This window comes from Hyphomicrobiales bacterium, from assembly GCA_016125495.1.
Lineage (GTDB): Bacteria > Pseudomonadota > Alphaproteobacteria > Rhizobiales > RI-29 > RI-29.
The window spans coordinates 1-115,343 of sequence record WGLQ01000007.1 but is presented as its reverse complement, the minus strand read 5'-3'; the positions used below and the strand labels follow the sequence as shown (position 1 = coordinate 115,343).

General features: G+C 66.4%; 103 protein-coding genes and 1 tRNA gene (1 of these 104 running past the window's edge). 49 read left to right on the top strand and 55 right to left on the bottom strand.

Going from position 1 to position 115,343, the window contains the following annotated elements; translation table 11 throughout:
• The 5 genes from secD to GC150_05965 form a co-directional block, all read left to right on the top strand.
• On the top strand, positions 1–1,227 hold the 3' portion of the coding sequence (secD, locus tag GC150_05985) for a protein translocase subunit SecD (protein ID MBI1384442.1). The gene continues 390 nt to the left of window position 1, outside the view; 1,227 of the gene's 1,617 nt are visible here — the last part of the coding sequence; its start codon lies beyond the left edge, outside the window; it ends in the stop codon at positions 1,225–1,227.
• 16 nt (positions 1,228–1,243) lie between these two features.
• Positions 1,244–2,197, top strand: a complete 954-nt coding sequence (gene secF / locus GC150_05980; protein MBI1384441.1) for a protein translocase subunit SecF — start codon at positions 1,244–1,246, stop codon at positions 2,195–2,197.
• Between the two features lie 53 nt (positions 2,198–2,250).
• Positions 2,251–2,661, top strand: coding sequence for a hypothetical protein (locus GC150_05975; GenBank protein MBI1384440.1), 411 nt, complete (start codon positions 2,251–2,253; stop codon positions 2,659–2,661).
• A gap of 45 nt (positions 2,662–2,706) precedes the next feature.
• On the top strand, positions 2,707–3,630 hold the full coding sequence (locus GC150_05970; protein ID MBI1384439.1) for a hypothetical protein: 924 nt from the start codon (positions 2,707–2,709) through the stop codon (positions 3,628–3,630).
• A 142-nt stretch (positions 3,631–3,772) separates the two neighbouring features.
• Positions 3,773–5,668 (top strand): DUF4153 domain-containing protein, encoded by a 1,896-nt coding sequence (locus tag GC150_05965; protein ID MBI1384438.1) that lies wholly within the window; start codon positions 3,773–3,775, stop codon positions 5,666–5,668.
• A 26-nt stretch (positions 5,669–5,694) separates the two neighbouring features.
• On the opposite strand, the gene GC150_05960 is transcribed toward GC150_05965, so the two are convergent.
• Positions 5,695–7,137 (bottom strand): methylenetetrahydrofolate--tRNA-(uracil(54)-C(5))-methyltransferase (FADH(2)-oxidizing) TrmFO, encoded by a 1,443-nt coding sequence (locus GC150_05960; GenBank protein ID MBI1384437.1) that lies wholly within the window; start codon positions 7,135–7,137, stop codon positions 5,695–5,697.
• A gap of 133 nt (positions 7,138–7,270) precedes the next feature.
• Between GC150_05960 and GC150_05955 the strand changes: the two genes are divergently transcribed.
• Complete coding sequence (locus GC150_05955; protein ID MBI1384436.1) at positions 7,271–7,918, top strand: hypothetical protein; 648 nt, start codon at positions 7,271–7,273, stop codon at positions 7,916–7,918.
• A 199-nt stretch (positions 7,919–8,117) separates the two neighbouring features.
• A complete protein-coding gene (locus tag GC150_05950; GenBank protein ID MBI1384435.1) occupies positions 8,118–9,209 on the top strand; it encodes a transglycosylase SLT domain-containing protein in 1,092 nt (363 codons plus the stop codon).
• A 33-nt stretch (positions 9,210–9,242) separates the two neighbouring features.
• Here GC150_05950 and parE read toward each other — a convergent pair whose 3' ends face one another.
• The 3 genes from parE to GC150_05935 form a co-directional block, all read right to left on the bottom strand.
• Positions 9,243–11,261, bottom strand: coding sequence for a DNA topoisomerase IV subunit B (gene parE / locus GC150_05945; protein ID MBI1384434.1), 2,019 nt, complete (start codon positions 11,259–11,261; stop codon positions 9,243–9,245).
• 428 nt (positions 11,262–11,689) lie between these two features.
• Positions 11,690–12,118 carry a hypothetical protein gene (locus tag GC150_05940; protein MBI1384433.1) on the bottom strand — a complete coding sequence of 143 codons (429 nt, stop codon included), beginning with the start codon at positions 12,116–12,118 and terminating at the stop codon, positions 11,690–11,692.
• Between the two features lie 316 nt (positions 12,119–12,434).
• On the bottom strand, positions 12,435–13,295 hold the full coding sequence (locus tag GC150_05935; GenBank protein MBI1384432.1) for a pantoate--beta-alanine ligase: 861 nt from the start codon (positions 13,293–13,295) through the stop codon (positions 12,435–12,437).
• A gap of 195 nt (positions 13,296–13,490) precedes the next feature.
• On the opposite strand from GC150_05935, the gene putA reads away from it, so the two are divergent.
• From putA to GC150_05920, 3 genes are all read left to right on the top strand, one after another.
• Positions 13,491–16,667, top strand: coding sequence for a bifunctional proline dehydrogenase/L-glutamate gamma-semialdehyde dehydrogenase PutA (gene putA, locus GC150_05930; protein MBI1384431.1), 3,177 nt, complete (start codon positions 13,491–13,493; stop codon positions 16,665–16,667).
• 176 nt (positions 16,668–16,843) lie between these two features.
• Positions 16,844–17,593 carry a VWA domain-containing protein gene (locus GC150_05925; GenBank protein ID MBI1384430.1) on the top strand — a complete coding sequence of 250 codons (750 nt, stop codon included), beginning with the start codon at positions 16,844–16,846 and terminating at the stop codon, positions 17,591–17,593.
• A gap of 8 nt (positions 17,594–17,601) precedes the next feature.
• Complete coding sequence (locus GC150_05920) at positions 17,602–18,330, top strand: DnaJ domain-containing protein (protein ID MBI1384429.1); 729 nt, start codon at positions 17,602–17,604, stop codon at positions 18,328–18,330.
• Between the two features lie 22 nt (positions 18,331–18,352).
• Here GC150_05920 and GC150_05915 read toward each other — a convergent pair whose 3' ends face one another.
• Positions 18,353–19,852, bottom strand: a complete 1,500-nt coding sequence (locus tag GC150_05915; GenBank protein ID MBI1384428.1) for a D-alanyl-D-alanine carboxypeptidase — start codon at positions 19,850–19,852, stop codon at positions 18,353–18,355.
• Positions 19,853–20,082: 230 nt separating this feature from the next.
• On the opposite strand from GC150_05915, the gene GC150_05910 reads away from it, so the two are divergent.
• The 6 genes from GC150_05910 (at position 20,083) to GC150_05885 (ending at position 25,671) form a co-directional block, all read left to right on the top strand.
• Entirely contained in the window at positions 20,083–20,472 is a 390-nt protein-coding gene (locus tag GC150_05910; GenBank protein ID MBI1384427.1) for a hypothetical protein, read from the top strand.
• Between the two features lie 235 nt (positions 20,473–20,707).
• Positions 20,708–21,034 (top strand): ATP-dependent Clp protease adapter ClpS, encoded by a 327-nt coding sequence (gene clpS, locus GC150_05905; GenBank protein MBI1384426.1) that lies wholly within the window; start codon positions 20,708–20,710, stop codon positions 21,032–21,034.
• A gap of 9 nt (positions 21,035–21,043) precedes the next feature.
• Positions 21,044–23,566, top strand: coding sequence for an ATP-dependent Clp protease ATP-binding subunit ClpA (gene clpA / locus GC150_05900; protein ID MBI1384425.1), 2,523 nt, complete (start codon positions 21,044–21,046; stop codon positions 23,564–23,566).
• A 199-nt stretch (positions 23,567–23,765) separates the two neighbouring features.
• Positions 23,766–24,614, top strand: coding sequence for a branched-chain amino acid ABC transporter permease (locus tag GC150_05895; GenBank protein MBI1384424.1), 849 nt, complete (start codon positions 23,766–23,768; stop codon positions 24,612–24,614).
• Positions 24,611–24,982 (top strand): AzlD domain-containing protein, encoded by a 372-nt coding sequence (locus tag GC150_05890; protein ID MBI1384423.1) that lies wholly within the window; start codon positions 24,611–24,613, stop codon positions 24,980–24,982. The genes GC150_05895 and GC150_05890 overlap by 4 nt, the downstream gene beginning before the upstream one ends.
• Positions 24,983–25,200: 218 nt before the next feature.
• Positions 25,201–25,671 carry a hypothetical protein gene (locus GC150_05885; GenBank protein ID MBI1384422.1) on the top strand — a complete coding sequence of 157 codons (471 nt, stop codon included), beginning with the start codon at positions 25,201–25,203 and terminating at the stop codon, positions 25,669–25,671.
• A gap of 30 nt (positions 25,672–25,701) precedes the next feature.
• On the opposite strand, the gene GC150_05880 is transcribed toward GC150_05885, so the two are convergent.
• From GC150_05880 to GC150_05865, 4 genes are all read right to left on the bottom strand, one after another.
• A complete protein-coding gene (locus GC150_05880; GenBank protein ID MBI1384421.1) occupies positions 25,702–26,130 on the bottom strand; it encodes an HIT domain-containing protein in 429 nt (142 codons plus the stop codon).
• 48 nt (positions 26,131–26,178) lie between these two features.
• Positions 26,179–27,387: a GNAT family N-acetyltransferase gene (locus GC150_05875; GenBank protein MBI1384420.1), complete on the bottom strand. Its 1,209-nt coding sequence runs from the start codon at positions 27,385–27,387 to the stop codon at positions 26,179–26,181.
• A 38-nt stretch (positions 27,388–27,425) separates the two neighbouring features.
• Positions 27,426–28,178 carry a glycerophosphodiester phosphodiesterase gene (locus tag GC150_05870; GenBank protein ID MBI1384419.1) on the bottom strand — a complete coding sequence of 251 codons (753 nt, stop codon included), beginning with the start codon at positions 28,176–28,178 and terminating at the stop codon, positions 27,426–27,428.
• Between the two features lie 68 nt (positions 28,179–28,246).
• Complete coding sequence (locus GC150_05865) at positions 28,247–28,717, bottom strand: RidA family protein (GenBank protein MBI1384418.1); 471 nt, start codon at positions 28,715–28,717, stop codon at positions 28,247–28,249.
• Positions 28,718–28,777: 60 nt separating this feature from the next.
• On the opposite strand from GC150_05865, the gene GC150_05860 reads away from it, so the two are divergent.
• Together GC150_05860 and GC150_05855 are read left to right on the top strand one after the other, a co-directional pair.
• Positions 28,778–29,815 (top strand): DUF1849 family protein, encoded by a 1,038-nt coding sequence (locus GC150_05860; GenBank protein ID MBI1384417.1) that lies wholly within the window; start codon positions 28,778–28,780, stop codon positions 29,813–29,815.
• Positions 29,816–29,905: 90 nt separating this feature from the next.
• On the top strand, positions 29,906–30,307 hold the full coding sequence (locus tag GC150_05855; protein ID MBI1384416.1) for a hypothetical protein: 402 nt from the start codon (positions 29,906–29,908) through the stop codon (positions 30,305–30,307).
• A gap of 218 nt (positions 30,308–30,525) precedes the next feature.
• Here GC150_05855 and GC150_05850 read toward each other — a convergent pair whose 3' ends face one another.
• The 3 genes from GC150_05850 to GC150_05840 all read right to left on the bottom strand — a co-directional run bounded on the left by GC150_05850 (position 30,526) and on the right by GC150_05840 (position 32,446).
• Positions 30,526–30,807, bottom strand: a complete 282-nt coding sequence (locus tag GC150_05850; protein ID MBI1384415.1) for a hypothetical protein — start codon at positions 30,805–30,807, stop codon at positions 30,526–30,528.
• Between the two features lie 428 nt (positions 30,808–31,235).
• Positions 31,236–32,159, bottom strand: coding sequence for an ROK family protein (locus GC150_05845; protein ID MBI1384414.1), 924 nt, complete (start codon positions 32,157–32,159; stop codon positions 31,236–31,238).
• On the bottom strand, positions 32,156–32,446 hold the full coding sequence (locus GC150_05840) for a DUF3572 family protein (protein MBI1384413.1): 291 nt from the start codon (positions 32,444–32,446) through the stop codon (positions 32,156–32,158). Before GC150_05840 ends, GC150_05845 begins: the two co-directional genes overlap by 4 nt.
• A gap of 168 nt (positions 32,447–32,614) precedes the next feature.
• Here GC150_05840 and GC150_05835 point away from each other — a divergent pair, with 168 nt between their 5' ends.
• Positions 32,615–33,025, top strand: coding sequence for a response regulator (locus tag GC150_05835; GenBank protein MBI1384412.1), 411 nt, complete (start codon positions 32,615–32,617; stop codon positions 33,023–33,025).
• A 19-nt stretch (positions 33,026–33,044) separates the two neighbouring features.
• A complete protein-coding gene (locus GC150_05830; protein ID MBI1384411.1) occupies positions 33,045–34,418 on the top strand; it encodes a PleD family two-component system response regulator in 1,374 nt (457 codons plus the stop codon).
• A 1,050-nt stretch (positions 34,419–35,468) separates the two neighbouring features.
• Here the strand turns inward: GC150_05830 and rpmG are convergent.
• From rpmG to GC150_05785, 9 genes are all read right to left on the bottom strand, one after another.
• Complete coding sequence (rpmG, locus tag GC150_05825; protein ID MBI1384410.1) at positions 35,469–35,636, bottom strand: 50S ribosomal protein L33; 168 nt, start codon at positions 35,634–35,636, stop codon at positions 35,469–35,471.
• Positions 35,637–35,745: 109 nt separating this feature from the next.
• Positions 35,746–36,489: an NUDIX domain-containing protein gene (locus GC150_05820; GenBank protein MBI1384409.1), complete on the bottom strand. Its 744-nt coding sequence runs from the start codon at positions 36,487–36,489 to the stop codon at positions 35,746–35,748.
• Complete coding sequence (locus GC150_05815; protein MBI1384408.1) at positions 36,482–36,946, bottom strand: DUF983 domain-containing protein; 465 nt, start codon at positions 36,944–36,946, stop codon at positions 36,482–36,484. Before GC150_05815 ends, GC150_05820 begins: the two co-directional genes overlap by 8 nt.
• Before the next feature lie 135 nt (positions 36,947–37,081).
• Positions 37,082–39,376, bottom strand: coding sequence for a ribonuclease R (gene rnr / locus GC150_05810; protein MBI1384407.1), 2,295 nt, complete (start codon positions 39,374–39,376; stop codon positions 37,082–37,084).
• 304 nt (positions 39,377–39,680) lie between these two features.
• The gene (gene topA, locus GC150_05805; protein ID MBI1384406.1) at positions 39,681–42,491 is read right to left on the bottom strand and encodes a type I DNA topoisomerase; all 2,811 of its coding nucleotides are present in this window, start codon (positions 42,489–42,491) and stop codon (positions 39,681–39,683) included.
• A gap of 576 nt (positions 42,492–43,067) precedes the next feature.
• Entirely contained in the window at positions 43,068–44,252 is a 1,185-nt protein-coding gene (gene dprA / locus GC150_05800; GenBank protein MBI1384405.1) for a DNA-protecting protein DprA, read from the bottom strand.
• A gap of 62 nt (positions 44,253–44,314) precedes the next feature.
• The gene (gene plsY / locus GC150_05795) at positions 44,315–44,977 is read right to left on the bottom strand and encodes a glycerol-3-phosphate 1-O-acyltransferase PlsY (protein MBI1384404.1); all 663 of its coding nucleotides are present in this window, start codon (positions 44,975–44,977) and stop codon (positions 44,315–44,317) included.
• Between the two features lie 18 nt (positions 44,978–44,995).
• Positions 44,996–46,336: an amidohydrolase family protein gene (locus GC150_05790; protein MBI1384403.1), complete on the bottom strand. Its 1,341-nt coding sequence runs from the start codon at positions 46,334–46,336 to the stop codon at positions 44,996–44,998.
• Positions 46,337–46,350: 14 nt separating this feature from the next.
• Positions 46,351–47,307, bottom strand: coding sequence for an aspartate carbamoyltransferase catalytic subunit (locus GC150_05785; protein MBI1384402.1), 957 nt, complete (start codon positions 47,305–47,307; stop codon positions 46,351–46,353).
• A gap of 90 nt (positions 47,308–47,397) precedes the next feature.
• Here GC150_05785 and GC150_05780 point away from each other — a divergent pair, with 90 nt between their 5' ends.
• Positions 47,398–49,077 (top strand): DNA alkylation response protein, encoded by a 1,680-nt coding sequence (locus GC150_05780; GenBank protein MBI1384401.1) that lies wholly within the window; start codon positions 47,398–47,400, stop codon positions 49,075–49,077.
• Here the strand turns inward: GC150_05780 and GC150_05775 are convergent.
• Complete coding sequence (locus GC150_05775; GenBank protein MBI1384400.1) at positions 49,068–49,472, bottom strand: glutathione metabolism protein; 405 nt, start codon at positions 49,470–49,472, stop codon at positions 49,068–49,070. The two genes, GC150_05780 and GC150_05775, sit on opposite strands and share 10 nt — an antisense overlap.
• Before the next feature lie 236 nt (positions 49,473–49,708).
• Here GC150_05775 and GC150_05770 point away from each other — a divergent pair, with 236 nt between their 5' ends.
• The gene (locus GC150_05770; GenBank protein ID MBI1384399.1) at positions 49,709–50,425 is read left to right on the top strand and encodes a hypothetical protein; all 717 of its coding nucleotides are present in this window, start codon (positions 49,709–49,711) and stop codon (positions 50,423–50,425) included.
• Positions 50,426–50,504: 79 nt separating this feature from the next.
• Here GC150_05770 and GC150_05765 read toward each other — a convergent pair whose 3' ends face one another.
• From GC150_05765 to GC150_05645, 25 genes are all read right to left on the bottom strand, one after another.
• Entirely contained in the window at positions 50,505–50,852 is a 348-nt protein-coding gene (locus GC150_05765) for a hypothetical protein (GenBank protein MBI1384398.1), read from the bottom strand.
• On the bottom strand, positions 50,849–51,211 hold the full coding sequence (locus GC150_05760; GenBank protein MBI1384397.1) for a hypothetical protein: 363 nt from the start codon (positions 51,209–51,211) through the stop codon (positions 50,849–50,851). Before GC150_05760 ends, GC150_05765 begins: the two co-directional genes overlap by 4 nt.
• Positions 51,201–53,210 (bottom strand): DUF4445 domain-containing protein, encoded by a 2,010-nt coding sequence (locus GC150_05755; protein ID MBI1384396.1) that lies wholly within the window; start codon positions 53,208–53,210, stop codon positions 51,201–51,203. Before GC150_05755 ends, GC150_05760 begins: the two co-directional genes overlap by 11 nt.
• 241 nt (positions 53,211–53,451) lie before the next feature.
• Positions 53,452–54,369 carry a LysR family transcriptional regulator gene (locus tag GC150_05750; protein MBI1384395.1) on the bottom strand — a complete coding sequence of 306 codons (918 nt, stop codon included), beginning with the start codon at positions 54,367–54,369 and terminating at the stop codon, positions 53,452–53,454.
• A 173-nt stretch (positions 54,370–54,542) separates the two neighbouring features.
• Complete coding sequence (locus tag GC150_05745) at positions 54,543–54,791, bottom strand: cold-shock protein (GenBank protein ID MBI1384394.1); 249 nt, start codon at positions 54,789–54,791, stop codon at positions 54,543–54,545.
• Between the two features lie 198 nt (positions 54,792–54,989).
• Positions 54,990–56,177: a hypothetical protein gene (locus GC150_05740; protein ID MBI1384393.1), complete on the bottom strand. Its 1,188-nt coding sequence runs from the start codon at positions 56,175–56,177 to the stop codon at positions 54,990–54,992.
• A 122-nt stretch (positions 56,178–56,299) separates the two neighbouring features.
• On the bottom strand, positions 56,300–57,136 hold the full coding sequence (locus tag GC150_05735) for a cobalamin-binding protein (GenBank protein ID MBI1384392.1): 837 nt from the start codon (positions 57,134–57,136) through the stop codon (positions 56,300–56,302).
• Between the two features lie 71 nt (positions 57,137–57,207).
• Positions 57,208–58,578, bottom strand: coding sequence for a hypothetical protein (locus GC150_05730; protein MBI1384391.1), 1,371 nt, complete (start codon positions 58,576–58,578; stop codon positions 57,208–57,210).
• Positions 58,579–59,076: 498 nt separating this feature from the next.
• Positions 59,077–60,252 (bottom strand): ABC transporter substrate-binding protein, encoded by a 1,176-nt coding sequence (locus GC150_05725; GenBank protein ID MBI1384390.1) that lies wholly within the window; start codon positions 60,250–60,252, stop codon positions 59,077–59,079.
• Positions 60,253–60,315: 63 nt separating this feature from the next.
• Positions 60,316–61,035: an ATP-binding cassette domain-containing protein gene (locus GC150_05720; protein ID MBI1384389.1), complete on the bottom strand. Its 720-nt coding sequence runs from the start codon at positions 61,033–61,035 to the stop codon at positions 60,316–60,318.
• Positions 61,035–61,805 (bottom strand): ATP-binding cassette domain-containing protein, encoded by a 771-nt coding sequence (locus tag GC150_05715; protein MBI1384388.1) that lies wholly within the window; start codon positions 61,803–61,805, stop codon positions 61,035–61,037. Before GC150_05715 ends, GC150_05720 begins: the two co-directional genes overlap by 1 nt.
• Complete coding sequence (locus GC150_05710; protein MBI1384387.1) at positions 61,802–62,911, bottom strand: hypothetical protein; 1,110 nt, start codon at positions 62,909–62,911, stop codon at positions 61,802–61,804. Before GC150_05710 ends, GC150_05715 begins: the two co-directional genes overlap by 4 nt.
• 118 nt (positions 62,912–63,029) lie before the next feature.
• Complete coding sequence (locus tag GC150_05705; protein MBI1384386.1) at positions 63,030–63,929, bottom strand: branched-chain amino acid ABC transporter permease; 900 nt, start codon at positions 63,927–63,929, stop codon at positions 63,030–63,032.
• A gap of 241 nt (positions 63,930–64,170) precedes the next feature.
• Complete coding sequence (gene arsA, locus GC150_05700; protein MBI1384385.1) at positions 64,171–65,961, bottom strand: arsenical pump-driving ATPase; 1,791 nt, start codon at positions 65,959–65,961, stop codon at positions 64,171–64,173.
• A gap of 276 nt (positions 65,962–66,237) precedes the next feature.
• Complete coding sequence (gene arsD, locus GC150_05695) at positions 66,238–66,612, bottom strand: arsenite efflux transporter metallochaperone ArsD (GenBank protein MBI1384384.1); 375 nt, start codon at positions 66,610–66,612, stop codon at positions 66,238–66,240.
• Complete coding sequence (locus GC150_05690) at positions 66,609–66,971, bottom strand: metalloregulator ArsR/SmtB family transcription factor (protein ID MBI1384383.1); 363 nt, start codon at positions 66,969–66,971, stop codon at positions 66,609–66,611. Before GC150_05690 ends, arsD begins: the two co-directional genes overlap by 4 nt.
• A gap of 269 nt (positions 66,972–67,240) precedes the next feature.
• On the bottom strand, positions 67,241–67,807 hold the full coding sequence (locus tag GC150_05685; GenBank protein ID MBI1384382.1) for a 4Fe-4S dicluster domain-containing protein: 567 nt from the start codon (positions 67,805–67,807) through the stop codon (positions 67,241–67,243).
• A gap of 7 nt (positions 67,808–67,814) precedes the next feature.
• The gene (locus GC150_05680; GenBank protein MBI1384381.1) at positions 67,815–69,932 is read right to left on the bottom strand and encodes a molybdopterin-dependent oxidoreductase; all 2,118 of its coding nucleotides are present in this window, start codon (positions 69,930–69,932) and stop codon (positions 67,815–67,817) included.
• A 553-nt stretch (positions 69,933–70,485) separates the two neighbouring features.
• A complete protein-coding gene (locus GC150_05675) occupies positions 70,486–70,737 on the bottom strand; it encodes a hypothetical protein (GenBank protein MBI1384380.1) in 252 nt (83 codons plus the stop codon).
• Positions 70,738–70,814: 77 nt separating this feature from the next.
• Positions 70,815–71,489 carry an FCD domain-containing protein gene (locus GC150_05670; GenBank protein MBI1384379.1) on the bottom strand — a complete coding sequence of 225 codons (675 nt, stop codon included), beginning with the start codon at positions 71,487–71,489 and terminating at the stop codon, positions 70,815–70,817.
• Complete coding sequence (locus GC150_05665; GenBank protein ID MBI1384378.1) at positions 71,489–72,502, bottom strand: hypothetical protein; 1,014 nt, start codon at positions 72,500–72,502, stop codon at positions 71,489–71,491. The genes GC150_05670 and GC150_05665 overlap by 1 nt, the downstream gene beginning before the upstream one ends.
• Position 72,503: 1 nt before the next feature.
• A complete protein-coding gene (locus tag GC150_05660; protein ID MBI1384377.1) occupies positions 72,504–74,417 on the bottom strand; it encodes a DUF4445 domain-containing protein in 1,914 nt (637 codons plus the stop codon).
• A gap of 4 nt (positions 74,418–74,421) precedes the next feature.
• Positions 74,422–75,135 carry a cobalamin-binding protein gene (locus GC150_05655; protein ID MBI1384376.1) on the bottom strand — a complete coding sequence of 238 codons (714 nt, stop codon included), beginning with the start codon at positions 75,133–75,135 and terminating at the stop codon, positions 74,422–74,424.
• A 47-nt stretch (positions 75,136–75,182) separates the two neighbouring features.
• Entirely contained in the window at positions 75,183–76,370 is a 1,188-nt protein-coding gene (locus GC150_05650; protein MBI1384375.1) for a hypothetical protein, read from the bottom strand.
• A 331-nt stretch (positions 76,371–76,701) separates the two neighbouring features.
• A complete protein-coding gene (locus tag GC150_05645; protein MBI1384374.1) occupies positions 76,702–77,007 on the bottom strand; it encodes a hypothetical protein in 306 nt (101 codons plus the stop codon).
• Between the two features lie 80 nt (positions 77,008–77,087).
• On the opposite strand from GC150_05645, the gene GC150_05640 reads away from it, so the two are divergent.
• The 7 genes from GC150_05640 to GC150_05610 all read left to right on the top strand — a co-directional run bounded on the left by GC150_05640 (position 77,088) and on the right by GC150_05610 (position 83,901).
• On the top strand, positions 77,088–77,732 hold the full coding sequence (locus GC150_05640; protein MBI1384373.1) for a methyltransferase: 645 nt from the start codon (positions 77,088–77,090) through the stop codon (positions 77,730–77,732).
• A gap of 237 nt (positions 77,733–77,969) precedes the next feature.
• Entirely contained in the window at positions 77,970–78,542 is a 573-nt protein-coding gene (locus tag GC150_05635; protein ID MBI1384372.1) for a hypothetical protein, read from the top strand.
• Positions 78,543–78,545: 3 nt separating this feature from the next.
• A complete protein-coding gene (locus GC150_05630) occupies positions 78,546–78,863 on the top strand; it encodes a Rieske 2Fe-2S domain-containing protein (GenBank protein ID MBI1384371.1) in 318 nt (105 codons plus the stop codon).
• A 123-nt stretch (positions 78,864–78,986) separates the two neighbouring features.
• Entirely contained in the window at positions 78,987–79,511 is a 525-nt protein-coding gene (locus tag GC150_05625; GenBank protein MBI1384370.1) for an arsenate reductase (azurin) small subunit, read from the top strand.
• A 15-nt stretch (positions 79,512–79,526) separates the two neighbouring features.
• Entirely contained in the window at positions 79,527–82,016 is a 2,490-nt protein-coding gene (locus GC150_05620) for an arsenate reductase (azurin) large subunit (protein MBI1384369.1), read from the top strand.
• Entirely contained in the window at positions 82,013–83,035 is a 1,023-nt protein-coding gene (locus tag GC150_05615) for a hypothetical protein (GenBank protein MBI1384368.1), read from the top strand. The genes GC150_05620 and GC150_05615 overlap by 4 nt, the downstream gene beginning before the upstream one ends.
• Positions 83,032–83,901, top strand: a complete 870-nt coding sequence (locus tag GC150_05610; protein MBI1384367.1) for an MIP family channel protein — start codon at positions 83,032–83,034, stop codon at positions 83,899–83,901. Before GC150_05615 ends, GC150_05610 begins: the two co-directional genes overlap by 4 nt.
• A gap of 61 nt (positions 83,902–83,962) precedes the next feature.
• On the opposite strand, the gene GC150_05605 is transcribed toward GC150_05610, so the two are convergent.
• A complete protein-coding gene (locus GC150_05605) occupies positions 83,963–84,955 on the bottom strand; it encodes a LysR family transcriptional regulator (protein MBI1384366.1) in 993 nt (330 codons plus the stop codon).
• A gap of 136 nt (positions 84,956–85,091) precedes the next feature.
• On the opposite strand from GC150_05605, the gene GC150_05600 reads away from it, so the two are divergent.
• The 8 genes from GC150_05600 (at position 85,092) to GC150_05565 (ending at position 94,060) form a co-directional block, all read left to right on the top strand.
• Positions 85,092–86,795: an AMP-binding protein gene (locus GC150_05600; protein ID MBI1384365.1), complete on the top strand. Its 1,704-nt coding sequence runs from the start codon at positions 85,092–85,094 to the stop codon at positions 86,793–86,795.
• Positions 86,796–86,867: 72 nt separating this feature from the next.
• Positions 86,868–87,896, top strand: a complete 1,029-nt coding sequence (locus GC150_05595) for a hypothetical protein (GenBank protein ID MBI1384364.1) — start codon at positions 86,868–86,870, stop codon at positions 87,894–87,896.
• Positions 87,897–88,033: 137 nt separating this feature from the next.
• Positions 88,034–88,537 (top strand): TRAP transporter small permease subunit, encoded by a 504-nt coding sequence (locus GC150_05590; GenBank protein MBI1384363.1) that lies wholly within the window; start codon positions 88,034–88,036, stop codon positions 88,535–88,537.
• A gap of 6 nt (positions 88,538–88,543) precedes the next feature.
• Positions 88,544–89,860: a TRAP transporter large permease subunit gene (locus GC150_05585; protein ID MBI1384362.1), complete on the top strand. Its 1,317-nt coding sequence runs from the start codon at positions 88,544–88,546 to the stop codon at positions 89,858–89,860.
• A 3-nt stretch (positions 89,861–89,863) separates the two neighbouring features.
• Positions 89,864–91,564, top strand: a complete 1,701-nt coding sequence (locus GC150_05580) for an AMP-binding protein (GenBank protein ID MBI1384361.1) — start codon at positions 89,864–89,866, stop codon at positions 91,562–91,564.
• The gene (locus tag GC150_05575) at positions 91,561–92,742 is read left to right on the top strand and encodes a hypothetical protein (GenBank protein MBI1384360.1); all 1,182 of its coding nucleotides are present in this window, start codon (positions 91,561–91,563) and stop codon (positions 92,740–92,742) included. The genes GC150_05580 and GC150_05575 overlap by 4 nt, the downstream gene beginning before the upstream one ends.
• 20 nt (positions 92,743–92,762) lie before the next feature.
• Complete coding sequence (locus tag GC150_05570; GenBank protein ID MBI1384359.1) at positions 92,763–93,194, top strand: hypothetical protein; 432 nt, start codon at positions 92,763–92,765, stop codon at positions 93,192–93,194.
• A gap of 173 nt (positions 93,195–93,367) precedes the next feature.
• Entirely contained in the window at positions 93,368–94,060 is a 693-nt protein-coding gene (locus GC150_05565) for a hypothetical protein (GenBank protein ID MBI1384358.1), read from the top strand.
• A 51-nt stretch (positions 94,061–94,111) separates the two neighbouring features.
• Here the strand turns inward: GC150_05565 and GC150_05560 are convergent, their stop codons facing one another.
• On the bottom strand, positions 94,112–95,425 hold the full coding sequence (locus tag GC150_05560; GenBank protein MBI1384357.1) for an MFS transporter: 1,314 nt from the start codon (positions 95,423–95,425) through the stop codon (positions 94,112–94,114).
• 120 nt (positions 95,426–95,545) lie between these two features.
• On the opposite strand from GC150_05560, the gene bmt reads away from it, so the two are divergent.
• Entirely contained in the window at positions 95,546–96,520 is a 975-nt protein-coding gene (gene bmt / locus GC150_05555; protein ID MBI1384356.1) for a betaine--homocysteine S-methyltransferase, read from the top strand.
• Positions 96,521–96,554: 34 nt separating this feature from the next.
• On the opposite strand, the gene arsH is transcribed toward bmt, so the two are convergent.
• Positions 96,555–97,307 carry an arsenical resistance protein ArsH gene (gene arsH, locus GC150_05550; protein ID MBI1384355.1) on the bottom strand — a complete coding sequence of 251 codons (753 nt, stop codon included), beginning with the start codon at positions 97,305–97,307 and terminating at the stop codon, positions 96,555–96,557.
• A complete protein-coding gene (locus tag GC150_05545) occupies positions 97,279–98,535 on the bottom strand; it encodes an MFS transporter (GenBank protein ID MBI1384354.1) in 1,257 nt (418 codons plus the stop codon). Before GC150_05545 ends, arsH begins: the two co-directional genes overlap by 29 nt.
• A gap of 330 nt (positions 98,536–98,865) precedes the next feature.
• Here GC150_05545 and GC150_05540 point away from each other — a divergent pair, with 330 nt between their 5' ends.
• Both GC150_05540 and GC150_05535 read left to right on the top strand, forming a co-directional pair.
• The gene (locus GC150_05540; protein ID MBI1384353.1) at positions 98,866–99,870 is read left to right on the top strand and encodes a hypothetical protein; all 1,005 of its coding nucleotides are present in this window, start codon (positions 98,866–98,868) and stop codon (positions 99,868–99,870) included.
• A gap of 149 nt (positions 99,871–100,019) precedes the next feature.
• Positions 100,020–100,949 (top strand): metFprotein, encoded by a 930-nt coding sequence (locus tag GC150_05535; protein ID MBI1384352.1) that lies wholly within the window; start codon positions 100,020–100,022, stop codon positions 100,947–100,949.
• A gap of 83 nt (positions 100,950–101,032) precedes the next feature.
• Here GC150_05535 and GC150_05530 read toward each other — a convergent pair whose 3' ends face one another.
• From GC150_05530 to GC150_05515, 4 genes are all read right to left on the bottom strand, one after another.
• The gene (locus GC150_05530; protein ID MBI1384351.1) at positions 101,033–101,965 is read right to left on the bottom strand and encodes an AEC family transporter; all 933 of its coding nucleotides are present in this window, start codon (positions 101,963–101,965) and stop codon (positions 101,033–101,035) included.
• Between the two features lie 210 nt (positions 101,966–102,175).
• A complete protein-coding gene (locus GC150_05525) occupies positions 102,176–103,465 on the bottom strand; it encodes a TRAP transporter large permease subunit (protein ID MBI1384350.1) in 1,290 nt (429 codons plus the stop codon).
• Between the two features lie 57 nt (positions 103,466–103,522).
• Positions 103,523–104,038 (bottom strand): TRAP transporter small permease subunit, encoded by a 516-nt coding sequence (locus tag GC150_05520; protein MBI1384349.1) that lies wholly within the window; start codon positions 104,036–104,038, stop codon positions 103,523–103,525.
• 75 nt (positions 104,039–104,113) lie between these two features.
• A complete protein-coding gene (locus GC150_05515; protein MBI1384348.1) occupies positions 104,114–105,082 on the bottom strand; it encodes a DctP family TRAP transporter solute-binding subunit in 969 nt (322 codons plus the stop codon).
• Positions 105,083–105,793: 711 nt separating this feature from the next.
• Here GC150_05515 and GC150_05510 point away from each other — a divergent pair.
• The 9 genes from GC150_05510 to GC150_05470 form a co-directional block, all read left to right on the top strand.
• Positions 105,794–105,869 (top strand) — tRNA-Trp (locus GC150_05510).
• Positions 105,870–106,096: 227 nt separating this feature from the next.
• Positions 106,097–106,288 (top strand): preprotein translocase subunit SecE, encoded by a 192-nt coding sequence (gene secE, locus GC150_05505; GenBank protein MBI1384347.1) that lies wholly within the window; start codon positions 106,097–106,099, stop codon positions 106,286–106,288.
• Between the two features lie 65 nt (positions 106,289–106,353).
• Entirely contained in the window at positions 106,354–106,884 is a 531-nt protein-coding gene (nusG, locus tag GC150_05500) for a transcription termination/antitermination protein NusG (protein ID MBI1384346.1), read from the top strand.
• 152 nt (positions 106,885–107,036) lie between these two features.
• Positions 107,037–107,465, top strand: coding sequence for a 50S ribosomal protein L11 (rplK, locus tag GC150_05495; protein ID MBI1384345.1), 429 nt, complete (start codon positions 107,037–107,039; stop codon positions 107,463–107,465).
• 5 nt (positions 107,466–107,470) lie between these two features.
• Positions 107,471–108,178 carry a 50S ribosomal protein L1 gene (locus tag GC150_05490; GenBank protein MBI1384344.1) on the top strand — a complete coding sequence of 236 codons (708 nt, stop codon included), beginning with the start codon at positions 107,471–107,473 and terminating at the stop codon, positions 108,176–108,178.
• A gap of 374 nt (positions 108,179–108,552) precedes the next feature.
• Positions 108,553–109,068: a 50S ribosomal protein L10 gene (locus tag GC150_05485; GenBank protein ID MBI1384343.1), complete on the top strand. Its 516-nt coding sequence runs from the start codon at positions 108,553–108,555 to the stop codon at positions 109,066–109,068.
• Positions 109,069–109,149: 81 nt separating this feature from the next.
• Positions 109,150–109,530: a 50S ribosomal protein L7/L12 gene (locus tag GC150_05480; protein MBI1384342.1), complete on the top strand. Its 381-nt coding sequence runs from the start codon at positions 109,150–109,152 to the stop codon at positions 109,528–109,530.
• Positions 109,531–109,769: 239 nt separating this feature from the next.
• Positions 109,770–113,915, top strand: coding sequence for a DNA-directed RNA polymerase subunit beta (gene rpoB / locus GC150_05475; protein MBI1384341.1), 4,146 nt, complete (start codon positions 109,770–109,772; stop codon positions 113,913–113,915).
• Positions 113,916–114,066: 151 nt separating this feature from the next.
• Positions 114,067–115,343 (top strand): DNA-directed RNA polymerase subunit beta' (locus tag GC150_05470; GenBank protein MBI1384340.1); only part of this gene is annotated, 1,277 nt, incomplete at its 3' end.

Below are 115,343 nucleotides of genomic sequence, written 5' to 3'. Positions count from 1 at the left end.
GTCCAGGGCAACGATCTGACGATCGCGACGGGCGCGGGCAATCTCATCAGCCTGACGCCAACCGAGCCGGCGCTCGTGCAGCGGGCCAACAACGCGATGGCGGCCTCGATCGAGACCATTCGCCGGCGCGTCGACCAGCTCGGCACGACCGAGCCGAACATCCAGCGCCAGGGACGCGACCGCATCCTCGTGCAAGTGCCGGGCCTCGATGATCCGCAGCGCCTCAAGGACATCATCGGCAAGACCGCCAAGCTCGCCTTCCACGAAGTGCATCCGAGCGTGACGGCGAGCGACGCGCGCCTCGCGCGGCCACCGGCTGGCTATGCGGTCTATGCCGGGCGTGAGGCGGACGGGGGCTTCGAATACGTTCTGAAGGTGCGCCCGGTCGTCACCGGCGAGGAGCTCGAGGACGCGCAGCCCTCGTTCGACCAGCGTGACAACCAGCCGGTGGTGACGTTCCGCTTCAATTCGTCGGGTGCGCGCAAGTTCGGACGCTACACGCAGGCCAACGTCGACCGCCCGTTCGCCATCGTGCTCGACAACGAGGTCATCTCGGCGCCGGTCATCCGCGAGCCGATCCTCGGTGGTACGGGACAGATTTCGGGCAACTTCTCGGTCCAGGAGGCCTCGAACCTCTCGATCCTGCTGCGTTCCGGCGCGCTGCCGGCTTCGCTCACCATCGTCGAGGAACGCACCGTCGGGCCGAGCCTCGGGGCCGACTCGATCGCGGCCGGTGAAATCGCCGGGGTCATCGGTCTCGGCGCGGTCGTCGTCTTCATGATCGTGACCTACGGCATGTTCGGCATTTTCTCGACGGTCGCCCTCCTCGTCAATATCATCCTCATCCTCGGCGCCCTCTCGGCGCTGCAGGCGACACTGACGCTTCCCGGCATCGCCGGCATCGTGCTGACCATCGGCATGGCGGTCGATGCGAACGTGCTGATCTATGAACGAATACGCGAGGAACTGGCGGCCGGAAAATCGCCGATCAACGCGATCGACACGGGTTATTCGCGGGCGATTTCGACCATTCTCGATGCCAACATCACGACGTTCCTTGCCGCCATCATCCTGTTCTGGCTGGGCTCGGGGCCGATCCGTGGCTTTGCCGTGACACTCTCGATCGGCATCTTCACCTCCGTCTTCACCGCATTCGTTCTGACGCGCCTCATGGTCGCGGTCTGGCTCAAGGGCCAGAAGCGCCGGGCGGTCGAATTGCCGATCTAGCCAGGGAACCCCAGACATGTCCTTCCGTGGCTTCGATTTTCTTCCACGCAACACGCGCATCGGCTTCGTTGCGTTGCGCACCATCGCGTTAGGGCTCTCGTCCCTCGCCATGATCGGCTCGGTCATCCTCTTCCTGACGGCGGGGCTCAATTTCGGCATCGACTTTCGTGGCGGCACCCTGATCGAGATCAAGACCCAGGAGGCCAAGGCTGACATCGCCGGTCTGAGGGCCAAGCTCTCCGGGCTCGGCCTCGGCGACGTCTCGATCCAGGAGTTCGGCGCGCCGAACGACGTCCTCATCCGCGTGCAGGAACAGGAAGGGGGCGAAAAGGCACAGCAGGAAGTGGTTGCCAAGGTGCGCGCAGCGCTCGGCGACGGCGTTACCTACCGGCGCACCGAGGTGGTCGGGCCGACGGTCTCGGAGGAGCTGAAACGCGACGGAACCTATGCGGTCGTCGCGGCGATCCTCGCGGTGCTGCTCTACATCTGGTTCCGCTTCGAATGGCAGTTCGCCGTCGGTGCGGTCGTCGCGCTGGTGCACGATGTCGTGCTCACCATAGGGATCTTCTCCCTGCTGCAACTGGAGTTCAATCTACCGATCGTGGCGGCGCTGCTGACCATCGTCGGCTACTCGCTCAACGACACGGTCGTCGTCTACGACCGCATTCGTGAAAATCTACGCAAATACAAAAAGATGTCGCTGCACGAGTTGATCGACATATCGATCAACGGCACGCTCTCGCGCACGATCCTGACGTCCGGCACCACGCTGCTCGCGCTCATTGCACTCTTCGTTTTCGGCACCGAGGTGATCAAGGGTTTCACCTTCGCCATGATCTGGGGCGTCGTGGTCGGCACCTACTCGTCGATCTTCGTTGCCGCGCCCTTGCTGCTGGTACTCGGGGTCAGCCGGGAGTGGTCGGGAACGGGCGGCGCCAAGGTCAAGGAGCCGAAGCCGAGCAACAGCTGACGTAGCCCAATGATGGCGGCCGGCGCGAGCGAAGGTAGGACGAGGCGGTGGCCATCGAGGACAGGAGTGCGAGGGGCGCGGCCGGGCAGACCGGTCCGACCCACTATTTTTCCGGGCGCGCGCCGATCGATGCCTATGGCAACGGCGGCTTCCGATTCGCCGAGATCGGTCACCGGGGTTCGCTGCTCATTCTCTCCGATCGGATGTGCGCCTGGCCGGTCACCGGTGCCGAAGGGGTGCGGCTCGAGGACTTCGCCCTCGTGCTTGCCGAAGTCGGACGGCTCGAGCTGCTGCTCTTTGGCACCGGAACCACGCAGATTTTTCCTCCCACGTCGATCGCGGATGCCTTCGAGGCCGCGGGGATCGGCCTCGAGGCCATGGCGACGGGGGCGGCCTGCCGGACATACAACGTGCTGGCGGGCGAGCACCGCGCGGTCGGCGCCGCGCTCATCGCGGTCGACTGAGGGCTGACGTCGAGCCGTTGAGGTGCCGACGGCGGAGCAGGCAGCATGGCGAGCCAGGAGCCAGAACAGAATCGGCAATCCGTCGAGCGCTCGACGGGCACGGGCGCGAGGGCGCTCGTCGACAGTGCGCGGGCACATGCCTACGATGCCTATCTTTCCGCATTGCTCGCGCCGCGCCGCGTGCGACCGCAGCTTCTCGCGCTCGCCGCCTACGAGGGCGAGGTGTCGCGGGTTCCCGATCTCGTCAGCGAGGCGATGCTGGGCGAAATCCGTTTGCAGTGGTGGCGCGATGCGGTCGCGGCTGCGGCTGCGGGAAGCGGCGAGCCTTGTGGGCATCCCGTCGTCGATGCGCTGTCGGTTGGTCTCGCGGCCGGTCGGCTCAACGCGGCGTTGCTGATCGGGCAGGCGGATGCGCGCTCGTTCGATCTTTCCGGCGGGCGCATGGAGGATATCGGCGCGCTCCGGGTTCACATGATGAAGACGCACGGAGCGGCGATGCAGCTGGCCGCGAGCGTTCTGCTCGATGGTTCTCCGGAGGTCGGCGATCGGTCGACCGGTGATCTGAGAACTGCGCTCGAGGAGGTGTGCGCGGCGGCCGGCATCGCCTATGGGATCGCCCGGTTGCTCGCCTCGCTCGCGCGCTACCGGCGGCTCGGTGCCGATCCGCTGCCGCCGGAAATTCTCGAGGGCGGTTTCGAACCAGGGTGCGACCGCAAGGCACTTGCGGCAGCGATGGCGCACCTGGCTGCGGAGGCGCGCTCGGCGCGGGCGCGGGCATGCGGCGGGTTCGTCGGGCTCGGCGCGGCGGCGCGCACGGTGGCGCCGGCGCTCCTGCGCCTTTCGCTGGTCGAGGCCTATCTCGCGAGCGCGCTGGCCGGCCGGCACGATCCGTTCTTGGAGATGGTGGAGATCAATCCGCTCGGGCGGGTTTGGCGGCTGGCGCATGCGCGCTTTCGCGGGCTCTGCTGAGTGGCGCCCGCACACCCCATCGTCAGAGACCGGTGGCGCATTCCGCAAGCGCCACGGGTCCGCCATGGGGCCGGGTTAATCCCGGCGAACCAGCGGGCCGAAACTCCAGCGGCCTCGGGGTTGTGTGCAACGGCGACAACGGATGGGCGAAATGGGCGACAACGAGCGACCGTGGTGGCGGCGACTGGCGGATCTGGTCATTCCGCGTATCGGTCTCGCGTTCGCGCGGTTTCCGATTTCGATGGCCTTCGCGGTGGCTCTCACCCTTTTCTATTTCTTCGACCTCGACGAGGCGGTCGGGCTCTCGCTCGATCACGAGTGGCGGCCGCTGATGATCCTCGTCAGCGGCTTTGCGATGGCCTTTGCGGCCGAGCTCGGGGCGGGGCCCGAGGGGCGCAGCGGTCTTGCGTTGCGCATGGCCGCCATTGGTGCGCTGACGTTGCTGGTTGGTCTTGCCGTCTGGAACGATGTCCGGATCGCGTTGGAGCCGCTGATGCTGCTGTCCGCCCTCTGGCTCGCCATCGGCGTCTGGCCGAGCCTCGTGCGGCCGGTCGACAACGACGGGTTCTGGGCCTTCAATCACAATCTCTGGGTCGGCTTTGCGATGGCAGGGCTTGGAGCGATCCTCTTCGGCGCCGGTCTTTCGGCGATCATCTGGACGCTCGACTACCTGTTCGGACTGAAATTCCCGGATGAAGCACACGAGAAAATCTGGATCCTCGCGCTCTGTTTCGTGGCGCCGCTCAATTGGCTGACGCTGGCGCCGAAACCCGGCGAGGTCGAACTCGAAGAGGATCGCAGGGAGTTCACCTCGCGGGCGGTGACGGTGCTCGTTGCCTACATCCTCGTGCCGCTGCTCATCGCCTATACGGCCATCCTCTATGCCTATGGCGCGACGATCGCCGCCCAATGGGCACTGCCACAAGGCAGGATCGGCTGGATGGTGCTGCTGTTCGGCTCGGTCGGCATGCTGTCGGCGCTGCTCGCCTATCCGGACCGGCAAACGGGCAATGCCATCGTGCGCTGGTTCTGGCGCAATTGGTTCTGGCTGGTTCTCGGCCCGACGCTGCTCATGTGCGTGTCCATCTACGAGCGGGTCGCGGCTTACGGCTGGACCATCGAGCGCTATCTCGTCGCGGCGGCGGCTCTCTGGTTCGTGGCGATCGCGGGGGTCTATGCGCTCGGTGCATCGCGCCGCGACCTGCGCCTCATGCCGGGGCTGCTCGCGGTGCTGCTGCTCGTCTCGAGCGCCGGACCCTTCGGTGCACGCGGCCTGTCGGTCGCGAGCCAGGTCGAGGAGCTGAGCGATCTGGCGGAAAAACACGGGCTGATCGAGGGTGGCCATCTCGTCAAGAACACGGACAAGGCGATCCCAGAGGCCGACCGGGAGCGCTTTTCCTCCATCGTCTATTATCTTGCGCGCGACGACCTCGATGCGCTCGCCCCCCTCTTTCGCGCCGACGATCCGGCGAGCCCCTTCGCGGAAACGGTTGGCAGCGGAGATCGCGCAGGAGCCGTGCTCGCCTATCTCGGCGGTCCGACGGCGCTCGCCTTCAGGCCGTTGCTCGGTTTCAACCACGCCAATCCGGTCTTTTCATTGCCGGGTGGATTGAGGGTTCTCGCCAACCTCTACGTCGCGAGTACCGATCACAAGGGAGGACAGGCCAGCTACGTGCTGAATGGAGCCGCCCTCGAGGTGCGGCTCGCCGGGGACGTGCTCACGATCGTCATGACGGACGGAGAGCAGCACACCTTCGATCTGACCCGGGTGGCGGTCGAACTCGGCTTTGCACCCGGCAGCACGGAAAGAAAGGCGCCGGGGAACGATACGGGCGAGGCCAAGCCGCCGGCGAAGGAGGCATCGATCGCGCCGGGAGGACCTGTGTTCATGCCGGTCTCGCTCGTTTGGGACGACAGCGGACAGCAGCGCGCAGGCATTCTGCCACAGATGCTCAACGGGAACTGGCGGGACGACGGGCGGCTGGCGGGAACCTATTTGAGCTTCCTGCTGGTGCTTCGCGACAGTGAGGGGCGCTAGCTGCGGGCAGGTCGGCTGGCGAGCGATCAGCTCGCGGTATCGGCAAGGGCCGTCCAGTGCTCGGTCCATGCCGCAAAGTCGACGAGTGCGCGGCGGGCGGTGGCCGTCCGCCGCGCCGCGGTCCTCTCCTTGCCCTTGATCCGTCGACCAGCGCTTTCGGGCGCATCCTCGATCGGTGGAAAGAGCCCGAAGTTGACGTTCATGGGTTGGAATGAGCGCGGGCGGGGCGGTTCATTTGTTTCCTCGCCATCCTCGTTCGCCGCGACGTGACCGCCGGTGATGTGTGCGAGGAGGGCGCCGTGGGCGGTGGTGGCGGGTGGTGGAGCCAAGGCGATGGCGCGCCTTTCGGCCGCCGCGAGGCGGCCCGCGATCAGGCCCATGGCGGCCGATTCCACGTAGCCTTCGACGCCGGTGATCTGGCCGGCAAAGCGCACGAGTGGACGTCCTTTCAGTCGCAGCCGGGCGTCGAGGAGGCGCGGGCTGTTGATGAAGGTGTTGCGATGGAGGCCGCCGAGGCGAACGAACTCGGCGCTCTCGAGACCCGGGATCATGCGAAAGACGCGCGCCTGCTCGCCGTATTTCAGCTTCGTCTGGAAGCCCACCATGTTCCAGAGCGTGCCGAGGGCATTGTCTTGGCGAAGCTGCACGACGGCGTAGGGGCGTTCCGTTGGCTTGTGGGCATTGGTCAGTCCGACCGGCTTCATGGGCCCGTGGCGCAAAGTTTCGCGGCCGCGCTCGGCCATGACCTCGATCGGAAGGCAGCCGTCGAAGTAGGGCGTGTTCGCCTCCCACTCCTTGAACTCGGTTTTCTCGCCGGCCAGCAGCGCGTCGATGAAAGCCTCGTATTGGGCGCGGTCGAGCGGGCAGTTGAGGTAGTCGGCGCCGGTGCCCCCAGGACCCGGTTTGTCGTAGCGCGATTGGAACCAGGCGATGGAGGTATCCACGGTGTCGATCGCCACGATCGGGGCGATGGCATCGAAGAAGGCGAGCTGATCCTCGCCGGTTTCCCGGAGAATGGCCTCGGTGAGGGCGGGCGAGGTCAGCGGGCCGGTCGCCACGATGACGTTCGAGGCACCAGGCGGCACCAGGGCTTGGCCTTCGCCACGGCGGATGGTGACGAGCGGGTGGTTTTCGAGTGCCGCCGTGACCAGCGCGGAAAAGCCGTGGCGGTCGACGGCGAGGGCGCCACCGGCTGGCAGCTTCGCGGCATCGGCGCTCGCCATCACGAGCGAGCCGGCGAGCCGCATCTCTGCATGGAGAACGCCGACCGCATTGTTCTCGGCATCGTCGGAGCGGAACGAGTTGGAGCAGACGAGTTCGGCGAGCCTGTCGGTCTGGTGCGCCTCGGTCGCACGGGCCGGGCGCATCTCGTGCAGGACGACCGGTACGCCCGCAGTGGCGAGCTGCCAGGCCGCCTCGGACCCCGCAAGGCCGCCGCCGATGACGTGAACGTGCTCGAGTGTTGCCATGCAGCGACGACTAGGGGAATTGCGCACCGGCGGCAATCTCCAGCAATTGGAGAACCGCTCGGGGATCGGCTATCTCTCGGTTCGGGATTCTCGTGGCTGCCGCAAAACCATCCAGGGTCGACAGAACAGCATGATGCGACGGGTGATCATTGCACTGGCCGCAGCGGTCGGGTTGTCCGGGTGCACCTACGAGCGCAACCATGGACCTCAGGCGCATTTCTACGACTTCAAGACGCAGGAGCCGCGCGGCAATACGGTGACGGTCTGCGCCGCCTACGGCTGCAAAGTGCAGACACGGGTGACCTTCTCGAAGGCGCACATCGCCGAAATCAGCCAGATCATGGAAAAGACCCGCAAGGCCGACACTCCCGATGAGGAACGGCGCGCGGTGGCCTATGCGATCGGCTGGATGGAGCGTCACACGGGCGCGATCACCGGCACGTCCGCCGATCGGCCCGGGATGGAGTACGCTGGCTCCGGTGATCCGACGCAGCAGGACTGTGTCGACGAGGCGACCAATACGACGAGCTATCTCCTCGTGCTCCAGAACAACGGGTTCCTCCGGCACCACAAGGTCGGCACGCCCTTCTCGAAGGGCAATCTGCTGCTCGGCGGGATCAAGCAATGGCCGCACTGGACGGCTGTGCTGCTGGAAAACAACAGCGGCACGCGTTACGCGGTCGACTCCTGGAACTACGAGAACGGCGAGAACCCGGCCATCGTCGATGCCCGTGAATGGTATATCGACGATCTCGACAATCTGCCCAAATCCACGACCTGACCGTGCGCGCGACGTGAGGCGCTGCTTGCCGGCGGTGGCCATTCATCGGACGCCGCCGTGTGCTCGGCTGCCGGACCTGGCCGTACGCTCTCGGCGGGAATTGACCTCGAATCGTCGATCTCTCGATAGCGCCTGGAAATCGTTCAGGGTTTTGAACTAGGATGGAGGCACTCGAAGCACTCCTGCCCAGGCTGTCGTCATGGTACCGCGTTCGCGATCGTTGCTTTGCCCGACCATCATGATGCTCGCCCTGTCGGGGGCAGTGGTTGCGTGGGCGAGCGATGGAGGCCCGACCGTTGCGGTATCGACGCCGGTTGCGGGCGCCAACGCCGGGGGGCCGGCACCGTCAGGAGAGCCGGTGCGCGCTTCTGGTGCGCTCCCAGCGGCAGCGCCGGCGGTGCCGAGCGATGAAAAGGCCACCAGCTTGCCGGGCCTCGACGGTGGCGCAAGTCCGTCCACCGGGGGCGCGGGGGGCGCATCGTTGCCGGGCCGCCGCCTCGCCATCGGCGATCCCGATTATCTGCCGCGGCTCTGCGACCTGATCGAGCGAGAGGCGCGTGCCAAGGGGTTGCCCCCGTCGTTCTTTGCGCGCCTGCTCTGGGTCGAGAGCAGCTTCAACCCCAACGTCGTCAGCCACAAGGGCGCGCAGGGCATCGCGCAGTTCATGCCGGGCACGGCGGCGCTGCGTGGTCTCGCCGACCCCTTCGATCCCGAGCAGGCGATCCCGGCCTCGGCCGCCCTGCTCGCCGATCTCAAGGCTCGCTTCGGTAACCTCGGCCTCGCGGCGGCTGCCTACAATTCCGGTGAGGGCCGCGTCTCACGCTGGCGCCAGAAGCAGACCTTCCTGCCGCTCGAGACGATCAACTATGTCGTTGCGATCACCGGGATCGAGGCTGAGCGCTGGGCGGCCGAGGATTTCGCCGAGCCGACCCCGCCGGCCGAGACGAGCGAGGCATTCCAGAAGGATTGCCGGGCGCGCAAAATTCGTCACCTCAAAGGGCCGGGTGGGGGTGCCGGTGCCGCCGCCAGCGCGCCACGTCAGCCCTGGGGCGTGCAGATCGCGGGTGATTTTTCGCATGCCAAGGCCATGCGGATGTTCGAGTCGGTGCGCAAGAAGCACGCAACGATCATCGGTTCGCGCCGCCCGTTCCTGGTCAGCGAAACGAACCGCAGTTTCGGGCGCAAGCAGCGCCACAACGTGGTGCTGGGTGAAGCGACGCGCGAGGGAGCCGAGGCGCTCTGCGCGCGCCTTCGCAAGTCCGGCGGGTTCTGCGTCGTGGTCAAGAACTGAGGATGGCACCGAAGCGCCATCGATCGCCGCTGGTCAGACGTCGAGTTCATCGCTCGAGGTGAAGGCGGCGCGCTCCTGGATGAAGCGGAAACGCGTCTCCGGCTTGTTGCCCATGAGATCGTTCACCGAGCGCTCCGTCGCCCCTTCGTCGTCCACGATCGCGACGCGCAGCAGTCGGCGGCGCGATGGGTTCATGGTGGTCGCCTTCAGTTCCTCGGCATTCATCTCCCCGAGGCCCTTGAAGCGCGAGACCTCGATCTTGCCCCGGCCGGCAAAGCCGCCTTCGATGAGGCGATCGCGCTCGGCGACGTCGAGGGCATAGAGCGTCGTGGTGCCCTGGCGCAACTTGAAGAGGGGGGGGACCGCGAGGAAGAGGTGCCCCTGCTCGATGAGCGGACGCATCTGGCTGTAAAAGAAGGTGATCAGGAGCGAGGCGATGTGGGCGCCGTCGACGTCGGCGTCGGTCATGATGATGACGCGCTCGTAACGCAGGTCCTCCTCGCGGTAACGCGATCCCGTGCCGCAGCCGAGGGCCTGGACCAGGTCGGTGATGAGCTGGTTCTGGGCGACCTTGGCGGAGGTGGCGTTGGCGACGTTGAGGATCTTGCCGCGCAGCGGCAGGATCGCCTGGATCTCGCGGTCGCGGGCCTGCTTGGCGGAGCCGCCGGCCGAATCACCCTCGACGATGAAAATCTCCGTACCGTTCGCGGACTGGCGCGAGCAGTCCGTGAGCTTGCCGGGAAGGCGCAGCTTGCGCGTCGCGCGCTGACGATCGACGTCCTTGTCGCGCTTGCGTTTCAGGCGCTCCTCGGCGCGCTCGATGACCCAGTCGAGGAGGCGCGTTGCCTGAGCGGGGCTCTCGGCCAGCCAGTGGTCGAACGGGTCGCGCAGGTTCTGTTCGACGATGCGCTGGGCCTCGGCCGTCGAGAGGCGGTCCTTGGTCTGGCCCTGGAACTCGGGATCGCGGATGAAAACGGAGATCAGGCCCGCTACGGTGCCCATGACGTCGTCGGCCGTGATCTGGGCGGCCTTGCGGTTGCCGACGAGTTCGCCATAGGCGCGCAGGCCGCGCGTCAGCGCCGTGCGCACGCCGGCTTCGTGGGTCCCGCCGTCGGGGGTCGGGATGGTATTGCAGTAGGAATCGAAGAAGCCGTCCTGATTGGCGATCCAGGAGATCGCCCATTCGAGCGAGCCGTGGCCGCCTTCGCGCTTGATGTGGCCGGCAAATGCGTCGCGGGCGACGAGTTCGGCCTTCTCGAGGCGGGAGGCGAGGAAATCCTTGAGACCGCCAGGGAAATGGAACACCGCCTCGGCGGGCGTTTCGGTTCCCTCGACAAGAGCGGGATCACAGCTCCAGCGGATTTCGACGCCGCCGTGCAGATAGGCCTTCGAGCGGGCCATTCGGAACAGCCGCGCTGGCTTGAGGCGGGCACCAGTTCCGAAGATCTGCTCGTCGGGACGGAATTTCACCGACGTGCCGCGCCGGTTGGGTGTGGGGCCGAGGGCGCGGAGGGGACCGAGGGGGAGACCTCGCGCGAAGCTCTGGGCATAGAGCTGACGGCCGCGAGCGACCTCCACCTCTAGGTGCTCGGAGAGTGCGTTGACGACGGACACGCCGACGCCATGGAGTCCGCCGGCGGTGTTGTAGACCTTGGTGTCGAATTTTCCGCCCGAGTGGAGCGTGGTCATGATGACCTCGAGGGCGGACTTTTTCTTGAACTTGGGATGGGGATCGACGGGGATGCCGCGGCCGTTGTCCGTGACGGTGAGATATCCGTCTGACTCGAGGTGGACGGTAATGCGGTCGGCATGACCGGCAACCGCCTCGTCCATGGCATTGTCGATCACCTCCGCGAAGAGGTGGTGCAGCGCTTTCTCGTCCGTGCCGCCAATGTACATGCCGGGGCGGCGGCGCACGGGCTCCAGCCCCTCGAGCACCTCGATGTCGGCGGCGGTGTAGTTCGCCTCGGGGTTGGCATCACGCGTGCCGCGCCGGCGCGGGGTCTCGGCCGGCTCGTCGAGGGGCAGCGAGAGGTTGGATTTCGATGCCATTTTCGATCCCCAAATGGATGGCCAGGCGAACGCGCCGCCACGATGCCTCGGCAGGGCGGGCGAGGCAGGCGACTCGTCCCTGCGGACGTTGCCGCAACTTCCCTGCCGCCTTACGAAATGCTCGCCGGTCGGCAACGAATGACGGCACCGACCGGCGAGCGCATGAGGTGCCATGCCGCAGGGCAATTGGCAAGTGACGGCAGGCCACATCGGCGCGAGAGACGTGGCGCGCGATTCGGCGCCCTGTGTGACCGGACGGGGGCGCTGCGCGGCTCTGGCTTGCACGAGCGCCTTCCCGGAAAACCGAAGGCCTCCGCTCTTGCGAGCGGAGGCCCTCCTTGCGATCTCCCTGTCGGGAGGATCCTTTGCGTCCCTATCGCGGCGCCGATTCGCGCAGGGGGACGAACAGGCGCCCGAGCGACGGGCGCTCAGTTGTGATGCGCGTTGCCGAGGCCGGCGAGATGCGGCGGCAGCGTCGCACGCTCCGACGCCTGCGGTTCGCGGGCCGGGCGCGTGTGCGCCTCCTGGAGATGGCGAAGCGCATCGTGGAGGCTTTCCATCAGCGGATCGCCGGCGCGCGCCTGGCTGCCGAGCCCGAGCGTGTCCATTTCCTTCTCGAGTTCGTGCGCATAATTATCGAGGATCGGCTTCACCGCGCGCTCGAGCTGCTCGATGAACCGCTTGCGCGACTGGCCGAGGGCGACGAAGGAATCGCGGTTGTCGAAATTGAGGACGCCCTCGGGTCCCCGCATGCCGCGGATGCCGCTGGCGAGGAGATCCCGGCACGCCCGGATCTCGTTGATATAGTCCTGCTGGTATTCCCGCTTCAGCGCCTGCAAAGCTTCAGAACGTTCCATGGTGCCCTCTTGCCCCCGCGTTACCAAACAGTTGCCGCTTTAATTTCCCGAAAAGCCGCCGCGCGATTTCCCCCTGAGGAGAGGAGTTCCTTCGCGTGGAGCGACTCGATCAAGAATCACCATGACGACTCTTCCGATAGGCGGGCTCGAGCGCAAGAGACATTCACGCGACAATGTGGATAAGCAACACTCCGGAAGACATTCCGGGGAGGAATTGCAACAGGCCTCGCGGCGGCCATTGACGAATCGACAGGTCTTGCCTGCAAATTCGTTTCTTCTGCCGCAACCGCTGAGGCCGCTCGTGGCCCGAACCGGCTCAGGCCGGAACGTTGTCGATCAGTCGCGTCGCCCCGAGGTTGACGGCCGCGAGGATACGCGCGCTGCCTCTCGCGGCATCGGCGGCGAGCGGGGCGAGGGAGACGGCATCGCGCATCTCGAGGTAATCGACTCTGAGGCCTTCCCGTTCGAGGCGGGCGATGCCTTCGGCGACGGCGACGGCTGGCGGCCGGCCGGCATGCCAGTTCGCTGCGACCTCGAGGAGCGTCGCGTGGAGTACCGGGGCGCGGCGACGCTCGTCGGGACCGAGGTAGGCGTTGCGCGAGGACATCGCCAGTCCGTCCGGCTCGCGCACGATCGGTGCCCCGAGGATGGTGGCGCGCAAATCGAGATCACGGGCCATGCGCCGGATGGTCAGCAACTGCTGATAATCCTTCTCACCGAAGATCGCGAAATCCGGATTGGCCTGGATCAACAATTTGGCGACGACGGTGGCCACCCCCTCGAAGAAATGGGGGCGCGAAGCGCCGCAGAGGCCATCGGTCAAACCCGTGACGCGCACGCGCGTCGCAAAGCCCTCCGGATACATCTCGGCGACGGACGGGGCATAGACGAGGTCGCATGGCACCGTCGCGAGGCGCGCGAGGTCGGCGGCTTCGTTGCGCGGATAGCGGTCGAGATCCTCGTGCGCGGCGAACTGGGTGGGGTTGACGAAGATCGTGACGACGACACGCTCGGCTTCCTCGGCCATGGCGTGCACGAGCGACAAGTGCCCGTCGTGCAGCGAGCCCATGGTCGGAACCAAGCCGACCCGCAGCCCGGCCGAGCGCCAATAGCGCATGCGGTGACGCAGTTCGGCAATGCTTCGGACGACCTCGATCTCGGGCAGCGGGTCGGTCATGGTGCCTCTCCTCTCGTCCTCGGGTCCAACCGGCCAGTCGGGTGGCCCGGGCCGCGCCGGCGGTGCCGATAACCTCGGCGCAGGGTTCGACGCCCGGGGCCGGCTTGGTCTATGATTTGCGGGTTCGCGGCCCGTACGGCAAGACCGTCGGTGACGCCGTGGTGTGCAACCTGTGGGCAGTGCAGGGGGTTTCAGATGCAAGGCGACGAAGCTCGGGACGTGCTCGCAGCGCTCGGGCGCGAGATCGCGGCGGCGACGTTCGCCAACGAGGACGCCGTCGTCAGGGACCTCGTCGAGCGGGCCCGTCTGCGGGCCGGAGAGCGGCGGCGGGTCGAGGACCTCGCCAGCCGGCTGGTGCAATCGGCGCGGGACGGGCGGCGGCAGTACGGCGGGGTCGACAAATTCCTGGCCGAGTATGGGCTTTCGACCGACGAGGGCATCATCCTGATGTGCCTTGCCGAGGCACTGTTGAGGGTGCCGGACGCGGCCACCGCCGACGATCTCATCGACGACAAGATCGCGGGCGGCAACTGGGAGCGTCATCTCGGGCAGTCGGACTCGCTCTTCGTCAACGCCTCGACCTGGGGGCTCATGCTGACGGGCAGGGTGATCGGCCTCAAGGATTCCGACGGCGGTTCGGCCGCCAAGGCGGTCAAGCGCATGATCGGGCAGACCGGCGAGCCCGTGATCCGGCAGGCGATGCGCCACGCCATGCGCATCCTCGGCGACCAGTTCGTGCTCGGGCGGACCATCAAGGAGGCGTTGAAGCGGGGCCGCGACTCCGAAAAGCGCGGCTTTCGCTATTCCTACGACATGCTCGGCGAGGCGGCGCGTACGGCCGAGGACGCCGAACGCTATCAGCAACGCTACGTCGCGGCGATCGCCGAGGTCGGGCGCCATGCCGGTCGCCTTACCGACGACCGGTTCGAGACGCTGATCGCGCGGCCGGGTCTGTCGGTGAAGCTCTCGGCGATCCACCCGCGGTTCGAGGTCTCGAAGGCCGATCGCGTCTCGCGCGAGCTGACCCCTCGGCTCGTCGAATTGGGCCGTCTCGCCCGCGAACAGGGGCTGACGCTCAACATCGACGCCGAGGAGGCGGATCGCCTGGTGCTGACACTCGGCGTCTATGCCGAGGCGCTGGCGCACAAGGACCTCGCGGGCTGGAGCGGGCTCGGCATGGTGGTGCAGGCCTACGGCAAGCGGGCGCTGCCGACGCTGCGCTGGCTGCGTGAATTGGCGCGCGAGCGCGGCACGCGGCTGCCAGTGAGGCTGGTCAAAGGCGCCTATTGGGACAGCGAGATCAAAATCGCGCAGGAGCAGGGGCTGGCGGACTATCCGGTCTTCACGCGCAAGGCCAACACGGACGTTTCGTACCTCGCGGCCGCCCGTTACCTGCTGGCCGAGCGCGAGGCGTTCTATCCGCAGTTCGCGACACACAACGCCCACACCATCGCCGCCGTCGAGACCATCGCGGACGGCGCCCCGTTCGAATTCCAGAGGCTGCACGGGATGGGTGAGGGGCTCTACAAGGAGGTCGTGGACAAGGACGGGCTCGGGCGGCCGTGCCGGGTCTATGCGCCGGTTGGTGGTCACGAGGACCTGCTTGCCTACCTCGTTCGGCGACTGCTCGAGAACGGTGCCAATTCCTCGTTCGTCAACCGCCTCGCGGACGATGAGCTGCCGATAGCGGAAATCATCGCCGACCCGGTCGAGCAGGTCGAGGGGTTCGAGCCGAAGCGCAACCCGCGCATTCCAAAGCCGTCCGAGATCTTCGAACCGGTGCGGCGGAACAGCCAGGGCCTCGCGCTCTGGGAGCGCTCGGTGCGTGAGCCGCTGCTCACCGACATGCGGGCCGAGTTGGCAAAGCCGCGCGCCGTCGGGTCGATCGTCGGGGGCGAGGCGGTGTTGGCGGGCGAGGTTGGGGAGGTGCGCGCGCCGCACGATCGCCGGCTCATGCTCGCAACCGTCGCGAGCGCCTCGCCGGAGAGCATCGACAAGGCGTTGACGTTGGCGCGGGCGGCGGCGGTCCAGTGGGATCGGCGGGGCGGCGCGGAACGGGCGGCCATCCTCGATCGGGTCGCCGACCTCTTCGAGCGAGACCGCGCGCGGCTCATGGCGATCATCGTACGCGAAGCGGGCAAGACGATCGGCAATGCCCTCGCCGACCTTCGAGAGGCGATCGATTTCCTGCGCTATTACGTGCATTTGGCGCGCACGACCTTCGAGGATGCCGTGCGCTTGCCGGGGCCGACGGGAGAGGCGAACACGCTCTCGCTGCACGGGCGCGGCGTCTTTGCCTGCATCTCGCCCTGGAACTTTCCGATCGCCATCTTCACCGGCCAGATCGCGGGCGCGCTCGCGGCCGGCAATGCGGTGGTGGCCAAGCCCGCCGAGCAGACCCCGGTGATCGCCTTCGAGGCGGTCAAGCTGATGCTCGAGGCGGGGGTGCCGTCGGGGGTCATACAACTGCTCACGGGTGATGGAACGGTGGGTGCCGGCCTCGTGCAGGATCGCCGCGTCGACGGGGTCGCATTCACCGGCTCCAACGCCACGGCCGAGCGCATCAACCGCGCACTCGCCGGCAGGGGTGGACCGATCGTTCCGCTCATCGCAGAGACGGGCGGCATCAATGCCATGATCGTCGATTCCTCGGCATTGCCGGAACAGGTGGTGCGCGATGCCGTCGCGTCCGCCTTCGACAGCGCGGGGCAACGCTGCAGCGCGCTGCGGGTCTTGATGTTGCAGACGGATGTCGCCGACAAGATGCTGACCATGCTGGAGGGCGCGAGCCGGGAGCTGCGGATCGGCGATCCGCTCGATTATTCCACGGACATCGGACCGGTCATCGACAAGGCGGCCCAGGAGATGCTCGATGCCCACCGCCTCGCGATGCGGCGCAAGGCCCGGACGATCTTCGAGGCCAAGTTGCCGGCCGAATGCGAGCACGGCACCTTCGTGGCTCCCTCGATCTACGAGATCGGCGGGATCGGCGAACTCGACCGCGAGGTCTTCGGGCCGGTGCTGCACGTCGTGCGTTACGAGCGCAGTCACCTCGACAAGGTTTGCGAGGCGATCAACGCGACCGGTTATGGTCTGACGCTCGGTGTGCACAGCCGCATCGAGGCGACGATCGCTTTCATCGCCGAGCGCGTAAGAGTCGGAAACCTCTATTGCAACCGCAACCAGATCGGTGCCGTGGTCGGTGCCCAGCCGTTCGGTGGCGAGGGGCTGTCCGGCACCGGCCCCAAGGCAGGAGGGCCACACTACCTCCACCGGTTCGCGACCGAGAGGGTGATCTCGAGCGATCTGACGGCGCGGGGCGGCAACACGGAACTCCTGTCGCTGGCGAGCGGCGAGCCGCGCGGTCGGTGAGGTTGTCCGCGAGGGCGATTGGGGCTTGAGTTCGGCTTGGGCATTGGCCACTTGATCGCCGTGGGCCGGGCGCTCGTAAGGGTGGCCGCGAGCCCAAGCGCGCCGATGCCCGCGATGGCCGGCCGGTCGACGTGACGGGCATAGGGCGCCGCAAGAGGAGGAATGACCACGCCATCATGAGCAGCGATGATCGCAAGACACCGGCACGGCGCCCCGACGGACGAGCACCGGCGGCCGGCGCCGCGCGAGATGGCGAAGTCGCAAGCTTCATCGAGAAGGTGAAGGCGCTCGGAGAGGCGAAGGTCGGGCACACCGGCGAGCGCGGGCGTCTCATCTTCGCCATGGACGCGACCATGAGCCGGCAGCCGACGTGGGATATCGCGCTCGCGATGCAAGCCGAGATGTTCCGCACCGTGGAGGCCATCGGCGGGCTCGACGTCCAGCTGGTCTACTTTCGAGGGTTCGGCGAGTGTCGGGCATCGCGGTGGGTCGGCCGGCCGGAGGAGTTGGCCCGTCTGATGACGACGGTCGGTTGCCGGGGCGGGATGACGCAAATCGGTAAGGTTCTGGTGCATGCCAGGCGCGAGACGGACGGCCGCCGCGTGCACGCCCTCGTCTACGTCGGCGACTGCATGGAAGAGCCGGTCGACGAACTCGCCGATCTCGCCGGCCAGCTCGGCGTGCGCGGGCTTCCGGTGTTCCTCTTTCAGGAGGGCATGGACCCGGCGGCCTCGACCGCGTTTGCCGAGATCGCGCGCCTGACCAAGGGGGCCCACTGTCGTTTCGACCAGGGCTCCGGCGAGCAACTGAGGAAGCTCCTGACGGCTGTCGCGGTCTATGCGGCCGGCGGGCGGAGCGCGCTCATCGAATACGCGCGTGGCACCTCCGGTGGTGGGGCTCGGTTGCTGCTCGAGCAGCTCGAATAGGCGGATCGATGGGATACTTCCTCGCTGGCGTCGTGCTGCTCGTTCTCCTCGTTCTCGGGGCGAGGGCCTTTGCCGCGGCAAATCCGGCCAGTCTGGCGCGCGGGCTGCGCTCGCTCGCGGCCTATACGCTGCTCGCGCTGGCGGCCGCGTTCGCACTCACCGGCCGCTTCATGCTGTCACTGCCGCTGGCCGGCGTGGCGCTGATGATCCTGGCGCAGAACCGCGCGCGGGCGCGGGCAACGCCGAGCCCCGGGGGCCGTTCACAGGTTCGCACCGCTTGGCTCGCCATGGAACTCGATCACGAGAGCGGGGAACTCGATGGCGCAATCCTGCAGGGTCAGCACGCCGGGCGTTGGCTCGGCACGCTCGATGAGGTCGAGATGGCCGAGTTGATTGCCGAGCTGGACGGGGATGGCGAGTCGCTGCAGCTCGTCGAGGTCTTTCTCGATCGGATGCGGCCGGGATGGCGCACGGGCGGCCAGGGCGAGGCGGGGGATGGTGCCTCGGGTTCGGGCAAGGGTTCGGCTGGAGGCGCGGCGCCGAGACCTGCAACCGGAATGACGGAGGCAGAGGCCTGGATGATCCTCGGTCTCCAGCCGGGAGCCTCCATCGATGAGATCCGGTCGGCCCATCGCAAGTTGATGAAGGCGGTGCACCCCGACCACGGCGGATCGAACTACCTGGCGAGCCGGATCAACGCTGCCAAGGACATGCTCGTGGCGCGGGCCGGGGGCTGAGGCAGAACGTCGCGGTCGTCGCTCACTGCCCCGTCATGACGACACACTCGACGGAGCGCGCCTTGAGCGCGGCGCAGGTCGACTGTGCCTCAGGTTGGGAGAATCCAGCAAAGCGGGCACGATAGTAGGCGCGCCCCCCCTTCTCGAACCGCATCGTCAGGTCGTCACGACGATCGAGCAGCGAGCTGGCGGTGCCGCGAACATTTGCCAGCCGGCGCAGGGCCTCGGCCTCGGTCGTGTAGGCGCCGACCTGGACGTGAAAGCCGCCGCCGCTCACCGTGGGGCCGGTGTTCGCGGGCGCAGCCGGAGCGGTGCCAGCGCGAGCCTCGGAAGGCGAAGGCGCGGGTTGCGCCGGCGCGGCGGCACGGGGAGAGGGTGCCCGCAGACTCGCAACGACAGGTAGGACGTTCGCGGCGGGTGAGGGAATTGGTGGGGCTGCGACGCGGCTCGTGAGCGCGACGGGCGTCGCGGGAGAGGGGGCCGGCGACCGGGTCGCGGCCAGTGCCAGCGAGGCGATCGTCATGGGTGCAGGAGAAGGCCGCTCGCCGGACTCCGAGGCGAGGCGCGATGAGCCGGCCTGCGGCGGGGAATGCACCAGATAGGGCGTCGGAACCCGCTGGCGCAGCCGGGTCGGCCTCGTCGAGGCGCGCTCGAAAGCCTTGTTCATGAGCGTGCGCATCGTCTGGTTGCGTCGCCCGGCGCTCGCGCCGCCCATGACGACACCAACGAGCCGCTTCGGCCCACGCCGGACCGAGGCGACGAGATTGAAGCCCGAGGCCCGGATGTAGCCGGTCTTGATGCCATCGGTGCCGGAATAGCTGTGCAGCAGGCCGTTGTGGTTGCGGTGCGAGCGTCCTTTGTAGGTGAATGTGCGCTGGCTGAAGAAGTGGTAGTGCTGCGGATAATCGTCCATCACCGCGAGGCCGAGCGTCGCCATGTCGCGGGCGGTGGTGACTTGGCGGCTGTCCGGCAGTCCGGAGGCGTTACGGAATACTGTGCCCGTCATGCCGATCTGCTGGGCCTTCCACGTCATGTAGCGCGCGAACTTCTCCTCCGTGCCGGCGATGTTCTCGGCCAGCGCGACGGCGATGTCGTTCGCCGAGCGCGTGACGAGGGCGGAAATGGCATCCCGGACCTTGATGCGTGCGCCGGCCGGCAGCCCGAGCTTCGTGGGTTGCTGGCGGGCGGCGGTCTCGGTGATGAGAAGATCTGCGTCGAGCGAGAGGCGGCCCGCCTCGATCATCTCGAAGACGATGTAGATCGTCATGATCTTGGTGAGGGAGGCGGGAAAGCGTGTCGCGTCACCGTTGGCGTCGTAGAGGACATCGCCGGAATTGGCGTCGACGATCACTGCCGCGTATTTCGATTCGGCGCGAACGGATGGGGACAAGGCAATCAGTGTAACCAGCGTGAGCACACACAAGGCGGCGAACCGCAATGCCGACGTGCCCAGCCATGCCCTGACGCCGGGTGCCAACCGCTGCGCGTGGCCGCGCTCGCGCAATGTTTCGTGCTCGTACACGCCGCACTCCCGTACGATCGCCCATTCGGTGGCGACCGCATTCTTCTTGCCGCCTTCGTGGCTCCAAGCATCATCCCAATTGGGCGATTTGAGGGAGCCGAGCAGCGGCGATGTTTACCTTCCACTATATGATTCCTTTGGTAAGCATCCGGTTAATCGGGTGGGGGACGGACCGCATTCGAGAGGAGCGGTCGGTTGACGGCTCGCTGCGCCGCACCTAAAATTTTGCGATGCAGCATCAAATGGTCGACGGGGGTCGTCGACGGGCGAGCACGGAGAATTCGATGAACACGATCGAAGGGTTCAGGCAGCTCAGCCAGCAGAACGTCGAAGCGACGATGCGGGGCTATGCCGAACTGAACAAGGGAATGAATGCCATCGGGCTGGTCATGGTGGATTTCGTACGCCGGACGATCGCGCAAAACACACAGATGCTGGAGCGCATGGTCACGGCCGGGTCGGTCGTGCAGGCCCTCGAGATCCAGTCGGAGCACGCCCGGTTCCTCTACGAGGACTACATGGGTGAGGCCTCGCGCATCGGCAACATCTATGCTGAAATGACGCGGGACAGCCTGCGCCCCTATGAACGGTTGGTGCATGGGTTGCACGGGGTGTCGTGAAAAATTGCGCGTTCGGGTCGGTCGGGACCGTGAGACGGTTGCACTCGGACATGCGACTGCCAATGTTTAGGGCGATCCGTTGCACGGGGTCGCCCTTTCGCGCGTCGGTGGCGGGCGCGGAGGGTGCTGGGGCGGGGGCAGAGCCGGACGTGGCTCGATGGACGACCAGGTCGGCCGGCCGCGCAGTGGCCAAGCGTGGCAGGGTGTGGGCCAGTAGAAGGTGCCAGACGTGTGGATGATGACCGGAAACCGTGACGGCGATCGCGACGGCCAGACCGGGATCGTCACCAAGACGCGGCCGAAGACGCAGCGGCCGAGCCGCTACAAGGTGCTGCTGCTCAACGACGACTACACACCCATGGAGTTCGTGGTCTACGTGCTCGAACGCTTCTTCCACAAAGCTCACGACGAGGCTTACCGCATCATGATGCATGTCCACCAGAAGGGCGTCGGCATCTGCGGGGTCTACACATTCGAGGTGGCGGAAACCAAGGTCGCGCAAGTGATGGACTTCGCACGGCAGAACCAGCATCCTCTGCAGTGCACGATGGAAAAGGAGTGAGATAGGGCCGTGACGGCGTTTTCACAGAGTCTCGAGAAGGCCCTGCATCGCGCGCTCTCCTATGCCAAGGAGCGCGATCACGAGTACGCGACGCTCGAACACCTCCTGCTCTCGCTCATCGACGACCAGGACGCGTCCGCCGTCATGCGGGCATGCAGCGTCAATCTGGACGAGTTGCGCGAACGGCTCGTCGATCATCTCGACAACGAACTCGACAACCTCATCACCGATCCCGGCAGCGAGCCGGCGCCGACGGCTGGGTTTCAGCGCGTGATCCATCGCGCGGTGATCCATGTGCAGTCGTCCGGGCGCGACGAGGTGACGGGGGCCAACGTGCTGGTCGCGATCTTCGCCGAGCGCGAGAGCGATGCCGCCTACTTCCTGCAAGAGCAGGAAATGACCCGCTTCGATGCCGTGCAGTACATCAGCCACGGAATATCGAAGCGTCCAGGCATGACCGATGCGCGTCCCGCGCGCGGCGTGGATGAGGAATCTGCGACAGTGGAAGGCCAGGATGAACGGCGGCAGGGCGCGGACGCGCTCGACAACTACTGTGTCAACCTCAACCGCAAGGCGCGCGAGGGCAAGATCGATCCGTTGATCGGTCGCGACGCCGAGGTGCGGCGCACCATCCAGGTGCTGTGCCGGCGCCAGAAGAACAACCCGCTCTTCGTCGGCGACCCCGGCGTCGGCAAGACCGCGATCGCGGAGGGGCTGGCGCTCAGGATCGTGCGCGGCGACGTGCCGGCGGTACTCTCCAAGTCGGTGATCTTCGCGCTCGATATGGGCGCCCTGCTCGCCGGCACGCGCTATCGCGGCGATTTCGAGGAGCGGCTCAAAGCCGTGATGAAGGAGATCGAGAACTACGAGGGAGCGATCCTCTTCATCGACGAAATCCACACGGTCATCGGCGCCGGCGCCACCTCGGGCGGGGCGATGGATGCCTCGAACCTCCTGAAGCCGGCGCTGCAGTCGGGCACGCTGCGCTGCATCGGCTCGACCACCTACAAGGAATACCGCCAGCATTTCGAGAAGGACCGCGCGCTCGTGCGCCGGTTCCAGAAGATCGACGTCAACGAGCCGAGCATCGACGACACGATCGAGATCCTCATGGGCCTCAAGCCCTATTTCGAGGAATTCCACGACCTCAAATACACCAAGGAGGCGATCAAGTCGGCGGTCGAGCTTTCGGCGAAGTACATCAACGACCGCAAGCTGCCGGACAAGGCCATCGACGTCATCGACGAGACCGGAGCTTCGCAGATGCTGGTCCCGGAAGGGCGCCGCAAACGCACGATCGGTGTCAAGGAAATCGAGGAAACCATCGCGACGATGGCCCGAATCCCACCCAAGACCGTCTCGCGCTCGGACGCCGAGGTCATGCGCAAGCTCGACCGTGATCTCAAGCGCGTCGTGTTCGGACAGGATAATGCCATCGATGCGCTGGCCGCCGCCATCAAGCTCGCGCGGGCCGGCCTCAGGGAGCCGGAAAAGCCGATCGGCTGCTATCTCTTTTCCGGCCCGACCGGCGTCGGAAAGACCGAGGTCGCCAAGCAGCTCGCCAGCATGCTCGGCGTCGAGCTGCTGCGCTTCGACATGTCGGAATACATGGAAAAGCACACCGTCTCACGGCTCATCGGTGCGCCGCCCGGCTATGTCGGTTTCGACCAGGGTGGACTCCTGACCGACGGCGTCGACCAGCATCCACACTGCGTTCTGCTGCTGGACGAGATCGAGAAGGCCCATCCCGACCTCTTCAACATCCTGCTGCAGGTGATGGACCACGGTAAGCTCACCGATCACAACGGCAAGAAGATCGATTTCCGCAACGTCATCCTCATCATGACGACGAACGCGGGGGCGGCCGACATGGCCAAGCCCCCGATCGGCTTCAACCGCACGAAGCGCGAGGGCGAGGACACCGAGGCGATCGAGCGCCTCTTCACGCCGGAATTCCGCAATCGTCTGGACGCCGTCGTCGCGTTCGCCGCGCTGCCACCCGAGGTCATCGAAAAGGTCGTCGAGAAGTTCGTCTTCCAGCTCGAGGCGCAGCTCGCGGACCGGGGCGTCACCATCGAGCTCAGCGAGGAGGCTTCGCGCTGGCTCGCGGTGCGCGGCTATGATGCCAAGTTCGGCGCCCGCCCGCTCGGTCGCCTGATCCAGGAGGTCATCAAGAAGCCGCTCGCCGAGGAGTTGCTGTTCGGCAAGCTCGAGCACGGCGGTACGGTCAGGGTGATCGTCGAAGGCGAAGGAGCCGAAAGCAAGATCGGATTCGTCATCATCGAGGGGGAGCGGGCGGAAGCGCGGCCGCGCGCCATCAAGGGTGAGAAGCGCAAAGCCCTCGCCGCGCCGAAGACGGCGGCGTCCCTGCCCGGCCCCGACGATGCCGGCCCGGTGGATGAAGCCGAAGGTGACGGGGGCGAGGCGGAGCCGGCATCCGGTCGGGCGCGCCGGTCGGCCGGACGCGGCAGCAGCAAGCCCGGCAACGGCCCGACCGTGCCGAGCGTGCCGCGTAAGAAGGATACCGAATAGCTCTGGGCGCGGGGACCGGGCGGCGCCGGATGGCGATCGCTCGGACAGGTGCGGATGGCGTGTCGCCGCTGTCACGGCCGCCGACATGTGACTTCGGATCCCTCGCATCATCGGGGAGCCGAGGTGGAAGACGGCAAGTGGATCGCTCGAAACGCGTCGGTTGCTCGATCGGGGCTTGCCGGTAGCGCCCTGTTGCAGCATGTCGGGTGTACGGTGGCGGTTCACGGGTGATGGGCGAGACCGCCAGGTCGATGGAGCACGGCGGATCGTGGACGGCGACAAGGGGGCAGAACGGGGGCTGCCCGCATGGACGCTCGCGGCGTCACGCCGGCGGGCCTTCGCCCGTGGCGCATTCGAGGCGCTTTCGACGCCAGGGCTCATCATCCTCTTTTTCGCCATGCTCGGCTTTGGAGCGCTGACCCACGACCTCGGCATCAGCGCAGGGCAAGCGCTGTTCATGACAGCGGCGATTTTCCAGTTGCCCGGTCAGGTGGCGCTCGTCGACCAGCTCGCCCACGATGCCGCACTCGGGGCGGCCGCGTTCGCCGTGATGCTGACGGCGGTGCGGATGCTGCCGATGACGGTGGTGTTGATGCCGTACTTGCGCGGCTCCGGCCTGCCGCGGATCGTGGAGGTCCTGGGCGTGCATTTCGTCGCCATCACCGCCTGGATCGAGTCGCTGCGCCGTCTGCCGGAACTGCCCGTGCGGCTGCGACTGCCCTACTTCCTTGGCTTCGGCGGCACCCTCTGTCTCTCGACGATGCTGGCCACGCTGGTCGGCCATCAGATGGCGGGTGTCGTGCCGCCGGTGGTGACGGCGGCCATGCTGTTCCTCACTCCGGTCTATTTCATCGTTTCGCTCCTCGCGACGGCCAGGGACCTCGGCGACGCGGCGCCGCTCGTCATCGGACTCCTGCTCGGGCCGTTGTTCTACCTCCTGGCGCCTGGCTTCGATCTCATGCTGACTGGCCTCATCGGTGGGACAGGGGCCTATCTCATCGGCCGGGCGGCGCGGCGGCGCAGGCATGTCACGGAGCCAGGCGCGTGAGCGGCGAGGCGATTCTTCCGGCGGGGGCCGCAGGCTATGCAGTCATCCTCATTGCCGGTGTTCTGATGACCGAGCCCTGGCGCTGGGCCGGGGCGCTGCTCGCGCGCGATATCGACGTCGACAGCGAGATCTTCCGCTGGGTGAAGGCGGTTTCGACGGCGCTCGTTGCGGGACTCGTGGCACGCATGGTGGTGTTTCCTTCCGGTGCGCTGGCCGAGGTCGCGCTCGCGAGCCGGGTCGGGGCATTCCTCGTCAGCGTCGGGGTTTTTCTCGGGCTGGCAGGCCGGCTCGCCTACGGTGTACGCATCATCGTCAGCGTCCTCGCTGGCCTCGCGTGCCTCGCACTCGCCATCGTGCTCGGCGCCTGAACGCGCATGTCCCTCGGCCCGCGGGAGGGCCGGACGGCCGTCGATGTTGCCATACTCGGTCAAATGTGTAGCTTTTGATGAACGTCGTATCGGGAGCGCGAACCGCGTGGTTCCGAGGGCTCCACCATTCGACGTGCGACGATGACGTTCCCTTGTCGTCGAAGACCTGGGGGCTCGGGTTGTCCGACATGAATGCTGAAATCGCCACGGAGGATGGAATGCCATTGGAACGGCGCAAGCGCGAGACGGTTGCACAAGCTCTCTCGATGGTCCGCGGAGCAGGTGAACTGCGGAACGCCGCCAATCGGCCCCTGCGAGTCGTGGCACGGATCGCCTTCGCCTCGAGCGTCGCCTGCCTCTCCTTCGGCGTTCTCGCCCCGGATGCGCGGGCACAGATCGGCGGCAATCCGGTGAAGCTCACGCGCGATGTCTGTCGCCAGAAATCGACGATCCAGACGGTTCAGTCGCCGGGTGCGTGGGTCGACGAATGCCGGCAGGCAGGCATGGCGGTGCTGCGGCAGAACCCGCACACGACCCTCGGTCGTACGGCATGCGGCTCGCTGGGGGCGGGTTGGAGGCGCCAGAGCAAAGTCTCGACGAGCCACGTGTCGACGCAATATCTCTCCGGAATTCAAGGCTCCATGCGCTGCACGATCCGCTACGAGGTCTGCTTTCGCTGCCAGCGTTAGCTTCCTCTCGAACGCCCGATCGGCGCGCGTTCACGCCATGCTCGCGAGGGCGGCGCGGAGCTTTTCCGCGTGCGCCTTCAGCACGTCCTGGTCGGCCATCGTTCCCGGCGGGCGGAGCGAGACACCTGTGTGGCGCGGCAGGATGTGAACGTGGAGGTGAAAGACGATCTGGCCACCCGCCTCCTCGTTGAACTGCTGGATGGTGAGGCCTTCTGCCGCAAAAGCGCGCATGGCGGCCCGCCCGACGGTCTGAACCGAGCGCATGACGGCGGCGAGCTGGGCGGGGCTGGCGTCCAGCACGTTGCGGGCCGGAGTCTTGGGAATGACGAGGGTGTGGCCGTCGGCGCGCGGCATGATGTCCATGAAGGCGAGCGTGTCGGCGTCCTCGAACACCTTGTGGCAAGGCAGCTCACCCCTGAGGATGCGCGCGAAGATGTTGGCGTCGTCGTAGGCGGTCATGATGTCCTCCCGTGCTCGCCCGACTAAACCCGGCTCGAGAGAGGTCGGTCAAGCGTCCGGATCGTCCTGGTCGCCGCTCTCGCCTTCGGCGGGGCCACGCCGGTAAGGCGCCTGGCTGGCGAGCGCCTCGCCCATCTCGGCGACATAGGCCCGCTCGCGCTCGAGATAGTCGGCAACGGCGCGGCGAAAACCGGGATCGGCGATCCAGTGCGCGCTGTATGTCGTGGTCGGCAGATAGCCGCGCGCGAGCTTGTGCTCGCCCTGGGCGCCGGCCTCGACGACGGCGAGCCGGTGGGCGATGGCGAAGTCGATGGCCTGATAGTAGCAGAGTTCGAAGTGCAGGAAGGGGTGGTGCTCGGTGCAGCCCCAGTAGCGGCCGTAGAGCGTGTCGCCGCCAATGAGGTTGAGGGCGCCGGCGATCGGGCGCCCTGCACGGCGCGCCAGCACGAGGAGGAGGCGGTCGGCCATGGAGGTGCCGATGAGGGAAAAGAACTCCCGGTTGAGATAGGGCGAGCCCCACTTGCGCGAACCGGTGTCCTGATAGAAGGTGAAGAAGGCGTCCCAGTGGTCTTCGGTGATACCTCCGCCAGTGTGCCAGGTGATGGTGAGGCCGGCCGCGCGCACCGCTTCGCGCTCCTTCCTCAGCGCCTTGCGCTTGCGGGAGGCAAGCGTGGCGAGAAAGTCGTCGAAGGAAGAATAACCGGCGTTGTGCCAGTGGAACTGCTGGTCGGTTCGCTGGAGGAGGCCGAGCGCGCCGCAACCCTCCCACTCCTGCCGCGTCAGGAAATTGGCGTGGAAGGAGGAAATCCCGTGCTGTTCGCAGAGCTGGATGGCGGCCGAGAGCAGCATGGTGCGGGCGCCCGGATCGTCGGTCGCCGAGGGGGAAAGAAACCGGCGGCCGGTGACGGGGGTGAAGGGGACGCCCGAGAGCAGCTTGGGATAGTAGCGCCCGCCGGCCCGCTCGTAGGCCTCCGCCCAGCCGTGGTCGAAGATGTACTCCCCCCGGCTGTGGCTCTTGAGGTAGCAGGGCATCGCGGCGCGGAGGCTGCCCGAGGCATCCTCGATGACGATGTGGCGAGGCTGCCAGCCCGTGCGCGGGGCGACCGAACGGCTTTCCTCGAGGGCGAGGAGGAAGGCGTGCGAGAGGAACGGGTCGAGCGGCCGGCCGGCCGGATTGGCGCAGGCGTCCCAGGCCCCGGCCGCGATGGCGGAGATCGCCGGCAGGATGCGAGCGACGGGCTGGCCTCGTTCGATCACCTCGGTTCTACTCCAGTTCTGCCGGTCGGGCGCCCCGCTCAAAGGCCGCGCGGATCGGGCATGAAGCCCTCGAAGACCATGGCGTCGGCGAGGCGGGCGGCGCGTGAGCGCTCTGCCGGCGTACGCACGGTCCAGGTGAGCAGCGGCAGGCCCATTTCGCGTCGCGCACGCTGCGGCGGCGCGCTCGCCAACGCGGCGATCTCGTAGTTCACGAACGCGGCAGCAATGCGCTCCAGATCATCGAGCCGGCGCAGACGGATGCGATCGGCCAGCCCGCCCGCCTCCGGAAGCCAGGCCCGGTTCGGGTAGCTGCCAGAAACGAGGCCGCGCGGGACGTGAGGAATGTGCTCGCGGCACCAGGCCATGGCGTCCGGATCGAAGGACATGAGGGCCAACGGCCCGTCATAGGCCTCGAGCGGGCCGACGAGTGCCTTCTCGAGGGCGCGGTCGCCGTCGAAATGGCTCTTGGTCTCGACGAACAGCGCAACGCGGCCGTCGACGAGGTCGAGGAGGTCGGTGAACGAGATTATCGGCTCGCCGCCGACCGTATGGCGGATCCGTGCGAGTTCTCCGGCCGAGCGCGCACGCACGGGGCCGCGCTCTCCCGTCAGCCGGTCGAGGGTGTCATCGTGAAAAACCATCGCGACGCCATCGGCGGAGACCTGGAGATCGACTTCGACGGCGAGACCCGCGGCGATGGCCGCGGACACGGCACCGGCCGTGTTCTCGATGCAACCGGCCGCGCAATCGTGGAGGCCCCGGTGCGCGACGGGTCCGAGGTCCCAGTCGATGCGCGCCCGGCCGGCGAGTGCTGGCGAGCCCGCGCGCAGGGACTTGGCTGGTCGGCCAGGGCCGTGTTTCACGACGCTTTCACCGCGAAGATGGCATCGATCTCGACGGCGGCGCCGAGCGGCAGGGAAACGACGCCGACGGCCGAGCGGGTGTGGCGGCCGCGCTCGCCGAGGATTTCGGCGAGCAGGTTCGAGGCGCCGTTGACGACGGCCGGCTGATCGGTGAAGTCCGGCACCGAAGCAACGAAGCCCGTCAGGCGCAGCGCCTGCTCGATACGCTCGAGATCGCCGAGAGCGGCCTTGGCCTGGGCGAGGATGTTGATGGCGCAGATCTCGGCGGCGCGCTGGCCTTCGGCGACCGTGACGCCGGCGCCGAGCTGTCCGGCAACGGCGATCTTGCCATCGACGAAAGGCACCTGACCGGAAACGAAGAGGAGGTTGCCGGAGAGGATCGCCGGAACGTAGTTGGCGACGGGGCGGGGGCCCACTGGAAGCTCGATGCCTTTGGCCGCGAGCCGTTGGGCGATGGTGTCGGTCATGCTCGGTTCCTCGTTGCTCCAGGGGCTGATGGCGTCGTTTGCGCCGATGCAGGGGTCGGGATGGTCTTTGCGCACTTGTTGCACATCGCCAGCGGACGTGTCACCGGATCGCAAGGCTCTGCGCGCGGCGTCGAGGTGTTCGCCTCATTCAGGCCCGCGCGCGATCCTATGGATCGGATAGCTGAGGATGACGCCTATATGTCATGGGGCTTGCAACGCATGCGAGGGCGAACGAGGGAGACAGTCGTCGCCGGGCTCGTCCTCGGCCTGCTGGCCGGCGGGGGAGCCCGCGCCGCGATGCCTGGTACCGCAGCGGGTGAAATCCTTCGCCCGCATCGCGCGATCTACGAGCTTCGGCTGGCCGAATCGGCGAGCGGCTCAGGTGTGACGGCGTTGCGCGGTCGGCTCGTCTTTTCGCTGCAAGGAAGCGCGTGCGCGGGCTACGAGCAGGCCATGCGGCTCGTGACGCAGATGACGGACAGGGAGGGCAACAACCTCGTCTCGGACCTGCGAACATCAAGCTCCGAGGATGCCGGCGGCCAGACCTACCGCTTCCAGAGCGACACGTTCCGCGACGATTCCCTCGCCGAGACGACGGCTGGCGAAGCCCATCGCGAGGGCGAGGAGGCCATCGTGGTCGAACTCAGCGAACCGGCGGCCCGCCGGGAGCGGTTCGAGGGGCGTATCCTCTTTCCGATCCAGCATTCGCTGGCCATGCTGGCCGCCGCGCGCCGGGGAGACGAACTGCTCGACGTGCGGCTCTACGACGGCTCCGACAACGGCGCCAAAGTCTATCAGGCGACAACCGTGATCGGGCACGACAGCGGTGCCAGGGATCGGTCTCCGGCACCTGGCAGCGGCGATGGCGACGATGACCGGTCGCGCATCGCGGGGCTGGAAAAGCTCCCGTCCTGGCCGATGCTGGTCAGCTATTTCGAGCCGCTCAGTCTGCCCGGCGAGGTCGTGCCGGCCTACGAGATGGGATTTCGCATGTTCGAGAACGGCGTGGTTCGCGACCTCAGGATCGACTATGGGGATTTCGCGCTCGACGGCGAATTGAGCAAGCTCGAGTATCTCGAACTGACGGCCTGCGAGTGATCGTGCCCGCTGGCACTCACCTTTCCCCTCGGTGCGCCTTGCCCGGAAACGGAGACTGCGCCAGTCTGATGGACACATCGGATGGGAGTCATGGGTATGGCGAAGGTGGTGCGAGCGGGGCTGCTGATCGCCGTGACGTGGCTGGCGGCGGGGACGACGGCGGGCGGGACGGCGCACGCAGGCGATTGCGTCCAGGTGCGCTTCCAGTTCGTCAATGATCATGCAACTCGCGTGCGTGTGCGCAGCGTGCACATCGTGGGCAACGACGGGACCTGGATCGAGGACGTCGGCAACCGGGTGATCAATTCGGGTGCCGCGGTCCTGACGGCGCCACGCCGGCTCAACCGGTTGGACTCCGGTGCGACCGGCCAATTCACGGTGATCTATCAACTCTGGGACGCGGGCAACGCCCAGTGGTCCAACCGCTCGGCGAACAGCCGCAGCCACACCTGCCGTGACGAGGATCGGATCGAGCTGCGGATGCCCGGCTGATGGGATGTGCCGATGAGCCGGGCATGGAGCCGGACCCGGTTGGAGCCGGCGACGAAAAAAGAGGATGGTGATCGCGAGGATCACCATCCAAGTCCCCCCATGTGACCAAGTCCATCCCCGATCACGTTGCGGGAGTTGCGTGCAACCGGAACGGTTCCGGTGTCAGTACTGATGGCCCGTGCAGAACGGGTTGGACGGACGACGACGCGTGCAATCGTTCAGCGCGAAATTCGAGCGCCGGCCCCTGCCTCGACCGCGTCCACGACCGCGACCCCTGCCGCGCCCGCGGCCACGTCCCCGGCCTCGGCCGCGTCCATGCCCGTCATCGTCACCACTGAGGCTGGCTTGGCCGCGACCACGACCGCGCCCGCTGCCATTGCCGCGTCCTCTGCCACGACCACCACCGCGACCGCTGCCCGAGTCGTCTCCTGGCCCATCGTCGCTGCCGCGGCCACGTCCCCGGCCACCGGAATCGTCGCCCGGACCATCGTCGCTGCCATTGCCGCGCCCACCGGAATCATCGCCCCCGCTGTCGCCGGAGCCGCCCCCGCCGCCGCCGCCGCCCTTGGCGTCGGCCTCGCCGATCACGAGCGCCGCCGGTGCCGCCGCGACCGCGATGGTCGCGAGTCCCAAGAGCCGCAGGAACCGACGCCTCGAAGCCACGTTCGGCGAGCCATCGCCCTCGAGTTTGGAGTTGTCGCCGTCTGCCATTGCATTTCTCCTTGGTCTGCCCCGTAGGGCGGTTCACCTCGGCCAAGGAGGAAACTAGGGGGGCGGCGGCACCCGCATAATGCGCATTGGTCGTATCGATTGGTCCGAGAGTTTTGCGCCGTGTTTCGGACGTTGGTCTGGCGTCGCAGGCGTGCCGCCAGCACCGGGCAAGGGGCACGAACGACGTCCCGAGTCGGATGGCTCGTGTTCGTGCGGGTCAGCGGCTCCCGCCCAGCGGCGGCAGCCGCGCCGCGCCGCGCACGCCGCTCGCGGCGCCCCAGCGGGCCGGCACGACTCGAACCCGCGTCTCGCGCGCGAAGACGAAAGGCGCCATCCGACGCGGCAGTTCCTCATAGAGGTGCGCCATTTCGGACAGGCCGCCGCCAAGCACGATGACCTCCGGGTCGAGGATGTTGACGATCATCGCCAGACCGCGCGCGAGCCGAAAGGTGTGACGGTCGAGGGCGGCAATCGCCAGCCGGTTGCCGCCCCGGGCGGCCTGCGCGATGGCGCGGGCCTCGCAATGTTCGCCCGTCGCCCGGTAATGGTCGGCGGCAAGTCCCGGCCCGGACACCCAGGTTTCCATGCAGCCGCGCTGCCCGCACCAGCAGGCGGGGCCCGGAAATTCATCCTCGAGGACCCACGGCAAGGGCGTGTGGCCCCATTCACCAGCCGAGCCGCGCGGTCCGGACAGCAGTCGACCGCCAATCACGATGCCGCCCCCGCAACCGGTGCCGATGATGACGCCGAACGCCGAGCCGGCGCCCTTGGCGGCGCCGTCGTGGGCCTCGGAAAGGGCGAAGCAGTCGGCGTCGTTGGCGATGGCGACGGGGCGCGAGAGGCGTTCTTCGAGGTCGCGCTGGAGATGACGACCGTTGAGCCAGGTCGAGTTGGCGTTCTGGACGCGCCCGTCGGTTGGGGCGAGGGAGCCCGGAATACCGAGGCCGACGCTTCCAAGGGCACCGTCGGCACCCGCTTCGAGGTGGGCGAGCATTGCGGCGATGGCCGCGAGGGTCGCTTCGTAATCGTCGCGTGGCGTCGGAACCCGATGGCGGGCGATCTCGGTGTCGTCCGGGGCGAGGGCAACGCCCGCGATCTTCGTGCCGCCAAGATCGATGCCGTAGCGCACGTCGCGCCTCATTGCCCGAAGCTTTCCGCGGCACGCGCCGGATCGTCGGTCAGGAGGCGCCAGGCGATCGCAACACGCTCGGGTGCGAACTGGTGGGATCCGGCGAAGGCGAGCAGCAGGCTCTCGTCGGTGAGCAGGTACTCGAGTACGCCCGCCTTGAAGCCCGGCTCGCTTGCGGCCTGGCGCAATTCGCCCGGCGCGAGGCCGGTTGCCGAGAGGAAGCCCGCTAGGTGGCGATCGTCGCCCGCCAGGAAGGCGATGGCCGCGAGCGCGAGGAGTTCGGCATCGTCACGGTTCATTCGCGTCACGGCTGCCTTCGGCATCGATATCTCCTGCTAACATCTCGTTTTAATTGCGAGTTTAAGCGGATGGTTACGTTTGCGCGCGCATACTCCGGGCGCGGGTTCAGAAAACGTGCTCCGTTGAACGGAGCCGGGGGCATTGGTGTCATGACGCTGATTACGAGGATGCGGGAGCCGGGGGGCACTCCGCAAGGGCCGTCGACGACGACGAAGGTCGTGATGATCGTCGAGGACAACGAGCTCAACATGAAGCTCTTCAATGACCTCCTGGAAGCGCACGGTTACGTCACGCTGACGACCCGCGACGGTCTCAAGGCCCTCGATATCGCGCGCGCGCACCGTCCCGATCTCATCCTGATGGACATCCAGCTCCCCGAGGTCTCGGGGCTCGAGGTCACCAAGTGGCTCAAGGATGACGACGATCTCGCGAGCATCCCGGTGGTGGCCGTCACGGCGTTCGCCATGAAGGGCGACGAGGAGCGCATCCGGCAAGGCGGCTGTGAGGCCTACATCTCGAAGCCCATCTCCGTTCCATTGTTCCTCGAGACCGTGCGCCAATACGCGGGAGCCGCATAAGCCAGCTGGACCTTAAAACATGACCGCTCGTGTTCTCGTCGTCGATGATCTGGTGGCCAACGTCAAGCTGCTCGAGGCACGGCTCTCGGCGGAATACTTCGAGGTCGTGACCGCCATGAGCGGGCCGGAGGCGCTCGAAATCTGCGCGCGTGAGGCAATCGACGTCGTCCTGCTGGACGTGATGATGCCGGGCATGGATGGCTTCGAGGTTTGCCGGCGGCTGAAGTCGGCGCCAAGGACCTGCCACCTGCCGGTCGTCATGGTGACGGCGCTCGATCAGACCAGCGACAAGGTGCGCGGTCTCGAGGCGGGGGCCGACGACTTCCTGAGCAAGCCGGTGGACGAGATCGCGCTCATCACCCGGGTGCGCAATCTCGCGCGCGTCAAAATGCTCAACGACGAGATGATGATGCGCGCGGCGACGCGCCAGCGGCTCGGGCTCGACGCCGAGACCGGGCCAGATCTGGAGGCCGCCGGGCAGAGCGGGCGCGTGCTGCTCGTCGACGATCGCGAGGGCGCGGAGGAGCGGCTGCGGACACAGCTCGATCGGGGCCATACCCTCGCCTGCGAGTGCGATCCGGCGGCGGCTCTCGCACGGCTGCTCAACGAGCCGTTCGATCTCCTCATCGTCAGCCTCGGCCTGCGCGACGCCGATGGCCTTCGGCTCTGTTCGCAGGTGCGCTCCGTCGACGTCATCCGACACCTGCCGATCATCGTGCTCACCGAAAAGGGCGACGAGGCACGGTTGATGCGCGGCCTCGACATGGGCATCAACGACTATCTCTTGCGCCCGCTCGATACGGCCGAGATGAACGCGCGCGTCCGCTCGCAGCTGCGGCGCAAGTGCTTTTCGGATTTCCTGCGCAGCCGCCTCGAGGAACGCGTCGAGCAGGCCGTCATCGATCCGCTGACCGGTCTGCACAACCGGCGCTACATGGACACCCACATCAAGAGCCAGCTGAATGACGCTGTAAAGCGCGGCAAGCCGTTCTCCGTAATGCTCACCGACATAGACTACTTCAAGTCGGTCAACGATACGTTCGGGCACGACGTCGGCGATACCGTGCTGAAGGAGTTCGCGGCACGCCTGCGGCGCAACACGCGGGGCATCGATCTCGCCGCCCGGATCGGGGGCGAGGAGTTCGTCGTGCTGATGCCGGACACCGACGTCGATCGGGCCAGCCAGGTGGCGGAGCGGCTGCGCAATCGGATCGAGGTCGAGCCGTTCCGCATATCGCATGCCGGCGATGAGATCTGGGTGACGGCGAGCGTCGGTGTGGCCTGCCTCCAGAACGCCACCGATACGGCCGATGGCTTGCTGAAACGGGCCGATCTGGCGCTCTACGATGCCAAGCGGCGCGGGAGAAACATCGTTGCCGTCAAGGCGGCCTGAAGCCCGACGGCAACGGTTGGTCGCGCTCCACGCTTACGGCGGTATCGGCTTTGCGCGGGTCGTTGCGCCTTGCCTACCGGTTTCCCGCAAGTCCGTCGGACGACGGTTGAACGACGCCAAAAAGCAAACTTTGTCAACGAATTGCAACCCTGGGTGGGTGCGCGGCGGTGCCTATTGTATGGCGCATTCGTCGACAAATGACCTTGGACGGGTCGCAGATGCACCATGAAACGGCCGCTGATCAGGGCTTATCTCATAGGCGACGGAAGTTAGGGTTGATCAACGAGAGAGTGCCAATCGGGCTGCGACAGCCAACTTCGCTCTTGCAAGAGTTGTAGGTTCAGAACTAAAGATGGCTAAGGTGCATGCGGGCACCATTTGAATTGGAGAGCTTGCCCCGAGATCCCGGGTCCGCCGCATCTCCCGGGTAACAAGGGGCGAGAGCTGCACCGAATACGGCGTGAAGGCCTCCTTGAACGGCCGTGCTGGTGCAGATCCGAGCCGATACACCGAAGGCCCTCTTTGGTACGGCTTGGGCCGACAGGTCTCGTGGCTATATCGGTCACACCCCGCTGCCGGAGCTGCGGGACCTGTCGGACGCTCGGAGGAAAGCCGGGCGATGGCTGGTTCCGTGGCCACCGGTATCCAACCTATCGAACATGCTCTATCGTCCCAATTCAGCCGCCGCGAGCCATCAGGCTCTCTGCCGTGCTCGCCGACAGTGCATTCGCGCGAGGTGCTCTTGCGCGTGCGTCGCTCCGATTGCGGATCGATCGGAGCGCAAGCCGTTGGACTGAAGCCGCAGCGGAGTAGATTTGCCGAACGGGCCGTGTCTCGCAAGACGTGTCGGCCTCGGTTCGCGGTAGCCAGGTGCTGCACCAGCATTGCGCATACAACATTCGTCGCGGCGCCACATGCCGCGTGCCGAGCCCCCGAATACCATGCTCATCGCATTGCATCGCTCGAACAGGGCCGGTGGCGGGCTGTCGCACGACGTCTCGATCGAAGATCGCAAGGGGGGGCCGGCCTGCGCCTCTCGGAGGCCGCTGGCTACTTGATTTTGCCTTCCTTGAACTCGACGTGCGTCTTGGCCACCGGGTCGTATTTCCGCACGGTCATCTTTTCCGTCATCGTGCGGACGTTCTTCTTGGTGACGTAGAAATAGCCGGTTCCCGCCGTGCTGTTCAGCCGGATCTTCTGGGTGGTGGGCTTGGCCATCGTTGGAAATCCCTGGTTCGGACACGCGCCGCTCCGCCGGTCCACGGGGGCGGCGCGCAAATGCCGGTCGATGCGCGATAAACGCGCTGGGCGGGTGTTCTGTCAAGATCTAGCTGGCGTCGATGAGTTCGCGGCGGAAGCGGCCATTGCGCGAGTAATAGTAGGGGACGGGAGCCGCGCCGGCGCTTTCGGGCCGCAGATTGAGCCGCTCGGCGGCATCGGCCAGGACCGTGCGCGTCATGGCGTGAAGGTCGAGATCACGGGCCTCGTCGAACGTCACCCAGGCAACTTGCGTGAATTCGCCGTCGGTGATCTGCGAATTGGCCACGATCCATGAGGCATCGATCAGGAAGAAGCGGGTGTCGTAGCGCCGCGTGCGGCCCGGCGGGGTGATGGCGCGCGCAACGAAGCGAAGCCCAGCGAGCGAGGGGGCGACGCCTGCCGATAGAAATCGGTGCCAGCGTTCGTCGCTCGCATCGCGGTCCGAGACGGTGCCCGCCGCAAGGCCAACCGCGACGCCGGTCTCCTCGAAGGTCTCGCGGACCGCGGCAAGGGCCAGGGCACGCGCGCGCCGTTCGCTCGGCCGGCCCTTCATGTCGTGCAGCAGGCGCGGCACGTCAGTGGCCGGCACGTCGTCGACCGGGGCAATCCGCTGATCGCAGGACTCCACACGCCCTCCGGGAAAAACGTATTTGTTGGGAACGAAGGCCTGCCTCGGATTGCGGCGACCGAGCAGGACGCGGGGGACGCCATCGCTGCGATCGACGATGAGCAGGCTGGCCGCGTCGACCGGTTTCAGTGGCCTGCGCGCCGCGCCGGCCGCCTCCTCGACCTCGGTTGGGTGCTCAGCCATGGTTGTCCTTCAGCGTCAGCCTGTCGGTGTCCATATGGGGATCGCGTTCGGCGTCCACGCCGCCGAAGCCATGCATGCGGAGCGCCCATTGCAGCGCGACGAGGGCCCCCTTGACGGGTGGCAGAACGGCGAGTGCGAGCCCGAGTGTCAACGGCCCCCAGATCAGCGCGTGCAGCCAGAGCGGCGGGCCGAATGCGACCTCGACGGACAGGACCAGCCCGACGATGATGTGGCCGACGATGAAGATCGTGAAATAGGGCGGTGCATCGTCGGCACGGTGATGGTGGAGAGCCTCGCCGCATTTCGTGCAGTGGTCGGCGATGCGCAGGTAGCCGGCGAACATTCCCGGCCCGTGGCATGCCGGACAGCGACCCCGGGCGCCGTCGAGTATGGCGGGCAGAACCGCGCGCTCCGGCAGCACGGGATGGTTCGCGACGCCCTCGATCCTGACCACCATGCTCTGTCTCTCCTCTGGGCCGGCGCGTGGCCCTTCATGTGCCTGGCGCCCGGTATATCTGTCGGCCCGCCCATTCGCTCAACACTTGCCGCGCCGATCGAGCCGATGCAACCGGTCGGCGCGCATGGCCGCCCCCTATCTTGCGCGACGGCTGGAGCGTCCGGCGGGTGGGCGTGACCGCGTGCGGCCCGGGCGCTGACGACCCGCATGGCCGGCGCCGCGCCGCTTGCCGGTCAAGCCGCGCCCCGAGAAGGGCTTCGGTTCGCTCAGGATCTCGAAGCGCAGGGCACCGGCACTGGCGATCGCCTCGACGAGCTTGACCTCGACCGTATCACCGAGCCGATAGGCCAGATTCGAGCGGTCGCCGACAAGCGCCTGATGCTCCTCGTCGTGACGGTAGAAGTCGCCCATGAGGCTCGAGCCGGGCACGAAGCCGTCGGCGCCGGTTTCCGTCAGGCGCACGAAGAGGCCGCTGCGCGAGAGACCCGAAATGCGCGCCTGGAATGTGGCGCCGACCCGATCGGCGAGAAATGCGGCGATCAGCCGGTCCGCCGTTTCGCGCTCGGCGGCCATGGCACGGCGCTCGGTCTGCGAAGTCGTGGCGGCAATTTCGTCGAGCTGCTCGATCTCCTCGTCCGTCAAGCCGTCGCCGTCTGCCACGAGGCCGAGTGCGCGGATGAGGCCACGGTGCACGATGAGGTCCGCATAGCGGCGGATCGGCGAGGTGAAGTGCGCGTAGCGGGCGAGGTTGAGGCCGAAGTGACCGTAGTTGCGAGCGGAATATTCAGCCTGGCTCTGGGCCCGCAGCACGACCTCGTTGACCAGTTGCTCGACCTCGCGGCCGGCGACGGTGGCGAGAACGCGGTTGAAGTCCGAGGGGCGCAACTCGGCACCTTTCGGTAGCGAGATGTCGAGCGTTGCGAGGAAATCCTGCAGTGCGAGGAGCTTTTCCTTGGAAGGCGCATCGTGGGCCCGGTAGACGAGCGGCAGACGGCGGGCCTCGAGTGCCTCGGCGGCGGCGACGTTCGCCTGGATCATGAACTCCTCGATGAGGCGGTGCGCCTCGAGCCGCTCCGGTGTGACGACGGCGGCGACGCGGCCGTCCGGTCCGATCACGATGCGCCGTTCGGGAAGCGAGAGGTCGAGCGGCGCACGTTGGTCGCGTGCCCGGGCGATGGTGCGGTAGGCGGCCCAGAGCGGGCGCAGCACGGTTTCGAGCATCGGACCGGCGTGGCGCGCGGCAGGACCGCCGTCGATCGCGGCCTGGGCCTCGGCGTAGGCGAGCTTGGCGGCCGAGCGCATGAGGGCGCGCGTGAAGTGGTGGCTACGCTTGCGCCCGCGCGCATCGAACACCATGCGTACGGCAAGGCACGGGCGCAATTCGCCCTCGCGCAGCGAGCAGAGGTCGTTGGATATGAGTTCGGGGAGCATGGGCACGACCCGGTCCGGGAAATAGACCGAGTTGCCGCGCAGCAGTGCGGCGCGGTCGAGCCGCGAGCCGGGACGGACGTAAAAGGCGACGTCGGCGATGGCAACGACGACGATGTGCCCGTCGGGGTTGGCGGGGTCGGGGTCCGGCCCTGCCCAGACGGCGTCGTCATGATCGCGCGCGTCCGGCGGATCGATGGTGATCAGCGGCAGTGCGGTCAGATCCTCGCGGCCCTTGGGCGTGATCTTCGGCAGGCGCTCGAGTTCGGCGAACGCGGGGGCGGGAAAATCCTCCGGAATGCCGTGGGCGTGGATGGCGATGAGGCTGACCTGCTGCTGCGCCTCGGGGTTGCCGAGGGTCTCGGCGATCCGGGCACGTTCGTAGCCGCCGCGTGTGCGGGCGCCGATCGTGAAGCGCACGAGGTCGCCGTCGCTGGCCCCTGCGGTATCGCCACGTTCAACCGGCCACGTGCGGAGCTGCTTGCGGTCGACGGGCATGATCTCGCCACCGCGCGCGTTGGCGCGAAAGATGCCGAGGAGGCGCCGGTCGAGGCGCTGGAGACGCTTGATCGGGTGCGCGACATAGGACGGGGGCTCGGGCCCGTCGGTCGCTCCGGCTTCGTCGGGGCCGGCGGCCGCCTCGTCCGGCCCGAGATCGGCGTCATCATCCCCGTCGTCCACATCCTCGTCGTCGCTATCGCCCGGACCGTCGCCGTCGGTCTCGCTGCCGGCCCGTGCGATCGGCTCGAGGCGCGCCAGGACCCGGTCGCCGACACCTATCACCTCGGGCGCCGCACCCCGCGTGCTCCTGCCGCCGCGCCCCGAATCGGCCTCGACCAGGATGCGGGGGGCAGGGCCATCCTCTGGGGGCCATTCCGCCGGCACGGCGATCAGTTCGCCATCGCGGTCGCGGCCGATCACCTCGATTACGCCGACCGGCGCCAGCCTGCCCGGTCGGCGAAGGCGCCGCCGGTTGCCGGCGATGAGGCCGTCGCGCGCCATCTCGCGCAGCAATTCCTTCAAGGCGGTTCGCTTGTCGCCCGTGAGGCCGAAGGCGCGCGCGATCTCACGCTTGCCGACCTTGCCGGGAGCGCCCCGGATGTATTCGAGGATCGCATCGCGGCTCGGCAATTCGCCGGCCCGCGCTGGCTTGCCACCACCCTTGACTGTCGGACGCTTGGCCAATGGGGCTCCGTGCTCGTTGGATGGAGCGCCGGCCGGTGCTCCATCTCGGGACATGTGTCGTGCCCGCGCTCGGACCGTCGAGGGGGATCGTGGCCGGGACCGCGACCCACTCGACGACAGCCTAGGCGGGGTCCGCCGGATTTTTGGCGGCGCGTTTGGTCGCGGATTTGCCGCCGGCGGTCGATTTTCCGGCCGGGGCCTTGCCGGCGGTCGCCTTGCCGCCGCGCTTCGGTTTGGTGGCGGCGTTCGCATTCCCGCCATCGCCGGTTGTCCCGGTGGCATCGGCACCCTTGGTGTCGCTCTTGGCCGCCTTGCCACCCGCCTTCGCCGCCTTGGCGGGCTTCTTGGCGCCGCTCGAACCACTGGCGGTCTTGGCGGCGCGCTCGGCGATGAGGACGACGGCTTCCTCCATCGTGAGTGCGGCCGGGTCCTTGCCGCGCGGGATGGTCGCATTGACCTTGCCATGCCGCACATAGGGGCCGTAGCGACCGTTCATGATCTCGACCTTGCCGCCGTCGGCCGGATGCTCGCCGAGATCGCGCAGCGCCGCGGCCGAGCTTCCGCGCCTGCCGCCGGACGCCGCCTTTTCGGCCAGCAGTGTCACGGCACGGTTGAGGCCGACGGTGAAGACCTCCTCGGGGCTGTCGAGATTGGCGTATTTGCCCGCGCACTCGACGAAGGGGCCGTAGCGGCCGTAGCCGGCGACGATCGGCTGAGCGGTTTCCGGGTGCGGGCCGACGAGGCGCGGCAGCGAGAGGAGGGCGAGGGCGCGCTCGAGCGTGAGTTCACCCGCATCGGTGCCCTTCGGTATGGAGGCACGCTTGGGTCGCTCGCCGGTTTCGGGCTCGCCGAGCTGGATGTAGTGGCCGAACCGTCCGCTCCGCACGGTCACGTCGAGGCCCGTCTCGGGGTCCTGGCCGAGCAGGCGGTTGGCGCCCGCCTGGGCCTGGGTCGCCTCCTCGTCGCTCTGGCTGAACTGGCGGGTGAATCGGCAATCGGGATAGTTCGAGCAGCCGATGAACGCACCGAAGCGCCCGATCTTCAGGCTGAGGCGGCCGTCGTCACAGGTCGGGCACTTACGCGGATCACCGCCGTCGCTCTTTTCGGGAAAGACGTGCGGCCCGAGGATCTCGTTGAGCGCCTCGAGGACGTCGGTGACGCGCAGTTCGCGGGTGCCCTCGACGGTTGCCGTGAATTCGCTCCAGAACTCGCGCAGCACGTCCTTCCAGGCCAGCTTGTCGTCGGAGATGAGGTCGAGCTTTTCCTCGAGGCCGGCCGTGAAGTCGTACTCGACATAGCGCGTAAAGAAGCTCTTGAGGAACGCCGTCACCAGGCGCCCCTTGTCCTCCGGCACGAGGCGCTTCCTGTCGATGCGCACGTAGTCGCGATCGACGAGGGTCGCCATGGTCGAGGCATAGGTCGATGGCCGGCCGATGCCGAGTTCCTCCATCCGCTTGACCAGGGTCGCCTCGGTGTAGCGCGGTGGCGGCTGGGTGAAATGCTGGTCGGCCGAGATGACGTCGTCCTTCAGCGTCTCGCCCTTGGCGAGCGCCGGCAGGCGCCGGGCAGCTCCTTCGTCGCCGTCCGCTTCCTCGTCCGCCTTGCCCTTTTCGATCTGGCGCTGGCGGTCGTCGCGGCCTTCCTCATAGACCCTGAGGAAACCGTCGAACACGATGACCGAGCCGGTCGCGCGCAGTCCGTAGAGCTTGCCGTCACGTCCGGTGACGTCGATTCCGACCGTGGTCTGCTCGATGTCGGCGGGGGCCATCTGGCTGGCGATGGTGCGCTTCCAGATCAGTTCGTAGAGGGCGGCCTGGTCCTTTTCGAGGTAGCGCGCGACGTCCTGGGGCCTGCGGGAGGGGTCGGTCGGGCGGATCGCCTCGTGCGCCTCCTGGGCGTTCTTTGCCTTGGATTTGTACTCACGAGAAAAGGGAGTATAATTGCGGCCGTATTCGGCGGAGATGACGTCGCGAATCTGGCCGACCGCTTCCGGCACGATCTGCACGCCGTCGGTTCGCATGTAGGTGATGAGGCCGACCGGGGCATCGCCGCCGACGTCGACACCTTCATAGAGGCGCTGGGCGACACCCATGGTCTGCTTGGCGGAAAAGCCGAGCTTGCGGCTCGCGTCCATTTGCAGGGTCGATGTGGTGAAGGGTGGATAGGGGTTGCGCTTGGTCGCCTTGCGTTCGACGCTGGTGACCGTGAAGTTGCCGCGCTCGATGGCCGCCTTGATCGCGAGGGCGCTCGCCTCGTCCTTGATGTCCAGCTTCTTCAGAGTGGTGCCGGCGATGGCGGTGAGGCGGGCCTTGACCTCCTCACCCTTGGCCGTGCGCAGCAGCGCCTCGATGGTCCAGTATTCGTCGGTTCGGAATGCCTCGATCTCGGCTTCGCGGTCGCACACGAGGCGCAGCGCCACCGACTGCACACGGCCGGCCGAGCGCGAGCCCGGCAGCTTGCGCCAGAGCACGGGGCTCAAGGTGAAGCCGACGAGGTAGTCGAGCGCGCGCCGCGCCAGATAGGCCGAAACGAGGGGCGTGTCGATCTCGCGCGGGTGCTTCATGGCTTCCGTCACCGCCTGCTTGGTGACGGCGTTGAAGGCGACACGCTCGACAGGGATGCCCTTGAGCGCGCGGCGCTTCTCGAGAACCTCGAGGATGTGCCAGGAGATCGCCTCGCCCTCGCGGTCGGGGTCGGTGGCGAGGATCAGCTTGTCGGCGTCGCGCACGGCCTTGACGATTTCGGCGAGGATCTTGGTCGCCTTGGGATCGGCTTCCCACTCCATCGAGAAGTCGTTGTCGGGCAGCACCGAGCCGTCCTTGGCCGGCAGGTCGCGGACATGCCCGAAGGAGGCCAGCACCTTGTAGCCGGGTCCGAGGTATTTGTTGATCGACTTCGCCTTGGCGGCGGATTCCACAATCACAACCTGCATGCGTGCCTGCTCTGGAGTGCTGTCGCGTGAAACACGCGGATGGCCCGATCCGTTCGAACTGGGATGAAGTGGCGCCGCGCGCCTCGCCTCGCCCCGCGTCCGGCCTGCCTTGCCGACAGCCGACCGCGCGCCAACCCCCGAACCCTGCGTGTGGCGCGAGGGAACATGGGCAAGCGACCCGGCGCTGTCAAACTCTGTCGCTGATGGGCCTGTGTGTGATCGGGCGAAAGCGGGTTGAGTTGAGTGCAACTTATGCGTACAAATGATCTACAAGAGCTCAATTTATGCGAGCATAATCTATGGGCAACGGCGAACGGGGGCGCCAATGACGGGTGGAGCAGAGGCCGCAGACATGCGAGCGCGCCAGGATGCGTGCGAAGTCGAGGCGGAGGCAATGCCAATTCCATCGCGAGCGGATGCGCTCGCCTATCTGGCGGACATGATCCGTGAGCTCCATCACCTTGCCAAGCGGCATGGCGAGAGCGAGGTCGCAGCCCAGCTCCGCGAGGCCTACCTCCTGTCCGAGCGGATCCGCTCTGAGGAACGCTTGGAGGGATGACCACCTCCCGGTCCGGTTCAGTTGCGCAATGACACCGTCTGCAGGCCATGCCGCTCGATGCGCCCCGCAAGGTCGAGTTCGAGGAGTGCGGCGCGGACCTCGCGGATCGTGAGGCCGGTCTCGCGCGCTACAACATCGACCTCGATCGGCGCCATGGAGAGCGCCGCCTCGACCACTTCAGCGATTGCACGGTCGCCCACCTCTCCGGTCGCCTGTTGGTCCGGCGGTGCGTCCGCGCCAGAGGGCTCGCTCGACGGTGGTTGCTCGAGACCGAGCATCCAATCCTCTCCGGCGGTCGCAAAGCCCCGCAGGTCGGGCTGGCCGGCGCGCCCCGCGAGGATCGGGCGCAGCGCCTCGGCAACGTCGTCGGCGCAGGTGCAGATCGTGGCCCCCTCACGCAACAACGCGAGTGCCCCCTTGGCGCGCGGGTCGAGCGGATGGCCGGGCACCGCGAAGACCTCGCGGCCCTGCTCGGCGGCAAAGCGCGCGGTGATGAGCGAACCCGATCGGGCCGCCGCTTCGACCACGACGACTCCGGCCGAGAGTCCGGAGATGATGCGATTGCGACGGGGAAAGTCCTCGCTGCGTGGAACCGCTCCAGGTGCCCGCTCGCTGACGATGAAGCCCTCGCGTGCCAGCCGCGCGTGGAGGTCGGCATGTTCGGGCGGATAGATGTGATCGAGCCCTCCAGCGACGACCGCGATGGTGCCGGTCGGGAGGCTGGCCTCGTGGGCGGCGCCGTCGACCCCACGGGCGAGACCGGAGACCACGACGAAGCCCGCGGCACCGAGGTCGTGCGAAAGTGCGCGGGCCATGCTGCGTCCAGCCGCCGAGGCGTTGCGGGAGCCGACCACGGCAATGGTGGGGCGGGACGCGAGCTGCGCATCGCCGAGCCCGTAGACCATGGGCGGGGGAACCTCGAGCGCGGCAAGGCCAGGGGGATAATCGGGATCACCGAGAAAGAGCGGTCGCGAACCGATGGCGGCCGCGCGCTCCAGTTCCTCGAGGACCGCGTCGCGCGTTGGCGGTGAAAGGCGCCGGCCGGTGCGGGCGCCGAGGCCGGGCAATGCCTCGAGCGCGGCCGCGGCGCCACCGAACCGGTTGAGCAATTCCCGAAAGGTGACCGGGCCGATGCCCTCCGTGCGGATCAGCCGAAGCCAGGCGATCTTCTGCTCATCGCCGAGCCGTTGGCGGATCGGCATGGCAGCGGCATGGGTGCCAGCCGGGGCTGGCCGAGGCGACGGGGCGCTCGGGCGAGCGCGCTTCACGACCGCCCGCCGATGCGGCTTTCGGTGCCGGCAAGGAGGCGCTCGATGTTGGCGCGATGGCGGATGACGAGGAGCAGCGAGAGGAGGGTGCTCGCCACCGTCAACAGTGGTTGGCCGGCGAGCACATGGACGAGCACGGGGGCAAGCGCGGCCGAAACCAGGGCAGCGAGGGATGAATAACGCGTCGCGGCCGCGACAGCGAGCCAAAGTGCGCAAAAGCCGACGGCAGCGGGCCACGTCCAACCGAGCAGCACACCGATGAATGTCGCAACGCCCTTGCCGCCGCGAAACCCGAGCCAGACCGGAAAGCAGTGCCCAAGGAACGCCATGACACCGGCGACCGCCCCGGCGGCTCCGGCCATGTGATCAGCCGCGGCGGGCATGGGGCTTTGGGCTCCGTCGACGAGTGCAAGGGCGCCAAGGGCGAGGACCGGAGCGAGGAGCACGGCCAGCGTTCCCTTGGCGGCATCGAGCAGGAGCGTGGCGGCGGCCAAGCCCTTGCGCCCCGTGCGCAGGACGTTCGTTGCCCCGATGTTCCCGGAGCCGATCGCCCGGATGTCGCCGAGGCCGGCAAGGCGCGTCAGAACCAGGCCAAAGGGGATGGAGCCGGCGAGATAGGCCAGAATCGCAACGAGGCCGAGCTGGACGGAAAGCTCCATTGTGTCGCAAAGCCGCCGTTACTGGGAGGGACGATCCTGAGCAGGGTAGGGGTGGACTTGCCGGCCCGCAACAAAAGTCCGCATCACCCGACCCTTGAGAGGGGCGGCCTCGAAGGGCGAGTTTTTCGAGCGCGAGTGCAGGCGCTCGAGTTCGACCACCCAGGCGACTTCGGGGTCGACGACGACGACGTCGGCAGGCGCGCCGACGGCGAGCCGCCCCGCCTCGATGCCGAGCAGGTCGGCGGGGTTGCAGGTGAGGGCACGCAGTACCGCGAGGCGGTCGATCTTGCGTTCATCGGCAAGGCGCAAAGCCGCTGGCAAAAGGGTCTCGACGCCGATCGCGCCGGTCGCGGCCTCAGCGAACGGCCGGCGTTTGCCGTCGACGTCCTGCGGCAGGTGGGCCGAGACGATGACGTCGATGTCGCCGCTCGCGACGCCAGCAACGAGGGCATCGCGGTCGGCTGCACCGCGCAGGGGCGGTGAAAGCTTGAAATACGTCCGGTAGGAGCCGATGTCGCGATCGTCGAGCAGAAGGTGATTGATCGAAACGCCGCATGTGAGCCTGACGCCGCGCTGGCGGGCGGTGCGGATCGCCTCGAGCGACTGGGCCGAGGAGATTTGCGCGGCATGATAGCGCCCGCCGACGCTCTCGACGAGGCGCAGGTCGCGCTCGAGCAGCACGAGTTCGGCAACCGTCGGAATGCCGGGCAAGCCGAGCAGTGTGGCCACCTGACCCTCGTGCATGACGCCGTCCGCGGCAAGGTCCGGGTCCTCGACGTGATGCACCACGAGGCCGTCGAAGTCGCGGGTGTAGGCGAGCAGACGGGCCATCAGGCGGGCGTTGCCGAGGCTGCGCGGTCCGTCGGAAAAGGCCACCGCGCCGGCCGCGCGCAACAGGCCGATTTCGGCCATCTCCTCGCCCATCATGCCCTTGGTGAGGGCGGCGATCGGCAGCACGTTGACGCGGGCCGTGTCGCGGGCGCGGCGGAGAATGAAATCGACGAGGGCGACATCGTCGAGGTGGCGGTCGGTGTTCGGCAGGCAGGCGATCGTGGTAACGCCGCCGGCGCTCGCGGCGAGACTGACGGTGTTGAGCGTCTCGCGATGCTCCTCGCCGGGCTCGCCCGTATAGACCAGCATATCGACGAGGCCCGGCATCACGATGTTGTCGTTGCAGTCGACGACCTCGGCGCCAGCCGGGGCGTTGCGGCGCAGGTGCGCGCCGAGGTCGGCGATCCGGCCATCGCGGATCAGCAACCCGCCGGGTTCGTCGCGGCCACTGGCGGGATCGATCAGGCGGGCGTTGATGAGGACCTTCGGGCCCTCCGTCGCGGTGCCAACTTCGGGCGTCTCGTTCATGGTCGCCAGTCCAATCAATCGTTCGGCAGGTGACGGGCCAACGCCCGCAGCACGGCCATGCGTACGGCGACGCCCATCTCGACCTGTTCCTGGATGACGCTGCGCGGGTGATCGGCGACGGTCGATGCGATCTCGACGCCACGGTTCATCGGACCAGGGTGCATGATGAGCGCGTCCGGCTTGGCCCAGGAGAGCTTTTCGCGGTCGAGGCCGAAGAAGTGGAAGTATTCACGCGTGCTGGGCACGAAGGCGCCGGCCATGCGCTCGCGCTGGAGGCGCAGCATCATGACGACGTCGGCGCCCGCGAGCCCTTCGCGCATGCTCGTGAACACTCGGAGGCCGGGGCGCTCGAGCCCGTCGGGCAAGAGGGTGGAGGGGGCGACAAGGTGAACCTGCGCGCCCATGGTGAGGAGCAGGGCGATGTTCGAGCGGGCGACGCGGGAGTGACGGATGTCGCCGCAGATCGCCACCCTGAGCCCCTCCAAACGGTCCTTGTTGCGGCGGATGGTGTGGGCGTCCAGCAAGGCCTGGGTGGGGTGCTGGTGGGCACCGTCGCCAGCGTTGATGACGGAGCAGCCGACCTTCTGGGCGAGCAACTCGACGGCGCCGGCGGCATGGTGGCGCACGACCAGGATGTCGGGGCGCATGGCGTTGAGCGTTGCGGCAGTGTCGAGAAGCGTCTCGCCCTTGTTGATGGAAGAGGAGCCGATCGACATATTCATCACATCGGCGCCGAGCCGCTTGCCCGCGAGTTCGAAGGAACTCTGGGTGCGCGTCGAACTCTCGAAGAAGAGGTTGATCTGCGTGCGGCCGCGAAGCTCGTTGGTCTTCTTGTCGATCAGTCGGCCCTGGCGCGCCGCCGCGTCGGCCAATTCCAGGAGCATCGTGATATCATCACGGGTAAGACCCTCGGTCGTCAGCAGGTGACGATGGGGGTAGCCGATTTCGGTGGCGGTGTTCGCGGTGCTCATCAAAGTCGGTCTCTTAGGCCGATCGTGGGCGCGCGGCAAGCGGTCAGGCGGCTGGCGAACTGCTCCCCCTGTTGAGGAGATCCGATCGCCATGGGCGAGAACGAGCACAACCAGAGCCCGATCTACGCGGGCATCAACCTCTTCGAAAGCGATCGGGCGCTGAAGGAGGCGGTGGCGCGGGAGGGCGCGGAGCATCGTCTCGGTGAACTCACCGGGCTCGGCGCCAGCCTCGGGGCGCGCGAGACCCTGGAGGCGGGGCGGCTCGCCAACCGCCATCCGCCCGAACTCGTGACCCACGATGCCAAGGGCGAACGCGTCGACCGGGTCGAATTCCATCCGAGCTACCATGGGTTCATGGCGCAGAGCTTTGCTGCGGGGTTGCACTGCGGCTCCTGGGTCGCTGGTGGTGCCGGGGCCGAACCCGTCGTTCCCGGGCGCAATGGGGCCAACGTGGCGCGCGCGGCGGGGGCGGTCCTGGTCTGCCAGGTGGAGGCCGGCCACTACTGCCCGATCACGATGACGAATGCTGGCATCGCGACCTTGCGCCAAGAGCCGAACCTCATGGGCGAACTGGCGCCGCAACTCATGCGGCGCACCTACGACCGGGCCGACAAGCCGGTCGGGGCCAAGGCTTCGATCACCCTCGGCATGGCGTTGACGGAGCGCCAGGGCGGCAGTGACGTCAGGCGAAACCGGGCGCGCGCCGTCGCACTCGGGACCGGGGGTGGAAAGCGGCGCTATGCGATCAGCGGCGAGAAGTGGTTCGTTTCCGCGCCGATGGCCGACGCCCACGTCGTGCTCGCCCAGACGGAGACGGGACTCGGCACGTTCCTGGTGCCGCGCCGGCGCGAGGACGGGCGGCTCAACGGGTTCCGATTCCAACGTCTCAAGGACAAGCTCGGCAACCGCTCCAACGCGACCGCCGAGGTGATCTATGAGGAGGCCGAGGGCTATGGCGTCGGTGAGCCGGGGCGGGGCATCGCGACCATCATGGAAATGGTGACGCTGACCCGACTCGATTGCATTTCGGGCTCGACAGGTTTGATGCGGGCGGCGCTGTCACGGGCGCTGTTGCATGCCGGTCACCGCGCAGCGTTCGGCCGACGACTGGTCGAGCAGCCGCTCATGGCGCGCGTGCTCGCCGACATGGCACTGGACGTCGAGGCGGCGACCGCCCTCACCTTCCGGCTCGCGCACGCCTTCGACCGGCCGGACGATCCAGCCGAGCAGGCTTGGCGCAGGCTCATGACGCCGGTGACGAAGTATTGGGTGTGCAAGGTGGCGCCAGGCCTCGTCGCGGAGGCGATGGAGTGTCTCGGTGGCAACGGCTACGTCGAGGACGACGAACTCGCGCGGCTCTATCGCGAGGCGCCGGTCAATTCGATCTGGGAGGGCTCGGGCAACATCATGTGCCTCGACGTGCTGCGCGTGCTCCAGAAGGAGCCGGAGGCGGCGCAAATCGTCATCGAACTGCTCTCGGAGGCGGCCCGCGCCGAACCGCTCCTGGCCAAGGGGCTCGAACGCGTCGAGCACTACGTGCACCGCCCGCGCGAGATCGAGAGCGCGGCGCGGGCGTTCGTCGAAAGCCTCGCGGTTCTGGCGGCGGGGACCATCCTGGCGGCCGGTGCGCCGGGCTTCGTGGCGGAGGCGTTCGCGGCGAGCCGCCTCGCCGCGGCTTTCCGGCGCACCTATTCGAGCGATCTGCCGGCCGGCGCCGAGAAGGCTCTCATCGACCGGGCCATGCCGAATGTGGATGCGGCTCAGAGATAGCCCGCCAGTCGCATACCCGAAAGCGTGAGGTTGGTCGCGGCCGCCCCGCCGATGGACAGGAACGTCAGGATCATGCCGGCCACGCGCAACGAGAGCGGCTCCTTCGTGCGCGAGACACCGTTCGCGTGCAGGATGCGGCCGACCAGGAGCATGGCCCCCAGGAGATGGACCAGGACCAGTGGAGCGCCGCCCATCTCGGCAAAACCGATGAGGATCAGCCCGAGCGGTGCGTATTCCGAGAAATTCGCCTGCACGCGCATGAGGCGGCGCAATTTGTCGTCGCCACCATCGCCGATGGCGACGTGGAGGATGCGGCGCTGGGCGATGACGTTGCGGGCAAGCCAGATGCCGAGAATGGCCAGCAGGCTGGCATAGATGGCGGTGACGGTGACCATTCGTGAACTCCGATGCGGGGGGTGCGAGGACGGTTGCCTGGCGATATCACGGCCGATGTGGGCGGGCGATCGCGGTGGTGGTCTTTCCGAAGGGCCTGCAATTGCCAATGCCCCCCCTTCGATGCAAGGCCATTGGTCGTTGCCGGCGACGGGGCTAGTTTACTCGGCCGACGGGCTGGCGTTGCGACGACTACGCCGGGCCAGCCGTTCCCGATTGCCCGAGGACGCTTTCGCAGATGACCAAACCATCCAAGCTTGGCGCCCCGCGCATGGGCACGTTCGTGCCGCCCGCGATAACGATCCGGCCCGAGCAGGTGCTGCGCGTGCACGGCTACCGGGATCTCGAGAAGGTGCGCCCCGATGTCGTCGATGCCGCCCGCCAGCAGGTGGCTCGCGCCCGCGGCCTGCTGGATGCCGAGATCCATTATCGCCGCCTCGCGGTCGAAGAGCTCGACGGGGACGGTCTGAGGCTCGAGGGCGGCATCACGTTCGCGAGCGAAGCCTTCCGGCGCTATTGCGCGGGCTGCGACGAGGGGCTCGCCTTCGTGCTGACGACCGGCGATCGGCTCGATGAAATGGTTCGCGGGCACATCGACAATTTCGAGTTGATCGAGGCGCTCTTTCTGGAATCGTACGGCTGGCTCGCGGTCGAGGCGGTCACGCGCCTGTTCAGTAAGCACCTGCGCACCGAATTGGCTGCCGAGGGTTGTCGGATCGGCATGCGGATGGGGCCGGGCTACAGCTACAAGATCGGCGCGCGCACGATCTCCTGGCCACTCGAGCAGCAGCGGGAGCTGTTCAAGGCGTTCGAGGGCATGTCGATCCCGGTGACGCTCATGGAGAGCTGCGCAATGAAGCCGAAGCTTTCGCGCTCCGGTTTCTACGGGGTCTGGTGCGACAGCGACGATGATGCCGCGGTGCCCGGACGACAGGCGTCCGAGGTGGATGGCTGACGACGACGCCGTGCGGGAACTCCCGCGATGCGCTTCCTCGTTCAGATGCCAGTCGCAGTCACCTTTTGCATCGGTCCGATCAGGACGCCGGACCGCCCGTGCGCCCCTGGGCGCATTCGCCGAGGAACGGGTTGGTCCAGCCGACACCGGTGATGCGCGCCGCGTCCAACCGCTCGCCGGTCTTTTCGATCATGCGGGCCGCGAAATCGAGGCTGAGGCGCGCGAAGTGGCGGGCCGCCTCGACGTCGGCCAACTCGTAAGTGCCATCGAGGCAGCCGTTGGCCTGATGATTGGCGGCGAGCCGGCTGGTCACGGCGAGGGGATCGTCCTCGCGCCGCGCCCCGGGAGCGATCGGCACCGCTTCGATCGCCACGACCAGGTTGTGGCGTATGATCACGTGATAGACGCAATGGGGATGGTCGCTCATCGCTCGCTCAGTCTGCGGTGGTGGCCACGGCAATTGCCGAAGCAGTATGGCTTGTTGTCGGAGCGCTTGCAGCCACAGAGGTGGAACTCGGCGTCCATGAAGGCTTCGAAAGGCACCGGTTCGAAGCCAGTGCCGGCGTGCGAGCCGTCGCAATAGGGCTGGGTCCGCGAGAGGCCGCACGAGCACCAGAGATAGGTTTTGCCCTCCTCGACGCGGACGACATAGGGCCCGACCTGGGGCGACACCGGCAGGCGCCGGCCATCCGGCGCCCGTGCCACGGCACCCGGCCGACGTTCGGGCTCCGGCGTGGCGGCCCCGGTGGCTTCGGTGCCGGTTCCTCGAGGCTCGTCAGCGGCCATTGCCAGCCCCTGGTCTCGGCAGGCTCACCACCTTCGAGAGGTTCTCGAAGGGGTCGCTCTCGTGCGGGATCTTCATGGCCGCCACGAAAAACTCCTGGAAGCGCGGCTCGATGGCCGTCTCGATCTTCTCGACCTTGCGGACCACACCCTCGAGTTCCTCGCGCGCGCTCTTCGAGAGCAGCGCGATGCGGGCGCCCGTGCCGGCCGCGTTGCCGGCCGATGCAACCCGTGCGAGGTCGCAATCCGGCAGCATGCCGAGCACCATAGCGTATTTCACGTCGATGTAGGAGCCGAAGGCGCCGGCCAGGTAGATGCGGTCGACATGCTCGAGGCCCATGTGCTCCATCAGCAACTTGACGCCCGAATAGCAGGCCGCCTTGGCCAGCTGGATGGCCCGCACGTCGCCCGGCTGGACCTTGATGACGCGATCCTCGTTCTCGAAGAGCACATACTCGTAGTTGCGCCCCTTGGGCACGAAATTGGGGTGTGCGCTCACGTCGCGGCCGCGCGCCTGCATGCGTCCGCTCTCGTCGATGATGCCGGCCAGATACAACTCGGCGATGGCCTCGATGATGCCGGAGCCGCAGATGCCGGTGACGCCGGTGTCCTTGACGCCCTCGGCAAAGCCTTCCTCGTTCGACCAGAGTTCGCAGCCGATCACCCTGATGCGCGGCTCGAGCGTCTCGGGATCGATGCGCACGCGCTCGATGGCGCCGGGCGACGCGCGTTGACCGCTGGAGATCTGCGCCCCCTCGAAGGCCGGGCCCGTCGGACTGGAGCAGGCCAGGAGGCGCTTGCTGTTACCGAGCACGATCTCGGCATTGGTGCCGACATCTATCACCAGCATCGTCTCTTCGCTGCGGTGGGGCGCCTGGGCGAGAATGACGCCGGCGGTATCCGCGCCGACGTGCCCCGCGACGCAGGGCAGCATGTAGGCATAGGCACCCGGGTTGATGCCAAGGCCGATGTCCCGACTTTTGACCGACATGCCCCGGTCGGTGATGAGGGGGAACGGCTCCATGCCGAGCTGCGTGGGGTCGAGACCGATGACGAGGTGGTGCATGGTCGGGTTGCCGACGATGGTGGCCTCGACGATCTTGTCGGTCGCGATACCGGCCTCGGTGGCGACGTGGCGCACGAGCTGGGCGAGGGCCTGCTGGATGGCGGATGTGAGCTCGGGGGCCGCGTTCTCGTTCTGCTGGAGGTACGAGATGCGGCTCATCAGATCCTCGCCGAAGCGGATCTGCGGGTTCATGATGCCGGCGCTCGCCAGCACCTCGCCGGTGTCGAGGGCGCACAGGTGGCCAGCCACCGTGGTCGTGCCGACGTCGATCGCAAAGCCGTAGGCACGCTCCTTGTAACCGGGCCAGATGGCGATGAGTTCGCGCCCGCCGCGCACTGCGACCGTTACCTTCCAGTCGCCGCCGTAGGTCTCGCCCGAGCGCGCCGAGCTGGAGAGGCCCTGCAGGAACGCGTGGTCGATGGTGAGGTCCCGCAGGCCCCAGCTGGTCTCGAGCTGGCGCAGCAGACGGTCGAGGTCGCTCGCCTGGTCGGCCAGGCTCGGGCGGTCGAGTTCGAGATAGTAGAGGCGAACGACGGGGTCGATCACGAGATCGCGGATTTCGCTCGCCGATTTGCGCACCATCTGGCGGTGCATCTGACTGTCCTCGGGAACGTCGATGACGACATCGGCCACGAGGCATGCTTGGCAGCCGAGGCGGCGCTTGTCGTCGAGGCCCTTGATGCGGGCGTAGCGCTCCTCGGTCGGGCTCGGCGGGGTCAGGCTGTCCTGGCGCGAGGAAATGCGCAACTTGGCGAACTCGCCGTCGCTGACGGACACTTGGCAGCGCCCGCAGACGGCGCGCCCGCCACAGACAGAATCGAGATCGACCCCCAGCTTGCGGGCGGCCTGCAGCACCGTCGTGCCGCTCGCGAATTCCCCGCGCCGTCCGGACGGCATGAAAACGGCTTGCACCGTCGTGCCCTGGTTCTGAGCCATGACCCCCTCATGTTTCTTCACGTCGTCAAATCCCGATTGCCTAGCTCAACTATACGAAATCCCAACGCCTTGGAATCGCATGGCCCCCACCGATTTTTGCTCGGGTGGCGGTCCCGGGGGGCGGTGTGGCGTTGGTCGAGGGGGAATGGACGGATGGGTCGCTCCGTTACCTGCGGCCAGGCCCGGTGGTTTTCGCCGAAGACGAGGGACAGCCGCCGGGCGCGCGCCCGTCAGGGAGAACTCACAGCCGTTTCGAGAGATGCCCAGCGGCAATGTCGTCGTCGGCCTGGGCGCGCAGGAAGTCGAGGAAAACCCTGATGCGTCGGGACTGGCGCAATTCCTCGGGATAAACGAAGAGGACCTCGAAGGCCGGGCCGAGCTGGCCGGGCAGGACCTCGACGAGCATGTCGGAGCGCGAGGCCAGATAGTAGGGCAGCGCGGCGACGCCGAGGCCCGCTTCTGCGGCGCGGAAAATACCGTAGACCGAATTGATCGTGAGGGATGCCGGGCGTGGGTCGATCGCGATGCGGCCGACGCTGAGCAGCCAGTTCATTTCCCCGATCGGCTGGGGAGCATAATCGCCGTAGACGATGAGGGCGTGGTTGTCGAGGTCCTCGATGCGCTCGAGGGGGGCGGCGCGCTCGAGGTACTCGCGGGAGGCATAAATGCGGTAGCGCACGAAACCGAGCGGCGTCTGCACGAGGCTGTGCTCGGTCTGGCGGGTGAAGCGGATCGCGCAGTCCGCATCACGCATGGAAAGGTCGAGGTAGTTGTTGTCGGCAAGGTGCAGCGAAAGCGCGATCCGGGGGTGCTGGCGCTGGAAGTCGTTGATCCGCGGCGTCAGCCAGGCCGAACCGAAAGCAACCGTCGTGCTGACCTTCAGGGGCCCCTCCGGCAGGGACTTCTGCTCGTTGATCTTCGCGATGCTGAGGTCCAGCTCGCGGGCCATCTCGGTCGTGGTGGAATAGAGTTCCTCGCCGGCCTCCGTCAGCACGAGGCCGCTCCAGTGGCGGTTGAAGACCTGGCACTTGAGTTCCTCCTCGAGCACCGTGACCTGCCGGCTGATGGCCGACTGGCTGAGGCCCAGCCGGCGGCTCGCCTTAGAGAAGCTGCCTTCCTGGGCGACGATCAGGAACGTCTGCAGTCTGGTCCACTTCATCGCAGTGTCGATCCACCTGTCGAGGCGTCATGAATCACGTACGGGAGACACGGCGTTGCACCGGGTCCCCCGCCGATACTCCCCCATGACGGGCCCCCTTCGATATGGTGGCACCGCCGTTCCGCAGTTCGCTCGTTCGCGCGTCGATCGCCCCCCGCGCGGACGCTCGAGGCTCAGGCGGACTTCAGTTCGACCGCCTTGAAGCCGCCGAAGCCGTCCTCGACGATCCGGTAGCTCAATTGCTGGCCGGCCTCGAGCTTGGCCATGCCGGCTGCTTCGACGGCGGACTTGTGCACGAAAACGTCGACGCCGCTGGCGCTGTCCGTGATGTAGCCGCCGAAGGGGTTGCGCTTGGCATTGTAGGATTTGACGGCGCCGCTGCCGTCGCCCGGGCGCAGGCCCTTGGTCGCGGACTTGTCCATCTCAGGATTGTGGCTGTTCATCAGCTTGCTCCCTCGCTCGAAGCTGGTGGTCACATTCCGTTTCAACGGGCCTATAACATCCCGTCACGCTCGTGTCACATCCCGGCTGCTCTCCCCCGGCCGACTTTGTTCGGCGTGCGGGCCGATTTCGCGAACCGAACTCGGCCTCGTCGGAGTCTGCACTTGCTTGGCCGTGGCTTAATCGCGCCCCGGCGCTTTCGGGAAATCAGTGGTCGAGGGCGTCATGATGGCCCCCCTGGCTTGTCCCTGCATGAGGCCCCGCAGCGCCGTCTGCTTCTTCATGGCGAGCATCGTCTTCTGGGAATTCACCATCCGCCCGAGTGGCGTCGCGCAGGAATGAATGAGGCGCCAGACGGGAACGTAGGCGATGAAGGCACACGAGAGCAGGACATGGAAATACCAGAGTGCCGAATGGGCGCCCGCAGAGAGCGAGCCCAGTCCGATCGCGGCGAGGCCGACCGCGAAGGCCTCGCCGACGAACTCGGCCTGCGAGTAGATCGCCATCTCGGAATTGATGCGGACCCCCTCGAGCACGAAGCCGGTCAGAACCACGACGAAGAGGAAGAGAGCGGTCGGCGTGTCGGTGAATTTCTGCTCTGGCTTTCCGTTCACCATGACGCGGAAGATGAGCGCCAGGATGCAACCGATCAGAACCATGAGGCCGGTGAGGTCGTAGGCGAAGTCGAAGGCGGCGCGCAGCGGGTGGCCGGGCGTGCGCCAGACGTCGGCGAAACCGAACGCCGGCCAAGCTTCCCGGAAAACGACCGCAACGATCTCGACGGCGAACATGAGGCCGAAGCCCCAGAGGATGAGCTGATGGCGAACCCAGCGGAAGGGGCTGACCTTGAAGAGGGATTTGTGCACCACGACCTCCTCGATGAAGGTCGCGCGCATCGCCTCCGGCTGGAGGTTTCGGCGCTCCATCACGTGGCCGTAGCGCTGGAGGGTCGGCTCGTTGCGCTTGTAGATGATCCGGTAGAGGTTGACGTCGAGGTAGACGATCGCTGCCAGGATGGCGGGCCCGAAGACGATCCAGTGCCAGTCGAGGCGGCCGAGGATCGCTTCGTGCGTATAGTGCCCGGCAAGGGCGGAGACGGCGAAGACGTAGCACCAGCCGCCGGCCTGGAAGGCGTTGGTATAAGCCTCCCGAAGCGAGGGGCCATCGAAGGCGCGGGTCATGAAGTAGAGGCCCATCATGACGACCGCGGCGAGCAGGATCAGAGTGGCGATGAGAAAGAGGCCGTAGCCGACGGCGTCACCGATGATGCCGGCGAGGCCGCCGGCGAGAAGCGCGAATGCCACGATGGCATAGAGGTGCCCCGTCGAATCGCGTTCCGTCGCCGCGCGATCGGCACTCATCGCCATGGTGTTCTCCCATCAGTTCATCGTTTTGGAGATGTGCTCTCGTTCGATGTCCGCAGCCATCCTGGCATTCGTCCCCGGGGGACAGCAGCCGAACCGCCGAGCCCCCGGAGGTGTTTGGTCCGTCAGGCCATGGCGTCGGCTTTGGCCTGCTCGCGCACGCGGTCGATCTCGATCATCGCCTCGTGCAGCACCGGGTCGCCACCCTTCATATTGTGATAGACCGAAATCACGGCCTTGGCCTTCTCGACCGCAACCAGCGCATCGACCGCGTAGGCGTCGGCGCCGATCTTGTCGGCCCAGTTCTGGCTGATCGGTGCGCCGCCGACGAAGACCTTGACGTCCTCGCGCAGGCCCTCGGCCTTGATGCGCTTCAGCGTCTCCCATTGCATGTTCATGGTGGTGGTCAGCAGCGCCGAGAAGCCGACGATCTTGGGCTTGTGCTCGCGGATCGCGGCGATGAAGTCCTCCGGCGGCACCGTCACGCCGAGGTCGATCACCGTGAAGCCGGCGGCCTCCATCATCATGGCGACGATCTTCTTGCCGATGTCGTGCAGGTCGCCCTGGACCGTGCCAACCACGACGGTGCCGAGGTCGGCCGACTTTTCGGCGATGATTAGAGGCTTCAGGCGTCCGAGGGCGGCGTGCATGCACTTCGCCGACATCATCACCTCGGGCAGGAAGTACTCGTCCATCTTGAAGCGACGGCCGACTTCCGCGATGCCCGAGGCCATCGGACCGGCGATCAGCGTGCGGGCCGACACGTCGCACTCGAGGAGCGAGTTGATGAAGTTGACGGTTTCGGTGTGGCCGCCTTCGATGATGTTCCACTCGAGCTGGTGGAAGATCTCTTTTACGTTCGCCGGTGCGTCGCCCCAGCGGTCGGTCGCCCTGGACTCGTCGATATCGAACTGAAGATCTTCGATATCGTATTCCTTGTCCGTATCGATGTTGATGGGCATGCGGAAGTGCTCCTTGCTCGAATTCTCGATCCAGGTCTGGACTCGATCTCGCTACCGGGTGGAGGCGGCGCTCAGCGCGCCGCCGCTCTGACCCGCTTGGGCTTTGCGTCCCAGGGTTCGTATCCCTCGCCCGTGTCGGCGCCGGGAGGGGCCTGCTCGGGCAACGGATAGACGCCGTACTCACGGCACTCCTCGATCATCGCGAGGGTGTTCTCGACCGGAACGTCGTGCTCGAGACGGTGGGACGAGCTGAGCAGATAGCCGCCGCCGCGCGCGATCTCCCAGATGCGGGCGCGCACTTCGTTGCGAACGTCCTCGACGCTGCCCCAGGGCAGGGTCTCCTGCACGTCGATGCCGCCATAGAAGAACATCTCCTTGCCGAGGATGCGCTTCTTGGCGGCGGGACCCGAGTGGCGGGCCACCTTGGGCGGAAGGCTGTCGTAGCCATCCACGCCGCAGGAGATCAGGTGGCGCATATAGGGCTCGGAGATCGCGCCGCAGCTGTGGAACTGGATTTTCCCCTTGGGGTTCTTCTGCAGGTAGTACTTCTTGGTCTCGGAGATGGCGCGCATGTAGTGCGGCAGGAGCTGCTTCTCGAACATCGGCAGAGAGACGAAAGCCGTTTTCTCGCTGGCGAGGTCTTCCGGGCTCATTCGCAGCCAGTCGATGTATTCGCCGCACTGGTCGAGGAAGGCCTTGTTGGCCTCGATCTCGAGGTCCGTCAGCTTGGTCAGCAGCGCCTCGAGGAATTCCGGGCTCTCGATGAAGTCCGAAAAGATCTTGGCGTAGCCGACCATGTACTTGGCCTGTTCGAAGAGGCCGCCACGCCCGCCCTGGCCCATGAGGGCGAACGGCGTCTCGTCACGAACGAAGCGGCAGTATTCGCGCAGCGTCATGCCCGGGATCGGAGAGTCGTTCCAGCACGAGGGATCACGATGGTCGGGCCAGGGGAACGCGGCGAGTTCCTTGAGGCCTTCCTCGAGCGGCGCGCTCGTCGCATGGAACAACGGATAGCCGATCATCTCATAGTAGCCGCCACGCTCGTGCGGGGTCCACTTGCGGATCACGCCCCACTCGTCGACGTTGATCTCGACGCCCGACTCCGGCTCCGGAATGCCCATGTCGAATGGCACTTCGGAAAACGCGATCGGCCGGAACCCCGGCGAGCCGCCGGGAGGGCCCATCGAGATGCGGACGAAATCGACGTCGAGCTTTTCGGCGAGATCGAGTTCGAAGGCGACGTCCGTGGTCCAGGTCGTCGAACCCGTGCGGTAGTTCCTCGGATCCTCGTTGTAGGGCATGCCGAGGCCACGGCGCAGCGCCTGATAGCCCTCGACGGTGCCCCACAACCCGACCGGTACCTTGTCCGGCTCCACCAGGTGCATCGCATCGATGACGCGCTTGCGCTGGGGGGAAATCGCCTTGCCGACGATTGCAGCCATGTCGCTTCTCCAGATTTGTGACCGGGCTCAGGTCGCGGACAGCAGGGACGGGCCCGAGCATTTGCCGATTGCAGTCAGATTAATCGTTCGATCTCATCACGTCGACGGCCATGGTCCTTTTGCTGCATGCAAATAGGGCATAGCCCTCGTCGCGTGTTGGTAAGGGCAGCGGGGCTCCAACCTCGTTGCACGTCGGGCGGCACGGCCATGGAGAGCGGCGATGCCTCACCGGTCGGCCATGGCCTTGGCTTTCGGGGGGGCGGGTCCACTGCCGGCCTGGTGCGATCGGAGCGAAGCCCCCTCGAAACCCTGCGGCAATGGCGTGCGCCTCCATCCCAGCGTCACGTTACGCATTGCGCCGGCGGCCCGATCCGGAACGCGGCTTTCTGGGCCATGCGTGCCGAGGTCGAAAGGGCCAGCCGGCGCCATCGCTCGTCGTTCGTGCCGGTGGCGCGGGTGGCCAGGCTCGTGCCCGCCCACCCGCGCTCCGACAGCGGCTCACCAGGGGGCGAATTCCTCGAACTTGCCACCCTTGTAGACCACCCAGGACATGTCCTTGACGATGAAGTGCTCAGGCGCGTTGCCTTCGCCGATCGTCACGTTCGGCACGACACTGCCGGTCCAGTCGTCGATACCCTCGAGCGTCTTGATGAGGTTCTCGCGGGTGATGGGCGTGTTCGACTCGCTCATGCGCTTGATGGCCTCGGTGAAGACCTGGGCACCTGCGAAGCCCCAGAGGTGGATCGCGTCCGGGGTCTCGGCCGGGTAGTACTTGAGCAGGATTTCCTTGGCCTGCTGGATCTGCGGCGCGGGCGAATCGAAGTCGCGGAAGATGGTCGCGAAATAAACGCCCTCGACGGCGTCGTCACCGGCCAGTTCCGGCACCTTCGGGCTCTTGCCGAAGAACACGTTCACGACCGGCACGTTCCAGCCGAGCTTCTTGCGCTCGGTGTAGAACTTGGCGGCCGGCTCAGGTGCGCACGAGCAGATCACGGCTTCGGCGCCGGAGGCCTGCATCTTGATCACCTGGGAGGAAACGTCGACCTCCTTGGGCTCGTAGCCCTCGGCGGCGACCAGCTCGATGCCATGCTCGGCCAGGACGGAGTTGATGCCGTCGAGGTGGGTCTTGCCGGACGGATCGTTCTGGTAGAGCAGCGCGACCTTCTTGGCCTTGAAGACTTCCTTGGCGAAGCGAACCAGCTGCTGACCTTCGGTGAAGTAGCTCGGATAGAGCGGGAAGACGTAGGGGCTCTGGATCTCGAGGTTCTTGGCCGCACCGGTGCCGGCACCGATGAGGGGGATCTTCTGCTCGGCGATGTAGTCGATGACGGCCGAGGTCGGGGCCGAGCCGAGCGGGGCGACGATGGCGAAGCACTCGTCACGCTCGACGAAGCGCTTCACGATGGAGGTCGTGCGGGCCGGCTCGTAGCGGTCGTCGACCATGCGGAAATCGATGAGACGACCATTGATGCCGCCCTGCTCGTTGATGTGGCGGAACCAGGCCTCGGCGCCCTTGCCCATGCGGAAGTAGCTGGACACCTTGCCGGTCATCGGCTGGTACGAGCAGGCGAGGATCGAATCGTCGGTCACGCCCGGCGCATTCTCGGCGAGCGCGACGCTCGCGGGGGCGAGCGCGGCCGCCGCCGCCAGGACCGAAAGTCGCAAGTATCTCATTCTTTTCCTCCCACTGGTGAATGGGCCGTTTCGGCCCCCACGCTTTCGTCCCGTCCCGCGACCTCAATGGGCTGTGCCGAGGTACGAGTCGAAAGTCTCCTTGCTGTTGCGCAACATCTCGGCCTCGCCGGACAGCACGATGTTGCCAACCTGCATGACATATCCAAAGCTTGCCGACTTCAAGGCAATCCGCATGTTCTGCTCGACGATCAGCATCGTCATGCGGGTCTCGGCATTGAGGTTGCGAAGCGTCTCGAAGATGTTGGCGACGATGATTGGCGCCAGTCCGAGCGAAGGCTCGTCGAGAAGCAGGATGCGCGGGCGCGCCATCAGGCCGCGGCCGATGGCGAGCATCTGCTGTTCGCCTCCAGACAGAGAGCCACCGAGTTGGGACGATCGCTCCTTGAGGCGTGGAAAAAGCTCGTAGATGCGCTCGAAGTCGCTCGCGATGCCGGCGCGATCGGAGCGGGCGTAGCTTCCCATGAGGAGGTTTTCGTAGACGGTCAGGTCCTTGAAAACCTTGCGTCCCTCGGGCACCTGCACGATGCCGCGGTTGACGACCTCGTTCGGCGAGAGGCCGACGATGGACTTGCCATCCAGCTTGATGTCGCCGCTCGTCGGGCGCACGACGCCCGAGATGGTCTTCAGCGTCGTCGATTTTCCCGCACCGTTGGCGCCGAGCAGCGTGACGATGGAGCCTTCCGCCACGTCGAGGGAGATGCCGCGCAGTGCCTTGACCGGTCCGTAGCCGGCATGGACGTTCTCGATCCGGAGCAATGCCATCAGTCGTCCTCCTGACCGAGATAGGCGGTGATCACGTCCGGGTTCGAGCGGATCTCGGCGGGGGTGCCCTCGGCGAGATTCGATCCGAAATTGATCACGTAGATGTAATCGCAGATGCTCATCACCATCGACATGTCGTGCTCGACGAGGAGGACGGTAATGCCATGCTCGCGGTTGATGCTCCGCACCGTCTCCTGGATTTCCTCGGTCTCCTCGTCGTTGCAGCCCGCAACAGGTTCGTCGAGGAGGAGAAGCTCGGGACGCGGGGCGAGCGCGCGAGCCAGTTCGACGCGCTTCTGGAAGCCATAGGGCAGCGTGCCGACGGGGCTGTCGAGTTCGCTCGTCAGGTGGAACATGACAGCGAGTTCCTCGGCACGGGCGTGCAGTTCGGCCTCCTTCTTGCGGCTGTTGCCGAGCCAGAACATGGAAGCGAGCGGGTTGCCGATATGGACGTGCGACCCGATCAGAATGTTGTCCAGCGTCGTCTGCGCCTTGAACAGGTTGATGTTCTGGAAGGTGCGGGCCATGCCCAGGCTGATCATGTCGTGCGGCCGTTTGCGGTTGACGTTCCTGCCGCGCATGAAGACGTCGCCGCTGCTCTGCTGCTGAAACCGCGTCAGCACGTTGAAAAGTGTGGTCTTGCCGGCGCCGTTCGGGCCGATGAGCCCGATGATCTTGCCCTCGGGAACCTCGAGGCTGATCTCGTTGCAGGCTTTGACGCCGCCGAAATTGACCGTGACGTTGCGGCAGCTGAGGATCGGCTCGGTCATCGTGCGGCCTCACTGGTGGTGCCGGCGCCCGCACTGGGAGCCTTGCTGAAGGATTTTCCGGCCGCCTCCATCACCTGGCGTTCACGATAGCGGCGGAGCGGGCGGCCGAGCAGTTCGGCGACGCCCGCCGGGGCGAACATGAGAACGAGGATCAGCACGACGCCTTTCAGGATGGAGGAGAAATCGGCGAGGGTCTCGAAGAAGAAGGGAACCATCACCACGAAGATGCCACCAATGTAGGGACCGGCAAGCATCGCCGAGCCGCCGACGATCGCGGCCACGAGGATGTCGACCGAGTACCAGATGTCACCGTAGACCTCGGCGGAGATATAATTGACGATGTGGGCATTGAGCACGCCCGCAAGGCCGGTGATCGCGGCGCTGATCGTGAAGGCGATGATGCGGTAGTTGACACGGTTGACGCCGCTCGCCTCGGCCGCCTTCTCGGAATCCCGAAGGGCCATGAAAGCGCGGCCAACACCGCTGTTGACGATCGCATAGGTGAATAGCGTCGTCAGCGCCAGCACGCCGAGGGACACGTAGTAGAAGCCGAAATCGCCGATCTTTGAGCCGAAGAAGTAATTGGCGCTGAGGGAGATGCCGTCGCGGCCCTCGAAGATCGGCACGTTGTTGACGACTGTGCCGACGAAGAAAGCAAAGCCCAGCGTGCCGATCGCCATGAAGGCGCCGGATAGGCGGAGAAAAATCGCGCCGAGCAGGAAGCCGATGAAGGCCGACATGATCGCGCCGGCAACGAGACCGACGGCGAGGTCGACGGCGAAATACTTCGTCAGCAAGGCGGAGGTGTAGGCGCCGACGGCGAGGAATCCGCCGTGACCGACCGAGACCAGCCCCGTGTAGCCGGTCAGGATCGAGATGCCGATCGCGGCCACGATGTAGATGATCACGAGGCTCGCCTGCGATGCCATCCAGCCTTTGAAGAAGGGGAGCATCGGCACGATGATGCAAATGGCGAAGAAGGCCATGTAGAGCAACAGATCGTGTCGCCGAAACGTCGCCTGGAGCCGCTTGACGGCCTGGCGGCGGGCGGCGGGCGCGAGCCTTTCGCCGTCGGCCGCGCCGGTCGTGGTCTTCAACATTGCCATCCCCCGATGCTGGCGTGCCGGCCTGCCGAACCGAAGCTAGCGGCCATGGTGGAACCCCTGGAGCCCCCGGTGCCGCGCGCATGCGGCACCGGCGATGTGACGACTGGCAAGACCTCGCTCATATCTCGCGCCTCTTCTGGATGCCGATGAGGCCTTGCGGGCGGAAGGCGAGCAGCACGACGATCATCGCGAAGGCGGTCGCGGTCTTGAAGTGCGAACCGAGATAACCGCCCGCCAGGTTCTCGGCGACGCCGATCATGAGGGCGCCGAGAACCGCGCCGGGGATCGAATAGAGGCCACCGAAAACCGCGGCGACATAGCCCTTCACCAGGACGTCGTCCATCATCTGCGGAGAGACATAGAGGATCGGGGCGATGAGGACGCCGACGAAGCCCGCCAGGAGGCCGGCGAGGGCCCAGGTGAGCATGACGATGCGGCGAACCGGAATGCCCATCAGCTGGGCGGTGTCCGGATCGTCCGTCACGGCGCGCATGGCGATGCCCTGGCGCGTGTGCTTGAGGAAAATATAGATGGCGATGCCGATGGCGAGGGCCCAGGCGACGTTGAAGAGGTGCCCCTTGCTGATGACCGCGCCCATGATGTCGACGGGCGTCGGATCGAAGGTGACCGGAAATGCCTTGGTGTCACGGCCCCAGATCCAGCCCGCGAGACCGTGCAGGATGTAGTAGACGCCGAGCGTGGCGGTAAAGAGCGTCAGCCAGTCGGAATCCGCGATCGGGCGCATGACGAACCGCTCGACGATGATGCCGAGCAACATGCAGCAGGCGACCACGAGCGCGATGGTGGCGTAATAGTTGAGCCCCCAATCCTTGAGGAAGACGACCCCGAGGAAGGCGCCGATCATGGCGAAGTCGCCCTGGGCAAGGTTTATGGTTCGCGTATTGCGGAAGACGACGACCACGGCTATCGCGGTGAGGGCATAGAGACTGCCCGTCGCAAGGCCGCTCAGGATCTGTTGTCCGAGCACAGTTAACCTCCCGATATTCGTGCCGCGGATCTTCTGCGGATTGGTTTCCGCGGTCCGCTGGCATCAATGCCATGGTCCCAATAAGTCGAACCCGAGGGCGTACGCTACTCGCCCTGCCGGTCGTCGTATGCATGCCGTGTCCGCAGCGGCCCTCCCGGTTCCTGGCCGGGTCCGCGCCGAGGTTGCGGCACTCTAACTCAAATCACTCCTCTGCCAACGTATTTTGCCCTCCGATCCATTGCGGCAAACGCATAGCCCCCGTGTCTCGGAGTCACGCAGCCGAAACCCGATCGTCCGCGGCGCGCGACACACCCATTTTTGTTCCTTCCACTCCGGTCAGGGCCAGCGGGAACATCGAGAACCGCGTGGCATGCTTCCTGTCGATCTCGCGGAGGTAAATTTCTTCCTGATTGCGGCGGGCGACGAGCAGCGGGTCCCGCAACGGCAATCCGGAGAGGCACTGGTTGACGGCCCAGGCGAAGGGTTCGATCCCGGCGCGCCGAAGGTCGGCCTGGAGGGCCGCGGCCTCGTGCACGGGAGTGGCCTCGGCGAGTGTGCAGAGAATCACGCGCGTGTAAGCGGGATCGCGCAGGCGCGGAAGCAGTTCGGCGACGGCCTCCTCGGAGCGCTTGGACTGGCGCGCGTATTCGCGGCTGAAGGATTGTGCCGCGTCGAGCAGAAGGATGGTGTGGCCGGTCGGTGCCGTGTCGAGCACGACGAAGCCGTCGCGGGCCCGGGCAACGGTTGCCGCGAAGGCCTGGAAGACGGCGATCTCCTCGGTGCAAGGGGAGGCCAAGTCCTCCTCGAGGAGCGCGCGGGCGTCGGCATCGAGATCCTTGCCCGTCGTCGCCATCACCTCCTCACGGTATCGCGCGACCTCGGCGGAGGGATCGATGCGGCCGACCGAAATGCGGTCGGCGACCTCGGGCGAGACCGCCAATTCTGAGCCTGCCGGGTCGGTCGTCGAGAGGTGGACGGCATGGCCGCGGGCGGCGAGGTCGGCGGCGATACGGCGCGCCATGGTGGTCTTGCCGACGCCGCCCTTGCCCATGGTCAGGACGATCCCGTGACCGTCCGCGGCGATGCCGTCGACGAGGTCACTCCAGGAAGCGGCGTGAGGAAGGGAGGCGACGTCGAGTTCCGCGCCGGGGGCCTGCTGCGAAGCGGTGGAGCGCCCCGAGGGACGATCGAAGAAACCGCGCAGCGCGTCGAGACCGATCAACTGGCGCGGCTTCAATGGAACCGTCGTGCGATCGAGGTCGGCGAGCTCTGCCGGCATCGCATCGAGGGCCGCGCGCCCCTCGCTCTCGAGGGCGATCGCTATCGGATCGTCACGGGTGCTCGCGGTGAAGACCGCATTGACGACGAGTTTCTGGTTGCGGATGCCGATGGCGGCGAGTTCCCGGCTGGCCCGGGCGGCCTCCTCTAGGGGGGCGCGAGCCGGCCTGCTGACCAGGACGAGGGTCGTGCGGGCGGCATCGGAGAGGGCGGCCACGGCGCGCTCGTAGAGCTGCTTTTGGGCGACCAGACCCTGGAGGGGGCCGAGGCAGGAGGTGCCGGCCTTGGAGGCGTCCATGAAACCGGTCCAGGCGGCGGGCAGGGAGAGGAGGCGCAGGGTGTGACCGGTCGGAGCGGTGTCGAAGACGACGTGGTCGAAGCGGGCCGTCAGGTCCGGCGTTCCGATCAGGCGGGCGAATTCGTCGAAGGCCGCTATCTCGACCGTGCAGGCGCCGGAGAGTTGTTCCTCGATGCTGGCGACGATCGCCTCCGGCAGCACGCCCCGATAGGGGCCGACGACCCGCTCGCGGTATTCGCGGGCAGCCGATTCGGGATCGATATTGAGGGCAAAGAGACCGGGCACTTCGGGGATCTCGAAGGGCGTACCGGGAATCTCTTGGCCCAGAACCTCGTCGACGTTGGAGGCCGGGTCGGTGCTGACGAGGAGAACTTTGGCACCGCGCGCGGCCAGGGCGACGGCGGTTGCGCATGAAGCAGAGGTTTTCCCGACGCCGCCCTTGCCGGTGAAGAAGAGATACGTGGTCGGCCGATCGAGAATTCCCATCCTACCCTTCCAACCTCCTGACTGGTCACCCGCAGGACCGGGGGAACGCATGTTTTGGTGGCACGAGCAATTCGCCATTCCGTGCACGGCGCATCGGCTGGGCGGCGCCACGCGACAACCCCGATCCTGGCCGGCACGCGAGGAGCCGGCGGACCGGTCGGCGAAAGGGGGCGAAATGACCGCTCCCTTCCGCCCCTTTCGCGCACCGCCGTCGGGCGAAGCGCCGACACCGGACCACTCGCCGGTCAACTGTCCTGATCGCCGATGCGATCGAGATCACGAGCAGCAGGACGACTGCTTGCTCGACGAAGCGCCGCAGCAACCGGTGCTGGCCGCGGCCGGCTTGCTGGAAGTCCCGAGGCGCCGCGCCATTTCGTCGCCGCTCGGATAAGCGCCCTTCGAGACGACGACGTCGTCGATCAGCACGATCGGCAGGCATTCCATGCCTTCGCGCTCGAGAAGTGGGCGCACCACCTGGCTGGTCGCGAACGCGGCGGGCTCGTGGCCGAGGTTGAAGCGCTTGACGGTCACGCCGTTGCGGCTCGCGGCCTCGAGATTGGCCGCGAACTGCACGAGGGAGGCGTCGGCATCGGGGCCGCAAACGCCGCTCGAGCAGCACATCGGGGGATCGTAAACCGCTATCGTTGTCATGAGCATCCTCCTGCCCGTTTCGAGATCTTGCGGCGCAGCGCCGCATTGCTGGCAGCCGGAACGCAGTCCACTCCCTGACGGCTGCAGCAATTCTCAAGCATGTAGCATACTATGTCGTTGAGACGACCGATGTCGGCCGTATAGATCACGTTTCTCCCCTTGCGATGGCGGCTCACCAGCCCGGCGTTGGCAAGGCAATTGAGGTGGAAGGCGAGGGTCTGCGACGCCACGCCGAGATGCTCGCCGATCGCGCCAGCGGGGACGCCACCGGTCCCGCATTCGACCAGATAGCGCATGATGTCGACGCGGGTTTCCTGCGCGAGCGCTCCGAACATCGCTATGAGGGCGGGCTTCTCCATAACTCCAATGTTATCGAGCAATCGAGGGCAAGTAAACGGCCGCAATGGGTGGGGCTTTGCGTCAATTCGTGGGGAGGGGACGAAAAAACGAAACAGAGTTCGGCGATGTGTGGCCGACCGAAAGCGGACGATGGGAACAGGCGTCCGATGGGGCTCCGGCAATACTGAAAATCGGGTCCCGGCGGCATGGTCGCGCCGGAACCCGTATCGGCCTTCGCATGGTGCCGCGCCGGCAGCCGGGAACGTCGGCCGCCGGGCTCGCACCCGAATTATTCGGCCGGCGTGAAACGATTGTGACCGTCCACGACCACGCCGGGGAAGCCCTGCATACCCTGCCCGAGCTTGACCGCCACCTTTTCGCGGTTCTTCCTTGCGAGTTCCGCCATGGAGCCGGACTGGATGGCGCCGGTCGGGCAAACCTCCTCGCAGGCCCTCGGCATGTCGAGCGGGCGCTCGAGGCCGGGAGTCTGGCAGAAATTGCATTTCTGCATCTTTCCGGCCATGGCGGTAAGCTGCGGAGCATTGAAGGGGCAGGCCCAGGTGCAGAAGCCGCAGCCGATGCACTTGTTCTGATCCACGACCACGATGCCGTCGTCGACGCGCTTGGTGATGGCGCCGACCGGGCAGGCGTTGCGGCAGGGTGCGTCACCGCAATGCATGCAGGCCATCGAGACGTTCATCGCCTTGACGTCGGGGAAGCTGCCCGACTCGAGCTTGACCACCTCGCGCCAGCGCGGCCCGATCTCCACCTCGTTCCAGGTCTTGCAGGCGATCTCGCAGGCGTGACACTTCACGCACAGCGTATGATCGAAATAAAATCCGTGCTGCATGTGAATTGTCTCCCTATCTGGCCGCCGAAACCCGGACCTTGCATTCGTTGTAGCAATTCGCGCCGGTCACCGGATTGGTGTGGCTGTCCATGAGGTTGTTGGAGTGGGCGCCCTTGCCCTTGGCGACGGAGCCCATCGCCCAGTGGCCGAAGCCGTGGCCGTGGCGCACTGAAACGCAACCCGGCACGAGGCCCTCGACGACCTTGGCCCTGATTTTGACCTTGTCCTTCGGGCTTTCGAGCCAGATCATCTGTCCGTCCGTGATGCCGTAGCGGGCCGCGTCGCTCGAATTGATCTCCACCCAGTTCTCTCCGCAAATCTCCATGAGATAGGGATTGTTCTGCGTGACGATGTTGCAGTGCATCGAAAGCTTGGAGTGCGTCAGCTGGAGTGGATAGGCCTCGTCCGGCATCACCGAGCGCTCGCGCCATTCGGGATAGGGATTGTGCCCGGCATCGGCGTAGGCGTGTGAGTAGATCTCGATCTTGCCGCTCTTGGTGCCGACGCCGTTCTTGACCTTGTCGAAGGCGATCGTGGGGGATGCCCAGAAACCCTTCTGCTTGATCTCCTCGACGCTCATCGGCACGTTGGCCATCATCACCTCGGCCCAATCCTCCCACTTCTCGTAGGGGAAATGCTCGGCCCAGCCCATCTTGGCGGCGATGCCCTTGACGATCTCGTAGGGGGCCTTGGATTCCCCGACGGCCGGCACCACGGGCTGGCAGAGGACGACCTCGGGCCCGAGCCACATGCCCTGGCGCAACTCCGCCTGCTCGTAGAACGAGGTCTCGGGCAGGACGATGTCGCACTCCTGGGCGGTCTCGCTCATGTAGAGTTCGCAGGCGACCGCCAGCTCGAGGTTGCGGAACATCTCGAGCATGCGCTCGCGGTTGGGGTCGCTCATCACCGGGTTGGTGGCATGAACGAAGAGCCCCTTCACCGGATACGGGTTGCCGTTGATAACCGCCTCCGGCAGGCGCGCGTTCGGCAGGTCGGGCGCGAGCGGATAGCCCATGGCGACGTGCAGCGCCGGATTGCCGGCCTTGCCCTTGGCGGCGTCGGGAATGACGACCGGATTGCCGAGGGGGGCCCAATCCTTGAGGTGGATGTTGCCGGGTTTGTCGACCTCGCCGACGAGGGCATCGAGGATGTAGCAGGCGCGGCCGGCGTCGTTGCCGTTGGTGTAGTAGCCCGACCCCTTGAAAATCGCGGACATGGCCGGCTTGGTGGTTGCGAACTCGTGTGCGATGCGGCGGATCGTCTCGGCTGGAATGCCGGTCAGTTCAGCGGCCCACTCCGGGGTGTAACCCTTTTCGGCCAAGTGATCGCGGAAGCCCGCGAAGCCTTCGCAATGCTTCTGGACGAACTGCTTGTCGTAGAGGTTGTCGTCGATGATGACCTTGCACATGGCGAGGGCCATGGCGGCGTCGGTGCCCGGGCGGATCGGGATCCACTCGTCGGCCTTCTGCGCGGTTTCCGTGAAGTTGGGGTCGACCACGACGAGCTTGCAGCCCTTCTTCTTGGCGGCGAGCAGGGCCCGGCTTTCCCAGAGGCCCTGGTTGGCGCCGAGCATGTTCATGCCCCAGAGAATGACGTACTTCGAGTTGGCGAAGTCGTGCATCGGAAAGACGTGGCCAAAGACCGTGAGGCACGCCGAGCGCCGGTCCATCTCACAGCCCGAGGTGTGGGCGTACATGTTGGGCGAGCCGTAAAGCTCACCCAGCAGATGGCGGTAGAACTGGGTGTTCGGATCGTGATGGCAGGTGAGGGCGACGGCCTCGGGGCCCCACTTCTCGCGGATCATCGTCAGCTTGTCGGCGATGAATGAGAACGCTTCGTCCCACGATATGCGCTTGAATTCCGGCGCGCTGCCCTTGGGACTGGTGCGCAGCATCGGGAACTTGAGGCGGTCGGGGTCCTGCGTCACCCACCAGCTGGCCATGCCCTTGGCGCAGCGCGAGCCGATGTTGTTCGGAGATTCGGGGTTGCCCTTGTGGTAGACGATCTTGCCGTCCTTGACGAAGACCTCGGTCGGGCACTGCCAAGGGCACGTGTAGCAAAAGCTCTTTATGACCTTGGCGCCCTTGATCTCGGCGATCCTTTCCCCGAGATCGCGCTCTTGATACGTCATTCGAGAAATCTCCTCCCAATGGGCACGTTCCGCCTGGCCAGCGGCGCAATCCGGCGCTGCTCCCGCCCCGAACACGATTCTGGAAGGGGGGATGGCGAGCGTCGGTGTGCTCGACGCCAAACGCGGCAAGCCGTTCGCTGTGCCGCGCCCCACGTCCGTCGAGATCCACGATCCTACTTTATGGCAAGGAGGGCGCTTGTCACTAGGGGGCGGAGCGGCGACACACGGCGTGCCGACCACCCGTGCAGGAGTCCGCTCCGGTTGGGTGGGCTCCGATGAAACTCGTTGAAATCGTTGTCGTTTTTTGTCCGTCGGCGATCGGATGCTCGGCCGATTAACGGTGAGGAATTCGAATTCTCACCGTGGGGGGATGCGCGAATGGACCATCGCTTTTTTGCAATACCCCTAACGACTTGTGCAGTCATCAGGCGGCTTGCAAGACTTGCCACCTGAAAGGGTAGGCTGGCGCGAGGCGTTCAGAGGGCTCGCGCACGGGGTGCGTCGTGGGGGAGCGCCGGCTGCTCGACCAGCGCTGCCCCGCTCCATGGCCGGGTCAGGCGGCCTTGGACTTGCCGCGCATTTCGGCGCGCGAAACGGTCTGGCCGTGACCGCAGTTTTCGCAGATCACGATCGCGCCGACGACGTTGTCCGGACCGAGGTCACCGCCGACGTTCTTGGCGGGGGAGGCATAGCCTTCCCAGATCCGGATCGTGACGTCCTTGTTGCCGCATTTCTCGCAGGCGGCCCCGGCGCCGTAGCGCGCAACGAAATCCGGCTTCTCGCTCGATTGCAGGTCGCGGCTCATGGCATTTCACTCCTCGTTGATCCGGCGACGCCACGCCCGGCCCGCCGCTGCTGTTGCAACTCTCTCATGTCGCCGCCTCACTTGGCAGTGGTAGCGTCACGGTGGCGTTCCGTGATGTAGGTGCTGAGGGCGTCAACGGCGCGTTCGGGATCGCGATCGGCGATGCCTTCGACGACCGTCGCCACCATCTTCATATGCGCGCCGATGATTTCGTTCCAGCCACCCGAGCGCGAGGCGATGAAGAACCAGACCCTCAGGTGGTGGTTGAACGTGCGCGGGATGACATCGCGCAGGAACTCGTTCTCCGCGGCTTGGGCAAGGGAGACGTAGAAGGCGCGGTCGAGTTCGACATAGAGATCGATGGCACCGGCGCTGGCGGCCTCACGCATCCGCTGGGCGATGTCGCGCAATTCGGCGATGTCGCCGTTGCCGGCTCGCAGCGCGGCCAGGCGCGCCGCTTCCAGCTCGACCAGGGCGCGGAATTCGTAGATGTGCTTGACCGTGGTCGCGTTGAGATCTGCAACGAACATGCCGCGGTTGCGATGGTGAACGACGAGGCCCTCGCCGACCAGCCGGTGCAGCGCCTCGCGGATCGGCGTGCGGCCGATGCCGAGTTCCTCGATGAGCTGGCGCTCGTTGATGATCTGGCCGGGTGCAAGGTCGAGCCGCGTGATCATCTTGACGAGGCGCTGGTAGGCACGCTCGCCGAGGGAGCGGGGCTCCGGAGCCGGAAAGACCGCGACGTTGGCCATCAGCTCACCGCCTCTCGTGAGCTCAGGGCTGCCAACTCGCGCTCGATCGAGCCGCGGTCGAGATCCTGGCCGATGAAGACGAGGTAATGGCGTTCGCGCGGCTCGCTCGGCGTGATCTCGAGGTTGCCCATCGCGTATTGGAGGAGGTGACTGGCGCCGGCGTTGCGCACGAAGCCCTTCGCCCGCCATAGCCGCTCCGGCATGCGCCCCATCAGGGCGACGAGCGCGGCGCGGTCGATTTCGCCCGGCATGTCGATCACGAACGACTCGCCCGGAGCATGGCGATGGGCGTGATGCCCGTGCCCATGGTGATCGTGGTCGTGGTCGTGGTCGTGATCGTGGTGGTGGTGGCTCGGATCATCGCAGTGGGCGTCGCGGCAGTCGTACCCGTCGACCAGCACGTTGCCGAAGTATTCGGCCGCGACGCGGCTTTCCGGGCCCTGCATGATTTCGTCGATGTCGATGTTACCGCGCTCGGCATAGCGGATCACGGCGTCGGGGTTGAGTTCGCGGAGCTGGCGCGTGACGTTCTCGAGGGTGGCTGTGTCGACGAGATCGATTTTATTGACGACGAGCAGGTCGGCGCAGGCGATCTGCGCGCAATAGAAATCGCCGAGCAGTTCTCGAACCTTGAGGAACTTGGAGCCGTCGACCACGGTCGTCATCGGTCCAAAGCGAGTTCGCTCGAGGATCGGCTCGTCGACGAGGCTGTCCAGCATCTCGTCGGGCGAGGCAACGCCGGTCGCCTCGACCACGATGTGCTCGGCACCCTTTGCGGCGAGTTCGTCGATGGCGAGGATGAGGCTGCCCTTCAGCGTGCAGCAGAGGCAGCCGGAGTTCAGCTCGATCATGTCGATGCTGGCGCCACGCAGGATGTCGCCGTCGACGCCCACGTCGCCGAATTCGTTCACGACGAGCGCGAGCTTCGATTTGCCGCCCCATTCCTTCAGGATCCGACTGGCCAGTGTCGTCTTGCCGGAGCCGAGAAATCCGAACAGCAGGTCGATCCTCATGTCAGCCTCCAACCGCCACGATCTTGGGTGCCGCCGGCACGGCGCGCGCGGGCTCGCCGAATTGCATGCCGTCGACGAAGATATCCTGGAACTCGGGACGTGCGGCGAGGGCCACGTGCTCGATGCGTCCGGCCAATTCCCAGGCGCGGTCACGTTCGGCCTCGCTCAGCAGAGCCATCTGCGCGCCGAGCGCGGCGGCGTTGCCGACGTAGGTGATGCGCTCGACGGGGAGCTCGGGAAGCAGACGGATCTTTACGGAGCTGGCGATGTCGATGTAGTTGCCGAAACCGCCGCAGAGCATCAACTCGACGAAGTCGTCGTTCGGAAGTTCCATCACCTCTTGGAGCATGACGACGCCGGAGTAGATGGCGCTCTTGGCGAGCTGGAGCTGGCGCACGTCGGCCTGGGTCAACGTGACTGCCTCGCCTTTGCCCGAGCTTTCCGCCCAGGCGAGGACGAATTCGACGCCGTTCGGGCCGTCGACGATGCGCTTGCCGACGGCGGCCGGCAGGTTGTCGCGCTGGCGCAGGCGCAGCCGGCCGGTGCGGTCCATAACCCCGGCATCGATCATCTTGGCGCAGGCATCGATCAGCCCCGAGCCGCAGATGCCGATGGGCTGCGAGCCGCCGATGACATTGCAGCTGACGTCCTCGTCGATCTCGACGCGCTCGATGGCCCCGGCGGCGCCGCGCATGCCGTGGCGGATCTGAGCCCCCTCGAAGGCTGGGCCGGCGGGTGCCGAGCAGGCCATGAGGCGGTCCTTGGAGCCCATCACCACCTCGCCGTTGGTGCCGATGTCGACGAGGGCGCGGACCACCTCACTTTCATAGATCCGGGTGGCCAGGACGCAGGCCATGGTGTCGGCGCCGACGAAGCCGGCAACGATCGGCAGCGTACAGACCATGGCGTTCGGGATGCCCTTCAGCGGCAACTCGCGGGCCGGATAGGCGAGTGGATCGCGAACCACCGGCGCATAGGGAGCGAGCCCGACATAGGAGACGTCGATGCCAAAGAGGATGTGGTGCATGCAGGTGTTGCCGACGACCACGATCTTGTAGACGTGGTCGATCGATACGTTCGCGCGCTCGCAGGCTTCCTTGACGAAATCCGTTATCGCATTCAGCACCTTGGCGCGCAGCGTCTGGAGCTTCTTGTCGTTGAACTGGGCAAAGGCGATGCGGCTCATGAGGTCGCCGCCGTAGGGGGCCTGGGGATTGACGCCGCCGACGGTCGCCAACTCCTCGCCGGTCGCCAGGTCCATGAGGCTGCCGACGATGCTGGTGGTGCCGATGTCGAAGGCCATGCCGTAGGCCTGCGCCGTCGTGTCGCCCGGCTCGATGTCGATGACGCGGTTGTTGAAGGTCGTGACGGTGATCTTGCCGCTTTCCTTGCGCAAGGCCATCGGCAGCTTGCGCAGGACGTCGAGCGGCATCTCGCGCGCGACGCCCTCGCCGAGCGCGAGCCAAACCTCCTCGTGGTCCGAGGACTGATGGTGTTCACTGGTTGGGGCCTTGGCCGTCACGAGACGCTTGACCACGCCCGAGGCGATCTCGAGGGCGGCATCGTCCGACATCTTGGCGGCGGCCATGATCTGGTGGCCGGCCTCGACCCGCGGGGGTAGGGCGACCACCTTGACGTCGTCGATCAGCTTGGTCTGGCAGGCGAGGCGGAAGCGCTCGCGAACCGCCTCGGGCCCCAGCTGGATGTTGTCCTGGACGGTCGGGGGCGGAACCTGACCCTCGAGCACTTGGACGCGGCAGCTACGGCAGCGGCCGCGTCCACCGCACGTCGCGACGATCTCGACACCACAAGCATGGGCGGCATCGAGGATGGTGGCCCCGGGCAGGCAGCTCGCGCGGCGCGAGGGCTCGCCTGCTTCGGGGCTCTTGAATTCGACGTCGACGTGCGTGCTCATGATCTCAGGCCCACGCTTCGCGGTTTTGCTCGACCATCAGGCGGCGGGCGAGCTTGACCGCCTCCATGGCGTCACGCCCCCAGCCGTTGGCGCCGCACTCGTCGGCCCACTCCTGGGACGTCGGCGCGCCACCGATCAGGATACCGACCTTGTTGCGGTGGCCGGCCTTCTCGAACTCGTCGATCGTCACCTTCTGGTAGTAGACGGTCGTCGAGAGCAGCGCCGAGAAGCCGACGAGGTCGGCCTTCTCGTTCATCGCGGTTTCGATGAACTTGTCGGGATGAACGTCGGTGCCGAGGTTTATGACCCGGAAGCCCGCGTTCTCCAGCATGATGGTGACGATCGACTGGCCGATGTCGTGCATGTCGCCGAGCACGGTGCCCATGACGAAAGTGCCGAGTGGCTTTTCCGCCTTGGCTGCGAGCAGCGGGCGGATGAGCGCGAGGCCGGCCTTCATGGCGCGGGCCGTGATGAGCATCTCCGGAATGAAGATGATCTGGGCCGAGAAGCGGTCGCCTTGAACGTTGAAGCCGGGAAAGAGGCCATCGTCCAGGATCACCTTGGCATCGATGCCAGCGTCGATCGCCTCGCGCACGCGCTTGTCGGCGTACTTGTGGTCGCCGCTCTCGACGGCCTCCCAGAGCGTCTGCCACTCCCAGCCCGCGGGCACGCGGCTTTCCCAGTCCTTCGGCGGGACGATTTGTGGTTCGTCGGTCATGTCACTTCCTTGCTTTCGATCTCACTTGGTATCGCCGGGGGCCGCGCTCAGTTGAGCGGGTACTTCCCATACGTGCCGAAGTCGCGCTGGGCTTCCAGCATCGTGTAGATGTTCTGGATCGGAACGTCGGCGAGGATGTAGTGCGAGGGCGAGAAGATGTAGCCGCTGCCGACGGCGAGGTTCTTCATGCACTCGAGCACGCCCTTGCGTACGTCCTCGACCTGGCCACGGGGCAGCAGGCGCTGCACGTCGAAGCCGCCGATGAGGGCGATGTCGCCGCCGAACTTCTTCTTGATGCCGACCTGGTCCTTGAGGCCGCCGGTCGGCTGCATGAGGCCGGCGAGATCGAAACCGAGTTCCACCATGTCCGGGAGCACCGGAGAATAATCTCCGCACGAATGCGACTTGATGAAGAGTTCCGAGTTCGTCTTGCGGAACTCCTTCAGCATGTAGTCGAGCCGCGGCTTGGCAAGCTCACGCCACTGCTTGGGCGAGATCATCATCGACTGCTGGGCGCCGATGTCGTCACCGATGCGGATCATATCGACCCCCATCTTAATGGCGTTCTTGCCGAGTTCGGTATAGTAGTGCGTCAGGCCGTCGAGCACGCCCTCGATCAGCTCCGGCTCGTCGAACAGGTAGAGGAAGAAATTCTGCGTGCCCATGATGTGGGCGTAGGCCGCCTCGATCAGCGACGACGAAAGATCGACGATGATGAAGTAGTCCTTGCCGTACTGCTCGACGAGGCTCGCGATCGGGGCGAGGATGTCCTTGTCGTTCGGGTCCGGCCACGTGTAGGCCTTCAACTCGTCCATGTTCTTGACGGGGTGGACCTTGGGGAAGTTCTCCGGCACGACCTTGGCGGGTCCCCAAAACTCCTGCGTCTTGGAGAAAATTTCCTGCTCTTCCTTGGTGCGCCCCTCGAGGCCGGACTTGCCGTAGCCGACGCCGAAGTGGTTGAACCAAGTCTCGCCGATCTCGATGTGACGGTGCGAGAAGTCGGCGTTGATGCCGATCTGGTAGATGATGGCGTCGTTGCCCAGCCTCAGCTCGAGCTCCGGATTGTGCTTGCGACCGGTCGCGGCGTTCGTGATGCCGTAGACGCGGGCCAGCTTCTCCTTGGCTTCGTGCTTCATGCGATAGAGGAGTGGCACCCTATCGATCGGCTCGCGACGAAGCGCACGGATGAAGCGTTCGCGCGGGAGTAGCTCTTTCATCCCAGATCCCTTCTGCATATTCAGAATATATTTTGCGTATACGCCGGCACGGTGGCGCACGCAAGCCGCGTCAGGGCACTGTTCCCCGTCGCCGCTGGCGCTCCCCCCTTGCGCCCGTTGCAAGGGGTCGCTCCGGGGATTCTCAGGTCCGGGTCGAAGTTCGTGCGCACCGTGATCGGCTCTGGAAGGACCGACCGGCGTTCACGACCTCACCGTCGCGCGCGAGCGGCTGGGCCGGTCGCTATGCCGGCCCGAAGGCAATCCTTGGCCGTCTGACGATGCTGCGCGCAGCGGCAGGGCGGGAGCGGGCAGTCGGGCCTTCAGCGCCGGCTGCCACCTGGCCGGCCGGTCAGCTGCCCTTCTTCATCTCCTGGGAGATTCGGATGCCCTCGCTCTTGTAGTGCTCGTAGCGCGCCTCGATCTCTGCGGCGAGTGATTTGGCGGCCTCCTCGGGCGTGCCGGGGCGCTCGATCGCCGGCTCCTTGCGCCATTCCATCAGGTAGTCGTCGGTGCCATCGAGGCCGCGGCGCATCGCGACCATGTCGATCAGTTCCTGGAAGCGTTCGGAAAGCTGGATCTTGTGGGTGCCGCTGGAGTCCTTTGCCTCGACAACCGACGGCACTTCCTGCCAGCACAGAACCACGCACTTCGCCATTGTTGGGTCTCCTCCAGCCTCGGTCGGTATCGCTTCGTCGCCATATAGAGGCTGCGCCACGGCAAAGAAAGGTGCGCGAAATGTCGCCTCCCCTCAGCGACGAGATCATTGCCGCGACGGTTGCCGGCCACGGCGAGCTGGTGCCGGAGGTGGTGTTGCGGTTGGCCGCACACGATGAGGCGTTCGAGACATTCAGGGCGCGCGCAGGGCGTGCCGGCGTGGGGGTGCCCTATTGGGCGCGGGCCTGGCCCGGGGGGCAGGCGCTGGCGCGGCTGGTTCTCGACCGACCGGAGCTGGTCGCCGGCCGGACGGTGGTCGATGTCGGGGCGGGCAGCGGGCTGGCGGCGATCGCGGCGTGCCTGGCGGGAGCCGATGACGTGACGGCGGTCGATCGCGACCCGTTCGCCGGGCTGGCTTGCGACATCAACGCGGCGGCAAACGGCGTCAGCCTCACCCGGCGAACCGCGGACCTCTGCGATCTGGACGTGGCGGCGGGCAGCGTGCTGCTGGCGGGTGACCTCTGGTATGATCGGCTCGAGGCGCTGCGCGTCACGGCGTGGTTGCGCCATCGGGCGCGGAGCGGCGTCGTGGTGCTCTGCGGCGACTGCCGGCGGAGCCACTTCCCGCGCGAGAGCATGGTGGCACTCGCCAGCTACGAGATCGCGGGCGACGAGGCCTTCGAGCGTGGTGGCCGGATCGCTTGCGGCGTCTGGTCGATGAGCTGAGGCCACCGAGTGGATGCATACCCCCGTTGCCGACCGGACGGCCGGAAAGCGGCCAGCGTGTCGGGCCGGCCAGTTGACAGTCGTGGGGTGAAAGGAAACTCTGTCGGCGCTGTCGCGTCGGATGCCGGGCGTGGTGGGTTCGCCCACCAGCGTTCGCGCGTCCGGTCCCTGGCTCCGCGACAAAGGCTTCAATTGACCCGCTCGAAGAGCCCAGCAGACCAGAGTTGGAGAGATCGCATGGTCGCGTGGAAACGCTTTCCCGTCCCCGAGTACGCCTACGAGCAGTTCAGGGATATGAGCTACACGGCGCCCAGCCTGATCGATGCGGGTGCCGTCAAGGCCCTCGCCGATCGGGCCAAGGGGGGCGACGCGGCCGCCTGTGGGGGGCACGCGACGTCGATGGGATCGGACATCGCGTCCAAGCTCGGCTTTTCGGGTGAGCACGTCCATGCCATCGCCTGCGTGGTGCCGGCCGGCGGCGCGCACCTCCTCGCTCGCTCGCACGCCTGGCGGATCCAGCGCGCCGTTCTGCTCGAGGGTGGAGACGCCCGCAAGCCGCTCGCCGATTGGCGCACGCCGCGTCCGATGAATACCCGCCTCGGGCCCGACAACGGTATCGAGATCCCCGGCGGCTGCCACCTCCTGCTGCTCGGCCACAAGTTCGCCGATGGCTGGATCGCGAGCCGCACGATCGTGCAGAACGGTCTCGACACAGGAAATGGTCGCAAGGGCTTTCGCGTGCTCGCGAACTCCGACGACGAGATCGACGATTTCCACGACATGTCGCTCACGTTCGATTGGAAGGTGTGAGGCATGGCAGAAGGGAGTTGGCACAAGGTCGCCGATCTCGATGAGATCGGCGAAAACGAATGTCGCACGGTCAAGGCCGGTGGCAAGCTCGTTGCTCTGGCACGCACGGGCGACGGATATCATGCCCTAGACAACCGCTGTCTGCACGTCGGCGGACCGCTTGGTCAGGGCGCGATCGAGGACGGTTACATCGTCTGTCCCTGGCACGGTCGTGAGTACGATCTCAAGACCGGTGTCTGCCCCAATATCGACGAGCGCATAGCGGTCTACGCCGTGGAAACGCGTGGCGACGGTATTTATGTCTTGATATCCGAGGGGTGATTCCCCTACGCCTGGGGCGCCGGGCGGTCGGGATTTCGGTGCCGTCGGACCTGCAAATGGCGACAATCGCCGCGGCGGCGTCCGCTCTCGGAGGCGGCGGCGCGCGCGTCAGAGGGGAAAAAGATGGCGGATGATAAATCGACGTCTCGGGGAGCCGGCGCGGCTGCGGGCATCGGGCGCCGCAGTTTCCTCAAGGCCGGTGCGTTCGGGCTGGCGGCCGGGCTCGGTGCCGCCGCCGCGCGACCGGGCGCAGCCGCGAACCCGACGTTTCCGGTGACCGAGATCGCGGCGATCGCCGATCTCGAGGTCGGCGCGGAGGTGGTTTTCGAATATCCGGACGAGAACTCGCCCGCCGTGCTCCTGAGGCTCGCGGGGCCCGCCGAAGGCGGTGTCGGTCCCAACGAGAGTATCGTCGCCTATTCGCTGCTCTGCACTCACAAGGGCTGCCCCGTGCAGTTCCTCGCAGATCGCCAGATGCTGATCTGTCCCTGTCATTTCTCGAGCTTCGATGCCGCCAAGTCCGGGCGTATCGTCATCGGTCAGGCAACCGAAGCGCTGCCGCAGATCAGCCTCAAGGTCCAGGACGGCAAAGTCCAGGCCGTCGGTGTCAAAGGGCTGATCTACGGGCGCCACACCAATATCCTCTAGGAGAAGGTGAAGCCGATGTCCTCGAGCCGTATTCCTCCGCGCGACGCCGAGGTCTACGCGACGGCATGCCAGTTCTGCATCGTCGGTTGCGGTTATAAGGTCTACAAATGGCCGGCCGGCCGCGATGGCGGAACGGCCCCGGGCGACAATGCTTTCGGCGTGGACCTCGCGGAGCAGCAACCGGCCGACGGTGTGTGGGTTTCGCCGTCGATGCACAACGTCATCACCGAGCGGGACGGCAACCGCTATTCGGTCGCGATCGTCGCCGACAAGGAATGCGTCGTCAACGCGGGCCTCGCCTCGGTGCGCGGAGGCTCACTCGCCTCGACGCTCTATACCGCAGACGGTCCGACGCGCTCGCGCCTGACCACGCCGCTGATCCGCGAGGGCGACACGCATCAGGTGATCGGCTGGACGGAAGCCGTGGCGCTCGGCGCGCGCGTGATCAAGGCGTGCATCGACCGCTGGGGTCCGGATTCGGTCGGCATGAAGTTCTTCGACCATGGCGGCGGCGGTGGCGGCTTCGAGAACAACTGGGCCATCGGGCGCTTCTTCTTCGACGGTGTCGGCACGCGCACGGCCGCCATTCACAATCGTCCTGCCTACAACTCGGAAGTCCACGCGGCCGGTGATGCGGGTGTCGCGCCGCTGACCAACGGCTATCTGGACGCCGAGCTGGCCGATACGATCCTCATCGTGGGCGCCAACCCTTACGAGGCGCAGACGAATTATTTCCTCAACCACATGATGAGGAACCTCTCTGGCGAATCGGTGCCGCTGAAGCGCTCCTCGTTCGGGGATGCGGACGCCGAGGCCGGGCGCATGATCATCGTCGATCCGCGCCGCACGATCTCCGTCGCGAGCGCCGAGATCGTCGGGGGAGCCGAACAGGTCCTGCACCTCAGGCTCGAGCCTGGAACGGACATCTGGCTGCTCAACGCGATCGGCCGCGTCATCGCCGAGCGCCGTTGGCACGATTCGACCTTCATCGGCGCGCACTGCGAGGTGCAGACGTTCGAAGCCTACCAGCGTAACAGCCTCATGGTGGATCGGCCGATCGCCGACGTGCTGGCGGAGGCGGTGCGCATCACGGGCGTTGCCGAGGCCGACATCGTCAAGGCAGCCGAATGGATCGCAAAGCCACGCAAGGCGGGCCGGCGGGCGCGCGCTCTGCTGCACTATGAAAAGGGCCTCATCTGGGGGCTGAAGAACTACGAGAATATCGCCGCCATCGTCGATCTCGCGCTGCTCACGGGCAACGTCGGGCGGCCAGGGACGGGCGTCTCGCGCCTCGGCGGGCACCAGGAAGCCTATGTGCGGCCGCCTTATCCGGGAAGCCGGCCGGCGCTGAACGTCGACGAAGCCGTGCGCCGCGGCGATGCCAAGGTGTTCTGGATCGGCGGCTGCAATCCGGTGCTGACGACACTGCGGGCAGAAGCCATGGAGGGCGCGCTCAAGGAGCGGGGCAAACCCGTCGCCGATGCGCTGGCCGCGACCCGGGGGCTCGATGTCGACCAGCGCGCCGAGGCGGTGGTCGAGGCGCTCAAGAACGGCGGCACGCTCGTCCTCGTTCAGGACATCTACATGACCGCGTCGGCGAACCATGCGCATCTCGTGCTGCCGGCCGCCCAGTGGGGGGAGATGAATCTCACCTCGATCAACGGTGAGCGCCGTCTGCGGCTGCACCAGCGCTTCATGGATCCGCCCGGTGAGGCGATGGCCGACTGGCGGATCCTGGCGACCTTCGCCCGCGAATTGCGGCAACTCTACCTCACGGAGGGTGACACCGCGCTCGCCAACCGGTTCCGCGACTTCGACTGGGAGACGGACGAGGCGGTCTTCATCGACGCGCGCCATACCTTCAAGGGCGACGGCAGTGACCCGATGGAGGGATATGCCGGCGTCGATTATGCCATGCTTCGAGACCTCGGCACCAACGGGCTGCAGACCCCGACACGGGTCATCGACGGTCAAGTCGTCGGCAGTGTGCGCATGCACGAGCACGGCCGCTTCTCGACGCCATCGGGAAAGGCGCGCTTCATACCTGCGTCGCCGCCTTGGGAGGGATATGCCGCAAAGGTCGCCAAGCAGCGCGAGCGCTATCGCTTCTGGATCAACAACGGGCGCTCGAACCACCTCTGGCAGACGATGTACCACCACCGCCATCTGCCATTCTACAACGAGCGCTCGCCGCTGCCGTACGTCGAAATGCATCCAGAGGATGCGAGCGAACTCGGGATCACGGCCGGCGATCTCATCGAGCTGGCCAACGACATGGGGAACGTACAGGCCCTCGCCTATCCGACCGACGCGGTCAAACGGGGGCACGCGTTCATGGTGTTCGGTCAGCCGCGCGGGGCGGCGGGCGATCTCATCAGCGACCACGTGGACCCGGCGACGACGATCCCCTACTACAAGGGGGTGTGGGCGGACATTCGCCGCGTCGGGCGGATCCCCGAACTGATCAAGACCGTTTCCTTCCTTCCTCAGAACGTGGCCGGATGAGAATGCGCGCAAGGCTCGAAACCGGCCTGTTCATGCTCGTTGCGTTGGCTGGCGTCATTGCCGGCGCGGCCATGCTCGCCGTCCCCGACCCCCACGGCGCCGCGTTCGGGCAGAGCGCGATCCGCCAGATCGAACCCGGCGCCAAGCTTGCCGGCGCCAACCTCATCAACGCAAATCTCGCGGGGCGCAATCTCGAGGGGGTCGATCTCAGGGGCGCCAACCTGACGGGGGCGAACCTTGCCGGCGCCAACCTGCGTAACGCGGATCTGCGCGAAGCCCGGCTGCGGCGGGCAACGGCGCTCGGGGCGAATTTCTCCGGCGCCAACCTCGGCAATGCCGATCTGACGCTGGCCAACCTGGTGGGGGCGGACCTCACCGGCGCAATCATGCTGCTTGCCGACCTGTCGGGCGCGACCATGCGGGGCGTGAAGGCCGAGGGGGTCCTGCTCGGCGGAGCGGTCATGCGCAAGGTGGACGCACGCAACGCCAACTTCACGAAGGCCTGGCTGGCTGGTGCCGAGATCAGCCAGGCCGACCTCAGTGGCGCGATCCTCGTTGGCGCGGGGGCCGGTTCGCCGGAGCCGGGCCAGGATCGACCGCGACCGGCCCGGTTCAAGGGGACGCGGTTCGTCGGCGCCGATCTTTCGCAGGCCAATCTCATCGGCTGCGACATGCGTGAGGCGATCCTCGATGGTGCCCGCCTCGTCGGTGCCCGGCTCAATCATGTCGATCTCACCCGAGGCCATGCCAAGGGTGCCGACTTCAGCCAGAGCAACCTCTCACTCGCCCGCCTCTATGCCGCGAGGCTCGATGGCGCGCGCTTCGGGGAGGCGGATTTGACACTGGCACTGCTCGCGGGTGCAAGCCTCGAGGGGGCCGATCTGCGCAAGAGCCGGCTCAGGCAGACGGACATGAGTGCCGCGCGGCTCGCTGGCGCGCAATTCGACGCGAGCGCCTCCGAGCATATCCTCATCGCGCGGGCACGCGACGTGCCACCGCAACTCGAGAGCCAGAAATGAATCAGAGAACCGAAACGTCTGCCGAAAGCCGCGTCGAGGCCCCGGCACCCGCCCTTCCGCCGCTCGCCGGGGCGATCACCGGCGAGTTCATCGGCACCTTCATTCTCGTCTTCTTCGGGGTCGGCTCGGTCATGGCGGCGGTCGCGACCGGCGCGCAGATGGGCCTCTGGCAGGTGGCGGTGGTCTGGTTCATCGGCGTCAGTCTCGCCATCTACATCACGGCCGGGCTCTCGGGGGCACACATCAACCCGGCGATCACGCTGGCGGCCTCGGTCTACGACAGGTTTCCGCTCCGCCGCGTTCCACTCTACTGGCTGGCGCAGCTTGCCGGCGCGATGGTCGCCGCGCTCGTGCTCTATGCGATGTTCGCCGAGGCGATCGTCGAGTTCGAGGCGCGGCGCGGGCTGCTGCGCGGTGGACCATCGAGCGAGCTTTCGGCGATGGTGTTCGGGGAATATTTTCCCAATCCCGCCGTCTATGGAACCGCCGAGGACGCCTGGCGCATCGTTTCTCTCGAGAGGGCGTTCCTGGCGGAGATGGTCGGCACGGCGATGCTGGCGTTCGTCGTCTTCTCGCTGACCAGTTCGCACAATCCCTCTCGCCCGCCGGACGGAGCGATCGCGGTGGTCATCGGGCTCTGCGTCGCGGCCATCATCTCGGTCGTGGCCCCATTGACACAGGCCGGTCTCAACCCGGCCCGCGATCTCGGGCCGCGCATCGTCAGCTATTTCCTCGGCTGGGGGACGATTGCCATTCCGGGTCCGCGTGGGGGCTGGCTGAGCGTCTACGTCGCCGCGCCGCTGCTCGGCGCGCTGATCGGGGCGGGACTGCAGCGCTTCGTCGTCTGGCTGCGCACGCGCTCCTGAGGGGCGTGGGCTCGGGGCCGTGAACTCTGGAACGGGTATTCGAACCAGAGGGCCGGCCGCCTCAACCGTGCTGCCGGCGTTTCGCGCCCCGCGAACGCGTTATGGGGCGGCCCGAAGCCTTGCGCGATCTCGCCCGGGTTGGCGGTGACGGTATCTCCAGCGTTGGCGCCGGATCGAAGTTGCTGACCTCGACGGCAAGGCGCGCGACGGCTGCCGCAAGCGGTGCGGTGGATCGCCGCGGGAAGGCGACGAAGTATTCGAGCGCTGCGATCGTCGGCGTCGTTTCGACGATGTGAAGGCGACCGGAGCCGACCATCTCCCGGGTCTGCAGAACCGACAGATAGCTGATGCCGAGGCCGGCCAGGACCATCTGGGTCACCACGCTGAGGCTGTTGCAGACGTCGATGCGGCGCAACTGCGCGCTGCCGCGCGCGAACCACTCCTCGAGCAGCTTGTGGAGGTTGGAGCGGTTCGAAAGCGTGATGATCGGCCAGGCGGCGAGGTCCTTCGGCGTGATGGGGCCGGCGGGCACGCCCAGCGACGGGCTCGCCATCCAGGCAAAGGGGGCGCTGCCGACGGAGTGGAGTTCAAGACTGCTGTCGGCGATCGGCCCCGGCAGGATCGCGACATCGAGGCCGCCGGCGGCGAGCTTTTCGCTCAACGACAGCGTGAGGTCGACGTCGAGCTCGATGCGGACCTTGGGATACGTCTCGTTGAGGCGTGAGACGAGCGCGTTGAGCCAGGTGACGGCGACCAATTCAGCAACGCCGATCCGGATGCGACCAGCGATCAGGCGGGGATCGGAGAGGTCATAGCGGATGCGGCCGACGTGGCGGATGAGTTCCTCGGCCTCGAGGAAGAGCGATTCCCCGCTCGGGGTCAGCGCGATGCCGCGGCTGTCGCGCTCGAAGACCCGTGCGCCGAGCAGATGCTCGAGCTGGCGGATGCGGGCGGAGATCGCGGGCTGGGTCGCATTGAGATGGCGGGCCGCGGCCGAGAAGCCACCGAGGCGGGCCACCCAATAGAACGTCTCGAGCTGGATGAGCGTGAACATGATAAATCCTCGTTATGAGGCTCGATAGAAATTTGTCGTTTGTCAATATGTGCCGGGATGTCATATCGTCGAGGCTCGAGCCAGGAGCGCCCCGTCAGAGGGCAGCGTGATCGAGGGTGGAGGGCGAACGTCCGGAATGGCGAACAGCGCCGAAAAATTGTCGTCGCCTCCTGCGATCCGGGACGTCAATGCCTGCCGCGGGCTCGACCTTTCCTATGAGGACATCCGGCGCCGTTACGTGGTCGAGACGCCGAGGGAATACAATCTCGCGACCGACACGGTGACACGGCGGGCCAAGGGCCGTGACGGGGGGCAGATCGCCCTCGTCGTCGACCGGCCGGACCGGGCCAGCGCCCGATACACTTTCGCCGAACTCGACCTCCTCTCGGACCGATTCGCGCAATTTCTTTCCTTGCGTGGCGTGCGACGGGGCGATGTCGTGATCGTCTATGCGGGCCAGGGGCTCGCCGCGGCCGTGGCACCGCTCGCCATCTACAAGCTCGGGGCGATCAGCGCGCCACTCTCCCTTCTCTATGGCCCGCGCACGATCGAGCATGTGATAGGCGACAGCGGCGCGAAAGTGATGGTGAGCGAGGCGGACGCTCTCGAGGGGCTCGAGGCCGGCGGCGTCGGACTGCAACAGATTTCGACGCTCGTGGTCGACGGGCAATCGGGTCGGGCGACGCACAGGTTCGAGGAGACCATCGCGGACGGGATCGAGCGCCGTGCGCCGGAGACGACGCGCGCCGAGGACCCGGCGCTCCTGCTTTATACCTCCGGGTCCACGGGGCTGCCGAAAGGCATCCTGCACGCGCACCGGTTCCTCACCGGATATTTCTCCTCCGTGTCGCTCTTTTACGAACTCGACATGGCCAGCCCCGGCATGCGCCTCTGGACGCCGTCCGACTGGTCGTGGATCGCCGGCATCGTCAACGTGATGCTGACGGGCTGGCATTTCGGGCACACGGTCGTGGCGGGGCAGGGCCGGTTCACACCGGAGTGGGCCTTCGACTTCCTCGAGCGAAACCGGGTGACGCACTGCTTCCTGACGCCGACGGCGCTGAAGCGTATGGCGCAAATGGACGAGCCGCGACGTCGCTGGCCGGAGCTGGCGCTGCGGGCCATAGGCACGGGCGGCGAGCCGCTGCCGAGCGCGGTGCTGGATTGGTTCGCCCGCGAGCTGGACCTGCCGGTCAACGAGTTCTACGGCCTCACCGAGGTCAACCACCTCGTCGGCAACAGCAGCGGCCTCTTTCCCGTGCGGCCCGGCTCCATGGGCAAGGCCTATCCCGGCCATCGCATCGAGATGCTGGACGAGGCGGGCCGGCCGGTCGCCGACGGCACGCTTGGAGAGATCGCCGCGCACGAGAGCGATCCGACGCTCTTTCTGGGCTATTGGGGTCAGCCCGAGCGAACCGCCGCGATGCGGACCGGGGAATGGGTGCGTACGGGTGATTTCGGCGTTCGCGACGAGGACGGCTACTTCTGGTATCACGGGCGCAACGACGACCTCATAAAGAGCGCGGGCTACCGGATCGGGCCGGCCGAGGTCGAGGACTGCCTCGTGCGCCATCCGGACGTCGCCGAGGCGGCGGTCATCGGGCGAGCGGACAGTGAGCGCGGGCAGGTGGTGGTCGCGTATGTCCGGTGCCGCGAGGGGATCGTCGGGGACGCGCGGTTGCGCGAAGCCCTGCAACGCCACGTCAAGACCGAACTTGCGGTCTACAAGTACCCGCGCGACATTGTGTTCGTCGACGGGTTTCCGACCACGTCGACCGGTAAGATCAGTCGCAAGGAGCTGAGGCTTCTCGAAGAATCCAAGCCCGCCGCTGGTGGGTGAGGAGGAGCCGCCGGCGCGTTGCCGGCGATTGTCAACAACAACAAGAACAAACCGAACAATCAGGAGGAATGAATGAGGAAACTGCGATTGCTGGCCTCGACGCTCGCCGCCGGTCTGGTGGTGGCGGGGCTCGCGACCTCGGCGTGGGCGAAGACGACGCTGCGGCTCAACTCCCAATGGCCGGCCACGACGGCCGGCTCCAAGGTGGACCAGTGGTTCGCCGACGAAATCGCCAAGCGCACGAACGGTGAGATCGAAATCAAGATCTTCTGGTCGGAGGCACTCGGCAAGGCCAAGGAAAATCTCGGCCTGATGAGCAGCGGCGCCATCGAGATGGCGGCGATGTCGGCGGGCTACTTCCCGACCGAGCTGCCGTTGCACGCGGCGCCGAACTCGATCCCGATGGCGGTCGAGACGGTGGAGCAGGCCAGCACGCTGATGACGCGGCTGGCCGCCGAAGTGCCGGGCTTCCGCGAGGAAGGGCAGGCGAACGGCGTGCGCGCGCTCTTTTTCCACCATCTGAACCCGTACCTGCTCGTCTCCAAGGAGCCGATCACGACGGTGGCGCAGATGGAAGGCAAGAAGATGCGCACGTGGGGCACCGACATGCCGCGCATGGTCGAGGCCGCAAAGGGTGTGCCGGTGACGCTCTCGCTGCCGGAAATCTACGAGTCGCTCAGCCGCGGCGTCGTGGATACCGCTCCCTTCTCCGTCGACCTCGTGATGAACTACAAGATCTTCGAGGTGGCCAAGCACGTCAGCGAAGTCACGCTCTGGCTTGGGCCGAGCTGGGGTGTCTGGATCTCTGAGCAGGCCTGGCAGAAGCTGACGCCCGAGCAGCAGAAGGTCTTCGAGGAAGTGGCCAACGAGGCGCGCGTGCGCGACATGGAGGCAACGCTCGCCGCCGAGAAGACGGCGCGTGAGGCGCTCGCCGCACAGGGTGTCACCTTCCACGAGTTCCCCGCCGAGGAGAAGAAGAAGTGGAAGGCCGCACTGCCGGACTTCTTTGCCGACCTGATCGCCAAGCTGGCGGCCAAGGGCAAGGCGGCCGATGCCGAGCAGGCGGTCGCGATCTGGCGTGAGGTGGTTCCGGCCAACTGACGCGACAGAGGAAAGAGGCTCCGGGCAACGGCCGTCGGCCCTGCCCGGAGCTTGGCGCCGAGAGGGGCCGGAATGGGTCCTTCGAGCGGGCTTAGCCAGCGCGCCGGCCCCGATCAGCGAACGAGGGAGGCAGACGCGTGGGACTGACCAGGCTGCTCCGGCCTATCAATGCGGCTGCCGCGATCGTCGCGGGGCTCTGCATTCTCGCCATGACCATCATCGGGGCGGCCGACGTGTTCGGCATTTTCGTCCTGAAGCGTCCCATCCCCGGGGCCTTCGAATTCACCGAAATCCTCATGGTCGCAAGCATCTTCCTTGCGCTCGCGATGGCGCAGGCGAACCGCCAGCACGTCAGCGTCGAAGTGCTGCAGAAGGTGCTGCCGGCCGGAATCAAGCGGCTCTCCTGGCGCTTGAATTGTCTCCTCACGCTGGCGTTCTTCGTGCTGATGTCGTGGATCGCCTGGAAGGTCGCCGCCAACAGCTTCATGATCGGGGAGTTCAGCTCCGGTCTCATCCAGGTGCCGGTCTGGCCTGCGCGGGTGGCGCTCGCGGTCGGAACGACGCTGATCAGCCTGCAGGCGCTCGCCGGCCTTCTCGAGCCGGATGAGGCGATCGCCCCGACCATCGCCAAGGAAAGCTGACGCGGCATGGATGCGAACACCATCGCATATCTCTCCATCGGGGCGCTGTTCGTCTTCCTGCTGGCCGGCGTGCCGGTCGGTATCGCGCTGGGCGTGGTCGGTGTCGCGGGGATGTATTTCGCCGTCGGCGAGGCCTTCGTGCTCGGCCAGGTGGCGTCGCTGCCCTATTCGGTCACCAGCAACTATGCCTATGCGGTGCTGCCGCTGTTCGTGCTGATGGGCATCCTGGCGGAAAAGGCGGGCATCACCGAGGAGGTCTTTCGCGCGGCGGACGTCTGGCTGCGCCGGGTTCGCGGCGGGCTCTATCAGGCCGTCATCGTCGGCTCGGCGGTTTTTGCCGCCATTTCGGGCTCGACGATGGTCAATGCCGTCGTGTTCACGCGGATCGCCTATCCCGAAATGCTCAAGATGGGCTACTCGCGCAGCCTCTCGATCGGCTCGATCGCCGCCTCGGGCAGCTTTGCGGCGATGATCCCGCCCTCCATCACCATGGTGATCTATGCGATCATCACGGAGCAGTCGGTCGGCCGGCTGCTGATCGCCGGCATCGTTCCGGGTATCCTGACGGCGATCGTCTACATGATCGGGATCGCGGTCATCGTACGGATCAATCCCTCCGTCGCCCCGCTCGCGGGCGTGCGGACGAGCTGGCGCGACCGCTTCCTGGCGCTGCGATGGCTCTGGGGCATCGCATTCCTCGTCACGCTGGTGCTCGGGGGGATCTATGCCGGCGTGTTTCCGCCCTCGGCCGCGGGCGCGGTCGGTGCCGCGGGGGCGCTGCTCTTCGCCATGCTGCGGCTCGGGCAGCGTTTCTTTCCATCGCTCTTGCCGGCGCTGCGCGATGCGGCGTCGATCAGCTGCGTCATCTTCCTCATCCTCATCGGGGGGCTGCTGTTCTCGCGCATGCTGGTGGTCTCGGGCGTCATCGACGAACTGGTGACGCTGATCACGACGTTCGCGAGCACGCCGCTTCGCTTTCTGATCCTGGTCAGCGTGCTCTACCTCGTGCTCGGGTGTTTCCTCGACACGACGTCGATGATGGTGGTGACGCTGCCATTCGTCTTTCCGGTCGTCCAGCAACTCGGGATCGATCCGATCTGGTTCGGTATCGTGCTGGTCAAGCTGATCGAGATTTCGGTGATCACGCCGCCGGTCGGGCTCAATCTCTTCGCCGTGATGGGGGCGGTCGATTCGGGAACGAATTTCGGTCACGTGGTGAGGGGCGTTCTGCCGTTCATCGCGCTGGAACTGATCGTTCTGGCGCTCCTCATCATGTATCCCGAGCTATCACTTTGGCTGCCGCAACAAATGATGAGCAATTGAGCCATGGGTATGCAGGTTCAGGGTTCCGATAATAATGCTCTCTCGCGCGCGGGCTTTCGGGTGGACGCCGGGCGCGGTACAGCGCGGATCGAAATTCCGGCGCACGCCAACATCGCGGCCGACACCGTCGGCAAGCATGCCGCCGGGCCACGGCGGGACCACCTCGCCCTCGTGATCGACAACGACGACGGCGGCCCGATCGAGCGCTGGACGTATGGTCAGCTCGACGAGGCCGCAGGGCGGCTCGCGCGTGGTCTCGCCCGGCTCGGTGTCACGCGCGGCCAGCCGGTCGCCGTTCACACCGGCCAGAGTGTCGAGACCGCGATCGCGCATCTCGCCATCTACCGGCTCGGGGCCGTCGTCGTAACCCTCTCGGAACTCTATGGTCCCGAAACGGTGCGTCACGCGCTCGGTGATTGCGGCGCGCGGTTCGTCATCACGCGGGCCGAGACGTGGGCGCCCAATGCCGAGGTCGCGGCGGGGCTCGCGCAGCCGCTGCGGGCGATATGGTGTGGCACGGTGCCGATCGCGGGAGGAATATCTCTGGCGGACGTCATGGCGGGGGACGGTCCGGTGCCATCGCCCGTCGCGACCCGCGCGGACGAGCCGGCCCTGCTCATGTACACCTCCGGCTCCACGGGGCTGCCCAAGGGTCTGTTGCACGGCCACCGCATCCTGCACGCCTACATGCCGACCATTTCCCTCTTCTTCAACCTTGAACTCGACGAGGAGGGGCTGGTCTTCTGGACGCCGGCCGACTGGGCCTGGGTCGGGGGGCTGCTCGACCTGCTGCTGCCGGCCTGGTGGTGCGGCCATACGGTCATCGCCAGCAGGCACCGCTACGAGGCGGAATGGGCGTTCTCGTTCATGGACCGGCACGCGGTCACACACGCGTTCATCACGCCGACCGGCCTAAAACGACTGGCGGAGGTCGCGGACCCGCGCCAGCGCCACGCGCTGAAGGTGCGGACCATATGCACAGGGGGCGAAAGCCTTCCTGGCGAGATCGTGCGCTGGTGCAACGAAGCGCTCGGAGCGGTGTGCAACGAGTTCTATGGTCTGACCGAGTTCAACCATCTGGTCGGCAACTGCGCGGCGCTCTATCCGGCGCGGCAGGGCTCGATGGGCAAGGCTTATCCGGGGCACGGCACGACGCTGGTCGACGAGGAGGGCAACGAGGTCGGGCCCGGTCAGACGGGGGAAATCGTCGCGCCGGTCGACGATCCGACGCTGTTCCTCGGCTACTGGGGGCAGCCGGGCATTCCGGAAGGGTTGAGGCTGGGGCGCTGGCTTCGGACCCGCGACCTCGCGCGGCGCGACGAGGATGGTTACTACTGGTATCAGGGCCGGGGCGACGATCTCATCAAGAGCGCGGGCTATCGGATCGGCCCGGCGGAAGTGGAGGATTGCCTTGTGCGTCATCCGGCGGTGGCGGAGGCCGCGGTGGTGGCGAGCCCCGATGCCGAGCGTGGCGCCGTGGTCAAGGCGTTCGTGCGCCTCGTGGCCGGGGCAAGAGCGGGCGAGGCGCTGACGCGGGAACTGCAAGAGCACGTCAAGCGGAACCTCGCGGCATACAAATATCCGCGCCGGATCGAATACGTGGATTCCTTTCCCCTCACGAGTTCGGGCAAGATCCGCCGCGGAGAGCTTCGGCGCCTCGAGTACGAGGGGCAGGCAGGGGGCGGCAAGGCACCGACGGCATGATGCTCGACGTCGTCGTCCTCGGCAGCGCGATGACGCCATTCCGCCGGAGTGCCGACGGGTCCAGCGCGCGCGACTGGGTGAGGGCGGTGGCCAGGTCCGCGCTCGATGATGCCGGGCTGACGATGGCGGCGATCGACGCGGTGGTGGTGGCGAGCGAAAGCGACCATCTTTCCCTCCAGCTCTCGGCCGGCGCGCTGATGAACGACGAGATCGGCGGTGTGCCGCGGCCGGTGATGCGGATCGAAGCGGGCGGGGCGAGCGGCGCGATGGCCGTGCGGGCCGGCGTCATGCACATCGCCTCGGGGCTCGCCGACCGTGTGCTGGTGGTCGGGTTCGAGCACGCCGCCTCGCACCTTTCCGGGGCGGATGTGCGGTTCCTCTACGGGCTCTCGTTCGACGCGGACCTCGAGGGGTTCGCGGGGGCGGATGCGACCAGCCTCTATGCCCTCTCGGCTGGAGCCTTCCTCGAGAGAAGCGGGCTCGATGAGCGAGATCTGGCGAGCGTTTCGGTCAAGAATCACGGCAACGCGCGCTTCAACCCCGATGCCCACAAGCCGATGGCGATCACCATCGACGACGTGCTCGCCTCGCCGCCGGTCGCGGCCCCCTACAAGCGGCTCGACTGCAGCCTCATCAGCGACGGGGCGGCGGCGGTGGTGCTGGCGTGTGGCGCGACCTCGCCAACAGGTGTGCGCCCGCGCGTCGCCATCACCGCGTCGGGCGCGGCCAGCGATCACGTGCGGCTCGGGGATCGCGCCGACATCGCGCAGTTCGCGGGCAAGGCGGCAGCAGCAGCCGCCGCCTACCGCATGGCGGGCATCGCGGATCCGGGCGCGCAGATCGATATCGTGGAATGCTATGACGCATATACCGGTGCCGAATTGCAGGGCCTCGTCGCACTCGGACTCGCCGAGGAGGCGGGCCTTGCCGCCGACATCGCGGCGGGGCGCTTCGAGCGCGGCGGGCCGCTGCCGGTCAACCTCTCCGGCGGCCTCATCGGCCAGGGCGGCGCACCGGGAGCGGTCGGCATCGCGCAAGTGCACACGCTGACCCGATTGCTGCAGGGGCGCTATCATGATGGCCTGCAGCCGGCCCGGCGCTTGCGGCGCGGGATCGCCGATGCGCACGGCGGGGTGGCGACGGTGAATGTCGTGCATGTCCTCGAGTGTATCGACTGAGGGCGAAGGAAAGGACGACGATGTCGGCGGGCCGGACATGCGAGATTTCCATCGCCATGCATTACAGCCACCCGCTCGGCGCGCTCGGCCCCTATTTCGAGGGCCTCGAACGGGGCATTGCGATGGCCAGCCGGTGTGCGGCCTGCGGCAGGGTCTGGTTCGCGCCGCGCCTCGTTTGCACCTGTGGAAGCGAAGCCGGGGTGTGGATTACCCTCTCCGGTCTCGGGCGCATCACCGCGCTCACGTCGGCTTCACCGACCCTGCCGATCAGCGGGCGAACGGGGAACTGGCAAATCGGTCTCATCGCCATGGACGGCGCGCACAACGTCGTCCTCGGGCGGATCGAGGCGGAGATGGAACCGCTCGTCGTCGGCGATGCCGTGCGCCTTTTGCGCGACGACGGACCGCTCGCCCATCCGGTGCAGGCGGCGATCTTCCGGACCGTTCGCTGAAGATTGCGGGCGCGGGGAGCGATCCGCGCGCGGCCGGACCGGTCTGGTGATCCCAAGGTCGTTGCCGCATCTCTCGGCATGGGCAATGCGTCTGGCGCACGTCCTCGCTGGTGTACCTGGCGTCGCGGCACCTATATTGGTGATTGTCCGAAAGGCGCGAGGGAGGCGAGATCATGTACGGGCCCAATGCTGCACTCTACGTCGATTGGCGCCAGTCGCTGAAATCGGATCCACCTTACGCGCTCTATTTCTTCAAGAATCGTCAGTACATCCGCTGGGACGTCGACAACGAGCGGCTCTATGAAGGCTATCCGCGCGAGATCTCCCAGGGCTGGCCGGGGTTGATGGAGGCGGTGCCGGGCGGTGTGCTCGAGGGGGCGATCCACGTGCCCGAATGGGGCAATCGCGCGTTCTTCTTCTTCAAAGGGGAAAAGCGCGTCGTCGCCTGGGACATCGGAAAGAACCGGATCGTCGAGGAGGCGCTCGAGCTTTCGACGGTGCTGCCCAGCCGGCTGATCGAGGACGGCCATTTCACCCCTCTCTTCGTCGACTATGGCGATGCCCGCCGCATCTACGCGTTCCGTGGCGACGAGTACACGCGCTGGACGGTGGAGGGAGCGAATTTCCCGGCCGCCGAGGATCGCGGCTATCCGCGCAAGATCGGGGACGGGTGGACCGGCGGTCTGGTCATTGCCCCGACGTGCGCGGTAAGCGTCAATTGGACGCGGCGCAGCGCGGCGCTCAACAACCGCAAGAATTATTTCTTTCTCGGCGATCTCTACGTTCGCTGGGACGTCAAGACGCACAGCCGCAACTACAAGCTCGACGTGCCGTCCGGCTGGAAAGGGTGGCCCGACTTCGAGTGAGGGGCCTTGCGGCGTCAGGCGGCAGCGATCGGGCGCCGTTCTGCTTGCGGTTCATTGGGCAGCCGGTGTTTCCTCCGGGTCGTCCTGGTCGCGCCCCGACAAGAGGCCCTTGGTGGCCACCGGTGTCGAGGTCGGGGTCACCTGCACGACGCCGGCCTGGCGGGTGCGCTGGCGCACCGGACCGAGTAGAATGCGCACCAGCGAAAAGATCAAAACGGACGCGAAGGCGGCTGCGTGGAACTGCATGAAGGCTTGGGTTCCGGCCATTTCCATGACGGTTCCGGCTGCCAGAGGTCCCGCCGTCGAGCCGATTCCATAGATCAGGAAGAGCTTGCTCGAGGCGGACAGCGTCTGTTCGCGCGGGATCTGATCGTTGGCGTGGGCGAGGGCAATCGAGCGGGTCGGGATGGCGAGGGTGCCGTAGAGCGCAAAGAGCGCGATCAGCCACCAAACGTCGGTCAGCGCCAGCGAGGCCGCCAAGGCGGCCAGCGCCGCAAGACCGCTCACCACCAACAACAGCGCGCGCCGGTCGACCAGGTCCGAGAGCTGGCCGAGAGGATATTGCAGGAGCGTGACCCCGAGGGTCGGCAGTGCCATCATCAACGAAATCAGCGCCACCGAGAGACCGAGCGCCGAACCGTAGACCGCACCGAGACCGAAGAACGCGCTCTGGGCGATGCCGTTGACGAACATCGTCGCGGCCGCCAGCGGCGAGGCGCGCACGACGGTCGCGAGGGAAAGCGGCTTGGCGAGTGCGACGCTCGGCGCCTCGACGCGGATGAGTGTGATCGGCACGAGCGCGAAGGACAGGATCACGGAGGCGACGATGAAACGGGTGAGGCCGGAAGTGTCGTCGATCGCGAGCAGGAACTGACCGAGCCCCATCATGCTGTAGGTAACGACCATGTAGACGGCGAGGACGCGGCCACGGTTGGCATTGCTCGTGGCGGCGTTGAGCCAGGCTTCGCAAATGATGTAGAGCCCGGCGGTGCAGACACCGGTGAGGACGCGCAGGGCGAACCACCAGTTCGGGTCCGCGATCAGCGGCACCAGCAACGCCGCCGACGAGGCGATCGAAGCATAGGCCGCAAAGACGCGAATGTAGCCGACACGGTCGACCAGTGAGAGCGTCAGCCAGGAGCCGATGAGCAACCCGACCGGGTAGCCCGTCGCGACGTAGCCAATCTCGAGACTGGTGAAATTGGCGCGCACGGCGCTGACGCCGATCAGCGAGCCCTGGAGACCGGTGGCGAGCGCGAGCAGGGCAATGCAAAGCAGCAGAACCGCGATGCTGACGGTGCCGGATGTCGCCTGCGTCGTGGCGGCCGTGGCGTCGCTGCCCTGCATTCGGATGCTCCGCACCATGCGAACGGTCGCCGCGATGTCGCCCGAGGCCGCGCGGGCCTCAGCCGGATGGTGTGTGGCCAGAGGCCGGCGAGGCGACTATTGTCGCGCGAGTCGATGAAGATCGCGAGGCACTCTAGCATGCCCAAGCACTCGATTCGCGAGATGCTGCGTGAGCGCGGTTGGCTTCTCGCCGACGGCGCCACCGGCACGAACTACTTCCGCATGGGTCTCAAATCGGGCACGCCGCCGGAAATCTGGAACGACGAGCATCCGGACAGGGTTATCGACCTGCATCGCCGGTTCATCGCCGCCGGCGCCGATCTCGTGCTGACGAACTCGTTCGGGGGAACGGCGAACCGGCTGCGGCTGCATGGCGACGGGCACCGCGTGCGCGAGGTCAACGCCAAGGCAGCGGCGCACGCCCGCTCGGCGGCCGACGCGGCAGGGCGGCCGGTGCTGGTTGCCGGCAGCATGGGGCCGACGGGCGATCTCTATCAGCCGATCGGGGACCTCACGGTCGAGGCCGGAACGGCCGCTTACGCAGAGCAGGCCGAAGGTCTGGCGGAAGGCGGCGCCGATGTCCTCTGGATCGAAACGATCTCGTCCGAAGAGGAACTGACAGCGGCGGTTTCGGGCGCGGCTCGCACCGACCTTCCGATCGTCGCGACCATGAGCTTCGATACCAAGGGGCGCACGATGATGGGCATTTCGCCGGTCGCTTTCGCCAAGATCGCGCAAGGGATCGGCCACGATCTCGTCGCCATCGGCGCCAACTGCGGTACCGGTGCCTCCGAACTCGTCTGCAACGTCGCAGCCATGGCCCGGGAGAGCGGACCGCTCTCAGTGGTCGCCAAGGGCAACTGCGGGCTGCCGCAAATGAGTGACGCGGGGGAGATCGTCTATTCGGGTACGCCGGAGCTGATGGCGGACTACGCCCGGCTCGCGCGCGACAGCGGCGCGACCATCATCGGGGGCTGCTGTGGCACGAGCCCCGAGCATCTGGCTGCGATGCGCGAGGCGCTCGAGAGACACGTTCCAGGCACGCCGCCGAGCGTCGATGAAATCGAACGGCGGCTCGGCGCGGTCTCCGAATACGCGCGCAAGACCACCTGAGCCCGGCGGCTGGCACGCGCCAGCCGCCGCGGTCTCAGCGCTGGGGAGCGATGGCGATGGAGGACAGGTCCTTGGCCGGATCGAGCGCTGGACCACCGCGCTCCTTGCGCTCGGAATAGCGGTCGGTCAGCAACTCGACGCGCGGGCGCACGAGGATCGTGAAGCGCACCAGTTCCTCCATGACGTCGACGATGCGATCGTAGTAGTTCGATGCGCGCATTCGGCCGGCTTCGTCGAACTCCTGGAAGGCCATAGGCACGCTCGACTGGTTGGGGATGGTGACCATGCGCATCCAGCGGCCGAGCACACGCAACGTGTTGACGGCGTTGAAGGACTGCGAACCGCCACTGACCTGCATGACCGCCAGCGTGCGCCCCTGGGTGGGGCGCATGCCGCCGCGGCTCAGCGGCAGGTGATCGATCTGCGTCTTCATGACGCCGGTGATCTGGCCATGGCGTTCGGGGCTGCACCAGACATGGCCTTCCGACCACATGGACAGCTCCAGCAACTCGTGCACCGCCGGGTGGTCGTCGCCGGTGATCTGATCGGGAAGCGGCAGTGTCGAGGGATCGAAAATGCGGGGTTCGGCGCCGAACAGCGTCAGGAGCCGGGCGCATTCCTCGACCACGAGGCGGGAAAAGGAGCGCGGCCGCAGCGAGCCATAGAGGAGGAGAATGCGTGGCTTGTGACCGAGCGGGTCGGAAAGCCCCTCGTTGGGCAGGCGCTGCATGTAGCGCCGATCGAGTGCGGGCAGGTGATCAATGGCGTCGACGTGGCGTATGGGCATCGTTCTGGTCTCGTCTCCATATCAGGGCGGTTGTCAGCATCGCGATGAGGCCGAGGCCGGCCGTGAGAACGAGGGCGCGGTCTGCGCCCAGGTCGATTACCAGACCGAGCACGAACGGACTTGCGGCCTGGGCGATACGTGCGGGCATCATCAAGAGATTGAGCCGAAGGCCGTAGTTGCTGGCACCGAAGAGTGTCAGAGGCAAGGTGCCGCGCGCGACCGTGAACAGGCCGTTGCCGATGCCGTGCAGGATGGTGAACAGCGGCGCAGCAACGCCCGCCAAGAGCGTCAGCAGCAGTGCCCCGAGGGGGTGGAGCGAAGCGGCGAAACTGGCGAGCAGCGCCGGATGGACGCGTGCGAACAATGCGTATTCGGTGAGGCGTGCAGCGGACTGGGCGATGCCGACGAGGCCGGCGGCGGCGATGGCCGAGGCGTGATCCAGGCCCTGAGCCTCGAGCAGGCGTGGCATGTGCACGGCCATGCCGGTGCTGATGAACCATTCGAGGCAGAAATAGAACGCAACGAGCATGACGGCGAAGCGCGAGATTTTCGGGGCCGTGCGCGCTGCTTCTGTCGCCGGCCCCGGTTCCGCCAGTTGCTCGGGTGCATCGGCTTGCCCGGCACCGGTCGATACGGCTGGTCTGGCGCGCGGGATCGATAGGAAATTGATCGGAAGGGCAATGGCCAAGTGGATCGCTGCCCATGCAACACAGGCGCCGCGCCAGCCCCAGGCAACCTCGAAGAGCGAGGTGAGCGGCCAACCGATGGTGCTCGCCAGGCCGCCGAGGAGCGTGATCATGGTGATCGCGCGCCGTGCGGTGAGTGGCCGATGGGCGGTGATGGTGGCGAACGCCGCCTCGTAGAGCCCAAAGGCCATGGCGATGCCGAGCACGAGCCAGGCCGCGATGACACCGACAAGGCTGTCGACCAAGGCGAGCACCGAGAGCCCGGCGGCGAACATCAGGTTCGAGGCGAGCAGGACCGCGCGGCCGCCGTCGCGGTCGACCAGGCGGCCGGCGAGCGGGCCGGCGACGGCCGAGACCAGGATGGCGAGCGAGAGGGCCGCGAAGATCCAGGCCGGCGTCGTGCCGACGGCTTCGGCCAGCGGATCGGCGATGATGGCAAGAAGATAGTACGAAGATGCCCAGGCGATGGTCTGGGTGATGCCGAGCCCCGTCACCAACCAGGGGGTTGCCCGATCGCCTGATGCCGGTTGCACGTCGTGCATGCTCCCTGGTGCCGAGACCGGCCTTGGAAAGCCGGTCCGGCGGGTCGTTTCGTTCCCCGGTCCGGTGGCGACCGGTCACCCCGCACGATGCGATCCGATACGGAAATCCCGAGCTGCGAATTCGGATAATTCCACTCGTGCCACCGGCTCCTTGGGCCATCGGGCCCCCTCAACTACTGCCTCGGGGCTCCGGGGCCAAGCGTCTTGCAGTGCGCGCAAGCCCCCCATCATCCAGCGGCAGTGCGAATGCCCCCGACGGCCATGGACTTCGCGGACTGGCGGATACAGAACGGAGGCTACGAGCCAACGCGACCATGTTAGGAATGGGCCATGTCCGACAAGCAGCTGATCGTCATCGGGGAAAACATCAACACGACGCGCCGTATCCGCGCCGACAGTCCGAAAATCAAGAAGCGCGGCGACCAATACGTGTGGGTGTACACCGATCTCGACGGCAGCGAGGGTGCCTTCGACATCACCGAGGTGTTCCCGAAGGATCCGGCCCTGCAGAAGACCGGTCGCATCGGCCACATCGGGCACGCCGTCAAGACGCGCGACATGAAGTTCCTCACCTGGGCCATCATGTCGCAGGTGAACGCGGGCTCGCACATCATCGACCTGTGCTGCGACGAGCTGTCGGTCTACCCGGAAGAGCGCAAGGAGCACATGCGCTGGCTGGTGAAGGCGGCGCAGTCGATCTGCGGCACGGTGCCGTTCGCGATCGACTCCTCCGACCCCGAGACCATCAAGGCTGGTCTCGAGGTCTACGATCGCTCCGCCGGCCGCCCGGCGATCAACTCGGTCTCGCTCGAAGCCGGTCGCGATGTCCTCATCCACCTCGCCAAGGAACAGAACTGCATCATCTTCGGCAACGGTTCGGGTGCGAACGGCATGCCGCAGAACGCCGCCGAGCGCGTCGAATTCCTGACCAAGCTTATGGGGATGATGGATGCGGTCGGCATCCCGCACGACGACATCTACCTCGATCCGCTGGTGTTCCCGGTCGGCGCGGGGCCGCAGTTCGGCAAGGACTTCCTCGACGCGGTCAAGACCCTGCGTGAGCGCTTCCCGGAAGTGCATATCTTCGGCGGCCTCTCCAACGTCTCGTTCGGTCTGCCGAACCGCAAGCAGCTCAACGACGCCTTCATCATCCTGTCGATCATCGCGGGCTGTGATTCGATCATGATCGATCCGCTGATGAACGATCCCAAGGAATACATCGAGTTCAAGTATGCGGCCGAGGTGATGACCGCACAGGACGAGTATGCCCTGCGCTACCTCGCCCACGTGCGCGCCGAGGCCAAGAAGGCCAAGGCGGCGGCAGCCGCCGCCTGAACGGAGCCGATTGCCCGCGCAAGCGTTGCGAGGGCATAAGCAGATTGTGACCCGGGCTGGGTCGAGGGGGGTCGATCCGCGTCGCGCGGATGCGGACCTCCCCTGTCCCGCGACGGGTTCAGGTCAGAAGCGAATAGAAAGCCCCCGTCATGTCCAGCGCAGCAGCACCCCTTTCGCCCGAGGCTGCCAAGCAGGCGATCGTTGCCTTCGCCAAAGGGTTCACCAGCGAAACGACGCCCGCATCCGCCGCCAAGATCCCGGATTTCCGGGAGCATCTCGAGCCGGGGTCCGTCGTCTACATCACCTTCCTTCCGGGTTCCGACTATCTCGACACGGTCAAGCTCGCGGTGCGACTGCGGGGCGAGGGCATGAAGCCCGTGCCGCACTTCGCGGCGCGCAGCGTCACCAGCAAGGACATGCTCGAGGACTATCTCAAGCGCGTCTCGGGCGAAGCCGGCGTCGACCGGGTGCTGTGCATCGGCGGGGCCGTCGCAAAGCCGCTCGGGGAGTATTCCGACTCCATGCAGATGCTGGGTACGGGACTTTTCGACAAGTACGGCATCAAGACGATCGGCGTTGCCGGTCATCCGGAAGGCTCGCCGGACTTTCCTGAAGAAGAGCACTTGAAGGCGATCGCCTGGAAGAACGCCTTCGCGGAGCGCACGGGTGCGCACCTCCATATCGTGACGCAGTTCGTGTTCGAGGCCGAGCCGGTCATCGCATGGGACAAGCGGCTCAACGCTTCGGGCAACAAGATGCCGATCCACATCGGCGTGCCCGGCATCGCGACGGTCAAGACGCTGCTGAACTACGCGATCGCTTGCGGCGTCGGCAACTCGATCAACTTCATCCGCCGGCAGGCGGCCAACGTCACGCGCCTGCTGCGCCCGCAGGCCCCGGACAAGCTGCTGCTCGATCTGGCGACGTACGCGGCGACCGATCCGGGCTGCAACGTCAAGGGCATGCACTATTATCCGCTGGGCGGACTGCGCAAGACGGCGATCTATGCGCGCTGCGTCGCCGACGGGCGGTTCAAGATGGAGAAGGACGGCTTCACGGTCGATGCCGACCTCAGCTGACCGGCTCGCCCCTGCCGAGTGTCATCGAGCCGCCGCACGACTGTGCGGCGGCTCTTTCGTTTCCGGCGCCGCTTGCGCAGACCTCATTGCGGGGTGAGCAGCCAGAGGATCACGGGCAAGGTCACCGCGGAGGCCAGCACCTGCGCGGTGATGAGGCTCGCCATCAGCGGTGCGTCACCCCCCATTCGGCGGGCCAGGATGTAGGCGTTGACAGCGGTCGGAACGGCGGCCGACAGCACACCGATGGTCAGCGCAAGGCCATCGACACCGGCAAGCGTGAGCATGACCCACATGATGGCCGGGTGCACGACGAGGCGCAGGGCGCAGCCGAGCACGAGACGCCCGGTTCCGCCACCCTCCAGGGGCCGCAAGCCCGCCCCGACCGCCAGCAACGATATGCCGAGCGCGCCGCTCGCCAGGAAATCGACGACCTCGCGCGCCGGCCGCGGCAGCCCGATGCCCGTCAGGTTCAGGATGCCACCGGCCACGACCGACAGGATCAGTGGGTTGAGTGCCACCTGTCGCACGCCGGACGCCAGGTTGGGGCTCGTCTGGCCACTGCCGAAGCGCACGAGAACCGCGATCGTCATGGCGTTGAGGAGCGGGATGAGGGCGAGAATGACGATGGCGATGAGGGTGATGCCGTCCGGGCCGTAGAGTGCCGTCACGATGGCGAGGCCGAAGAAGGCGTGCCAGCGCACGACGCCCTGAAAGAGGCTGGTGAAGGAAGGGTCGGAAACTGCAAGGCGCTGCCGCAGGAGAGGTCGCGCCAGCAGCATGAGTCCGGCGCTCACCAGGACGCCGGACATGGTGCCGATGACGAGGGGCCAGACGTCGAGGCCGGTGAACTGCGCGTTGGCGACGGTGCGCACGAAGAGGGCCGGAAAAAGCACGTAGAAGCAGAGGATATCGACTCCGCTCCACATCTCCTCGCTCAGTACGCGTGCACGATAGAGCGCATAGCCGAGCGCGATGGTGAGGAAAATCGGCGCTATCGCAGCGATGGTCGCCAGCATGGCGGGATCCGTAATCTGGGGGCGGGCAACGGTCGGCGGGCCGATGTCGGAGAGGTGGGGCGGGGGGTGTTCGCGGGCGACCGAGGAGCGAACTGCAAGAAGGCTTTGCGGTCGAGGTTCGCAGGCCTCGGCTGACGAGAATTGGCCGGATCTAGTTAGACGGCGGCCCTCGATATTGCAAACGGTCGGTCCGGCGGCACGCGGTCGGCTTCAGTTCAGCCCGGGATAGAGCTGGCGGGGCAGCCAGAGTGAGATCTCGGGAACATACGTGATGATGGCGAGGCAGAGGATGGCGATCGCCAGCCAAGGCAGCACGGCGTGCACGACCGTAAGGTAAGGCTTGTCGAAGGTGGCGCTCGCAACGAACAGGTTGAGGCCGAAGGGCGGGGTGACGTTGCCGATGTCGACATTGACGGTCATGACGATGCCGAGGTGGGTCGGGCTGACGCCCGCCGCGGTCATGGTGCCGAGGATGATCGGCACGAGGATCAGGATATTCGAGAAGACGTCGATGAACATGCCCGTGAGCAAGGCGAGCCCGTTCACGAATGCGAGGAGCAACTCGGGCTCCTGCGTGAGGCCGGCCATCGGGGAGGCGATCCGAGCCGCGGTGCCGGAGACGGTCATCAGCCAGGAAAACGCACTCGCCGCGGCGACGAGGATCAGGATCCGCGCGGAGTTGAGGCTGGCCTCGACGGTCACCTCCCATAGGCCGGTGAGGTCGAGTTCACGGTAGACGACGAGGCAGACGAAGCCGGCGTAGACGACGGAAACGGCGGCCGCTTCCGTTGCCGTGAAGATGCCGCCGTAGATGCCGCCCAGAATGATCGCCGGCAGACCCAGACCCCAGAACACATCGCGCAGGGCCGACCAGACCTCGCAGAGCGTGGCGCGTGGGGTGCGGGGCACACCGTTGGCCACCGCCCAGCCGACGCAATACGTGCAGTAGGCGACGGTGAAGACCAGCCCCGCGCCAATGCCCGACATGAAGAGCGCGCCGATCGAGACGTTGGCCACGGCACCGTAGATGATCATGGCGTTGCTCGGCGGGATGATCATGCCGATGAGGGCCGAGCAGGTGACCGCGCCGAGCGCGAAACGGGACGTGTAGCCGGCCGCGAGCAGGGCCGGATAAAGCGTGGAGCCGACTGCGACGATGGTGGAGGCGCTGGAGCCGGTGATCGAGCCGAAGATCATGCAGGTGAGCACGACGGTCATGCCGAGCCCGCCGGGAAGGTGACCGACCAGGGTCTGGACGAAACGGATGAGGCGGCGTGAAAGGCCGCCGCGACTCATGATCGTGGCGGCGTAGAAGAAGAACGGGATGGCGAGGAGGGGAAAGCTTTCGAGGCCGGCAAAAACGCGTTGCGGCAGGATCGAGAGAGGAATGGGGGAGGTGAGGGCGAAGACGAGGAATGTGGTGCCGGTCAGTACGATGAAGATCGGAATGGAAAGTGCGAGACCGGCCAGAAGGAGGCCGAAGATCAGCAGCGTTGTCATCGCGCCCCCCTGCATCGGCCCCCGCCGGGCCGGTCATCGAGCATGCGGCCTTGCGGCCTACTCCTGTGGCCCCGAAACCGTTTCGACCTCCTCGTCGAAGATGACGCCGAAGAGCAGCTGGACCGTGCGCACGAACATGAGAGTCGTGCCGACCGGCATGGCAAGGTAGGTCAGCCACATCGGCGCCTCCATCGACGGGGTCGTCTGCCCGGAGGCGAAAACGCGCAGCGTGTGGAGTGCGCTGTAGTAGATGAAGATGGCGAAGAACCCGAGATTGATCAGGAGGATCCAGGCCAGGAGCACGCGGCGGACCGCCGGTGACAGCATCTTCGGGACGAGATCGATGGCAAGGTGCCCGCGCATGCGCACGACGACGCTCGCGCCGATGAAGACGATCCAGATCACGAGGTACACCGATAGCTCCTCGGCCCAGGAGATGGGGGCCAGAAAAGCATATCGCAGGATGACATTGACGAAGAGGAGGAGGCTGGCGAATGCCATCGCCGTGCCGATGAAGACGATCTCCGCATAGGAGAGGGTGGTGTCGATCCACCCTCCCCACGTCCTGAGCATCTTGACCACGATCGCTGCCCGCTGTTCGCCTCGTCCTGTGCCTCGCCGGTCCGCGGGTCGCTCAGCGACGGTGGCTCACTGGGAACCGGCGGCCGCGACCGCCTCCTTGATGCGGGTCAGCGTTTCGCCGCCATACTGCTTGGCGTACCACTCGTGGACGGTCTGGGAGGTCGTCTCGAAGGCTTGGCGTTGCGCGGCGTCGAGCTCGATGATCTGGACGCCGGCCTTGCGGAAGATCTCGAGGTTTTTGGCCTCGGCCTCGACGATAACGGTGCGCTGGTAGTCGCGGGCCTCGGTCGCGGCGTCGGCGAGGATCTTGCGCAGGTCCTCGGCGAGCCCGTCGAGCAGGGGCTTGTTGACCATGAAGGCATAGGCGAGGAAGCCATGGTCCGACAGGGTCATGTGGGGTTGCACCTCGTAAAAGCGCATCGAGGCTATGGTTGCGATGGGGTTCTCCTGGCCATCGACGACCTTCTGCTGAAGGGCCGTGTAGAGTTCCTTGAAGCTGATCTGGGCGGGGGTCGCGCCGAACGCCTTGAACTGCTCCTGGATCACCGGAGCGGGCATGGTGCGGATTTTGTGGCCCTGGTAATCCTGCGGAGTGCGGATGGGAAAGTGGCCGGTGAACTGCTTGAAGCCGCTTTCCCAGAAGGCCAACCCGGCAATGTTGACTTTGGCGAGCGGGGCGAGGATCTCACCGCCGATCGGGCCATCGATGACCTTGTAGGCAACTTGGCGGCTCGGGAAGAGGAACGGCAGATCGAGGACGCTCACGCTCGGGGCCAGGGGGGCGATCCAGGCGGTCGGCAGAACAGCCGCCTCCAGCGCGCCGGCCTGGACCTGCTCGACCATCTGCGTGCCGCTGCCGAGGACACTCGCCGGGAAGATCTGAACCGTCAGCCGGCCGCCAGACCGGCTTTCGACCAGTTCCTTCCACTTCAGAGCCGCGGCGTGGTGGGGGCTGCTTTCGGGCTGATCGTGACCCAGCTTGATCAAGGTCTGGGCGCGGGCGGCGTCGGGCATGCCGAAGAGGGCGCCTGCCATTACCAGTGCCGAAGCGGCGGCCGTCAGGCCGCGCCAAACCGACGCGCCGAGGCGCGCACGGACCCGTCGTGACGATGCTCTACCCGCGATACTCGAGGACGCATTGGGCATGGGGCTCTTCCCTTGTTCGATGGGCAGTCTCGATCGATGTCGGCTGTCACGGTGCCGTCCGTGGCGATGCCGTGGCGACGGGGTGCCATCTTACTGTTGTTAGGCAGACCGGCAATAGGCAGCGGATGGGGCGGGTGCCCGCGTGTTGGCGCTCGAGTGCGCTTCCGACAGCCGCACTGAGCGGCAAGCCTCGCAGCCGGGTGTGCAGCCGGTTCGATCGAGCCAAGCATTTTCGCTGCAAACACAGATGCTTGTTGCAAAACTGTCGCATCCGGCGGTAGATCGCGCCGCGACCTCGTGGTGCGAAATTTCATGCCTGAATCGTCGCCAAAAAGGCTTGCATTGATCTGTCAAGACCTATAACTACGTCATTTCGAGGTCCCTCCGTGGCGGTGGGGTCTCTATGTGCGTGGACCGGGCAAGCATATCTGATAATCGACATCGGCAGGCGACCTGGAAGGGCGACTCGGCCCTGGCGGTCGCTCGCGGCATTTGCCGCAGCGTAAGCGCTCCGGGAAGAGCGCGCGATGGAGGCCGGCGCGATGCGTCGGCGTCGGTCGCCCGGCTCGATCGGCAGATGGCGGGACGCACGTGGCAATTAGGGGTGTAGCTCAGTTGGTAGAGCGGCGGTCTCCAAAACCGCAGGTCGGGGGTTCGAGACCCTCCGCCCCTGCCAGCCCGATCGAACGTACATAGGCCCATGCGTGGCCGCCTTTTCTTGCCTCGGGCGTTCCGGGGACGGCTGCGGCGGCGAGCCCTGGCGTGACGAGTGTGCGGCGACAGTGCCGTGCCTCGTAGGTGGGGCGGGCGCATCTGCGGTGTGCCGGGTCGCGGCGTGCCGAGGCTGGGTTGGTGGCGGTTGACGAGCAATTGAGAGGGCAGTTCGCCCTCGATCGAGGCACGATGGCAAATCCATTCGAATTCGCTCAGCAGGTGCGCAGGGAGGTGGCCAAGGTCACCTGGCCGACGCGCCGCGAAACGATGGTGACCACGGTGATGGTGGTGATCCTGTCGATCATCGCCGCGATCTTCTTCCTTCTGGCTGATCAGGTCATCAGCTGGGTGGTCGGCCTTCTGATCAACGCCGGGCGCTGATCTGGGGGGCAACCGGTGGCGGGACCTGGATGGTCCAGCGAGCCAACCTACGGTGGCAAACGAGAATGACGAAACGTTGGTACATCGTGCACGCCTACTCGAATTTCGAGCGCAAGGTGGCCGAGGCGATCGAAGAGCGGGCGCGGGCCGCCGGCCTCGAGGACAGCTTCGAGCAGATCCTCGTGCCGATGGAGGAGGTGGTGGAGATGCGCCGCGGCCGCAAGGTGCCGACGGAGAGGCGCTTCTTTCCCGGGTATGTCCTCGTCAAGATGGAGATGTCGGACGAGGCGTATCACCTCATCAAGAACACGCCGAAAGTGACCGGCTTCCTCGGTAACGACAAGAAGCCGGTGCCGATCAGCGACCGCGAGGCCGAGCGCATCCTCAATCAGGTTCAGGAAGGGGTCGAGCGGCCCCGTCCGTCGATCAGTTTCGAGATCGGCGAGAGTGTGCGGGTCTCCGATGGGCCGTTCGCCTCGTTCAGCGGGCTGGTCGAGGAGGTCGATGAAGTGCGGGCACGGCTCAAGGTGGCGGTGTCGATTTTCGGCCGGGCAACCCCGGTCGAACTCGAGTTCGGTCAGGTCGAAAAGGTCTAGACCGGGTTCGGGTGGCCGGCGTCCGTCACGGACACCGGTTCGGGCGGATCGTGCGGTCCGTTCGGATTGTGGGAGGCAAGGGCGGTCGCCAGCCGTCGGAGCTGCACCACGAACTCCAGCGCAAGGGGCACTCGAGCCCCGAGAGGAGCAAAATGGCAAAGAAGATCACAGGCTACATCAAGCTGCAGGTGCCGGCGGCCAAGGCCAATCCGTCGCCGCCGATCGGTCCCGCGCTCGGTCAGCGCGGTGTCAACATCATGGAATTCTGCAAGGCCTTCAACGCGGCAACGCAGGAGATGGAGGTCGGCTCGCCGGTTCCCGTGGTGATCACGGTCTACCAGGACAAGTCGTTCACCTTCGAGATGAAGACGCCTCCCGCCTCTTATTTCCTCAAGAAGGCGGCCAAGCTGCCGAAGGGCAGCCAGACGCCCGGTCGCGGCGCTGGCGGCACCGTGACGATGGATCAGGTGCGCGAGATCGCCAAGGCGAAGATGAAGGATCTGAACACGAACGACCTCGAGCAGGCGGCGCGCATCATCGCCGGCTCGGCGCGCTCGATGGGCATCGAGGTGCAGGGGTAATCGCCATGGCCAAGTCAGGAAAACGCATTCGCGCACTGCGCGAGAACGTGGATCGCTCCAAGCTCTACACGATCGAGGAGGCGGTGCGGCTCGCCAAGGTCAACGCCAACTCGAAGTTCGACGAGACGCTGGAGGTCGCCATCAATCTCGGCGTCGACCCGCGTCACGCGGACCAGATGGTGCGTGGTGTCTGCAATCTGCCGAATGGCTCGGGGCGCACCGTGCGCGTTGCGGTGTTCGCGCGTGACGCCAAGGCGGCCGAGGCACAGGCAGCGGGCGCCGACGTGGTCGGCGCCGAGGACCTCGTGGCGCAGGTGCAAGGTGGCAACATCAATTTCGATCGCTGCATCGCCACGCCCGACATGATGCCGCTGGTCGGCCGGCTCGGCAAGGTGCTCGGCCCGCGCGGCATGATGCCGAACCCGAAAGTCGGCACCGTGACGCCGAACGTCGGGGAAGCGGTGCGCGCGGCCAAAGGCGGCGCCGTGGAGTTCCGCGCCGAAAAGGAAGGCATCGTGCATGCCGGTTTCGGCAAGGCGAGCTTCAACGAGAAGGCGCTGGTCGAAAACCTCGCGGCATTCGCCGATGCCGTCGTCAAAGCCAAGCCGAGCGGCGCGAAAGGCACGTACGTGCAGCGCGTGTCGGTGAAGTCGACGATGGGGCCGGGCGTCAAGGTCGACCCGCAGTCGCTGATCGCCTCGGCCAAGGCCTGAGGCGCGGCGACGTGACCCAGCGGGCGGCAACTGCCGCTCGCGACACGAGTTCCGGGTTCGCCCGGTAAGACGGGCCGGAGGCGCAAACGCCTCGGGCCGAACCTGTCCGAGATTGCAGGTGCCGGTGACCTCGTTGCCGGCCTAAGCCCAGATTTCGCTGGGGCCCGCATGAGATGGGAAGCCGACCATTTCGCACCGGCTCGCTGGTGCGCGACGGAAGGAACCAGCTGGAGGCACCGTGCCGCACGTGGCGGGGCGCGTCTCCTCGAGACAGGCTGAGAGCGCCGTCAGGGCTTTCGGCCAAGGCCGATCGCCATCTGGCGGCATGGTGCAGCGGGGGCGGGGCAACCTGCCCTCACTCTGGGAGAACGCAAGTGGAAAGAGCAGAAAAGCAGGAGCTCGTCTCCTCGCTCCACGACACGTTCCGCAATAGCGGCGTGATCGTGGTGGCCCACTACACCGGTCTCACCGTCGCCGAGATGAGCACGCTTCGCAATCAGATGCGCGAGGCGGGCGGCAAGGTCAAGGTGGCCAAGAACCGGCTGGCCAAGCTCGCGCTTGCCGGTACCGACGCCGAAGGCATCGGCGATCTGCTGAAGGGCCAGACCTGTCTGGCCTACTCGGCGGATCCGGTGGCGGCACCGAAGATCGCGGTCGAGTTCGCAAAGAAGAACGAGAAGCTCGTGATCCTCGGCGCGGCCATGGGCAAGACCGTGCTCAACGCCGATGGCGTCAAGGCACTGGCCTCCATGCCTTCGCTCGACGAGCTGCGCGGCAAGCTGGTCGGCCTCCTTCAGGCCCCGGCCGGCAAACTCGCACGCATCGTCCAGGCGCCGGGCGGGCAGCTTGCCCGGGTGCTGCAGGCCAAGGCCGACAAGGACGCCGCCTGAGCCCCTCGGCCGCCGCCGAACGAGGTGGCGGCACACGCGACGAACAACTGGTTCAAACCGTCTAGAGAATGAGGAACGAAAATGTCGAAGCTTGAAAAGATCGTCGACGAACTCTCCGCGCTCACCGTGCTGGAGGCCGCCGAGCTGGCCAAGATGCTCGAGGACAAATGGGGCGTTTCGGCCGCCGCGCCGGTCGCCATCGCCGCTGTCGCGGGTGCCGCGGGCGGGGCCGCCGAGCCGGTCGAGGAGAAGACCGAGTTCGACGTGATCCTGGTCAACGCCGGCGAAAAGAAGATCAACGTGATCAAGGAAGTCCGCGCGGTCACCAACCTCGGCTTGAAAGAGGCCAAGGAACTGGTCGAGGCCGGCGGCAAGGCGGTCAAGGAAGGGATCTCCAAGGCCGAGGCCGAGGATCTCAAGAAGAAGCTCGAGGAGGCTGGCGCCACCGTCGAGCTGCGCTGAGCAGTGCTTTCGCGGGGCCTGATGGCCCCGCGATCCCGCCGCCGGGAGCCTCGGCGGCAGGCGGTTTTCCACGAGGTGCCGGGTCGGCGCCTCGCGGCGAGCCGCCCGAACCAGTGGCTCGAATTGTCCGAGACCGTGCCGTGCCGATGGGACCGTCATCCCGCCGGCGGTACGATGCAGCAGACCGGCCGGGGCACGCCACCAGCCCCCGAAGGTCGGCCCAACGACGAGGAACTCACATGGCTGAGACGTTCATCGGTCAGAAGCGCATCCGCAAGAAATTCGGCAACCTCCACGAGGCCGCGACGATGCCGAATCTGATCGAGGTCCAGAAGCGCTCCTATGACGAGTTCCTGATGGCGGAAGAGCCGGTGGGCGGGCGCGAGAACAACGGGCTCGAGGCGGTCTTTCGCTCGGTGTTCCCGATCTCGGACTTTTCCGGCCGGGCCATGCTCGAGTTCGTGCGCTACGAATTCGAGCCGCCCAAGTACGACATCGAGGAGTGCCAGCAGCGTGGGCTCACGTTCGCTGCCCCGCTCAAGGTGGCGATCCGGCTCATCGTGTTCGAGATCAACGAGGAGACGGGCGCAAGCTCGGTCAAGGATATCAAGGAGCAGGAAGTCTACATGGGCGACATGCCCTTCATGACTCCCAACGGCACCTTCATCGTCAACGGCACCGAACGCGTCATCGTTTCGCAGATGCACCGCTCGCCGGGCGTCTTCTTCGACCACGATCGTGGCCGCACGCACTCGTCCGGCAAACTGCTGTTCGCCGCCCGCATCATCCCCTACCGCGGCTCGTGGCTCGATTTCGAGTTCGACGCCAAGGACCTCGTTTTCGTGCGCATCGACCGGCGGCGCAAGCTTCCGGCGACGACGCTGTTGCATGCCCTCGGGCTCGACGACGAGGAGATCCTCTCGTCGTTCTACGACACCATCGACATCGATCGCGGCAAGGCGGGCTGGAAGCTTCCTTTCGTGGCCGAGCGCTGGCGCGGCGCCACGCCCGGTGCCGACCTCGTCGATGCCAAGACGGGCGAGGTGGTCTTCGAATCCGGAAAGAAAATCACGGCTCGCACGGCCAAGAAGGCTGTCGACGCCGGGTTGACGAGCCTCCTGGTGCGCGACGAGGACCTGATCGGGCGCTTCCTTGCCGAAGACCATGTCAACATGGAGACCGGTGAGATCTACGGCGAGGCCGGCGACGAGATCGACGAGGCCATTCTCGCGAAACTGAGCGAGGCCGCGATCAAGACCGTTCGCGTGCTCGACATCGACCACGTCACCAAGGGCGCGTTCATCCGCAACACGCTTGCCGCGGACAAGTGCCGCGACATGGACAGCGCGCTCATCGACATCTACCGCGTCATGCGTCCGGGTGAGCCGCCGACGCCGGAGGCCGCGCAGGCGCTCTTCAAGGGGCTGTTCTTCGATCCAGAGCGTTACGACCTTTCGGCCGTCGGCCGGGTGAAGATGAACATGCGGCTCGACCTCGATGCCGACGACAGCGTGCGCGTCCTGCGCAAGGAGGATATCCTTGCGGTGATCCGCACGCTCGTCGACCTGCGCGACGGAAAGGGGGAGATCGACGACATCGACCACCTCGGAAACCGGCGCGTGCGGTCGGTCGGCGAACTGCTCGAGAACCAGTACCGCATCGGTCTGCTGCGCATGGAGCGGGCGATCAAGGAGCGGATGGGCTCGGTCGACATCGACACCGTGATGCCGCAGGACCTCATCAACGCCAAGCCGGCGGCGGCGGCGGTGCGGGAGTTCTTCGGTTCCTCGCAGCTCAGCCAGTTCATGGATCAGACCAATCCGCTCTCCGAGATCACCCACAAGCGACGGCTCTCGGCGCTCGGGCCCGGCGGTCTGACACGCGAGCGCGCGGGCTTCGAGGTGCGCGACGTGCACCCGACCCACTATGGCCGCATCTGCCCGATCGAGACGCCCGAGGGACCGAATATCGGACTCATCAACTCGCTCGCGACCTATGCCCAGGTCAACAAGTACGGCTTCATCGAGAGCCCGTACAGGGTCGTCAAGGACGGCCTCGTGACCAAGGAGGTGCGCTATCTCTCCGCGATGGAGGAAATGCGTAGCGCCGTCGCGCAGGCGAGCGCCGAGGTCGATGGCAAGGGACGCCTGCTCGGCGAACTCGTCACCGTGCGGCTCAACGGCGACGTCATACCGGTGCCGCCGGAGCGGGTCGACTTCATCGACGTCTCGCCCAAGCAGCTGGTTTCGGTGGCCGCCGCGCTCATTCCGTTCCTCGAGAACGACGACGCCAACCGGGCGCTGATGGGCTCGAACATGCAGCGGCAGGCGGTGCCGCTTCTGCGAGCCGAGGCGCCACTGGTCGGCACGGGGATGGAATCCGTGGTCGCCCGCGATTCGGGTGCCGCGATCGCGGCGCGCCGCACCGGCGTCATCGACCAGGTGGACGCGACCCGTATCGTCGTGCGCGCGACCGAGGAGACGGATCCCTCCAAGCCCGGCGTCGACATCCACAACTTGCGCAAGTTCCAGCGTTCGAACCAGGACACCTGCATCAACCAGCGGCCGTTGGTGAAGGTGGGCGACGCGGTGCTCGCCGGCGACATCATCGCCGACGGCCCGTCCACCGACCTCGGTGATCTCGCGCTCGGCAAGAACGTGCTCGTCGCGTTCATGCCGTGGATGGGATACAATTTCGAGGACAGCATCCTCATCTCCGAGCGCATCGTGCGCGACGACGTCTTCACCTCGATCCACATCGAGGAATTCGAGGTGATGGCCCGTGACACCAAGCTCGGGCCGGAGGAAATCACGCGCGACATCCCGAACGTCTCGGAAGAGGCGCTGAAGAACCTCGACGAGGCGGGCATCGTCTACATCGGCGCGGAAGTGAAGCCGGGCGACATCCTGGTCGGCAAGATCACGCCGAAGGGCGAGAGCCCGATGACGCCGGAGGAAAAACTGCTGCGCGCGATCTTCGGCGAGAAGGCGTCCGACGTTCGTGACACCTCCCTCAAGCTACCCCCCGGGGTGGCTGGAACGGTGGTGGAGGTTCGCGTTTTCAACCGCCATGGCATCGACAAGGACGAACGCGCCATGTCGATCGAGCGCGAGGAGATCGAGCGTCTCGCCAAGGACCGTGACGACGAGATGCAGATCCTCGATCGCAACGTCTACGGCCGTCTCGCCGAGACGCTGGTCGGTCAGGAAGTGGCCAAGGGCCCGAAGGGTGCGCGCAAGGGGAGCATCGTCGATCAGACGATCCTCGACGACATTCCGCGCAGCCAGTGGTGGGAGATCGCACTCGCCGACGAGGCGGCAATGGCCGCGGTCGAGGCGATCCGTCGCCAGTACGAAAGCGCCAAGAAGGGGCTCGAGCGGCGCTTCGTCGACAAGGTCGACAAGCTGCAGCGCGGCGACGAGATGCCGCCCGGCGTCATGAAAATGGTCAAGGTCTTCGTCGCCGTGAAGCGCAAGCTGCAGCCGGGCGACAAGATGGCCGGCCGCCATGGCAACAAGGGCGTCATCAGCCATATCGTGCCGGTCGAGGACATGCCGTTCCTGGCGGACGGCACGGCGGTCGACATCGTGCTCAATCCGCTCGGCGTGCCGAGCCGTATGAACGTCGGGCAGATCCTCGAGACGCATCTCGGGTGGGCCTGCGCCGGGCTCGGACGGCAGATCCAGCAGGTGCTCAACGAGGTGGCGGACAATGCCGCGCGTATGAAGGACCTCAAGGCGCTGCTGGCGGGCATCTACGAGGGCGACGACTCGATCGGTCAGATGAGCGACGAGGCGATCATCGAGCTGGCCGGCAATCTCGAGCGCGGGGTGCCAGTGGCAACGCCGGTGTTCGATGGCGCGCGCGAGCCTGACATCGTCACGATGCTCGAGCGGGCGGGCTTCGATGCCTCCGGGCAGATGAAGCTCTTCGACGGGCGCACGGGTGAGCCGTTCGATCGCAATGTCACGGTCGGCTACAAGTACCTGCTCAAGCTGCACCATCTCGTCGACGACAAGATCCACGCCCGGTCGATCGGACCTTACTCGCTGGTCACCCAGCAGCCGCTCGGCGGCAAGGCTCAGTTCGGCGGCCAGCGCTTCGGCGAGATGGAGGTGTGGGCGCTCGAGGCCTATGGCGCGGCCTATACGCTGCAGGAGATGCTGACGGTCAAATCGGACGACGTTGCCGGCCGCACCAAGGTCTACGAGGCCATCGTGCGTGGCGAGGATGCGTTCGAAGCCGGCATTCCCGAGAGCTTCAACGTGCTCGTCAAGGAAATGCGGGCGCTCGGGCTCAACGTCGAGTTGATCGACAGCGCGGAACAGGCACGCAAGGACGCCATTCCCGTGAACGCGCCCCAACTGCCGAACGCAGCCGAATAGTCGAGACGACACGGGGGGCGGAGCCTCGGCCTTCGGGCCGCCCGCCCCGCCACACCGCCGGACGGGCCGCCAAGCCTTCGCAGTGCCAGGCGACCCAATGAGATCAACCGATGCCGCCCCTCGCGTGGCGCATCATCGAGGAGACGAGCGGATGAACCACGATATCGCCAACCCGTTCAACCCGCAAATCCAGACCCAGAGCTTCGATCGCATCAAGATCTCGCTGGCCAGCCCGGAGCAGATCCAGTCGTGGTCATTCGGTGAAATCAAGAAGCCGGAGACGATCAACTACCGCACGTTCAAGCCTGAGCGGGACGGCCTGTTCTGCGCCCGCATTTTCGGTCCCGTCAAGGACTACGAGTGCCTGTGCGGCAAGTACAAGCGCATGAAATACAAGGGCGTCATCTGCGAGAAGTGCGGTGTCGAGGTGACGCTCGCAAAGGTGCGCCGCGAGCGGATGGGGCACATCGAGCTGGCCGCGCCGGTCGCGCACATCTGGTTCCTGAAGTCGCTGCCGAGCCGCATCGGGCTGCTTCTGGACATGGCGCTGAAGGACCTCGAGCGCGTCCTCTATTTCGAGAAGTACATTGTGATCGAGCCCGGGCTCGACACCGATCTCGATCCGAACCAGCTGCTGACCGAGGAAGAGTATCACGAGGCGCAGGAGCGCTTCGGCGAGGATGCCTTCACCGCCATGATCGGGGCCGAGGCGATCCGCGAGATGCTGATGCGGCTCGACCTCAAGCGCGAGAGCGAGCAACTGCGCCAGGAGATCGCCGAGGCGACGACCGAGCTCAAACCCAAGAAGCTCGGCAAGCGGCTCAAGGTCGTCGAAGCCTTCATCGAGTCCGGGAACCGCCCGGAATGGATGGTGCTGACGCACATTCCGGTCATTCCGCCGGAACTGCGTCCGCTCGTGCCGCTCGACGGTGGGCGTTTCGCCACCTCCGACCTCAACGACCTCTACCGCCGGGTGATCAACCGGAACAACCGGTTGAAGCGCCTGATGGAGCTTCGGGCGCCGGACATCATCATCCGCAACGAGAAGCGGATGCTGCAGGAATCGGTGGACGCGCTGTTCGACAACGGTCGGCGCGGGCGCGTGATCACCGGCGCCAACAAGCGGCCGCTCAAGTCGCTCTCCGACATGCTCAAGGGCAAGCAGGGCCGGTTCCGCCAGAACCTGCTCGGCAAGCGCGTCGATTATTCCGGCCGTTCGGTGATCGTGGTCGGGCCGGAACTCAAGCTGCACCAGTGCGGCCTGCCCAAGAAGATGGCGCTCGAGCTGTTCAAGCCGTTCATCTATTCGCGGCTCGACGCCAAGGGCTATGCGGCCACCGTCAAGCAGGCCAAGAAACTCGTCGAGAAGGAAAAGCCAGAGGTCTGGGACATCCTCGACGAGGTGATCCGCGAGCATCCGGTGCTGCT

Bases quoted from the DNA above. Each gene is read 5' to 3' on its own strand.
- secF (MBI1384441.1), top strand. From the start codon at position 1,244: ATGTCCTTCCGTGGCTTCGATTTTCTTCCACGCAACACGCGCATCGGC.
- GC150_05970 (MBI1384439.1), top strand. From the start codon at position 2,707: ATGGCGAGCCAGGAGCCAGAACAGAATCGGCAATCCGTCGAGCGCTCG.
- GC150_05965 (MBI1384438.1), top strand. From the start codon at position 3,773: ATGGGCGAAATGGGCGACAACGAGCGACCGTGGTGGCGGCGACTGGCG.
- GC150_05960 (MBI1384437.1), bottom strand. From the start codon at position 7,137: ATGGCAACACTCGAGCACGTTCACGTCATCGGCGGCGGCCTTGCGGGG.
- GC150_05955 (MBI1384436.1), top strand. From the start codon at position 7,271: ATGCGACGGGTGATCATTGCACTGGCCGCAGCGGTCGGGTTGTCCGGG.
- GC150_05950 (MBI1384435.1), top strand. From the start codon at position 8,118: ATGGTACCGCGTTCGCGATCGTTGCTTTGCCCGACCATCATGATGCTC.
- parE (MBI1384434.1), bottom strand. From the start codon at position 11,261: ATGGCATCGAAATCCAACCTCTCGCTGCCCCTCGACGAGCCGGCCGAG.
- GC150_05940 (MBI1384433.1), bottom strand. From the start codon at position 12,118: ATGGAACGTTCTGAAGCTTTGCAGGCGCTGAAGCGGGAATACCAGCAG.
- GC150_05935 (MBI1384432.1), bottom strand. From the start codon at position 13,295: ATGACCGACCCGCTGCCCGAGATCGAGGTCGTCCGAAGCATTGCCGAA.
- putA (MBI1384431.1), top strand. From the start codon at position 13,491: ATGCAAGGCGACGAAGCTCGGGACGTGCTCGCAGCGCTCGGGCGCGAG.
- GC150_05925 (MBI1384430.1), top strand. From the start codon at position 16,844: ATGAGCAGCGATGATCGCAAGACACCGGCACGGCGCCCCGACGGACGA.
- GC150_05920 (MBI1384429.1), top strand. From the start codon at position 17,602: ATGGGATACTTCCTCGCTGGCGTCGTGCTGCTCGTTCTCCTCGTTCTC.
- GC150_05910 (MBI1384427.1), top strand. From the start codon at position 20,083: ATGCAGCATCAAATGGTCGACGGGGGTCGTCGACGGGCGAGCACGGAG.
- clpS (MBI1384426.1), top strand. From the start codon at position 20,708: ATGATGACCGGAAACCGTGACGGCGATCGCGACGGCCAGACCGGGATC.
- GC150_05895 (MBI1384424.1), top strand. From the start codon at position 23,766: ATGTCGGGTGTACGGTGGCGGTTCACGGGTGATGGGCGAGACCGCCAG.
- GC150_05885 (MBI1384422.1), top strand. From the start codon at position 25,201: ATGCCATTGGAACGGCGCAAGCGCGAGACGGTTGCACAAGCTCTCTCG.
- GC150_05880 (MBI1384421.1), bottom strand. From the start codon at position 26,130: ATGACCGCCTACGACGACGCCAACATCTTCGCGCGCATCCTCAGGGGT.
- GC150_05865 (MBI1384418.1), bottom strand. From the start codon at position 28,717: ATGACCGACACCATCGCCCAACGGCTCGCGGCCAAAGGCATCGAGCTT.
- GC150_05860 (MBI1384417.1), top strand. From the start codon at position 28,778: ATGGTCTTTGCGCACTTGTTGCACATCGCCAGCGGACGTGTCACCGGA.
- GC150_05855 (MBI1384416.1), top strand. From the start codon at position 29,906: ATGGGTATGGCGAAGGTGGTGCGAGCGGGGCTGCTGATCGCCGTGACG.
- GC150_05850 (MBI1384415.1), bottom strand. From the start codon at position 30,807: ATGGCAGCGACGATGGTCCGGGCGACGATTCCGGTGGCCGGGGACGTG.
- GC150_05845 (MBI1384414.1), bottom strand. From the start codon at position 32,159: ATGAGGCGCGACGTGCGCTACGGCATCGATCTTGGCGGCACGAAGATC.
- GC150_05840 (MBI1384413.1), bottom strand. From the start codon at position 32,446: ATGAACCGTGACGATGCCGAACTCCTCGCGCTCGCGGCCATCGCCTTC.
- GC150_05835 (MBI1384412.1), top strand. From the start codon at position 32,615: ATGCGGGAGCCGGGGGGCACTCCGCAAGGGCCGTCGACGACGACGAAG.
- GC150_05830 (MBI1384411.1), top strand. From the start codon at position 33,045: ATGACCGCTCGTGTTCTCGTCGTCGATGATCTGGTGGCCAACGTCAAG.
- rpmG (MBI1384410.1), bottom strand. From the start codon at position 35,636: ATGGCCAAGCCCACCACCCAGAAGATCCGGCTGAACAGCACGGCGGGA.
- GC150_05820 (MBI1384409.1), bottom strand. From the start codon at position 36,489: ATGGCTGAGCACCCAACCGAGGTCGAGGAGGCGGCCGGCGCGGCGCGC.
- GC150_05815 (MBI1384408.1), bottom strand. From the start codon at position 36,946: ATGGTGGTCAGGATCGAGGGCGTCGCGAACCATCCCGTGCTGCCGGAG.
- rnr (MBI1384407.1), bottom strand. From the start codon at position 39,376: ATGGCGCGCGACGGCCTCATCGCCGGCAACCGGCGGCGCCTTCGCCGA.
- topA (MBI1384406.1), bottom strand. From the start codon at position 42,491: ATGCAGGTTGTGATTGTGGAATCCGCCGCCAAGGCGAAGTCGATCAAC.
- dprA (MBI1384405.1), bottom strand. From the start codon at position 44,252: ATGCCGATCCGCCAACGGCTCGGCGATGAGCAGAAGATCGCCTGGCTT.
- plsY (MBI1384404.1), bottom strand. From the start codon at position 44,977: ATGGAGCTTTCCGTCCAGCTCGGCCTCGTTGCGATTCTGGCCTATCTC.
- GC150_05790 (MBI1384403.1), bottom strand. From the start codon at position 46,336: ATGAACGAGACGCCCGAAGTTGGCACCGCGACGGAGGGCCCGAAGGTC.
- GC150_05785 (MBI1384402.1), bottom strand. From the start codon at position 47,307: ATGAGCACCGCGAACACCGCCACCGAAATCGGCTACCCCCATCGTCAC.
- GC150_05780 (MBI1384401.1), top strand. From the start codon at position 47,398: ATGGGCGAGAACGAGCACAACCAGAGCCCGATCTACGCGGGCATCAAC.
- GC150_05775 (MBI1384400.1), bottom strand. From the start codon at position 49,472: ATGGTCACCGTCACCGCCATCTATGCCAGCCTGCTGGCCATTCTCGGC.
- GC150_05770 (MBI1384399.1), top strand. From the start codon at position 49,709: ATGACCAAACCATCCAAGCTTGGCGCCCCGCGCATGGGCACGTTCGTG.
- GC150_05765 (MBI1384398.1), bottom strand. From the start codon at position 50,852: ATGAGCGACCATCCCCATTGCGTCTATCACGTGATCATACGCCACAAC.
- GC150_05760 (MBI1384397.1), bottom strand. From the start codon at position 51,211: ATGGCCGCTGACGAGCCTCGAGGAACCGGCACCGAAGCCACCGGGGCC.
- GC150_05755 (MBI1384396.1), bottom strand. From the start codon at position 53,210: ATGGCTCAGAACCAGGGCACGACGGTGCAAGCCGTTTTCATGCCGTCC.
- GC150_05750 (MBI1384395.1), bottom strand. From the start codon at position 54,369: ATGAAGTGGACCAGACTGCAGACGTTCCTGATCGTCGCCCAGGAAGGC.
- GC150_05745 (MBI1384394.1), bottom strand. From the start codon at position 54,791: ATGGACAAGTCCGCGACCAAGGGCCTGCGCCCGGGCGACGGCAGCGGC.
- GC150_05740 (MBI1384393.1), bottom strand. From the start codon at position 56,177: ATGGCGATGAGTGCCGATCGCGCGGCGACGGAACGCGATTCGACGGGG.
- GC150_05735 (MBI1384392.1), bottom strand. From the start codon at position 57,136: ATGCCCATCAACATCGATACGGACAAGGAATACGATATCGAAGATCTT.
- GC150_05730 (MBI1384391.1), bottom strand. From the start codon at position 58,578: ATGGCTGCAATCGTCGGCAAGGCGATTTCCCCCCAGCGCAAGCGCGTC.
- GC150_05725 (MBI1384390.1), bottom strand. From the start codon at position 60,252: ATGAGATACTTGCGACTTTCGGTCCTGGCGGCGGCGGCCGCGCTCGCC.
- GC150_05720 (MBI1384389.1), bottom strand. From the start codon at position 61,035: ATGGCATTGCTCCGGATCGAGAACGTCCATGCCGGCTACGGACCGGTC.
- GC150_05715 (MBI1384388.1), bottom strand. From the start codon at position 61,805: ATGACCGAGCCGATCCTCAGCTGCCGCAACGTCACGGTCAATTTCGGC.
- GC150_05710 (MBI1384387.1), bottom strand. From the start codon at position 62,911: ATGGCAATGTTGAAGACCACGACCGGCGCGGCCGACGGCGAAAGGCTC.
- arsA (MBI1384385.1), bottom strand. From the start codon at position 65,961: ATGGGAATTCTCGATCGGCCGACCACGTATCTCTTCTTCACCGGCAAG.
- arsD (MBI1384384.1), bottom strand. From the start codon at position 66,612: ATGACAACGATAGCGGTTTACGATCCCCCGATGTGCTGCTCGAGCGGC.
- GC150_05690 (MBI1384383.1), bottom strand. From the start codon at position 66,971: ATGGAGAAGCCCGCCCTCATAGCGATGTTCGGAGCGCTCGCGCAGGAA.
- GC150_05680 (MBI1384381.1), bottom strand. From the start codon at position 69,932: ATGACGTATCAAGAGCGCGATCTCGGGGAAAGGATCGCCGAGATCAAG.
- GC150_05675 (MBI1384380.1), bottom strand. From the start codon at position 70,737: ATGAGCCGCGACCTGCAATCGAGCGAGAAGCCGGATTTCGTTGCGCGC.
- GC150_05670 (MBI1384379.1), bottom strand. From the start codon at position 71,489: ATGGCCAACGTCGCGGTCTTTCCGGCTCCGGAGCCCCGCTCCCTCGGC.
- GC150_05665 (MBI1384378.1), bottom strand. From the start codon at position 72,502: ATGAGGATCGACCTGCTGTTCGGATTTCTCGGCTCCGGCAAGACGACA.
- GC150_05660 (MBI1384377.1), bottom strand. From the start codon at position 74,417: ATGAGCACGCACGTCGACGTCGAATTCAAGAGCCCCGAAGCAGGCGAG.
- GC150_05655 (MBI1384376.1), bottom strand. From the start codon at position 75,135: ATGACCGACGAACCACAAATCGTCCCGCCGAAGGACTGGGAAAGCCGC.
- GC150_05650 (MBI1384375.1), bottom strand. From the start codon at position 76,370: ATGCAGAAGGGATCTGGGATGAAAGAGCTACTCCCGCGCGAACGCTTC.
- GC150_05645 (MBI1384374.1), bottom strand. From the start codon at position 77,007: ATGGCGAAGTGCGTGGTTCTGTGCTGGCAGGAAGTGCCGTCGGTTGTC.
- GC150_05640 (MBI1384373.1), top strand. From the start codon at position 77,088: ATGTCGCCTCCCCTCAGCGACGAGATCATTGCCGCGACGGTTGCCGGC.
- GC150_05635 (MBI1384372.1), top strand. From the start codon at position 77,970: ATGGTCGCGTGGAAACGCTTTCCCGTCCCCGAGTACGCCTACGAGCAG.
- GC150_05630 (MBI1384371.1), top strand. From the start codon at position 78,546: ATGGCAGAAGGGAGTTGGCACAAGGTCGCCGATCTCGATGAGATCGGC.
- GC150_05625 (MBI1384370.1), top strand. From the start codon at position 78,987: ATGGCGGATGATAAATCGACGTCTCGGGGAGCCGGCGCGGCTGCGGGC.
- GC150_05620 (MBI1384369.1), top strand. From the start codon at position 79,527: ATGTCCTCGAGCCGTATTCCTCCGCGCGACGCCGAGGTCTACGCGACG.
- GC150_05615 (MBI1384368.1), top strand. From the start codon at position 82,013: ATGAGAATGCGCGCAAGGCTCGAAACCGGCCTGTTCATGCTCGTTGCG.
- GC150_05610 (MBI1384367.1), top strand. From the start codon at position 83,032: ATGAATCAGAGAACCGAAACGTCTGCCGAAAGCCGCGTCGAGGCCCCG.
- GC150_05605 (MBI1384366.1), bottom strand. From the start codon at position 84,955: ATGTTCACGCTCATCCAGCTCGAGACGTTCTATTGGGTGGCCCGCCTC.
- GC150_05600 (MBI1384365.1), top strand. From the start codon at position 85,092: ATGGCGAACAGCGCCGAAAAATTGTCGTCGCCTCCTGCGATCCGGGAC.
- GC150_05595 (MBI1384364.1), top strand. From the start codon at position 86,868: ATGAGGAAACTGCGATTGCTGGCCTCGACGCTCGCCGCCGGTCTGGTG.
- GC150_05585 (MBI1384362.1), top strand. From the start codon at position 88,544: ATGGATGCGAACACCATCGCATATCTCTCCATCGGGGCGCTGTTCGTC.
- GC150_05580 (MBI1384361.1), top strand. From the start codon at position 89,864: ATGGGTATGCAGGTTCAGGGTTCCGATAATAATGCTCTCTCGCGCGCG.
- GC150_05575 (MBI1384360.1), top strand. From the start codon at position 91,561: ATGATGCTCGACGTCGTCGTCCTCGGCAGCGCGATGACGCCATTCCGC.
- GC150_05570 (MBI1384359.1), top strand. From the start codon at position 92,763: ATGTCGGCGGGCCGGACATGCGAGATTTCCATCGCCATGCATTACAGC.
- GC150_05565 (MBI1384358.1), top strand. From the start codon at position 93,368: ATGTACGGGCCCAATGCTGCACTCTACGTCGATTGGCGCCAGTCGCTG.
- GC150_05560 (MBI1384357.1), bottom strand. From the start codon at position 95,425: ATGGTGCGGAGCATCCGAATGCAGGGCAGCGACGCCACGGCCGCCACG.
- bmt (MBI1384356.1), top strand. From the start codon at position 95,546: ATGCCCAAGCACTCGATTCGCGAGATGCTGCGTGAGCGCGGTTGGCTT.
- arsH (MBI1384355.1), bottom strand. From the start codon at position 97,307: ATGCCCATACGCCACGTCGACGCCATTGATCACCTGCCCGCACTCGAT.
- GC150_05545 (MBI1384354.1), bottom strand. From the start codon at position 98,535: ATGCACGACGTGCAACCGGCATCAGGCGATCGGGCAACCCCCTGGTTG.
- GC150_05540 (MBI1384353.1), top strand. From the start codon at position 98,866: ATGTCCGACAAGCAGCTGATCGTCATCGGGGAAAACATCAACACGACG.
- GC150_05535 (MBI1384352.1), top strand. From the start codon at position 100,020: ATGTCCAGCGCAGCAGCACCCCTTTCGCCCGAGGCTGCCAAGCAGGCG.
- GC150_05530 (MBI1384351.1), bottom strand. From the start codon at position 101,965: ATGCTGGCGACCATCGCTGCGATAGCGCCGATTTTCCTCACCATCGCG.
- GC150_05525 (MBI1384350.1), bottom strand. From the start codon at position 103,465: ATGACAACGCTGCTGATCTTCGGCCTCCTTCTGGCCGGTCTCGCACTT.
- GC150_05520 (MBI1384349.1), bottom strand. From the start codon at position 104,038: ATGCTCAGGACGTGGGGAGGGTGGATCGACACCACCCTCTCCTATGCG.
- GC150_05515 (MBI1384348.1), bottom strand. From the start codon at position 105,082: ATGGCAGGCGCCCTCTTCGGCATGCCCGACGCCGCCCGCGCCCAGACC.
- secE (MBI1384347.1), top strand. From the start codon at position 106,097: ATGGCAAATCCATTCGAATTCGCTCAGCAGGTGCGCAGGGAGGTGGCC.
- nusG (MBI1384346.1), top strand. From the start codon at position 106,354: ATGACGAAACGTTGGTACATCGTGCACGCCTACTCGAATTTCGAGCGC.
- rplK (MBI1384345.1), top strand. From the start codon at position 107,037: ATGGCAAAGAAGATCACAGGCTACATCAAGCTGCAGGTGCCGGCGGCC.
- GC150_05490 (MBI1384344.1), top strand. From the start codon at position 107,471: ATGGCCAAGTCAGGAAAACGCATTCGCGCACTGCGCGAGAACGTGGAT.
- GC150_05480 (MBI1384342.1), top strand. From the start codon at position 109,150: ATGTCGAAGCTTGAAAAGATCGTCGACGAACTCTCCGCGCTCACCGTG.
- rpoB (MBI1384341.1), top strand. From the start codon at position 109,770: ATGGCTGAGACGTTCATCGGTCAGAAGCGCATCCGCAAGAAATTCGGC.